102 protein-coding genes, 1 tRNA gene and 6 pseudogenes (2 of these 109 running past the window's edge) are annotated in these 112,624 nt (G+C 71.6%); 43 read left to right on the top strand and 66 right to left on the bottom strand.

Annotated elements, in window-relative coordinates; translation table 11 throughout:
• Positions 1-692, bottom strand: the 5' portion of a protein-coding gene (locus OG899_RS07495) for a tetratricopeptide repeat protein (RefSeq protein WP_168132288.1). Its footprint begins 277 nt before the window's first position; only the first 692 of its 969 coding nucleotides appear in the window; its start codon is at positions 690-692; its stop codon lies off the left edge, out of view.
• A gap of 323 nt (positions 693-1,015) precedes the next feature.
• Between OG899_RS07495 and OG899_RS07500 the strand changes: the two genes are divergently transcribed.
• The gene (locus tag OG899_RS07500; protein ID WP_125497086.1) at positions 1,016-1,702 is read left to right on the top strand and encodes a TetR/AcrR family transcriptional regulator; all 687 of its coding nucleotides are present in this window, start codon (positions 1,016-1,018) and stop codon (positions 1,700-1,702) included.
• 75 nt (positions 1,703-1,777) lie between these two features.
• Here OG899_RS07500 and OG899_RS07505 read toward each other — a convergent pair whose 3' ends face one another.
• The 5 genes from OG899_RS07505 to OG899_RS07525 all read right to left on the bottom strand — a co-directional run bounded on the left by OG899_RS07505 (position 1,778) and on the right by OG899_RS07525 (position 5,246).
• Positions 1,778-3,478 carry a methylmalonyl-CoA mutase gene (locus OG899_RS07505; RefSeq protein WP_189428477.1) on the bottom strand — a complete coding sequence of 567 codons (1,701 nt, stop codon included), beginning with the start codon at positions 3,476-3,478 and terminating at the stop codon, positions 1,778-1,780.
• Between the two features lie 76 nt (positions 3,479-3,554).
• The gene (locus OG899_RS07510) at positions 3,555-3,893 is read right to left on the bottom strand and encodes a DUF3817 domain-containing protein (protein WP_125497084.1); all 339 of its coding nucleotides are present in this window, start codon (positions 3,891-3,893) and stop codon (positions 3,555-3,557) included.
• Between the two features lie 86 nt (positions 3,894-3,979).
• Positions 3,980-4,489 carry a MarR family winged helix-turn-helix transcriptional regulator gene (locus OG899_RS07515; RefSeq protein WP_125497083.1) on the bottom strand — a complete coding sequence of 170 codons (510 nt, stop codon included), beginning with the start codon at positions 4,487-4,489 and terminating at the stop codon, positions 3,980-3,982.
• A gap of 119 nt (positions 4,490-4,608) precedes the next feature.
• Positions 4,609-4,905, bottom strand: a complete 297-nt coding sequence (locus OG899_RS07520) for an MTH1187 family thiamine-binding protein (RefSeq protein ID WP_125497082.1) — start codon at positions 4,903-4,905, stop codon at positions 4,609-4,611.
• A complete protein-coding gene (locus OG899_RS07525; RefSeq protein WP_125497081.1) occupies positions 4,902-5,246 on the bottom strand; it encodes a DUF3817 domain-containing protein in 345 nt (114 codons plus the stop codon). Before OG899_RS07525 ends, OG899_RS07520 begins: the two co-directional genes overlap by 4 nt.
• A 201-nt stretch (positions 5,247-5,447) precedes the next feature.
• Here OG899_RS07525 and OG899_RS07530 point away from each other — a divergent pair, with 201 nt between their 5' ends.
• The 4 genes from OG899_RS07530 to OG899_RS07545 all read left to right on the top strand — a co-directional run bounded on the left by OG899_RS07530 (position 5,448) and on the right by OG899_RS07545 (position 8,087).
• Positions 5,448-6,086, top strand: coding sequence for an AIM24 family protein (locus OG899_RS07530; protein ID WP_125497080.1), 639 nt, complete (start codon positions 5,448-5,450; stop codon positions 6,084-6,086).
• A gap of 1 nt (position 6,087) precedes the next feature.
• A complete protein-coding gene (locus OG899_RS07535; RefSeq protein ID WP_406310948.1) occupies positions 6,088-6,738 on the top strand; it encodes an AIM24 family protein in 651 nt (216 codons plus the stop codon).
• Positions 6,735-7,517, top strand: a complete 783-nt coding sequence (locus OG899_RS07540; protein WP_168132287.1) for an AIM24 family protein — start codon at positions 6,735-6,737, stop codon at positions 7,515-7,517. Before OG899_RS07535 ends, OG899_RS07540 begins: the two co-directional genes overlap by 4 nt.
• A gap of 93 nt (positions 7,518-7,610) precedes the next feature.
• Positions 7,611-8,087 (top strand): MarR family winged helix-turn-helix transcriptional regulator, encoded by a 477-nt coding sequence (locus tag OG899_RS07545; protein ID WP_125497077.1) that lies wholly within the window; start codon positions 7,611-7,613, stop codon positions 8,085-8,087.
• A gap of 160 nt (positions 8,088-8,247) precedes the next feature.
• Here OG899_RS07545 and meaB read toward each other — a convergent pair whose 3' ends face one another.
• Entirely contained in the window at positions 8,248-9,204 is a 957-nt protein-coding gene (meaB, locus tag OG899_RS07550; protein WP_125497106.1) for a methylmalonyl Co-A mutase-associated GTPase MeaB, read from the bottom strand.
• A 100-nt stretch (positions 9,205-9,304) separates the two neighbouring features.
• Entirely contained in the window at positions 9,305-10,513 is a 1,209-nt protein-coding gene (locus OG899_RS07555) for an acetyl-CoA C-acetyltransferase (RefSeq protein WP_125497076.1), read from the bottom strand.
• Positions 10,514-10,661: 148 nt separating this feature from the next.
• Here OG899_RS07555 and mce point away from each other — a divergent pair, with 148 nt between their 5' ends.
• The 7 genes from mce (at position 10,662) to OG899_RS07590 (ending at position 20,545) form a co-directional block, all read left to right on the top strand.
• A complete protein-coding gene (mce, locus tag OG899_RS07560) occupies positions 10,662-11,102 on the top strand; it encodes a methylmalonyl-CoA epimerase (RefSeq protein WP_125497075.1) in 441 nt (146 codons plus the stop codon).
• A 209-nt stretch (positions 11,103-11,311) separates the two neighbouring features.
• Positions 11,312-15,358 carry a polarized growth protein Scy gene (scy, locus tag OG899_RS07565; RefSeq protein ID WP_406310949.1) on the top strand — a complete coding sequence of 1,349 codons (4,047 nt, stop codon included), beginning with the start codon at positions 11,312-11,314 and terminating at the stop codon, positions 15,356-15,358.
• Positions 15,359-15,618: 260 nt separating this feature from the next.
• Entirely contained in the window at positions 15,619-16,554 is a 936-nt protein-coding gene (locus OG899_RS07570; RefSeq protein ID WP_125497073.1) for a cellulose-binding protein, read from the top strand.
• A 107-nt stretch (positions 16,555-16,661) separates the two neighbouring features.
• The gene (locus OG899_RS07575; protein WP_406310950.1) at positions 16,662-17,657 is read left to right on the top strand and encodes an ABC transporter ATP-binding protein; all 996 of its coding nucleotides are present in this window, start codon (positions 16,662-16,664) and stop codon (positions 17,655-17,657) included.
• 3 nt (positions 17,658-17,660) lie between these two features.
• Entirely contained in the window at positions 17,661-18,431 is a 771-nt protein-coding gene (locus OG899_RS07580; protein ID WP_125497071.1) for an ABC transporter permease, read from the top strand.
• 138 nt (positions 18,432-18,569) lie between these two features.
• On the top strand, positions 18,570-19,682 hold the full coding sequence (locus tag OG899_RS07585) for an ABC transporter ATP-binding protein (RefSeq protein WP_125497070.1): 1,113 nt from the start codon (positions 18,570-18,572) through the stop codon (positions 19,680-19,682).
• Positions 19,679-20,545: an ABC transporter permease subunit gene (locus OG899_RS07590; protein WP_125497069.1), complete on the top strand. Its 867-nt coding sequence runs from the start codon at positions 19,679-19,681 to the stop codon at positions 20,543-20,545. Before OG899_RS07585 ends, OG899_RS07590 begins: the two co-directional genes overlap by 4 nt.
• A gap of 49 nt (positions 20,546-20,594) precedes the next feature.
• Here the strand turns inward: OG899_RS07590 and OG899_RS07595 are convergent, their stop codons facing one another.
• Entirely contained in the window at positions 20,595-20,927 is a 333-nt protein-coding gene (locus tag OG899_RS07595; RefSeq protein ID WP_125497068.1) for an ATP/GTP-binding protein, read from the bottom strand.
• Positions 20,928-21,170: 243 nt separating this feature from the next.
• Here OG899_RS07595 and OG899_RS07600 point away from each other — a divergent pair, with 243 nt between their 5' ends.
• Positions 21,171-22,292, top strand: a complete 1,122-nt coding sequence (locus OG899_RS07600; RefSeq protein WP_125497067.1) for an LLM class flavin-dependent oxidoreductase — start codon at positions 21,171-21,173, stop codon at positions 22,290-22,292.
• A gap of 126 nt (positions 22,293-22,418) precedes the next feature.
• On the opposite strand, the gene OG899_RS07605 is transcribed toward OG899_RS07600, so the two are convergent.
• On the bottom strand, positions 22,419-22,811 hold the full coding sequence (locus OG899_RS07605) for an SCO5389 family protein (RefSeq protein WP_125497066.1): 393 nt from the start codon (positions 22,809-22,811) through the stop codon (positions 22,419-22,421).
• 321 nt (positions 22,812-23,132) lie between these two features.
• Here OG899_RS07605 and nucS point away from each other — a divergent pair, with 321 nt between their 5' ends.
• On the top strand, positions 23,133-23,813 hold the full coding sequence (nucS, locus tag OG899_RS07610; protein ID WP_189343513.1) for an endonuclease NucS: 681 nt from the start codon (positions 23,133-23,135) through the stop codon (positions 23,811-23,813).
• Between the two features lie 119 nt (positions 23,814-23,932).
• Here nucS and OG899_RS07615 read toward each other — a convergent pair whose 3' ends face one another.
• The 4 genes and pseudogenes from OG899_RS07615 to OG899_RS07630 all read right to left on the bottom strand — a co-directional run.
• A complete protein-coding gene (locus OG899_RS07615; protein ID WP_406310951.1) occupies positions 23,933-26,641 on the bottom strand; it encodes an ATP-binding protein in 2,709 nt (902 codons plus the stop codon).
• A gap of 398 nt (positions 26,642-27,039) precedes the next feature.
• A complete protein-coding gene (locus tag OG899_RS07620; protein WP_125497063.1) occupies positions 27,040-27,363 on the bottom strand; it encodes an STAS domain-containing protein in 324 nt (107 codons plus the stop codon).
• 147 nt (positions 27,364-27,510) lie between these two features.
• Positions 27,511-28,359 carry a 3-hydroxyacyl-CoA dehydrogenase family protein gene (locus OG899_RS07625; protein ID WP_125497105.1) on the bottom strand — a complete coding sequence of 283 codons (849 nt, stop codon included), beginning with the start codon at positions 28,357-28,359 and terminating at the stop codon, positions 27,511-27,513.
• A 211-nt stretch (positions 28,360-28,570) separates the two neighbouring features.
• A pseudogene (locus OG899_RS07630) lies at positions 28,571-28,791 on the bottom strand (TetR/AcrR family transcriptional regulator); the annotation flags it as partial.
• Between the two features lie 19 nt (positions 28,792-28,810).
• Here OG899_RS07630 and OG899_RS07635 point away from each other — a divergent pair.
• The 3 genes and pseudogenes from OG899_RS07635 to OG899_RS07645 form a co-directional block, all read left to right on the top strand.
• Positions 28,811-29,388 (top strand): annotated as a pseudogene (locus OG899_RS07635) (ATP-binding cassette domain-containing protein); the annotation flags it as partial.
• A gap of 9 nt (positions 29,389-29,397) precedes the next feature.
• Positions 29,398-29,879, top strand: a pseudogene (locus OG899_RS07640) (ABC transporter permease); the annotation flags it as partial.
• Positions 29,880-29,892: 13 nt separating this feature from the next.
• Positions 29,893-30,465, top strand: a complete 573-nt coding sequence (locus tag OG899_RS07645; RefSeq protein WP_125497061.1) for a cob(I)yrinic acid a,c-diamide adenosyltransferase — start codon at positions 29,893-29,895, stop codon at positions 30,463-30,465.
• A 15-nt stretch (positions 30,466-30,480) separates the two neighbouring features.
• Here OG899_RS07645 and OG899_RS07650 read toward each other — a convergent pair whose 3' ends face one another.
• Entirely contained in the window at positions 30,481-31,026 is a 546-nt protein-coding gene (locus OG899_RS07650; RefSeq protein ID WP_125497060.1) for a hypothetical protein, read from the bottom strand.
• 154 nt (positions 31,027-31,180) lie between these two features.
• Between OG899_RS07650 and OG899_RS07655 the strand changes: the two genes are divergently transcribed.
• The 3 genes and pseudogenes from OG899_RS07655 to OG899_RS07665 form a co-directional block, all read left to right on the top strand.
• Complete coding sequence (locus tag OG899_RS07655) at positions 31,181-32,353, top strand: sensor histidine kinase (RefSeq protein WP_125497059.1); 1,173 nt, start codon at positions 31,181-31,183, stop codon at positions 32,351-32,353.
• On the top strand, positions 32,350-32,991 hold the full coding sequence (locus tag OG899_RS07660; protein ID WP_406310952.1) for a response regulator: 642 nt from the start codon (positions 32,350-32,352) through the stop codon (positions 32,989-32,991). Before OG899_RS07655 ends, OG899_RS07660 begins: the two co-directional genes overlap by 4 nt.
• Positions 32,992-33,191: 200 nt before the next feature.
• Positions 33,192-34,352: pseudogene (locus tag OG899_RS07665) on the top strand (glycoside hydrolase family 18 protein); the annotation flags it as partial.
• Positions 34,353-34,698: 346 nt separating this feature from the next.
• On the opposite strand, the gene OG899_RS07670 reads toward OG899_RS07665, so the two are convergent.
• The 25 genes from OG899_RS07670 to OG899_RS07790 form a co-directional block, all read right to left on the bottom strand.
• Positions 34,699-35,145, bottom strand: coding sequence for a DUF2550 domain-containing protein (locus OG899_RS07670; RefSeq protein WP_125497056.1), 447 nt, complete (start codon positions 35,143-35,145; stop codon positions 34,699-34,701).
• A 130-nt stretch (positions 35,146-35,275) separates the two neighbouring features.
• The gene (locus OG899_RS07675; protein WP_125497055.1) at positions 35,276-35,653 is read right to left on the bottom strand and encodes a F0F1 ATP synthase subunit epsilon; all 378 of its coding nucleotides are present in this window, start codon (positions 35,651-35,653) and stop codon (positions 35,276-35,278) included.
• A gap of 116 nt (positions 35,654-35,769) precedes the next feature.
• On the bottom strand, positions 35,770-37,206 hold the full coding sequence (gene atpD / locus OG899_RS07680) for a F0F1 ATP synthase subunit beta (protein ID WP_125497054.1): 1,437 nt from the start codon (positions 37,204-37,206) through the stop codon (positions 35,770-35,772).
• Positions 37,207-38,124: a F0F1 ATP synthase subunit gamma gene (locus tag OG899_RS07685; RefSeq protein ID WP_125497053.1), complete on the bottom strand. Its 918-nt coding sequence runs from the start codon at positions 38,122-38,124 to the stop codon at positions 37,207-37,209.
• A 21-nt stretch (positions 38,125-38,145) separates the two neighbouring features.
• Positions 38,146-39,735, bottom strand: coding sequence for a F0F1 ATP synthase subunit alpha (atpA, locus tag OG899_RS07690; protein WP_125497052.1), 1,590 nt, complete (start codon positions 39,733-39,735; stop codon positions 38,146-38,148).
• Positions 39,736-39,872: 137 nt separating this feature from the next.
• Complete coding sequence (locus OG899_RS07695) at positions 39,873-40,688, bottom strand: F0F1 ATP synthase subunit delta (protein ID WP_125497051.1); 816 nt, start codon at positions 40,686-40,688, stop codon at positions 39,873-39,875.
• Positions 40,685-41,236 (bottom strand): F0F1 ATP synthase subunit B, encoded by a 552-nt coding sequence (locus OG899_RS07700; protein WP_125497050.1) that lies wholly within the window; start codon positions 41,234-41,236, stop codon positions 40,685-40,687. Before OG899_RS07700 ends, OG899_RS07695 begins: the two co-directional genes overlap by 4 nt.
• Before the next feature lie 39 nt (positions 41,237-41,275).
• On the bottom strand, positions 41,276-41,515 hold the full coding sequence (gene atpE / locus OG899_RS07705; protein WP_125497049.1) for an ATP synthase F0 subunit C: 240 nt from the start codon (positions 41,513-41,515) through the stop codon (positions 41,276-41,278).
• 77 nt (positions 41,516-41,592) lie between these two features.
• Entirely contained in the window at positions 41,593-42,363 is a 771-nt protein-coding gene (gene atpB, locus OG899_RS07710) for a F0F1 ATP synthase subunit A (RefSeq protein ID WP_125497104.1), read from the bottom strand.
• Positions 42,364-42,636: 273 nt separating this feature from the next.
• Positions 42,637-43,074 carry a hypothetical protein gene (locus OG899_RS07715; RefSeq protein ID WP_125497048.1) on the bottom strand — a complete coding sequence of 146 codons (438 nt, stop codon included), beginning with the start codon at positions 43,072-43,074 and terminating at the stop codon, positions 42,637-42,639.
• Between the two features lie 301 nt (positions 43,075-43,375).
• The gene (locus OG899_RS07720) at positions 43,376-44,743 is read right to left on the bottom strand and encodes an MraY family glycosyltransferase (protein WP_125497047.1); all 1,368 of its coding nucleotides are present in this window, start codon (positions 44,741-44,743) and stop codon (positions 43,376-43,378) included.
• Positions 44,744-44,899: 156 nt separating this feature from the next.
• A complete protein-coding gene (glyA, locus tag OG899_RS07725) occupies positions 44,900-46,138 on the bottom strand; it encodes a serine hydroxymethyltransferase (RefSeq protein ID WP_168132330.1) in 1,239 nt (412 codons plus the stop codon).
• Positions 46,139-46,278: 140 nt separating this feature from the next.
• Positions 46,279-46,938: a protein-tyrosine-phosphatase gene (locus OG899_RS07730; protein ID WP_125497045.1), complete on the bottom strand. Its 660-nt coding sequence runs from the start codon at positions 46,936-46,938 to the stop codon at positions 46,279-46,281.
• Positions 46,935-47,582, bottom strand: coding sequence for an L-threonylcarbamoyladenylate synthase (locus OG899_RS07735; RefSeq protein WP_125497044.1), 648 nt, complete (start codon positions 47,580-47,582; stop codon positions 46,935-46,937). Before OG899_RS07735 ends, OG899_RS07730 begins: the two co-directional genes overlap by 4 nt.
• 58 nt (positions 47,583-47,640) lie before the next feature.
• Positions 47,641-48,480 (bottom strand): peptide chain release factor N(5)-glutamine methyltransferase, encoded by an 840-nt coding sequence (prmC, locus tag OG899_RS07740; RefSeq protein ID WP_125497043.1) that lies wholly within the window; start codon positions 48,478-48,480, stop codon positions 47,641-47,643.
• 111 nt (positions 48,481-48,591) lie between these two features.
• Positions 48,592-49,659, bottom strand: a complete 1,068-nt coding sequence (gene prfA / locus OG899_RS07745; RefSeq protein WP_125497042.1) for a peptide chain release factor 1 — start codon at positions 49,657-49,659, stop codon at positions 48,592-48,594.
• Between the two features lie 108 nt (positions 49,660-49,767).
• A complete protein-coding gene (gene rpmE / locus OG899_RS07750) occupies positions 49,768-49,992 on the bottom strand; it encodes a 50S ribosomal protein L31 (protein ID WP_014675000.1) in 225 nt (74 codons plus the stop codon).
• A 161-nt stretch (positions 49,993-50,153) separates the two neighbouring features.
• A complete protein-coding gene (locus OG899_RS07755; protein ID WP_251503898.1) occupies positions 50,154-51,302 on the bottom strand; it encodes an LCP family protein in 1,149 nt (382 codons plus the stop codon).
• 197 nt (positions 51,303-51,499) lie between these two features.
• Entirely contained in the window at positions 51,500-53,530 is a 2,031-nt protein-coding gene (rho, locus tag OG899_RS07760) for a transcription termination factor Rho (RefSeq protein WP_125497040.1), read from the bottom strand.
• Positions 53,531-53,948: 418 nt separating this feature from the next.
• Positions 53,949-54,866 carry a homoserine kinase gene (gene thrB / locus OG899_RS07765; RefSeq protein WP_125497039.1) on the bottom strand — a complete coding sequence of 306 codons (918 nt, stop codon included), beginning with the start codon at positions 54,864-54,866 and terminating at the stop codon, positions 53,949-53,951.
• 686 nt (positions 54,867-55,552) lie between these two features.
• Positions 55,553-56,614, bottom strand: a complete 1,062-nt coding sequence (gene thrC / locus OG899_RS07770; protein ID WP_125497038.1) for a threonine synthase — start codon at positions 56,612-56,614, stop codon at positions 55,553-55,555.
• 6 nt (positions 56,615-56,620) lie between these two features.
• Entirely contained in the window at positions 56,621-57,949 is a 1,329-nt protein-coding gene (locus OG899_RS07775) for a homoserine dehydrogenase (RefSeq protein WP_185867810.1), read from the bottom strand.
• 153 nt (positions 57,950-58,102) lie between these two features.
• Positions 58,103-59,494, bottom strand: coding sequence for a diaminopimelate decarboxylase (gene lysA, locus OG899_RS07780; protein ID WP_125497037.1), 1,392 nt, complete (start codon positions 59,492-59,494; stop codon positions 58,103-58,105).
• 23 nt (positions 59,495-59,517) lie between these two features.
• Positions 59,518-60,648 (bottom strand): ArgS-related anticodon-binding protein NrtL, encoded by a 1,131-nt coding sequence (nrtL, locus tag OG899_RS07785; protein WP_125497036.1) that lies wholly within the window; start codon positions 60,646-60,648, stop codon positions 59,518-59,520.
• Positions 60,649-60,759: 111 nt separating this feature from the next.
• Positions 60,760-61,281, bottom strand: a complete 522-nt coding sequence (locus OG899_RS07790) for a response regulator (RefSeq protein ID WP_125497035.1) — start codon at positions 61,279-61,281, stop codon at positions 60,760-60,762.
• A 139-nt stretch (positions 61,282-61,420) separates the two neighbouring features.
• Between OG899_RS07790 and OG899_RS07795 the strand changes: the two genes are divergently transcribed.
• A tRNA-Arg gene (locus OG899_RS07795) sits at positions 61,421-61,492 on the top strand.
• 212 nt (positions 61,493-61,704) lie between these two features.
• Here the strand turns inward: OG899_RS07795 and OG899_RS07800 are convergent.
• The 11 genes from OG899_RS07800 to OG899_RS07850 form a co-directional block, all read right to left on the bottom strand.
• Positions 61,705-63,078 (bottom strand): tyrosine-type recombinase/integrase, encoded by a 1,374-nt coding sequence (locus OG899_RS07800; protein WP_406310953.1) that lies wholly within the window; start codon positions 63,076-63,078, stop codon positions 61,705-61,707.
• The gene (locus OG899_RS07805) at positions 63,075-63,248 is read right to left on the bottom strand and encodes an AlpA family transcriptional regulator (RefSeq protein ID WP_301478383.1); all 174 of its coding nucleotides are present in this window, start codon (positions 63,246-63,248) and stop codon (positions 63,075-63,077) included. The genes OG899_RS07800 and OG899_RS07805 overlap by 4 nt, the downstream gene beginning before the upstream one ends.
• 11 nt (positions 63,249-63,259) lie before the next feature.
• Entirely contained in the window at positions 63,260-64,651 is a 1,392-nt protein-coding gene (gene repSA, locus OG899_RS07810; RefSeq protein ID WP_406310954.1) for a replication initiator protein RepSA, read from the bottom strand.
• Entirely contained in the window at positions 64,644-64,829 is a 186-nt protein-coding gene (locus OG899_RS07815; protein ID WP_301478373.1) for a hypothetical protein, read from the bottom strand. Before OG899_RS07815 ends, repSA begins: the two co-directional genes overlap by 8 nt.
• A gap of 85 nt (positions 64,830-64,914) precedes the next feature.
• Positions 64,915-65,466, bottom strand: coding sequence for a GGDEF domain-containing protein (locus tag OG899_RS07820; protein ID WP_067397213.1), 552 nt, complete (start codon positions 65,464-65,466; stop codon positions 64,915-64,917).
• Positions 65,467-65,552: 86 nt separating this feature from the next.
• Entirely contained in the window at positions 65,553-65,870 is a 318-nt protein-coding gene (locus OG899_RS07825; RefSeq protein ID WP_406310955.1) for a SpdD-like protein, read from the bottom strand.
• Between the two features lie 12 nt (positions 65,871-65,882).
• Positions 65,883-66,038 carry a hypothetical protein gene (locus OG899_RS07830; RefSeq protein WP_107470448.1) on the bottom strand — a complete coding sequence of 52 codons (156 nt, stop codon included), beginning with the start codon at positions 66,036-66,038 and terminating at the stop codon, positions 65,883-65,885.
• Between the two features lie 9 nt (positions 66,039-66,047).
• Positions 66,048-66,239, bottom strand: coding sequence for a mobile element transfer protein (locus tag OG899_RS07835; protein WP_067397215.1), 192 nt, complete (start codon positions 66,237-66,239; stop codon positions 66,048-66,050).
• Between the two features lie 21 nt (positions 66,240-66,260).
• Positions 66,261-66,956, bottom strand: a complete 696-nt coding sequence (locus OG899_RS07840) for a DUF2637 domain-containing protein (protein ID WP_406310956.1) — start codon at positions 66,954-66,956, stop codon at positions 66,261-66,263.
• A gap of 20 nt (positions 66,957-66,976) precedes the next feature.
• Positions 66,977-68,332: an FtsK/SpoIIIE domain-containing protein gene (locus OG899_RS07845; protein ID WP_406310957.1), complete on the bottom strand. Its 1,356-nt coding sequence runs from the start codon at positions 68,330-68,332 to the stop codon at positions 66,977-66,979.
• Positions 68,333-68,335: 3 nt separating this feature from the next.
• Positions 68,336-68,692, bottom strand: a complete 357-nt coding sequence (locus OG899_RS07850) for a hypothetical protein (protein ID WP_406310958.1) — start codon at positions 68,690-68,692, stop codon at positions 68,336-68,338.
• A 153-nt stretch (positions 68,693-68,845) separates the two neighbouring features.
• Between OG899_RS07850 and OG899_RS07855 the strand changes: the two genes are divergently transcribed.
• The 3 genes from OG899_RS07855 to OG899_RS07865 all read left to right on the top strand — a co-directional run bounded on the left by OG899_RS07855 (position 68,846) and on the right by OG899_RS07865 (position 71,174).
• Positions 68,846-69,217 carry a winged helix-turn-helix domain-containing protein gene (locus OG899_RS07855; protein WP_067397219.1) on the top strand — a complete coding sequence of 124 codons (372 nt, stop codon included), beginning with the start codon at positions 68,846-68,848 and terminating at the stop codon, positions 69,215-69,217.
• Between the two features lie 234 nt (positions 69,218-69,451).
• Positions 69,452-70,666: a helix-turn-helix domain-containing protein gene (locus OG899_RS07860; RefSeq protein ID WP_067400637.1), complete on the top strand. Its 1,215-nt coding sequence runs from the start codon at positions 69,452-69,454 to the stop codon at positions 70,664-70,666.
• A gap of 19 nt (positions 70,667-70,685) precedes the next feature.
• Positions 70,686-71,174, top strand: coding sequence for an NUDIX domain-containing protein (locus tag OG899_RS07865; protein WP_406310959.1), 489 nt, complete (start codon positions 70,686-70,688; stop codon positions 71,172-71,174).
• 2,131 nt (positions 71,175-73,305) lie between these two features.
• Here OG899_RS07865 and OG899_RS07870 read toward each other — a convergent pair.
• Positions 73,306-73,539 (bottom strand): annotated as a pseudogene (locus OG899_RS07870) (hypothetical protein); the annotation flags it as partial.
• Positions 73,511-74,089, bottom strand: a complete 579-nt coding sequence (locus OG899_RS07875) for a bifunctional DNA primase/polymerase (RefSeq protein WP_229814109.1) — start codon at positions 74,087-74,089, stop codon at positions 73,511-73,513. The pseudogene OG899_RS07870 and the gene OG899_RS07875, both read right to left, overlap by 29 nt.
• Before the next feature lie 386 nt (positions 74,090-74,475).
• Between OG899_RS07875 and OG899_RS07880 the strand changes: the two are divergent.
• Positions 74,476-75,716 (top strand): annotated as a pseudogene (locus OG899_RS07880) (hypothetical protein).
• Positions 75,717-75,754: 38 nt separating this feature from the next.
• Here OG899_RS07880 and OG899_RS07885 read toward each other — a convergent pair.
• Positions 75,755-76,684, bottom strand: coding sequence for a phosphotransferase family protein (locus OG899_RS07885; protein WP_406310960.1), 930 nt, complete (start codon positions 76,682-76,684; stop codon positions 75,755-75,757).
• Between OG899_RS07885 and OG899_RS07890 the strand changes: the two genes are divergently transcribed.
• A complete protein-coding gene (locus OG899_RS07890) occupies positions 76,683-77,030 on the top strand; it encodes a hypothetical protein (protein ID WP_125497032.1) in 348 nt (115 codons plus the stop codon). The genes OG899_RS07885 and OG899_RS07890 overlap by 2 nt on opposite strands.
• 570 nt (positions 77,031-77,600) lie before the next feature.
• On the opposite strand, the gene OG899_RS07895 is transcribed toward OG899_RS07890, so the two are convergent.
• The gene (locus tag OG899_RS07895; RefSeq protein WP_125497031.1) at positions 77,601-78,332 is read right to left on the bottom strand and encodes a hypothetical protein; all 732 of its coding nucleotides are present in this window, start codon (positions 78,330-78,332) and stop codon (positions 77,601-77,603) included.
• Positions 78,333-78,499: 167 nt separating this feature from the next.
• A complete protein-coding gene (locus OG899_RS07900) occupies positions 78,500-79,654 on the bottom strand; it encodes a Ku protein (RefSeq protein WP_125497030.1) in 1,155 nt (384 codons plus the stop codon).
• 86 nt (positions 79,655-79,740) lie between these two features.
• Between OG899_RS07900 and ligD the strand changes: the two genes are divergently transcribed.
• A complete protein-coding gene (ligD, locus tag OG899_RS07905) occupies positions 79,741-80,622 on the top strand; it encodes a non-homologous end-joining DNA ligase (protein WP_125497029.1) in 882 nt (293 codons plus the stop codon).
• Positions 80,623-80,752: 130 nt separating this feature from the next.
• On the opposite strand, the gene OG899_RS07910 is transcribed toward ligD, so the two are convergent.
• Entirely contained in the window at positions 80,753-81,592 is an 840-nt protein-coding gene (locus OG899_RS07910; protein ID WP_125497028.1) for an NERD domain-containing protein, read from the bottom strand.
• 329 nt (positions 81,593-81,921) lie between these two features.
• On the opposite strand from OG899_RS07910, the gene OG899_RS07915 reads away from it, so the two are divergent.
• From OG899_RS07915 to OG899_RS07925, 3 genes are all read left to right on the top strand, one after another.
• Positions 81,922-82,581, top strand: a complete 660-nt coding sequence (locus OG899_RS07915; RefSeq protein ID WP_125497027.1) for an SH3 domain-containing protein — start codon at positions 81,922-81,924, stop codon at positions 82,579-82,581.
• Positions 82,578-83,939 (top strand): FtsW/RodA/SpoVE family cell cycle protein, encoded by a 1,362-nt coding sequence (locus tag OG899_RS07920; RefSeq protein WP_168132339.1) that lies wholly within the window; start codon positions 82,578-82,580, stop codon positions 83,937-83,939. Before OG899_RS07915 ends, OG899_RS07920 begins: the two co-directional genes overlap by 4 nt.
• 121 nt (positions 83,940-84,060) lie before the next feature.
• The gene (locus OG899_RS07925) at positions 84,061-85,530 is read left to right on the top strand and encodes a penicillin-binding transpeptidase domain-containing protein (protein WP_406310961.1); all 1,470 of its coding nucleotides are present in this window, start codon (positions 84,061-84,063) and stop codon (positions 85,528-85,530) included.
• A 104-nt stretch (positions 85,531-85,634) separates the two neighbouring features.
• On the opposite strand, the gene OG899_RS07930 is transcribed toward OG899_RS07925, so the two are convergent.
• Complete coding sequence (locus tag OG899_RS07930; protein WP_229814116.1) at positions 85,635-86,582, bottom strand: hypothetical protein; 948 nt, start codon at positions 86,580-86,582, stop codon at positions 85,635-85,637.
• 291 nt (positions 86,583-86,873) lie between these two features.
• A complete protein-coding gene (locus OG899_RS07935) occupies positions 86,874-87,986 on the bottom strand; it encodes a ferritin-like domain-containing protein (protein WP_168132337.1) in 1,113 nt (370 codons plus the stop codon).
• A 159-nt stretch (positions 87,987-88,145) separates the two neighbouring features.
• Here OG899_RS07935 and OG899_RS07940 point away from each other — a divergent pair, with 159 nt between their 5' ends.
• The 4 genes from OG899_RS07940 (at position 88,146) to OG899_RS07955 (ending at position 91,743) form a co-directional block, all read left to right on the top strand.
• Positions 88,146-89,084 carry a diiron oxygenase gene (locus OG899_RS07940; protein ID WP_125499514.1) on the top strand — a complete coding sequence of 313 codons (939 nt, stop codon included), beginning with the start codon at positions 88,146-88,148 and terminating at the stop codon, positions 89,082-89,084.
• 113 nt (positions 89,085-89,197) lie between these two features.
• Positions 89,198-89,842 (top strand): TetR/AcrR family transcriptional regulator, encoded by a 645-nt coding sequence (locus OG899_RS07945; RefSeq protein WP_125499513.1) that lies wholly within the window; start codon positions 89,198-89,200, stop codon positions 89,840-89,842.
• Between the two features lie 178 nt (positions 89,843-90,020).
• Positions 90,021-90,347 (top strand): hypothetical protein, encoded by a 327-nt coding sequence (locus OG899_RS07950; protein ID WP_125499512.1) that lies wholly within the window; start codon positions 90,021-90,023, stop codon positions 90,345-90,347.
• 115 nt (positions 90,348-90,462) lie between these two features.
• On the top strand, positions 90,463-91,743 hold the full coding sequence (locus OG899_RS07955; protein WP_125499511.1) for a C40 family peptidase: 1,281 nt from the start codon (positions 90,463-90,465) through the stop codon (positions 91,741-91,743).
• Between the two features lie 58 nt (positions 91,744-91,801).
• On the opposite strand, the gene OG899_RS07960 is transcribed toward OG899_RS07955, so the two are convergent.
• From OG899_RS07960 to OG899_RS07980, 5 genes are read right to left on the bottom strand one after another with little or no spacing between them, the layout of a single operon-like run.
• Positions 91,802-93,064, bottom strand: a complete 1,263-nt coding sequence (locus tag OG899_RS07960; RefSeq protein WP_125499510.1) for a styrene monooxygenase/indole monooxygenase family protein — start codon at positions 93,062-93,064, stop codon at positions 91,802-91,804.
• 40 nt (positions 93,065-93,104) lie between these two features.
• Positions 93,105-93,743 (bottom strand): ATP/GTP-binding protein, encoded by a 639-nt coding sequence (locus tag OG899_RS07965; RefSeq protein WP_125499509.1) that lies wholly within the window; start codon positions 93,741-93,743, stop codon positions 93,105-93,107.
• On the bottom strand, positions 93,724-94,173 hold the full coding sequence (locus tag OG899_RS07970; RefSeq protein WP_125499508.1) for a DUF742 domain-containing protein: 450 nt from the start codon (positions 94,171-94,173) through the stop codon (positions 93,724-93,726). Before OG899_RS07970 ends, OG899_RS07965 begins: the two co-directional genes overlap by 20 nt.
• Positions 94,170-94,673 carry a roadblock/LC7 domain-containing protein gene (locus OG899_RS07975; protein ID WP_125499507.1) on the bottom strand — a complete coding sequence of 168 codons (504 nt, stop codon included), beginning with the start codon at positions 94,671-94,673 and terminating at the stop codon, positions 94,170-94,172. Before OG899_RS07975 ends, OG899_RS07970 begins: the two co-directional genes overlap by 4 nt.
• Complete coding sequence (locus OG899_RS07980; protein ID WP_125499506.1) at positions 94,670-97,675, bottom strand: nitrate- and nitrite sensing domain-containing protein; 3,006 nt, start codon at positions 97,673-97,675, stop codon at positions 94,670-94,672. Before OG899_RS07980 ends, OG899_RS07975 begins: the two co-directional genes overlap by 4 nt.
• Before the next feature lie 409 nt (positions 97,676-98,084).
• Here OG899_RS07980 and OG899_RS07985 point away from each other — a divergent pair, with 409 nt between their 5' ends.
• On the top strand, positions 98,085-98,873 hold the full coding sequence (locus OG899_RS07985) for a protein phosphatase 2C domain-containing protein (RefSeq protein ID WP_125499505.1): 789 nt from the start codon (positions 98,085-98,087) through the stop codon (positions 98,871-98,873).
• A gap of 132 nt (positions 98,874-99,005) precedes the next feature.
• Here OG899_RS07985 and OG899_RS07990 read toward each other — a convergent pair whose 3' ends face one another.
• Complete coding sequence (locus OG899_RS07990) at positions 99,006-99,467, bottom strand: MarR family winged helix-turn-helix transcriptional regulator (protein ID WP_229814107.1); 462 nt, start codon at positions 99,465-99,467, stop codon at positions 99,006-99,008.
• 303 nt (positions 99,468-99,770) lie between these two features.
• Here OG899_RS07990 and OG899_RS07995 point away from each other — a divergent pair, with 303 nt between their 5' ends.
• On the top strand, positions 99,771-100,601 hold the full coding sequence (locus tag OG899_RS07995; RefSeq protein ID WP_125499503.1) for a lysozyme: 831 nt from the start codon (positions 99,771-99,773) through the stop codon (positions 100,599-100,601).
• Positions 100,602-100,975: 374 nt separating this feature from the next.
• Here the strand turns inward: OG899_RS07995 and lon are convergent, their stop codons facing one another.
• Positions 100,976-103,399: an endopeptidase La gene (gene lon / locus OG899_RS08000; protein ID WP_168131567.1), complete on the bottom strand. Its 2,424-nt coding sequence runs from the start codon at positions 103,397-103,399 to the stop codon at positions 100,976-100,978.
• 230 nt (positions 103,400-103,629) lie between these two features.
• On the opposite strand from lon, the gene OG899_RS08005 reads away from it, so the two are divergent.
• The 7 genes from OG899_RS08005 to OG899_RS08035 all read left to right on the top strand — a co-directional run.
• On the top strand, positions 103,630-104,316 hold the full coding sequence (locus OG899_RS08005; RefSeq protein ID WP_125499501.1) for a spermidine synthase: 687 nt from the start codon (positions 103,630-103,632) through the stop codon (positions 104,314-104,316).
• Between the two features lie 117 nt (positions 104,317-104,433).
• Positions 104,434-105,171, top strand: a complete 738-nt coding sequence (locus OG899_RS08010; RefSeq protein WP_125499500.1) for a response regulator transcription factor — start codon at positions 104,434-104,436, stop codon at positions 105,169-105,171.
• Positions 105,168-106,274 (top strand): HAMP domain-containing sensor histidine kinase, encoded by a 1,107-nt coding sequence (locus OG899_RS08015; RefSeq protein WP_125499499.1) that lies wholly within the window; start codon positions 105,168-105,170, stop codon positions 106,272-106,274. Before OG899_RS08010 ends, OG899_RS08015 begins: the two co-directional genes overlap by 4 nt.
• Before the next feature lie 281 nt (positions 106,275-106,555).
• Positions 106,556-110,353 (top strand): multifunctional oxoglutarate decarboxylase/oxoglutarate dehydrogenase thiamine pyrophosphate-binding subunit/dihydrolipoyllysine-residue succinyltransferase subunit, encoded by a 3,798-nt coding sequence (locus OG899_RS08020; RefSeq protein ID WP_125499498.1) that lies wholly within the window; start codon positions 106,556-106,558, stop codon positions 110,351-110,353.
• A 161-nt stretch (positions 110,354-110,514) separates the two neighbouring features.
• The gene (locus OG899_RS08025; RefSeq protein WP_308427057.1) at positions 110,515-110,703 is read left to right on the top strand and encodes a DUF6104 family protein; all 189 of its coding nucleotides are present in this window, start codon (positions 110,515-110,517) and stop codon (positions 110,701-110,703) included.
• Positions 110,704-111,064: 361 nt separating this feature from the next.
• A complete protein-coding gene (locus OG899_RS08030; protein ID WP_168131570.1) occupies positions 111,065-111,991 on the top strand; it encodes a DUF4097 family beta strand repeat-containing protein in 927 nt (308 codons plus the stop codon).
• A 1-nt stretch (position 111,992) separates the two neighbouring features.
• On the top strand, positions 111,993-112,624 hold the 5' portion of the coding sequence (locus OG899_RS08035) for a PadR family transcriptional regulator (RefSeq protein WP_189428040.1). It continues 394 nt past the right edge of the window; 632 of the gene's 1,026 nt are visible here — the first part of the coding sequence; its start codon is at positions 111,993-111,995; the stop codon falls past the right edge of the window.

A 112,624-nucleotide genomic window follows, 5' to 3' on the forward strand; every position in this document is an offset into this window, starting at 1 on the left:
AGTTCGGCCTGGGCCAGGCCCAGCTTGGCCTCGGCGTTGGCCGGGTCGTCGGCCAGCACGTTCTTGTAGGCCTGGACGGCACCGCCCAGGTCACCGGCGTCCAGGGCCTGCGCCGCCGCGTCCAGCGCCGCGGCGTGCGGGCCGGCCGGCTTCTGCTGCGCCCGCGCGCCCGGCTCGGCCTCCGGGTCGACGGTCAGACCGGTCAGCCCGAAGCGCTGCTCGGCGACCTGCACCAGCTGATCCAGCGTCTGGCGGATCTGCGCCTCGGGCGCCGCGCCCTGGAACAGCGGCAGCGCCTGGCCGGCGACCACCGCGAAGACCGCGGGGATCCCCTGGATGCCGAACTGCTGCATCAGCAGCTGGTTGGCGTCGACGTCGACCTTGGCGAGCAGGAAGCGGCCGTTGTACTCGACGGCCAGCCGCTCCAGGACCGGGCCGAGCTGCTTGCAGGGCTGGCACCACTCGGCCCAGAAGTCGATGACGACCGGCACCTCGGCGGAGCGCTGCAGGACGTCGCGTTCGAAGGTGGCCTCGCTGACGTCGATGACGAGGTCGGCCGGGGAGACGGCGCCCGCCCCGCCCTCCCGGGCGGCCTGGGCGCGGGCCTGCTCCGCCTTGGCCTTGGCCTCCTGGGCCGCCTTCACCGCGGCGAGGTCGACGACGCCGCTCATGGACATGTTCCGTGGCTGCATGCGTCTATCCTCCCCCGTTCCGCCTCTGTGAGTGAAAACAGCCGTCGAGTCCGGCCCCGTCGACCGTACGGCGTGCCCGGTCCCCACCGGGCCGCCGGCCGGTGCACGGTGCCGTCGTGCCGGTACGTGGCCGTCGTCCCGTGCCGGTCAGGACGGTGATGCGTGCGTGTGCTGTGTGGTTGTCGCTCGGCGCGGACCCCAACCCGCGCTTTCGCTACGGGTCGTAGCGTAATGGCACCGAGTGCCGCCGCGAAACCGTCCCCCGGTGATCTCCCTCACCACCACACGGAACCGCCCGGTTTCGCGCCGGTTATGGTCATGGGATGCAGAGCCGCACCCCGCACGCCCGCGCCGGCCGCCCGCGCAGCGCCGCCGCGGACGCGGCCATCCTGGCCGCCACGCGCGCGGCGCTGGTGGAGCTGGGCTGGTCGAAACTCACCCTGCAGGACGTGGCCACCCGCGCGGGGGTCGCCAAGACGACGCTGTACCGGCGCTGGGCCGGCAAGAACGAACTCGTGGTGGACGCGGTCGCCGAACTCTTCGACGAGCTGCGCCTGCCGGACCGCGGCAGCCTGGCCGCCGACATCGAGGGCGTGGTGCTGCAGTTCGCGGCGATCCTGGCCCGCCCGGAGGCCCGCAGCGGGCTGATGGCGGTCGTTGCGGAGTCGACCCGTGACGCGGCGTTGCGGGAACGTATCCGCACATCGATCGTGGACCGGCAGAAGCGGCTGGTCCTGCAGGGCCGGGAGCGTGCCCAGGCACGCGGCGAGCTGCCCGGCGAGGACGACGCCGCGGCGGCCGCCCGCACCGCCGACCTCATCTTCGACGTGGTGGCGGGGGCGGTGGTGCACCGCACCCTGGTCAGCGCGGAGCCCGCGGACGAGGAGTGGGTGCGCAGGTTCACCCAGCTGCTGTTGCTGGGGCTCGGGGATGCGGCCCGCGCCGGGTTCGCCGGCACCGCCGGACAGGGCGGGCCGGACGGGACGGATGCCCGGGGCCGGGACGGCTGAGCCGGGCACGACGACGGCGGCGGGCGGCCCGGGAAACCGGGTTCCGCCCGCCGCTTCGCGGCCCTGCGGGGGTGCTCAGAACCCGGCGGGCTCGCTGTACACGCCCCACTCGTCGCGCAGGGCCTGGCAGATCTCGCCCAGCGTGGCCTCGGCGCGCACGGCGTCCAGCATCGGCTCGATCATGTTGGAGCCGTCCCGGGCTGCGGCCAGCATGGCGTCCAGCGCTGAGCGCACCGCGGCGTCGTCCCGGGCCGCCCGCCGCTTCGCCAGCAGCCGCACCTGCTCGCGCTCCACCTCGTGGCTCACCCGCAGGATCTCCAGGTCCCCGGTGACCGACCCGGTGTGCACATTGACGCCGACGACCTTCTTGTCGCCCTTCTCCAGGGCCTGCTGGTAGCGGAACGCCGCCTCGGCGATCTCGCCGGTGAACCAGCCGTCCTCGATGCCCTTGAGGATGCCGGAGGTCATCGGCCCGATGGGGTGCTGCCCGTCGGGGTGGGCGCGCCGGCCGCGCTCCTTGATCTGGTCGAAGATCTTCTCGGCGTCCGCCTCGATCCGGTCCGTGAGCTGCTCGACGTACCAGGAACCGCCCAGCGGGTCGGCGACGTTGGCGACGCCGGTCTCCTCCATCAGCACCTGCTGGGTGCGCAGCGCGATCTCGGCGGCCTGCTCGCTGGGCAGCGCCAGGGTCTCGTCCAGGGCGTTGGTGTGCAGCGAGTTCGTGCCGCCGAGCACCGCCGCGAGGGCCTCCACGGCGGTGCGGACGACGTTGTTGTAGGGCTGCTGCGCGGTGAGCGACACCCCGGCGGTCTGGGTGTGGAAGCGCAGCCACTGGGCCCGGTCGGTCGTGGCGCCGTAGACGTCGCGCATCCAGCGGGCCCAGATGCGGCGCGCCGCGCGGAACTTGGCGATCTCCTCGAAGAAGTCGACGTGCGCGTCGAAGAAGAAGGACAGGCCGGGCGCGAACACGTCCACGTCCAGGCCGCGGCTCAGGCCCAGTTCGACGTAGCCGAAGCCGTCGGCGAGCGTGTACGCCAGCTCCTGCGCGGCCGTCGCGCCGGCTTCGCGGATGTGGTAGCCGGAGACGGACAGCGGCTTGTACGCGGGGATGCGCGCGCTGGTGTACTCCATCAGGTCGCCGATGAGGCGCAGATGGGGCTCGGGCGGGAAGAGCCACTCCTTCTGCGCGATGTACTCCTTGAAGATGTCCGTCTGCAGCGTGCCGTTGAGGACGGAGGTGTCCACGCCCTGGCGTTCGGCGGCGACCAGGTACATGCAGAAGACGGGGACGGCCGGGCCGCTGATCGTCATCGAGGTGGTGACGTCGCCCAGCGGGATGTCCTGGAAGAGCACCTCCATGTCGGCCGCGGAGTCGATCGCCACGCCGCAGTGGCCGACCTCGCCGAGCGAGCGCGGGTCGTCGGAGTCACGGCCCATGAGGGTGGGCATGTCGAACGCGACCGAGAGCCCGCCGCCGCCCGCGGCGAGGATCATCTTGTAGCGCTCGTTGGTCTGCTCGGCGTTGCCGAACCCGGCGAACTGCCGGATGGTCCACGTACGCCCTCGGTAGCCGGTCGGGTACAGGCCGCGGGTGAACGGGAACTCACCGGGCCAGCCGATCCGCTCGAAGCCCTGGTAGACGTCCCCGGGGCGGGGACCGTAGACGGGCTCCACGGGATCGCCGGAGAGCGTGGTGAAGTCCGCGTCGCGCTTGCGCGCCGCGTCGTACCGGGCCTGCCAGCGACGGCGGCCTTCTTCTATGGCGTCAGCGTCCATGCTTCGAATTTACTAGGACGTCCTAGTAAATGTCGACGGCTGACCGCCGCACGGGTGCGGTGTGCGGCGGTGGACACTACGCCTCGACGGCCGTGGGGGCCGGGTCGGCGACCTTGGCCTGCAGCTCGCGGCTGATCTTCCGCTCGACGAAGAAGGCGGCCGTGGGGATGGTGCCCGCGAGCAGCACCCACAGCTGGCGGCCGACCGGCATCTTCGCCTTGGACCCCAGGTCGAAGGCGAAGATCAGATAGATCACGTACAGCCAGCCGTGCGCGATGGCGACGACCCGGGTGAAGTCCGCGGCCCCTGCGATGTCCAGCCCGTACTTGGCGATCATGCTCAGACACAGGAGCACCAGCAGGACGCCGGTGACGTAGGCCATGACGCGGTAGCGGGTCAGCACGCTTCGTTTCATGGGTCGAGCGTAACCGCGCGTTCCGGTAGATCTTGGGCGGGGTCGCCCTGCCGCGGGACCGGGCGCGGCCCGGTGATCCGGGCGGCTCAGCTCTCCTCGAAGTCGCGGGCGGCCACGCGCAGCGGGCGCAGCATCGCGAAGATCTCCGCGCACTCCTCGGCGTCGTAGACGCTCAGGCCGAAGTCCATCGCCATCAGGTCGCGGGTGGCCGCCTCGACCACCTCGCGGCCCTTGTCGGTGATGACGGCGAGCGTGCCGCGGCCGTCGTTGGGGTTGGGACGCTTGGCCACCAGACCGGACCTGACCAGGCGGTCGACGGTGTTGGTCACGGAGGTGGGGTGCACCATCAGCCGCTCACCGATCTTGGACATCGGCAGTTCGCCGGCCTTGGAGAAGGTGAGCAGCACCAGCGCCTCGTAGCGCGCGAACGTCAGTCCGTACGGCTTGACCACCGCGTCGACCTCGGCCAGCAGGATCTGGTGGGCGCGCATGATCGACGTGATCGCCGCCATGGACGGGACGTTCCCCCAGCGCTGCTTCCAGAGTTCGTCGGCGCGGGCGATGGGGTCGAAGGGAAGACTGAGGGGCTTGGGCACGTCACAGAACCCTACCCCTGGCGGTCATATGGTGGTCGGCCCGTCTCGCGGACCGGTACGCGGCGGCGACGGCCGGCGGCACGGGGTGCACCCGCGGGCGCGGCCGCCGGCCGGGCGTCTCACTGCTCGGCCAGGTGCCGTTCGACGGTCTCCACCTTGCGTGTCAGGCCGTCGGTCACACCGGGACGGATGTCCGCCTTGAGGACCACCGACACACGCGGGGCGCGGGCCTCCACCGCGGCCACGGCGCGCTTGACCACGTCCATGACCTCGTCCCACTCCCCCTCGATGGAGGTGAACATCGCGTCGGTGCGGTTGGGCAGCCCCGAGGCGCGGACCACGCGGACGGCCTCGGCCACGTAGGCGCCGACGTCCTCGCCGACGCCGAGCGGGGTGACGGAGAAGGCGACGATCATGCGTTCACGATCCCTTCGCGACGGGCACGGGCGGCGATCACCGCGTCCTCGGCGGCCCGCTTGAGCCGGCGCTCGGCGAAGAAGCCGCCGGTGGGCAGCACCGAGAGGACGAAGTAGAGCGCCGCGGTCTTCAGCGGCCACTTGGCGCGGTTCCAGGCATCCGCCCAGAAGAGCACGTACAGCACGAACAGGATGCCGTGGATCGAGCCCATCACGGGCACCGCGTTGAAGTCCGTGGTCCGCTTCAAGACCGAGCAGACCAGCAGCAGAAGGAAGGACACGGCCTCGGGTCCGGAGACCAGGCGCAGGCGTCGCAGGGCGGAGGCGGTTTTGATGTCCACGGGTCACCTTCGGTGGAGAGGAGTTTGTGAACGCGGGCACAAGGGGCCGGTCCATTGTGGCAAACCGGTCGCGACGCCCCTCCCTCAGGGTCGTCCGCACGGCGCGCACGGCCCCGGCAGGCCGCGTCTCAGGGTCGGGTCCGGGTTCGCCTCCTTCCACGGACCCTGTCGGCGGCGGGCGGGCGCGGCTACCGTCGCTGCGTGGCGACGTTCCGACTGCACAGCGGCAAGGTGCTCGCCGTCGACCTGAGCGGGGACGCCGTGACGGCGAAGAACGGCTCGATGGTCGCGTACGACGGGCACATGACCTTCAAGAGGCTGACCGGGGGCGGCGAGGGGCTGCGGGGCGTGGTGACGCGGCGGCTCACCGGGGAGCACAGGACCGTGATGGAGGTGCGCGGGGAGGGAACCTGCTGGTTCGCCGACCGGGCGAGCGAGATCACTCTGGTGCGCCTGACCGGGGACACGCTGTACGTGGAGGCGGACAGCCTGCTGGCGGCCGACGCGGGGCTGCGGACCGGGACCACGTTCACCGGGCTGCGCGGGGCCGCGCAGGGCAACGGGCTGTTCACCACGACCGTGCGGGGCCACGGGCAGGCGGCGCTGTTGTCCGACGGCCCGGCCGTGGTGCTCCGGGTGGCTCCGCATGCGCCGCTGGTCGTGGATCCGGGGGCGTACGTGGCGCACCAGGGCGACGTCCGGCAGTCCTTCCAGTCAGGGGCCACCTTCCGCACCCTGATCGGCGAGGGCGGCGGGGAGGCCGTGCAGATCCGGTTCGAGGGGGACGGCCTGGTGTATGTGCAGCCGAGCGAGCGGACCACGGTGGCGGGAGACGTGTGACATGGCCTTCCGGGAGATCAACGACAAGATGATCGAGGCCACGGTGGCGCCGGGGCGGCGGCTGTTCAGCCGGCGCGGGGCGATGCTCGCCTACCGGGGCGAGGTGTCGTTCACCCCGAACCTCACCTCGGGCCGGGGCGGGGCGATGTCCGCGCTCGGGCGGCGGATCGCCGGGGAGGCGGCACCGCCGATGACCGTCGAGGGCAGCGGCACCGTGTACTTCGGGCACGGCGGGCACCACGTGCACGTCGTCCGGCTGACGGGCGACACGCTGTACGTGGAGGCGGACCGGCTGCTCGCCTTCGAGGACACGCTGGAACAGGGCACGGTGTTCCTGGGCGCGCAGGGCGGGGTGATGGGCCTGGTGCGAGGGCAGGCCACCGGTCAGGGGCTGTTCACGACCACGCTGACGGGGCACGGCTGCGCGGCCGTGATGGCGCACGGAGGCGTCGTCGAGCTGCCGGTCCGCCCGCAGCGCCCCGTCCACGTGGATCCGCAGGCCTACGTCGCCCATCACGGCGCCGTACGCAACCGGCTGTCGACGGCCGTGGGCTGGCGGGAGCTGGTGGGCCGCGGTTCCGGTGAGGCCTTCCAGCTCGAACTGAGCGGCCAGGGTGTGGTCTTCGTCCAGGCGTCGGAGGAGAAGCTGTGAACGGACCCGTGGTGTACGACCCGGTGACGCTGCCGGCCGACGACAACGTCGACCCGTACACCTTCTGCGTGGAGCTGGCGGGGACACGCTGGTTCCTGCAGAAGGGCAAGATGATCGCCTACTACGGGTCGATCGAGTTCAACGGGGTGGGGCACGGGCCGCTGGACCGGCTGGTGCGGACCTCGTTCCACTCGCCCCTGCACGCGGCCGACTGGGTGGTCGCGGAGGGCTCGGGCAAGATGCTGCTCGCCGACCGGGCCTTCGACGTCGACTCCTACGACCTCGACGACGGCAATCTGACCATACGCTCCGGGCATCTGCTCGCCTTCCAGCCGAGTCTGTCCCTGAAGCAGTCGATCGTGCCGGGGTTCGTGACCCTGATCGGCACCGGGAAGTTCGTCGCCGCGTCGAACGGGCCGGTGGTGTTCATGGAACCCCCCCTCCGGGTGGATCCGCAGGCGCTCGTCGGCTGGGCCGACTGCCCCTCCCCGTGTCACCACTACGACCACGGGTATCTCACCGGGGTGCTGGGCGGCGTGCGCGCGCTGACGGGCATCGGCGGGGCCTCCGGGGAGGAGCACCAGTTCGAGTTCACGGGCGCCGGAACGGTGCTGCTGCAGTCCAGCGAGGCGCTGATGCCCGAGCAGCCGACGGGCACGGCGCCGGACGAGCCGGGGGTACCCGGTCCCGCGGCGGCGTCCGGGGACCGTGGCCCGCTGGGTGGCGCACCGCGCCTTCCCGGGCAGCTCGGAGATCTCCAGCACCGCTTCGGGCTGTGAGCGGTAGTCTGCACACCGTGACGGCTCGAACGCCTGCGCGCCGCCACACGATCCTTGCTCGTCCGGAATTCAACTATTAGGTAGACTTCATCCATGGAGACCGAGACGGCCACGCGCTGGCTGACCGATGCGGAACAGTGCGCCTGGCGTACCCACCTGGACGTCAACAGGCTGTTGACGTACCAGCTGGAGAGGGACCTGCAACCGTTCGGCCTGACGTTGAACGACTACGAGATCCTCGTGCATCTGTCGGAGTCGGAGGACGTGCGGATGCGGATGAGCGACCTCGCGGCCGCCACGCTGCAGTCCAAGAGCCGCCTCTCGCACCAGATCACGCGCATGGAGAACGCGGACCTGGTGCGCCGTGAGCACTGCGAGTCCGACCGTCGGGGCCTGTACGCGGTCCTCACCGAGCACGGCATGGAGACCATGCGGAAGGTCGCACCGCACCACGTCGCCTCGGTGCGCCGGCACTTCATCGACCTGCTGGAGCCCGAGCAGCTGGCCCAGCTGGAGAAGGCGCTCAAGCCGATCGCGGAGCACCTGCGCGCCCAGCGCGGACGCCTCTGAGCCGCCGGCCCCGGTGGCCGGCCGGACGGCCACGGCGGGCCGGGCCGCCTCGCCTCCGCGGCCACGTGAACGAAGCACACGAGGGCCTTCCGCGTCCGGAGGAGGGGCGGCTTCCTCCGGACGCGGAAGGCCCTGCGTCGTGTCGCGGACGCCGTCGCCGTCAGCGCTCGGTCAGGCCCGCCACCAGTTCGTCGGCCGCGCGGTAGGGGTCCAGCTCGCCCGCCACGATGCGCTCCGCCAGGGCGCTGAGGCGGCGGTCGCCGTGCAGATCGCCGATGCGCTCGCGCAGCGCGGTCACCGCGATCGTCTCCACCTCGTGGGCCGCACGGGCCAGCCGGCGCTCGGCGAGCACCCCGTGCTCCTCCATCCACGCCCGGTGCTTCTCCAGGGCCTGCACGACCTCGTCCACGCCCTCCCCGCGGGCCGCGACCGTCTTGACGATGGGCGGCCGCCAGTCGCCGGGGGCGCGGGCCTCGCCCAGGCCGAGCATGTGGTTCAGCTCGCGGGCGGTGGCGTCGGCGCCGTCCCGGTCGGCCTTGTTGACCACGTACACGTCGCCGATCTCCAGGATGCCCGCCTTGGCCGCCTGGATGCCGTCGCCCATGCCCGGAGCCAGCAGGACCACGCTGGTGTCCGCCTGGGAGGCGATCTCCACCTCCGACTGGCCCACGCCCACCGTCTCGACCAGGATCACGTCGCAGCCGGCCGCGTCCAGGACCCGGATGGCCTGCGGCGCCGCCCAGGCCAGGCCGCCGAGGTGGCCCCGGGTGGCCATGGAGCGGATGTACACCCCGGGGTCCGAGGCGTGCTCCGACATCCGCACCCGGTCGCCGAGCAGCGCACCGCCGGAGAAGGGCGAGGACGGGTCGACGGCGAGCACACCGACCCGCTTGCCCTGCTTGCGGTAGGCCGTGACCAGCGCGGAGGTCGACGTGGACTTGCCGACGCCGGGCGCGCCGGTCAGGCCGACGACGTAGGCGTTGCCGGTCAGCGGCGCGAGCGCCGCCATGACCTCCCTGAGCTGCGGTGACGCCCCCTCCACCAGGGAGATCAGCCGGGCCACGGCCCGCGGGCGGCCTTCCCTGGCCTGGGCCACCAGCGAGGAGACGTCCTGCATCACAGCTCCGTTCACGTCCGCGTCGTCTTGGTCCGCCGCAGGGGCCGCCGGGCCCCCACGGCGCTTCCGCCGGCCCGGTCGGGCCGGCGGACCGGCTTCCTCACGCCCGGGGCACCCGCAGGATCAGTGCGTCGCCCTGGCCGCCGCCGCCGCACAGCGCCGCCGCGCCGACGCCGCCGCCGCGCCGCTTCAGCTCCAGCGCCAGGTGCAGCGCCAGACGGGCACCGGACATCCCGATCGGGTGACCCAGCGCAATCGCGCCACCGTTCACATTCACCTTTTCGGTGGACACCCCGAGGTCCTTCATGGACTGTACGGCGACGGCCGCGAACGCCTCGTTGATCTCGATGAGGTCCAGGTCGGAGACCTCCAGGCCCTCCTTCTTCAGGGCGTGCCGGATCGCGTTGGACGGCTGGGACTGCAACGAGTTGTCCGGGCCGGCCACATTGCCGTGGGCGCCGATCTCGGCGATCCAGTCCAGGCCCAGCTCCTCGGCCTTGGCCTTGCTCATCACCACCACGGCCGCGGCACCGTCGGAGATCTGCGAGGAGGAGCCGGCGGTGATCGTGCCGTCCTTGGCGAAGGCCGGGCGCAGCTTGGCCAGCGTCTCGACGGTGGTGTCGGCGCGGACGCCCTCGTCCTTGCTGAACAGCACCGGGTCGCCCTTGCGCTGCGGGATCTCCACCGGGGTGATCTCGGCGTCGAACAGGCCGTTCTTCTGCGCCGCGGCGGCCCGCTGGTGGGACAGCGCCGCGAACTCGTCCTGCTCGGCGCGCGTGATGCCCAGGCGGCCGTTGTACTTCTCGGTGGACTCGCCCATGGCGATGCCCTCGAAGGAGTCGGTCAGCCCGTCATGGGCCATCGCGTCGAGCATCTGCACCGCGCCGTACTTGAAGCCCTCACGGGACTTCGGCAGCAGGTGCGGGGCATTGGTCATGGACTCCTGGCCGCCGGCGACGACGATGTCGAATTCACCCGCGCGGATCAGCTGGTCGGCGAGGGCGATCGCGTCCAGGCCGGACAGGCACACCTTGTTGATCGTGAGCGCCGGGACGCTCATCGGGATGCCGGCCTTGACCGCGGCCTGCCGGGCGGGGATCTGGCCGGCGCCCGCCTGCAGCACCTGCCCCATGATCACGTACTGCACCTGGTCGGCGCCGATGCCGGCGCGGTCGAGGGCCGCCTTGATGGCGATGCCGCCGAGGTCGGCGCCGGAGAAGGACTTGAGCGAGCCCAGCAGTCGCCCCATGGGCGTGCGGGCACCCGCGACGATGACCGAGCTGTTCGTTCCAGAGGTTCCAGAAGGCATGAGCTGCGTCCCCTTACCGGCCTGCTCGGCCCGAGGAGTGAACGAGGGTTTACCTCGAATGTACTGAGCGGTACTGCACCCGTCATCGGCCTTTCAGTGTGATCGCGCGCACGTTGCGTAACCATCCGCAGGGCGCTCCACTGAAACCATGCTGACGCGAATCGACCACATCGGGATCGCCTGCCACGACCTCGACGCCACCGTCGAGTTCTACCGGAGCACCTACGGGTTCGAGGTGTTCCACACCGAGGTCAACGAGGAGCAGGGCGTCCGCGAGGCCATGCTCAAGATCAACGATACGTCGGACGGCGGCTCCTCCTACCTCCAGCTGCTGGAACCCACCCGGGAGGACTCGGCGGTCGGCAAATGGCTCGCCAAGCACGGGGAGGGCGTCCACCACATCGCCTTCGGCACCCCGGACGTCGACGGCGACGCCGCGCAGATCCGCGACAAGGGCGTACGCGTGCTCTACGACGAGCCGCGGCGCGGCACCATGGGGTCGCGGATCACCTTCCTGCACCCCAAGGACTGCCATGGCGTCCTGACAGAACTGGTCACCTCCGCGGGAGTTGAGCCGGACGAGCACTGACCGACATACAAGGAGGCCGGTAGGGTTGGGGGCGGTCGTTCTCGCACCGAGGGCGGCCGCTTGCCGGGGTCCGGGTTTCGGGGGACGGGCGGCGGGGCAACAGCCCATGCTCCTCCGCGGATCTGACACCATTCCCCGGGGGCCCCGTTCGGCGTATGGACGGAGCTCGTTTCACAAGCTTGCGACCAGGGGACGGATGGGACCGCGCAGTGCGGGGCTACGAACGCCAGGAGCGAGAGCCGGCGGCTGACGTCGACCACCTGACTCGGTTCGAGGCCGAGATGGAACGGCTGAAGACCGAGCGGGAGAAGGCGATCCAGCACGCCGAGGACCTCGGCTACCAGGTCGAGGTGCTGCGCGCCAAGCTGCACGAGGCGCGGCGTGCTCTCATGCTCCGGCCCGCCTACGACAGCGCCGACATCGGCTACCAGGCCGAGCAGCTGCTGCGCAACGCGCAGATGCAGGCCGAACAGATCCGCGCCGACGCCGAACGCGAACTGAGCGAGGCGCGGGCACAGACCCAGCGGATCCTGCAGGAGCACGCCGAGCAGGCCGCACGGCTGCAGGCGGAGCTGCACCAGGAGGCGGTCACCCGCCGCCAGCAGCTGGACCAGGAGCTGGCCGAGCGCCGCCGCACCGTGGAGTCCCACGTCAACGAGAACGTGGCGTGGGCCGAGCAGCTGCGCGCCCGCACCGAGCAGCAGGCCCGCCGGCTGCTGGAGGAGTCCCGGGCGGAGGCCGAGCAGGCGATGGCCGCCGCCCGTGCGGAGGCCGAGCGGCTGACCGCCGAGGCCCGGCAGCGGATGCAGAGCGAGGCCGAGGCGGCCCGCGCCGAGGCCGAGCAGCTGCTGCGCCGGGCCCGTGCCGACGCCCAGCGGATGCTGGACACCGCCTCCGCCCAGGCCCAGGAGGCCACCGACCACGCCGAGCAGCTGCGCAGCGCCGCGCTCGGCGAGTCCGAGGCCGCGCGCCGGCAGGCCGCCGAGCTGAGCCGGGCCGCGGAGCAGCGGATGGCCGAGGCCGAGGAGGCGCTGCGCAAGGCGCAGGCCGAGGCGGAGAAGACGGTCGCCGAGGCCAAGGAGGCCGCGGCGAAGGCGCTGGCGAGCGCCGAGTCGGCCAACGAGCAGCGCACCCGGGTCGCCAAGGAGCAGGTCGCCCGGCTGGTGGAGGAGGCCACCAAGGAGGCCGAGAGCACCCGCGCCGAGGCCGAGCAGCTGGTCGCGGACGCCCGCGCGGAGGCGGAGAAGATCGTCGCCGAGGCCGCGGAGAAGGCCCGTACGGTCAGCGCGGAGGAGGCCGCCACCCAGCTGTCGAAGGCGGCGAAGCAGGCCGAGGACGTGTTGAACAAGGCCTCCGAGGAGGCGCGGCGCACCACCAAGGAGGCCGCCGAGGAGGCCGAGCGGATCCGCAGCGAGGCGGAGGCCGAGGCGGACCGGCTGCGTGCCGAGGCGCACGAGATCGCCGAGCAGCTCAAGGGCGCGGCCAAGGACGACACCGAGGAGTACCGCGCCAAGACCGTCGAGCTGCAGGAGGAGGCCCGCCGGCTGCGCGGCGAGGCGGAGCAGCTGCGCGCCGAGGCGGTCACCGAGGGCGAGAAGATCCGCGCCGAGGCCCGGCGCGAGGCCGTCACGCAGATCGAGGAGGCGGCCAAGACCGCCGAGGAGCTGCTGGCCAAGGCCAAGGCGGATGCCGACGAGCTGCGCCGGACCGCCACCGCGGACAGCGAGAAGGTCCGCACCGAGGCCATCGAGCGCGCCACCACGCTGCGCCGGCAGGCCGAGGAGACCCTGGAGCGCACCCGCAAGGAGGCCGAGCAGCAGCGCACCGAGGCCGAGGAGCAGGCCGAGGCCGTCAAGGCGGACGCCGAGCGGGCCGCCCGCGAGCTGCGCGAGGAGACCGAGCAGGCGCTGGCGGCCCGGCAGGCGGAGGCCACCGAGGAGCTGACCCGGCTGCACACCGAGGCCGAGGAGCGCCTCGCCGCGGCCGAGCAGGCGCTGACCGACGCCCGTGCGGAGGCCGACCGGATCCGCCGCGAGGCCGCCGAGGAGGCCGAGCGGCAGCGCACCGAGTCCGCCGAACGGATCCGCACCCTGCAGCAGCAGGCCGAGGAGGAGGCCGACCGGCTGCGCACCCAGGCCGCCGCGGACGCCTCCGCCTCCCGCGCGGAGGGCGAGGCCGTGGCCGTGCGGCTGCGGTCGGAGGCGGCCGCCGAGGCCGAGCGGCTGAGGACCGAGGCCCAGGAGACCGCCGACAAGGTGCGCGCGGAGGCGCAGGCCGCCGCCGAGCGGCTGGGCGCGGAGGCGTCGGAGACGCTGGCCGCCGCCCAGGAGGAGGCGGCCCGGCGCCGCCGCGCCGCCGAGGAACTGCTCGCCGCCGCCCGCAAGGAGGCCGACCAGGAGCGCGAGCAGGCCCGGGAGCAGAGCGAGGAGCTGCTCGCCGCCGCCCGCACCCGGGTGGAGGAGGCGCAGACCGAGGCCACCCGCCTGGTGGAGGAGGCCGACCGGCGGGCCGGCGAGACGGTCGCCGCGGCGGAGCAGCACGCCCAGCAGGTACGGGACTCCGTGGCCGGGCTGCAGGAGCAGGCCCAGGAGGAGATCGCCGGACTGCGCTCGGCGGCCGAGCACGCGGCGGAGCGCACCCGGCGGGAGGCCCAGGAGGAGGCCGACCGGGTCCGCGCCGACGCCTACGCCGAGCGGGAGCGGGCCGGCGAGGACGCCGCCCGGATGCGCCGCGAGGCGCAGGAGGAGGCCGAGCAGGCCCGCGAGCTGGCCGAGCGCACGCTGACGGAGGCGGCCGAGGAGGCCGAGCGGATCCGCAAGGACGCCGCCGAGCACGCCCAGCGGGTGCGCACCGAGGCCAGCGACACCATCGCCCAGGCCGAGCAGGACGCCGCGCGCACCCGGGCGGACGCCCGCGGGGACGCCAACCGCATCCGCTCGGACGCGGCCACGCAGGCGGACACCCTCATCTCCGAGGCGCGCGCGGAGGCCGAGCGGCTGCAGACGCGGACGGCCGAGGAGGCCGAACGCGTGCGCACGGAGGCCGCCGAGGAGGCCGAACGTCTGCGCACCGAGGCCGCCGACGAGGCCGAACGTCTGCGCACCGAGGCCGCCGAGGAGGCCGAACGCGTCCGCACCGAGGCGAGCACCGAGGCCGAGCAGGTCCGCACCCAGGCGGCCGAGGAGGCCGAGCGGGCCCGCACCGAGGCGAGCACCGAGGCCGAACGGGTCCGCACCGAGGCGGCCGCCGAGGCGGACCGGCTCGTCGCGGACGCCACCGAGGAGGCCGAGCGGCTGCGTGCCGAGGCGGCGGAGCTGCTCCGCTCGGTGCAGGAGCGGGCCGAGCGGATCCGCACCGACTCCGACCGGCTCAAGGCGGAGGCGGAGGCCGAGGCGGAGCGCACGCTGGCCGAGGCCCGCAAGGAGGCCGAGCGCACCCTGGACGAGGCCCGCAAGGACGCCAACAAGCGGCGGTCGGAGGCGGCCGAGCAGGTCGACAAGCTGATCACGGAGACCACCGCCGAGGCCGACAAGCTGCTCGCCGAGGCGCAGGCGGCCGCGGTGAAGACCACGGCGGACGCCGAGGCGCAGGCCGACACCATGGTGGGCGCGGCCCGCAAGGAGGCCGAGCGGATCGTCAAGGAGGCGACCGTCGAGGGCAACACCCTGGTGGAGAAGGCCCGTACCGACGCCGACGAGCTGCTGGTCGGCGCCCGCCGGGACGCCACCCGGATCCGCGAGCGGGCCGAGGAGCTGCGCGACCGCATCACCACGGAGATCGAGGAGCTGCACGAGCGGGCCCGCCGCGAGGCCGCCGAGACGATGAAGTCGACCGGCGACCGCTGCGACGCGCTGATCAAGGCGGCCGAGGAGCAGCTGGCCAAGGCGGAGGCCAAGGCGAAGGAGATCGTCTCGGAGGCCAACTCCGAGGCGGGCAGGGTCCGTATCGCCGCGGTGAAGAAGGCCGAGGGCCTGCTGAAGGAGGCCGAGCAGAAGAAGGCCAAGCTGATCGCGGAGGCCGAGGAGCTGAAGGCGGAGGCGGTCCGCGAGGCCCGGCGCACCGTGGAGGAGGGCCGGCGCGAGCTGGAGATCCTGATGCGCCGCCGCGAGGACATCAACGCCGAGATCTCCCGGGTGCAGGACGTCCTGGAGGCGCTGGAGTCCTTCGAGACGCCCTCGGCCGGCAAGGACGGCGGTGTGAAGGCGGGCGCGACGGTGGGAGCACCCAGGGTGGGTGGCAAGGCGTCAGAGAGGTAGCGTATAAGGGGAGTTCCGGGCTCCGGCGGGGGCGCGTCCGGAGGTTCGCCTGTTCCCAGGCCGTGGTCGTGACATCGCGTCGTCCGCCCGTCGGGCGGCAGACAAGACCTCACGGACACGGCTCGGGCAAGGCCTCCGGCGGTCAGCCACTCAAAAGAGGTGTCATCCTCCAGATCAAACATGTATCCGCTCGATGACACACCGCTTCGGCCCCTAGGATTCGACCTATCACCTCACCGGTCTCATTCGACAGGAACCCCATGAGCGACACTTCCCCCTACGGCTTCGAGCTTGTGCGGCGTGGGTACGACCGCGCGCAGGTGGACGAACGCATCGCCAAGCTCGTCTCCGACCGCGACAGCGCTCTCGCCCGCATCACCGCTCTGGAGAAGCGCATCGAGGAACTCCACCTCGAGACGCAGAACGCCCAGGCCCAGGTCGCCGAGTCCGAACCGTCCTACGCGGGTCTCGGCGCCCGGGTCGAGAAGATCCTGCGCCTGGCCGAGGAAGAGGCCAAGGAGCTGCGTGAGGAGGCCCGGCGCGCCGCCGAGCAGCAGCGCGAGCTCGCCGAGGCGGCGGCCCAGCAGGTCCGCAACGACGCCGAGACCTACGCCGCCGAGCGCAAGGCGAAGGCCGAGGAAGAGGGCGTGCGGATCGTCGAGAAGGCGAAGTCGGACGCCGCCCAGCTGCGGGCCGAGGCCCAGAAGGACGCGCAGTCCAAGCGTGAGGAGGCGGACGCCCTCTTCGAGGAGACCCGCGCCAAGGCCGCGCAGGCCGCCGCCGACTTCGAGACCAACCTCGCCAAGCGCCGCGAGCAGTCCGAGCGCGACCTGGCCGCCCGCCAGGCCAAGGCGGAGAAGCGGCTGGCCGAGATCGAGCACCGGGCGGAGCAGCTGCGCCTGGAGGCGGAGAAGCTGCGCACCGACGCCGAGCGCCGGGCCCGCCAGACCGTCGAGACCGCCCAGCGGCAGGCCGAGGACATCGTGGCCGACGCCAACGCCAAGGCGGACCGCATCCGTTCGGAGTCCGAGCGCGAGCTGGCCGCCCTGACCAACCGCCGCGACTCCATCAACGCCCAGCTGACCAACGTCCGCGAGATGCTGGCCACGCTCACCGGTGCGGCGGTGGCCGCCTCCAGCTCGCCGACGGAGGAGGAGTCCACCTCCCGCGGGGTTCCGGCCCAGCAGTCCAGGTGACGTGACGGGGTGAGGGAGTAGCACCCGCTCACGCAGAGACCGTACCGCGCGAAGCCCCTCGCCGCCTTCCGGTGGCGAGGGGCTTCGTCCGCATCTAGCGTGGCCGCATGATCGAGCTGTCGGGGCTGACCAAGCGGTACGGCGAGAAGGTCGCGGTGGACGACCTGACGTTCACCGTGCGGCCCGGCGTGGTCACGGGGTTCCTCGGACCGAACGGCGCCGGCAAGTCCACGACCATGCGGATGATCCTCGGCCTGGACCACCCCACCGCGGGGGACGTGCGCATCGACGGACGGCACTACCACGAGCTGCCCGATCCGCTCACGTACATCGGGGCCCTGCTGGACGCGAAGGCCGTGCACGGCGGGCGCACGGCCCGCAGCCATCTGCTGTGGCTGGCGCAGAGCAACGGCATCCCCGCCCACCGGGTGGACACGGTGCTGGAAACGGTGGGGCTGACGGCGGTCGCCCGGAAGAAGGCCAAGGGGTTCTCGCTCGGGATGAGCCAGCGGCTCGGCATCGCTGCGGCGCTGCTCGGCGATCCCCGGATCCTGATGTTCGACGAGCCGGTCAACGGCCTGGACCCCGAGGGCATCCACTGGATCCGCGGTCTGATGAAGTCGCTGGCCGCCGAGGGACGCACCGTGTTCGTCTCCAGTCATCTGATGAGCGAGATGGCGCTGACCGCTGACCATCTGATCGTCATCGGGCAGGGCAGGCTGCTCGCGGACACCTCGATGGCGGACTTCGTGGCGGACAACGCCCACGCCCGGGTCCGTGTCCGCACCCCCGACCGGGAGCGGCTGCTGGACGCGCTGCAGCGGGCCGGGCTCACGGCGCAGGACGCCGGGGACGGGGTGCTGGAGATCGAGGGCGACGCGGCGGAGCGCATCGGGGAGCTGGCCGCCGAGCACCGGATCGTGCTGCACGAGCTGAGCGTGCGCCGGTCCTCTCTGGAGGAGGCGTTCATGCGGCTGACGGCCGGGGCGGTGGAGTACCACGCGCACCAGGCGCCGCCGGCGGCTCCGTGGGGTGCCGACAGCCGTGCGGCGGCCTCCGGGACCGGGGGGCAGGCCGTGGCGCGCACGAGTGCGGAGGGCTGAGCGATGGCGGTGATGCAGGTCGTCCGGTCCGAGTGGACCAAGATCCGGTCGGTGGCCTCCACGGCGTGGACGCTGTCCCTGGCGGTGGTCGTCACCCTCGCCCTGGGCGTGCTGATCTCCGCGCTGTCGCGGCGCGAGTCCGGCTCCATGGACCCGCGCGCCCGGCTGTCCTTCGACCCGACCCTGGTCAGCTTCGCGGGCATGACGCTGGGGCAGCTGGCGATGATCGTGTTCGGAGTGCTGGTGGTGTCCACCGAGTACAGCACCGGCATGATCCGCACCTCGCTGGCCGCGGTCCCGCGCCGAGGGGTGTTCCTGGCGAGCAAGGTCGCCGTCGCCACCGCCCTCGCCCTGGTGGTGGGCATGGCCACGAGCTTCGCCGCCTTCTTCCTCGGGCAGGCGATGCTCGGCCCGCTGGGGACCTCGCTGGGCGAGCCGGGGGTGCTGCGGGCGGTCGTCGGCGGCGGCCTCTACATGACGCTGATCGCCGTGTTCTCCATGGGCATCGCCACGATGCTGCGCTCGCCGCTGCTGTCGCTGGGCATCCTGATGCCCTTCTTCTTCCTGATCTCCAACATCCTCGGCAACGTCTCGGCCACGAAGAAGGTCGGCCGGTTCCTGCCCGACCAGGCCGGCAGCCGGATCATGGAGGTGGTCCCGCGGGCCGCGGACGACACGCCGTACGGGCCGTGGGGCGGCCTCGGGATCATGGTGCTGTGGGTGGTGGCGGCCCTCGCGGGCGGCTACGCCGTGCTGCGCCGCCGCGACGCCTGACGGTCCCCGCCCGGCGGCGGGACCGGTCGTCTTGGCCAGAACCGCACACGCCCCGCTATTGTCCTAGGACTTGTGTGGGCGGTGCAGCGCCCCGCTGTCCTGAACGTCGGGACGAGCACCTTCCGATGGGACCGGAGCATGATCGAGGCAGTCGGGCTGACCAAGCGCTACGGCGACAGGACCGCGGTGGACGATCTCACGTTCACGGTGCGGCCCGGGGCCGTGACCGGCTTCCTCGGTCCCAACGGCTCCGGCAAGTCCACGACGATGCGGATGATCCTCGGCCTGGACAACCCCACCGCCGGCACCGTGACCATCGGGGGGCTGCCCTACCGGAAGCTGCCGAATCCAGCCCGCCAGGTGGGCGCCCTGCTCGACGCCCGGGCCGTGCACGGCGGCCGCACCGCACGCGACCATCTGCTGTCCCTGGCCCAGCTGTCGGGCATTCCGGCCCGCCGGGTGGACGAGGTGCTGGACGTGGTCGGGCTGCGGGACGTGGCCGGCAGGCGCACCAAGGGCTTCTCCCTGGGCATGGGGCAGCGGCTCGGCATCGCCGCGGCCCTGCTGGGCGATCCGCAGGTGCTGCTGTTCGACGAGCCGGTCAACGGCCTGGACCCCGAGGGCATCTACTGGGTGCGCAACCTGATGAAGGAACTGGCCTCCGAGGGTCGCACCGTGTTCGTCTCCAGTCACCTCATGAGCGAGATGGCGCAGACCGCCGATCACCTCATCGTCATCGGACGCGGGCGGCTGCTCGCCGACATGAGCGTGCGGGACTTCATCGCCGCGAACTCCGCCGGTTTCGCCCGGGTGCGCACCCCCGGCTCCGAGCCGGAGCAGCGCGAACGGCTGACCACGGTGCTGACCGAGGCCGGCGGGCAGGTGCTGCCCGAGCCGGACGGGGCGCTGCGGGTGACCGGGCTGCCGCTGCCGCGCATCAGCGATCTCGCCCACGACGCCGGCGTGCGGCTGTGGGAGCTGTCGCCGCACCAGGCCTCGCTGGAGGAGGCGTACATCCGGCTGACGCAGCACGCGGTCGACCACCGTTCGACCGCCGACCCGAAGGCCGGGCTGACCGAGCCGCTGCCGCCGGGCGCCGAGCCGCCGCTGCCCGTCCCCGGCCAGGGACAGCCCGGCTGGTTCGTCCCGCCGCCCCCGCAGGATCCCGCGACGGCCGCCGGCGCCGTGCCCGGCCCGCAGGACGGCACCGCCCCCTCCCCTGCCCCGACCACGTCCGAGGACCCCCGATGAGCACGCCCGACCAGCCGGGCCCGCCGCCCGCCGACGGGGCGGTCACGCCCGGTCCGTACGCCGCCTACACCTCGCCGATCCCCGTGGTGCGCACCCACCTGGGGCATGCGATCGCCGCGGAGTGGACCAAGCTCAGATCGGTGCGCTCCACGCTGTGGACGCTCGGGGTGTACGTGCTGCTGGTGGTGGGGACCGGACTGCTGATCGGCCTGGGGGTCTCCGCGTCCTCGACGGATCTGCGCGGGGAGGAGAACACGCTGGCGCTGGGCATCGTCGGGGTGCTCGTCGGCAGCGTCTGCCTCGTCACGCTCGGTGCGCTGACGACGACCTCCGAGTACACCACGGGCCTGATCCGCACCACGATGACCACGTGCCCGAGCCGGGTCCGGGTGCTGCTGGCGAAGGCGGTGGTGTTCTTCCTGCTGGCCTTCACCGTGACCCTGGTGTGCAGCACGCTCGTGGGCTTCCTGCAGACGTCCCTGCTGTCCGGCAGCGGCGCCCCGCGGCCCACCGGTGACCAGTGGCTCAAGGCCACGGTCGGCGTCAGCCTCTTCCTGGCCCTGCTCGGGCTGGTCTCGCTGCTGGTCGGCTCGATGCTGCGGCACGCGGCGGCCGCCATCACCGTCATGATCGGCGTCGTGCTCGCCCCGCTGGTGCTCGCGCTGTTCGTGACCACGCAGTCGTTGCAGTGGCTGCGCACCGGCCTGCTGCGGTACTCCGTCCCGTTCCAGCTGAGCGTCTTCTACACCGGTCGCCTGGGGGACGGGGGTCCCACGGGCTGGGACCCGGTGTGGATCATGCTGGGCGTGGCCGTCGTCGCCTTCGCGGGCGCCTGGGCGCTGCTGAACCGGCGGGACGTCTAGGGGCGCCGCCCCACCCCGGCGCCGTCCCCGCGGCCGTGCGCGAACGGGCTCAGTAGCGCGGCGCGTTGCGGGAGCGCTGCACCCGTGCGCTGCGCCGGTCCCGGGCGTTCCAGCAGGACTTGTGCCAGTGCCGGCGGTCGTCCACCCCGGCGTACTCGGGCCAGGCCACCACGTGCGGAACGCCCGAGCCGATCACCTGGTCGCAGCCCGGGCAGCGATAGGTCTTGCCGGCGGCGCTGGCCCCGGCGACATGGCGCACGCTCCACGCCTCGCCCTGCCAGCTCTCCGTGAACTGCCAGCCGCCGTAGCGCTGTGCGGCGTCGTCCTCGGCGCTCCGGCCGGCGAAGCCGGAACCCTTGGGGCGGTTGCGACGCGGAGACACGGAACACCTCACCGAGTTGGGCAGCGGACACGTCCGCTCCAGCGTACGCGTCACGGTCGCGGGGCCGGGCGTGCGGCACCGCGAGCACGGCCGTGCCGCCGGCGTCGCCGCAGCGGCCCGGGCACCCGCACCGCGACGCGGGCGTACGATCCGCCCATCCGTCCGGCCGTGTCCTCGGCACGTGTCATCCGGTTATGCGTGAGTGGGGGAGCTCCGTGTCGGAGCCGAGGAAGCAGGAAAGCAATGCACGTCGGAAGCTTCGTGGTGGCCGCCCAGTTCCCCGGACAGGGCCAAGGGGAGGCGCTGCACCGGGCGGTGCGCACCGCCGAGGTCGCCGAGCAGGCCGGGCTGGACGCGGTCTGGCTGGCCGAGCACCACTTCGTGCCGTACGGGACGTGCCCGTCGGCCATCACCCTGGCCGCGCTGCTGCTGGGCCGCACCCGCACCCTGCGGGTGGGCACGGCGGTCAGTGTGCTGACCACCGCGCATCCGGTCGCGCTGGGCGAGCAGGCCGCCCTGCTGCATGTGACGAGCGGCGGACGGTTCTCGCTGGGCGTGGGGCGCGGCGGGCCGTGGGTGGACCTGGAGGTGTTCGGGGCGGGCCTCGAGGCATACGAGTCGGGGTTCCCCGAATCACTCGATCTGCTGATGCGCTGGCTGCGCGAGCCGTCGGTGTCGGCCGACGGGGAGCGGTTCCGTTTCCGTGCGGTGCCGGTCGTGCCGCGCCCGTCGCAGGCACTGACCGACGTGCCGGGCCCGGAGGTCGTCGTCGCGTGCACCTCGCCGGCGAGCGTCCGCCTGGCCGCCGCACGCGGTCTGCCGATGCTGCTCGGCATGCACGTCGGGGACGAGGAGAAGGCCGAGATGGTCGCCCTGTGGCGGCGTGCGGCCCGCGAGGCCGGGCGCGGCGAGGAGGAGATCCGCGGCGCCGCGCATGTCTCGGCGGGCGTCTGCCAGATCGCCGACCGGCGCACGGACGCGGTGGAGACGCTGCTGAAGGCGATGCCGGGCTGGCTCGAACAGGGCCTGGGGGCGCATGTGACGGTGGACGGCCGCACCCGCCGGATGCGCGATCCGCTCGCCTACACCGAACTGCTGTGCACGCTGCACCCGGTGGGCACCCCGCAGGTGTGCGCCGACCGGCTCGCGGCCACCGCCGAGCGGACCGGGATCTCGCGTTTCGCGCTGCTCGTCGAGGGCTCCGGCGACCTGGCCACCACCGAGGAGAACGTCCGGCGGCTCGGCGCCGAGGTGCTGCCCCGGCTGGGCGCACCGTCACCTGCCCCGGCCGGTCAGGCCGTGGGGTGCGGCGGTGCCGCCGCCGGTGGGCCGCACGCTCCGGGATCCGCCACGGCCGCACCGTAGCGGCCCCGTCGTCCGCGACCGGGTCCGCCGGGCCGGCCCCGGTGGGCCGGCCGACGGGAGCGGCCTGCCGCCCCGGCACTGTGTCGCGCCTCCCGCGTTCGGGGCGGCAAGCCCGCGGCCATCGGGTCAGCAGTCCCTGAGTTCGGGCGACTGGTTGAGCAGCTGGCTGCGCACCGACGTGAACCGGGCCAGCGACTCGTCGGCCGAGGCGTCCATCGGGAACACCGCCACGCGGTGGCAGTTCTGGAAGGCCAGCCGCACCCCGAAGTGCCGCTGCAGCGCGCCGCGTATCGCGTCACTCGCGAGCGCACGCAGCAGCTGACCGCGCGCGTGCTCGTCCGGCGGGGGCGTCTGGTTGTCGGCGAAGTCACCGCCGTCCACCTTCAGCTGGGCCACCAAGGAGCTGATCATCTCCCATGCGTAGGGCAGGGAGGTCCGGACGCAGTCGACGAATTCCGCTTCGTCGACCTCGCCTCGCTCGGCCTTCTCGAGCAGGGCCGGTGAGACGTCGAGCGACATGGGTTCTCCTCTCGCACCCCCGCTGAGCAGGGGTTGCCGGACAGATGAAGGGAGTTCGCGATACCGAACACGGTGAGTACACACATCGCGACCACCCGTTCCTACGGTAGGCAACGAAGCGAAGGCTCACTAGGCAAATGCCCATACAGGTCGGTCGGGTTGTGCACACAATCGGCCACGAGTGAACACGGAGGTTCCAGTGAAAATCGGGGCGCGGCCCGGGCGGCGCACCGCGGCTCCCCGAGGCCGTGCGAGGCGGGGAAGCCGGGCATCGGCGGCCGAATCGCGCGCGGCGCGGTGTGTCGAGTAGCGTTGCCGACCATGCGTCTCGTCATTGCCCGATGTTCCGTCGACTACGCCGGGCGGCTCACCGCCCACCTGCCGTCAGCGCCGCGCCTGATCCTGGTCAAGGCGGACGGCAGCGTCTCGATCCACGCGGACGATCGCGCCTACAAGCCCCTGAACTGGATGTCGCCGCCGTGCACCCTCAAGGAGCAGGCCGGCGACGGGGACGGCGCCCCGAGCGTGTGGACGGTCGTCAACAAGGCGGGCGAGAAGCTCATCATCACGATGGAGGAGATCCTCCACGACTCCACCCATGAGCTGGGCGTGGACCCCGGGCTGATCAAGGACGGCGTGGAGGCGCACCTGCAGGAGCTCCTCGCCGACCGCATCGAGACCCTCGGCGAGGGCTACACCCTCATCCGGCGCGAGTACATGACGGCCATCGGGCCGGTGGACATCCTGTGCCGGGACGGCTCGGGACAGACCGTCGCGGTGGAAATCAAGCGGCGCGGCGAGATCGACGGGGTGGAGCAGCTCACCCGCTATCTGGAGCTGCTCAACCGCGATCCCCATCTGGCGCCGGTGCGCGGCATCTTCGCCGCCCAGGAGATCAAGCCGCAGGCGCGGGTGCTGGCGACCGACCGCGGCATCGACTGTCACGTGCTGGACTACGACGCCCTGCGGGGCATCGAGGACGACAAGCTGCGCCTGTTCTGACGGCGCCGCCGTCCTTCGGGCAGAGCAGGGGCCGGGTTCCGCGGGGTGCGGGGCCCGGCCCCTGGTGTGCTGTCGCGGCCGGGACGCCGGGGCGGCGCGGCTGCGGGAAGGCCTGTCGGTCAGACGGCCGTCGGGGTCCCGGAGGGAGCGGCGGGGCTGTGCGCCGAGGTGCTCGTGGACGGGGTGCCCGCCGAGACACCGGAGGTCGGCGAGGAGCCGCCGCCCGTGGTGTCCCCGGTGCCGCCGCCGTCGCCGGAACCGCCGGTCGGGCTCGTGCTGCCGCCGGTGTCGCCGCCCGTGGTCGGGTCCGGGCTGCCGGTGTCGCCGCCCGTGGTCGGGTCCGGACTGCCGGTGTCGCCGCCCGTGGTCGGGTCGCCGCTGTCCCCGCCCGTCGGGCTGCCGGGGCCGCTGGACCCGCCGGTCGGCGAGCCGGTGCCGCCCGGGGAGCCCCCGGTGTGGCTGCCGCCCGCGGAACCCGAGGAGCCGGTCGGGTCGGGCGAGGAGCCACCGCCGGTCGGGTCGATGGTGTCCGAGGGGCCGCCACCGCCCTTGGTCGGCGCGGGGTCGTCCGCCGTTCCCGCGGTGCCGTCCGGGCCCGGGTCGGTGGGCCGTCCGGTCGCGGTGCCGACGCTGCCGTCCGCCGGGACGGCACCGCCGCCCGGGCCGCCGTCCTGCGGCGGGGTGTCGGCGCCCAGACTGCCGTCGTCCGCGCCCTGGCTGGCCGACGGGTTGACGCCGACCTTGTCGGACGGGGACTCGGGGTCGTTGTGGGAGGTCGCGCCGAGCGTGACCACCGTGCCCAGCACGGCCGCGAGCACCGCGCCGGCGCCCGCCGCCACCAGATTGCGGCGGGCGAACGCCTTGATGCCGGTCCGCTTGGCGGCCGGGGCGGCGGACCGGGCCGCGGCCGACCGTGCCGCGGTCGGCGGCTGGTAGGAGACCAGCGTGGCGGTGTCGCCGACGGGCGGCTTCAGCTGGGGGAACGGCGTGGTGACGGCGTCCGGCGGCGTGGCCGACTCCTCGGTGCGGGCGTCCGGCACCTCCTCCGCGGCCGGCGCGTCCCCGAGGCCCGGCACCGGTGTCACCACCGGTTTGGACAGGGTGCCGGAGCGGTCCTCGACCAGGGCGAGCGCGCGGCGGCCCGCCACGGTGCCGCGCTTGTCGGCGACGGCCCCGCGCAGGCCGATGGAGGCCTCCAGCTCGGCCCGCGCCCGGTCCAGCAGGCCGCCGCACAGCGCGAGGATGCCCAGCTCGTGGTGGAAGTAGGCCTGGTCGGCGACCTCGCCGGCGAGACGGGAGGCCTCCGTGCCGAAGCGCAGGGCCCGCTCCCAGGCGCCCCAGTCGCCGCCCGCCGCGAAGGCGGGTGCGGCGGCCCGTGCGAGCCGCACCGCGGGGCTCTCCTCCCCGTCCTCGCCCGGCCCGGCCGACGGCACCAGCACGGCCAGTGCGGCCAGCACCGCGTCCGCCTCGGCGCACACCCGCTCGGCGCCGACCGAGGGGTGGCCGGCCCACCAGGTGTAGTGCCGGGCGGCGGTGCGGGCGGTCTCCTCGGCGTCGTCGCCGTAGCCGGCGGCCTGGAGCTGGGTGAGCACACCGGCGGCGAGCCGGTAGCGGGAGCCGGCCGGGGTCACCAGCCCGCAGGCGACGAGTTCGCCGAGGACCGCGTCGGCGTGGGTGTCCCCCACCAGCGCGGGCAGATGCGCCGGGTGCGGCACCTCTCCGCCGAGCGCGACGGCGAAGCGCAGCGCGTCCCGGGCGCTGGCGCCGAGCCGGGAGGCGAGCAGCGGCGCCGGGCCGGCGGCCTCGCCGAGGGAGGGCAGCGGCAGCCGTGCGCCGTCGCTTGCCTCTCCGGCGGCGTCCACCGGGCCGTCGGCGGCGGAGGCGTCGGCGAACACACCGAACTCCTCGACGGCGTCGGCGCCGGCCCGCAGCCGGTCGCGCTGGCGCAGCAGGGCGCCGGCCTGGACGAAGCGCAGCGGCAGGCCCTCGGACTCGAACCACACGTCGCCGGCCCAGTTGGCCTCCTCCTCGGTGAGGGGACGGCCGACACCCTGCTCGATGAGCGCGATGCCGTCGGCGCGGCCGAGTCCGCTGAGGACGATCTCCTCGACCTCGAACTCGGGGGAGGCGGCGGGCACATCGGGGGTGGCCGCCATCAGGAAGGCGCACTCGGGGGTCGCGTCGAGCAGGTCGTCCAGGGCGCTGCCGCCGAACTCGAGGTCGTCCACGACGACGATCGCGCCGATCTCCCGGACGTGGGCGAGCAGTTCCTCCCGGCCGGGCCGGTACCGGGGGGCGTCGTACACGGCGTGGAACAGCTCGTGCAGCAGGTCCTCGGCGGTGCGCCGGTAGCCGCTCAGGCGTACCACGCCGTCGGGCGCGAAGTCCGCGCAGTCCTCGGCGACGACGTCGAGGAGGCTGGTGCGGCCGGAGCCGGGGACGCCGGTCAGGCGCACGCAGCGGCCGCGGGCGAGCAGCCTCACCAGCCGCTCGCGTTCCTCCTGGCGTCCCAGGAGGGGCAGCGCGGGGCGGGCGGGCCCGGGCGGGGCGGGCGGCCTCGCGGCACGGTCGGCCTCGGCCCGTGCGTCCGCGGTGTACCGGGACGGCCGGCCGGGTCGTTCCCCGGGCGGGCAGAGCTCAATCTCGCTGCCGTCGACGGGGTTGACGGTGAGCAGGAAGTCGCCCGCGACGAGCTGCACCGTGCGGACCGGTGCCGGCGCGAGGGGCGGGAAGTCGGCCGCGAGGGAATCCCTGGGCGCGCGGCGGCCCGGCACGCGGCCGTCGCCGTCCTGGCCCTGGTCCTCGGGCTCCCGGGTGTTCGGGTCCATGGGTTCCATAGGTTCCAAGCCCCCCAAAAGCGTCTCGTGTGCTCGAGCCCGGCGGCCGGGCCCGCCCTCCCGGCCTTGCCGCACACCACGCTGTCGCTTCTGGTCCGGGCCCGCTCGAGGGTCGCGAGGCAGCGGGCGACCGAACACTAAACCTTCGCCCAGTATCCCCGACAGCCCGGGGTACCGGGCCGCCCGAGACGTCACGGTCTCATGAGGATCGCGTCCGTGGTGCGCCGCGCAGCGGTCCGGCGCGGTCCCGGGCGTCGCCGAGGTCGCTCCGGTCGCCCGGGCCGCGTGGCGTCCGCGACGACGAGGTGTGCCGGGGCCGGGGCGGGCGGCGGCCGCCGGCCGGTACGGGCCGCCGCGGTGTGCGCCCGGCGATCCGTACCGCGGCTCGTTCAGGCGGGGGGTGCCGTCTGGGCGCCGAGGCCGCCCTCGATGGCCAGGATGCGGTGCAGGCGGGTGGCCACCAGCAGGCGCTGCATCTGCGGCGGTACGCCGCGCAGCACCAGACGCCGGCCGCGGCGGCCGGCGCGCCGGTGCACCCCCATGATCACACCGAGCCCGGTGGCGTCCCAGGCTTCCAGCTCGGACAGGTCCAGGATCAGGTCTCCCACGCCGCCGTCCACGGCCGAGTGCAGGGCCGTACGGGCGTCCGCCGCGCTGCGGACGTCCAGGCGGCCCCCGACGACCACCTGGGCGTGGTCGCCCCTGATGTACATATGCGCTCCCCGTGAGTGCGGTGACCTGCTCCGTGCGACGGTCGGCTGTGCACCGTCTGACTGTCCGAGCCCCGGTGCGGTTGCTGGTTGTTGGCGAACCGATACCAAAATCACCCCGAAGGGTGATACGGGTGGTACGCCTGCGGCTCAGTACGTGTAGAAGCCCTGCCCGCTCTTGCGGCCGATGTCACCGGCGTCCACCATCCGGCGCATCAGCTCCGGCGGGGCGAACTTCTCGTCCTGGGTCTCGGTGTAGATGTTGTCGGTGGCGTGCAGCAGGATGTCGACGCCGGTGAGGTCGGCGGTGGCGAGCGGGCCCATGGCGTGACCGAAGCCCAGCTTGCAGGCGAGGTCGATGTCCTCGGCGCTGGCCACGCCCGACTCGTACAGCTTGGTCGCCTCCACCACGAGGGCGGAGATGAGCCGGGTGGTGACGAAGCCGGCCACGTCCCGGTTGACGACGATGCAGGTCTTGCCCACGGACTCGGCGAACTCCCGCGCCTTGGCGAGGGCTTCGTCGCTGGTCTTGTAGCCGCGGACCAGCTCGACCAGCTGCATCATCGGCACCGGAGAGAAGAAGTGGACGCCGACGACCCGCTCCGGGTGCTCCGTCACGGACGCGATCTTGGTGATGGGGATGGCGGAGGTGTTGGAGGCGAGCACGGTGTCCTCGCGCACCAGCTTGTCGAGCGCGCGGAAGATCTCGTGCTTGACGTCCAGCTTCTCGAAGACGGCCTCCACGACGACGTCGGCGTCGGCGGCGGCGTCCAGGTCGGTGGTCGGGGTGATGCGCGCGAGGGCGGCCTCGGCGTCCTCGGCGGCCAGCTTGCCCTTGCTCACGAACTTGTCGTACGAGGCCTTGATGCTGTCGGTGCCACGCGCGAGGGCCTCGTCGGTGACGTCCCGCAGGACGACGTCCCAGCCCGCCTGCGCGGAGACCTGGGCGATGCCGGACCCCATGAGGCCGGCCCCGATGACGGCGAGTTTCCGTGCCACTGACGACTCCCCTTCGAACGACTGCGCGGGCATGATCCGCTGTGAACGGCTGCGGCGGACCGGCTCCGTCCTGTGCGCGAGGCGGTCCGCGGGAGCGCTCACCCGCTGGTGACGTAAGGCTCCTGGGCGGACCCTAGCGCCCGTTCGGGGCTGTGTGACCGGTAAGTAACGCGCGTCACGTCTCAATTGACGGACATCACACCCTCAGGTGTCACCCGTCGCCTCGGACGGCGTAGTTGAGCACCTTCTCGCTCAACACGTCCTCGGTGTCGTCGAGGACACCGAGGACGTCCCGGGAGGCCTCGTGCGGGTGGCGCCCCTGGAGCATCGCGTGAGGATGGCGACGAAGACCGTCTGCTCGATCCAGCAGATCTGTCCGGCCATCAGTGCGGGCAGTGCGTCGCCCGGCGCGGCGCCCGTCTCCTCGCGCAGGACGCCTCCAGACCGACCCGACCGGGCCGGGGTGCGCCGCGCATGCGGCTACGTCGCCCAGTCGGGCGGGGTGGACGCGCAGATCACCGTCCGGGAGGAAGTGGTCACCCAGGGCCGGCTGTACCGGCTCGGCAAGGCGGAGGCCGTCGAGCGCGCCCGCGAACTCGCGGAGGGGCTCGGCCTGGCCGGTCTGCTCGGCCTGGCCGGTCTGCTCGGCCGCAGGACCGGAGCGCTCTCCGGCGGACAGCGCCGCCGGCTGGACATCGCGATGGCGCTCACCCACCGCGCGCGTGCTGTTCCTGGACGCGCCGACGACCGGCCTGGATCCGGGCAGCCGGGCCGGCCTGTGGGACCTGGTGCGCCGCCTGCGCGACGAGCACGGCAACCACCGTCCTCCTGACCACCCATCACCTGGACGAGGCCGACGCCCTCTCCGACCGGCTGGTCGTGGTCGACCAGGGCGTGGTGGTGGCCGAGGGCACGCCGAGCGCCCTCAAGCGGGAGCACGCCGGATCGGCCGACGCCTCGCTGCAGGACGCCTTCCTCGCCCTCACCGGCCGCCGGCCCTCCCCGGCCGACGCCACGCCCCTCACCGTGCGAGACACCCGTCGCCGTCCGGTGAGCCGGCCGGCGCTGCTGCTCGGCCGGGTGCCGCGGGACACACCGTCATCGTCTTCCAGGCGGTGCTGCTGGTGCCGGCGGCCCCGGTGATGGGGCTGCGCGCACCGGTCGGCGGTGTGGTCGTCGGTTCCGGGTTCGTCGCCCTGCTCGCCGTCGCGCCGGCCTCGCTGTCGTATGCGCTGGGGCTGACGGTCGTCACCGCGCAGCCGTTCGCACCCCTGGTCAACGGGGTGGCGATGCCCGCGATGCTGCTGTCCGGGCTGATGCTCCCGATGAGCCTGGCACCTGCCTGGCTGGACGCGCTCTCCCACGTCGTGCCGCTGCGCTGTCCGGTGGACGCGGTGCGCGACGCCTACGCCGGGGTGTACACCAGCGCCACCATGCTCCGCGGTGTCCTGGTCGTCGTGGTCTTCGCGGTGCTCGCCGTGACGGTGGGCACACGTGTCTTCCGCCGGGCCGGGGCGTGACTACGCTGAGTGCATGGTCAATCTGACACGCATCTACACCAGGACCGGCGACCAGGGCACCACCAACCTGGGCGACATGAGCCGGGTCGCCAAGACCGACCTGCGCATCGCGGCCTACGCCGACGCCAACGAGGCGAACGCGGTGATCGGCACGGCGATCGCACTGGGCGGCCTCGACGAGGAGATCGTCACGGTGCTCTCCCGCGTGCAGAACGACCTGTTCGACGTGGGCGCGGACCTGTCCACGCCGGTGGTGGAGAACCCGAAGTACCCGCCGCTGCGCATCGAGCAGTCCTACATCGACCGGCTGGAGGCGGACTGCGACCGCTTCAACGCCGAGCTGGACAAGCTGCGCTCGTTCATCCTCCCCGGCGGCACCCCCGGCGCGGCCCTGCTGCATCAGGCCTGCACGGTGGTCCGCCGGGCCGAGCGCTCCACCTGGGCGGCCCTGGAGGTGCACGGCGAGACGATGAACCCGCTCACCGCGACCTACCTCAACCGCCTGTCCGACCTGCTGTTCATCCTGGCGCGCACGGCGAACAAGGAGACCGGCGACGTGCTGTGGGTGCCGGGCGGGGAGCGCTAGGAGACGACCCGGCCCTCACCCGGATCGGGTGGGCGCCTTCTTAGGGAACAGCGTGTAGCTCGCCGCGATCACCAGGTTGATGCCGATCACCCACAGCATCCGCGTCTGCCACACCCGCAGCGATCCGGTGTCGCCGCCGTCGCCCACGTACCAGACGGCCGCCTGGAGCAGGGCGATGGCGACCCCGGAGGCGAGGATCCAGCGGCCCGCCACCTTCCACTCGTGCCGTGTGCGGGCCGCACCGTACTTCGGGGGGCGCACCGGCGGCGGGCCGCCCGCGCAACGGTGGGCGACCCACGCGTCGGCCCACGTGATCGTCGCGCGTCCGAAGCCCACCGTGAAGCCGATGTACACCGCCGCGAGCCCGTGCCGCCAGTCCGGCTCGGCACCGTTCTTCAGATCGACGGCGGTGACGGCGAACAACACGGCCTCCAGCAGCGGCTCGCACAGCAGCAGCGCGAGACCGGTGCGCGGCATCCGCAGCAGGTAGCGGGTGGCGAGCCCGGCGGCCAGCAGCACCCAGAAGGCCACCTCGCAGGCGATGATCAAACCGACGATCAACGTCTCGCTCCTTCCGATCGCCTCTCCCAGGCTCCCCTCGGCCGGCGCCGGTCGCGTCGTCGCCGGTGACGATTCCGCGGTACATCGAACGATGCAGTCGTGCCCTCCCCGGGACGCACGCGCACACGGTGCCGGCCGTGCTGGGATGGGAGGCATGGCCGTACGACGTCCCCGCCCCGACCGGTTCGAGATCCTGGTGGCGCTGTGCGGGCTGCTGGGCGGTCTGGTGCTGTGGGGGGTCGGCCTGGGCTATCGGTCGGCCGCCGAGCCGACCGTGCTCCTCCACGGCCGCTGGCCGGTCCTGCCGCCGCTGGTGGTCATGGCCGGCTGCGAACTGCTGCGGCGGTCCGCGCCCCGCCTGTCCCTGCCGATCGGCACGGCCGCGCTGGCCGCCGACGCGCTGAGCCAGGGAAACCTGGCGACCGTTCTGATGTACACGGACCTGGTGTACGCCGCCGTGCTCTACGGCACGGCCGGTGCGGCTCAGCGCATCCTGTGGCTCACCGGCCTGGCCACCGCCGCCGCCACGCTGGTGCCGCTCGCCGTGTGGCAGGTGCCGGAGGCGGTGCTGCTCGGCGTGCTCACCGGCGTCGTGACTTTCGGTCCCGCCTCCACCGGCTGGATCGTCCGCAACCACCGGGACGCCGCCGAGGCCGCCCGGCTGCGGGCCGAACAGACCGCGCTGCTGGCCGAGACGGACCGGACCCAGGCCGTCACCGCCGAGCGGGCCCGGGTGGCGAGGGAGCTGCACGATCTGGTGGCGGGCCACCTGTCCGCGATCGCCGTCCACTCCACCGCCGCCCTGTCCCTCGACGACCCGGCGACCACCCGGCAGGCGCTCTCCGTCATCCGGGAGAACAGCCTCGAGGGGCTCGCCGAGATGCAGCGGCTGATCGGCATCCTGCGGGACGGCGGCGGCACGGAGGAACCGGCCGTCGCACCCACCGTCGACGGGCTCGGCCACCTGGTCGACACCGCCCGCGCGGGCGGCCTCGACGTCCGGCTGGACGCACGGCACGGCTCGCTTCCCGCGCCCGTCGGCCTGGCCACCTACCGGATCGTGCAGGAGTCGCTCACCAACGCCCTCAAGCATGCCTCCCCCGGCCCGGTCACCGTGGACGTGATCCGCCGGGACGGCCGCCTGGACATCACCGTGCGCAGCCCGTACGACGGTCGGGCCGAAGCCCGCGCACCCGGATCGGGCACCGGCATCGCCGGGATGCGGGAGCGTGCTTCCCTGCTGGGCGGCACCTTCCGGGCCTGCGCCGAGGGCCGCTCCTGGGTGGTACGGGCGACACTCCCCCTGACGGAAGGAGACCACCGGTGATCCGTGTCCTCGTCGCCGAGGACCAGTCCGCGGTCCGTGCCGGGCTGGTGCTCATCCTGCGCAGCGCGCCCGGGATCGAGGTGGCCGGGGAGGCCGAGGACGGGCAGCGGGCGGTGGACCTCGCCCGCGACCTGCGGCCCGATGTGGTGCTGATGGACGTTCGGATGCCGCGGCTGGACGGCGTGTCGGCGACCCGGCAGATCGTGGCGGAGCGGCTCGCCGACGTCCTCGTCCTCACCACCTTCGACTTCGACGCCTATGTCTTCGGCGCCTTGCGTGCCGGCGCGGCCGGCTTCCTGCTGAAGAGCGCCGAGGCGGACGATCTGATCGACGCGGTGCGCACGGTGGCCCGGGGTGAGGGCATCGTCGCCCCGGCGGTGACGCGGCGGCTGATCGCCGAGTTCGCCGCGGCGTCCGCCCGGGAGGCGACAGTGGATCCTGCCGTTCTGGACACGCTCACCCGGCGGGAGCGCGAGGTGCTGTCCTGCCTCGGCGAGGGACTGTCCAACGCGGGCATCGCCGAACCGCTGGACATGGCGGAGGGGACGGTCAAGACACACGTCAGTCGGCTGCTCGGCAAGCTGGGACTGCGCAGCCGGGTGCAAGCAGCGGTGCTGGCCCGGGAGCTGATGCGCTGACCGGTATTGGTCCAGACCCATTGACCCAGTGGTCCAGACCTTTCTATATTCGCGCCACGGGCGTGCTGACCGTCATGCCCCTGACATCCCCCCGCACACAGAGGAGGCGCTTCATGCGCTTCGCACACAGAGCCGCGGCAGGATTCGCGACCCTGCTGCTCCCCCTCGGCGGCCTTCTCGGGTTCTCGGCCGCCGCCCAGGCCGCCACCGACCACTCCCCCACCGTCGAGACCCGCGCCGCCGCCGACAACGGCACGGTCAAGCTCGGCTACTTCACCGAGTGGGGCACCTACGACCGCAACTTCAACGTCAAGAACCTGGACACCTCCGGCACCGCGGCCAAGATCACCCACATCAACTACGCCTTCGGCAACGTCACCGGCGGCAAGTGCGCCATCGGCGACTCCTACGCCGACTACGACAAGGCCTTCACCGCCGACCAGTCCGTCAGCGGACAGGCCGACACCTGGGACCAGCCGCTGCGCGGCAACTTCAACCAGCTGCGCCAGCTCAAGGCCAAGTACCCGCACATCAAGGTGCTGTGGTCCTTCGGCGGCTGGACCTGGTCCGGCGGCTTCGCCGACGCCGCCAAGGACCCGCAGGGCTTCGCCCAGTCCTGCTACAACCTGGTGCACGACCCGCGCTGGGACGGTGTCTTCGACGGCATCGACATCGACTGGGAGTACCCCAACGCCTGCGGTCTGACCTGTGACAGCAGCGGCCCCGACGCCTTCAGGAACCTGATGGCCGCGCTGCGCTCCACGTTCGGCGACGAGCTGGTCACCGCCGCCGTCACGGCGGACGGCACGCCCGGCGGCAAGATCGAGGCCACCGACTACGCCGGCGCCGCCCAGTACGTCGACTGGTACAACGTGATGACGTACGACTTCTTCGGCGCCTGGGACGCCCAGGGTCCCACCGCCCCGCACTCGCCGCTGACCTCCTACGACGGCATCCCGAAGCAGGGCTTCACCAGCGCCGACGCGATCGCCGCGTTCAAGGCCCAGGGCGTGCCCGCGGACAAGCTCCTCCTCGGCATCGGCTTCTACGGCCGCGGCTGGACCGGCGTCACCCAGGACGCCCCGGGCGGCACCGCGACCGGCCCCGCCGCCGGCACCTGGGAGCAGGGCATCGAGGACTACAAGGTCCTCAAGAACACCTGCCCCGTCACCGGCACCGTCGCCGGCACCGCCTACGCCCACTGCGGCAGCAACTGGTGGTCCTACGACACCCCGGACACCATCGCCTCGAAGATGGCCTGGGCGAACGACCAGGGCCTGCGCGGCGCTTTCGCCTGGGACTTCAGCGGCGACACCGCCGACGGTGAGCTGATCGCCGCCCTGAGCAACGGCCTGGCGTGAGCAGCACACACCTCGCACGATGAGGAAGCTCCTCCGGACCTGGTCCGGAGGAGCTTCTTCGTGCGTCTATCGGCTTGCGGGCCGGGGCCGGGCCCCACCCAGCGGGACCCGGAACGTCGCTCTACGCGACGTTCACCCTCCCCCACCAGCTCCGCTGCCGGGGGCACCCCCACCCAGCGGGACCCGGAACGTCGCTCTACGCGACGTTCACCCTCCCCCACCAGCTCCGCTGCCGGGGGCACCCCCACCCAGCGGGACCCGGAACGTCGCTCTACGCGACGTTCACCCTCCCCCACCAGCTCCGCTGCCGGGGGCACCCCCACCCAGCGGGACCCGGAACGTCGCTCTACGCGACGTTCACCCGCTGGCCCGGCGGGGCCGCCTCCAGCCAGGCGAGGAAGCCGGTGAGGGCGTCCTCGCTCATGGCCAGTTCCACCCGGACGTCCTGGTGCAGGCAGGTGAGGATCACCGCGTCGGACAGCAGCGCCAGTTCCTCCTCGCCCTCGGGCAGCCGACGGCCCGCCACCTCGATGCAGGCGCGTTCCAGCAGGCGCCGCGGACGCGGGGCGTAGGAGAAGACCCGGAACCACTCCACCCGATCGCCGTTGTAACGGGCGACCCCGTAGCTCCAGCCCTTGCCGCTGGTGTCGGGCTCCTCGGCCACCCCCCAGCGCAGGCTGCAGTCGAAGGTGCCGCCCGAGCGCTGGATCAGCCGGCGGCGCAGCCCGAAGACGAACAGTCCCACCACCACGAGCGCGACCACGATCGCGCACACACTCAGAGCGAGGACCATCGGCACCGACCTCCTCGTCTCCTAGGTAATGGAACAGAAAAAACACCTACATCCACCTCAGCCGCGGCCGGTACCGGAGAACTCCGGTACCGACCGCGGCTGAGTGGTGTCATCAGATCGCGAGCTTCGTTCAGCGCGCCGCCGAAGCCGCACGCAGTCGTACGTCCGCTCGCCGCTCGGCGTGGGCGTCGCCCTCCGCCTTCGCGCGTTCCAGCTCCCGCTCCGTGCGCTGGACGTCGATCTCGTCCGCGAGCTCCGCGACCTCCGCGAGCAGCGAGAGTTTGTCGTCCGCGAACGAGATGAAACCGCCGTGCACCGCGGCGACGACCGTCTCACCGTCACTCGTACGGATGGTCACCGGGCCCGACTCCAGCACACCGAGCAGCGGCTGGTGACCGGGCATGACGCCGATGTCGCCGGACGTGGTGCGCGCGACGACCAGGGTGGCCTCACCGGACCAGACCTGGCGGTCGGCGGCGACCAGCTCGACGTGCAGCTCAGCAGCCAAGGGTGGCTCCTCGGATCACCACCCGGCAGGGTGCCGGGTGTTGGGGTCAATACTAAGGGGCGTGAGCGAGGGGGCGGGACGCTCCCGCCCCCTCGACCGGACTCGGATCACCGAGTTCAGGAGACGCCCAGCTCCTTCGCGTTCTTCTTCAGGTCCTCGAGACCACCGCACATGAAGAACGCCTGCTCCGGGAAGTGGTCGAACTCACCGTCGCAGATCGCGTTGAACGCGGCGATGGACTCGTCCAGCGGCACGTCCGAGCCGTCCACACCGGTGAACTGCTTGGCGACGTGCGTGTTCTGGGACAGGAAGCGCTCCACACGGCGGGCGCGGTGGACGACGAGCTTGTCCTCCTCGCCCAGCTCGTCGATACCGAGGATCGCGATGATGTCCTGGAGGTCCTTGTACTTCTGCAGGATGTTCTTGACGCGCATGGCGCAGTCGTAGTGGTCCTGCGAGATGTACCGCGGGTCCAGGATCCGGGACGTGGAGTCCAGCGGGTCCACGGCCGGGTAGATGCCCTTGTCGGAGATGGAGCGGGACAGAACCGTCGTCGCGTCCAGGTGGGCGAAGGTGGTGGCCGGGGCCGGGTCGGTCAGGTCGTCCGCGGGGACGTAGATCGCCTGCATCGAGGTGATCGAGTGACCGCGGGTGGAGGTGATGCGCTCCTGCAGCTGACCCATCTCGTCGGCCAGGTTCGGCTGGTAACCCACCGCGGAGGGCATGCGGCCCAGCAGGGTGGAGACCTCGGAACCGGCCTGGGTGAAGCGGAAGATGTTGTCGATGAAGAACAGCACGTCCTGCTTCTGGACGTCGCGGAAGTACTCCGCCATCGTCAGGCCAGCCAGGGCCACGCGCAGACGGGTGCCCGGCGGCTCGTCCATCTGGCCGAAGACCAGCGCGGTCTTGTCGAACACGCCGGACTCGGTCATCTCCTGGATGAGGTCGTTGCCCTCACGGGTGCGCTCACCGACACCGGCGAACACGGAGACACCGTCGTGGTTGTTGGCGACGCGGTAGATCATCTCCTGGATGAGCACCGTCTTGCCGACGCCGGCGCCGCCGAACAGACCGATCTTGCCGCCCTTGACGTACGGGGTCAGCAGGTCGATGACCTTGACGCCGGTCTCGAACATCTCGGTCTTCGACTCGAGCTGGTCGAAGTTCGGCGCCTTGCGGTGGATGGACCAGCGCTCGCCGTCGTACTCGGCGTCGGTGTTCAGCACCTCGCCGAGGGTGTTGAAGACCTTGCCCTTGGTGAAGTCACCGACCGGGACGCTGATGGGCGCGCCGGTGTCGGTCACCGGGGACTGGCGGACCAGACCGTCGGTGGGCTGCATGGAGATCGCGCGGACGAGGCCCTCGCCCAGGTGCTGGGCGACCTCCAGGGTCAGGGTCTTCTTCTGGCCCGCGTTCGCCGGGTCGCTGACCTCGACGTGCAGGGCGTTGTAGATGTCCGGCATCGCGTCGACGGGGAACTCCACGTCGACGACCGGGCCGATGACCCGCGCGACGCGGCCCGTCGCCGTGGCCGTCTCAACAGTGGTGGTCATTTAGTAGTCACTCCCCGCGGTCGCGTCGGCCAGGGCGCTCGCGCCACCGACGATCTCGCTGATTTCCTGGGTGATTTCGGCCTGGCGGGCCTGGTTGGCAAGCCGGGTGAGCGTCTCGATCAGCTCACCGGCGTTGTCCGTCGCCGACTTCATCGCGCGCCGCGTGGCGGCGTGCTTGGAGGCGGCCGACTGAAGCAGCGCGTTGTAGATCCGGCTCTCCACGTAGCGCGGCAGCAGCGCGTCCAGGACCTCCTCCGCCGACGGCTCGAAGTCGTACAGCGGAAGGATCTCGCCCTTCGTCTGCGTCTGCTCCGCCGCCTCGTCGAGGCGCACCGGCAGCAGCCGGGAGGCCACGGCCGTCTGCGTCATCATCGAGACGAACTCGGTGTAGACGATGTGGAGTTCGTCCACACCGCCGTTCGCGGTGTCCTTCTCGATGGCCTCGACGAGCGGGGCCGCGACCTTCTTGGCGTCCGCGTACGACGGTTCGTCGGTGAAGCCCGTCCACGACTCGGCGATCTTGCGCTCGCGGAAGTTGTAGTGGGCCACACCCCGCCGGCCGACGATGTAGGTGTCGACCTGCCGGCCCTCGCGCTCCAGGCGCTCGGTCAGCTGTTCCGCCGCCTTGATGGCGTTGGAGTTGAACGCACCGGCCAGACCGCGGTCGCTGGTGAGCAGCAGGACGGCGGCGCGGGTCGGGTTCTCGGCCTCCGTCGTCAGCGGGTGCTTGGTGTTCGACCCGGTGCCGACCGCCGTGACCGCGCGGGTCAGTTCCTGCGCGTACGGCGTGGAGGCCGCCACCTTGCGCTGCGCCTTGACGACGCGCGAGGCGGCGATCATCTCCATCGCCTTGGTGATCTTCTTGGTCGCGGTGACGGATCGGATGCGACGCTTGTAGACCCGGAGCTGGGCTCCCATGAGTCAGGTCCTTTCCTTACGTCACTTGGCGGCGGCCGGGGTGTCCTCGCCGAGCAGCTTGCCGTCCGAGGTCTCGAACTGCTTCTTGAACTCCGCGATGGCGTCCGCGATGGCCTGCAGGGTGTCGTCGGACATCTTGCCGCCCTCCCGGATGGAGGTCATCAGGCCCTGCTCCTTGCGGTGCAGGTACTCGAGCATCTCCTTCTCGAAGCGGCGGATGTCGGCGACCGGGACGTCGTCCATCTTGCCGGTGGTGCCGGCCCACACGGAGACGACCTGGTCCTCGGTGGCCATCGGCTGGTACTGCTCCTGCTTGAGCAGCTCGACCATGCGCTGACCGCGCTCCAGCTGGGCCTTGGAGGCGGCGTCCAGGTCGGAACCGAAGGCGGCGAACGCCTCCAGCTCACGGAACTGGGCGAGGTCCACACGCAGACGGCCGGAGACCTGCTTCATGGCCTTGTGCTGGGCGGCACCACCGACACGGGAGACGGAGATACCGACGTTCAGCGCGGGCCGCTGACCGGCGTTGAACAGGTCCGACTCCAGGAAGCACTGGCCGTCGGTGATGGAGATGACGTTGGTCGGGATGAACGCCGAGACGTCGTTGGCCTTGGTCTCGACGATCGGCAGGCCCGTCATCGAACCGGCACCCATGTCGTCGGAGAGCTTGGCGCAGCGCTCCAGCAGACGGGAGTGCAGGTAGAAGACGTCACCCGGGTAGGCCTCGCGCCCCGGCGGACGGCGCAGCAGCAGGGAGACGGCACGGTAGGCGTCGGCCTGCTTCGACAGGTCGTCGAAGACGATCAGGACGTGCTTGCCCTGGTACATCCAGTGCTGGCCGATGGCGGACCCGCTGTAGGGCGCCAGGTACTTGAAGCCGGCCGGGTCGGAGGCCGGGGCGGCGACGATGGTCGTGTACTCCAGCGCGCCGTTCTCCTCCAGCGCGCGGCGCACCGACGCGATGGTGGAGCCCTTCTGGCCGACGGCGACGTAGATGCAGCGGACCTGCTTGTTCGGGTCGCCGGAGCGCCAGTTGTCCCGCTGGTTGATGATCGTGTCGATGGCCAGAGCCGTCTTGCCGGTCTGGCGGTCACCGATGATCAGCTGGCGCTGGCCGCGGCCGATCGGCGTCATGGCGTCGACGGCCTTGTAGCCCGTCTCCATCGGCTCGTGCACCGACTTGCGCTGCATGACCGTGGGGGCCTGCAGCTCGAGGGCGCGGCGGGCCTCGGTCTCGATCTCCCCGAGGCCGTCGATCGGGTTGCCGAGCGGGTCGACCACACGGCCGAGGTAGCCCTCGCCGACCGGGATGGACAGGATCTCGCCGGTGCGGGTGACCGGCTGGCCCTCCTCGATGCCGCTGAACTCGCCGAGGACGATCGCACCGATCTCCCGCTCCTCGAGGTTGAGGGCGAGGCCGAGGGTGCCGTCCTCGAACTTCAGCAGCTCGTTGGCCATGGTCGAGGGCAGGCCCTCGACCCTCGCAATGCCGTCGCCGGCAAAGGTGACAGTGCCGACCTCCTCGCGCGAGGCCGCGTCCGGCTTGTACGACTGGACGAAGTCTTCCAGCGCGTCCCGGATCTCATCCGGCCGGATCGTGAGCTCCGCCATCTGGGTTCCCTGCTCTCCTTGTTGGGCCCGAAGTTTCACTCGGGGGGGGTATGCCACGGGGACTCCCCCGGTAAGAGGTGAATCCTCTGCACGGCCCAACCAGGGCCGTCGTGTACGTCGTGCTGTTGAGTTGCTGCTTAGCTCGCCAGGCGGCGGGAGGCGTCCTCGAGCCGGTCCGCGAGCGAGCCGTTGATGATCTCGTCGCCGACCTGCACCCGGATCCCGCCGATGAGCTCGGGGTCCACGTCGAGGTTCAGGTGCATCTCGCGGCCGTAGAGCTTGGCGAGGGCGGCGCCCAGGCGCCGCTTCTGCGCGTCGCTCAGCGGGACCGCCGAGGTGACGACGGCGACCATGCGATTGCGGCGCTCGGCGGCAAGCTTGGACAGGGACTCCAGCCCCGCTTCCAGGCTACGTCCGCGCGGTGCCGTCACCAGGCGCGTGACCAGACGCTCCGTGACCTGGTCGACCCGTCCGCCGAGCAGCCGGCGCAGCAGCTCGGTCTTGGCCGACGCGCTCGCGGCCTGGTCGGTCAGCGCCGCGCGCAGCTCGGTGCTGGAGGCGACGATCCGCCCGAAGCGGAACAGCTCGTCCTCCACGCTGTCGAGCGAGCCGAAACGCTCGGCCGAGGTGAGGTCGGCGAGGTTCGCCAGCTCCTCCAGCGCGTCCACCAGGTCTCGCGGCCGCGACCACCGGGCGCGCACCATGCCCGACACCAGGTCCACGGTCTGCCCGCCGATCTGGTCGCCCAGCAGGCGCTGCACCAGCGTGGCCTTGGCCTCACCGGGCTGCGCCGGGTCGGTGAGGACCCGACGCAGGCCGACCTCGCGGTGGAGCAGCGCCGTGACGGCCGCCAGTTCGTCGGCGAGCCGCGCGGCGGAGACGGACGTGGAGTCCGTCAGCGCGTCGAGACGCTCTCGTGCGGCGATCAGAGCCTCACGGCTCGCTCCGTTCATCGCGCGGCCTCGGCCTTCTCCTCGAGCTCGTCGAGGAACCGGTCGATCACGCGGCTCTGCCGGGCGTGGTCCTCGAGGGACTCGCCGACGAGCTTGCCGGCCAGCTCGGTGGCGAGCCTGCCGACGTCCTGGCGGAGCGCGGCCGCAGCGGCCTTGCGGTCGGCCTCGATCTGGGCGTGACCGGCGGCGATGATCTCCTCGCGCTGACGCTGGCCCTCGGCCCGCATCTCGGCGATGAGCGCGGCGCCCTGCTCCTGCGCCTCCTGGCGCAGGCGCGCGGCCTCGTGCCGGGCCTCGGCGAGCTGGGCCTTGTACTGCTCCAGGACGCTCTGGGCCTCGACCTTCATGGCCTCGGCCTCTTCGATGCCGCCTTCGATCGCCGCGCGACGCTCCTCCAGAACCTTGTTGATGTTCGGAAGAAGCTTCTTCCAGAAGAAGAAGAACACGATGGCGAAGGCGATGGTGCCGACGAGCAGCTCGGGGCCGGCCGGCAGGAGCGGGTTCTGCTCCGTCTCCTCGGCCGCCAGCTGTGCCAGGTTGGCGATCACATCAGTGCCTTTCGTCGAAACGTGTCGGGTAAGCGCTGATTACTTACCGAACACGAACGGCATAACGATGCCGATCAGGGCGAGCGCCTCACAGAAGGCGAAGCCGAGGATCTGGTTGGCGCGGATCAGGCCGGCGGCCTCGGGCTGACGGGCCAGGGCCTGGGTGCCGTTACCGAAGATGATGCCGACGCCGATGCCGGGGCCGATGGCCGCGAGGCCGTAGCCGATGGAACCGAGGGAACCGGAGACGCCGGCGGCGAGCTCGATGGCAGCGGACATGCCGTTTCTTCCTTCTCTATTGCGGACCGGTGGGGGTTGGCCACCGGACGACTGGGTGGTGGGCGTGGTGGTTCGGCTCAGTGGTGCTCGGCGAGAGCGCCCTGAATGTAGGAGCAGGCCAGCAGGACGAAGACGTACGCCTGGACGGCCTGGACGAAAAGCTCGAAGACGATCATGAACATCGTCATCACGAACGAGACGCCGGCGGCCGGGATCAGCCAGCTGTTCAGCAGGTACCAGGAGGCGACGGTGAACATCACCAGCATCAGGTGACCGGCGAACATGTTGGCGAAGAGTCGCACCGCGTGCGTGAACGGCCGGACGATCAGGTTCGAGAAGAACTCGATGACCATGACCAGCGGCAGGACCCAGCCCAGCGACTTGTCGTAGCCCGTGATGTTCTTGAAGAAGCCCACGAAGCCGTGGCGCTTGAAGGTCAGACCGACCCAGACCAGCCACACGATCGCGGCCAGGACGGCCGGGAAGGCGATGACCGAGGAGACCGGGAACTGGGCCAGCGGGATCACGGACCAGATGTTCATGATCCAGATGAAGAAGAAGAGGGAGACCATGAGCGGCACCCACTTCTCGCCCTCGCGCTTGCCGAGGGTCTCGTACACGATGCTGCGCCGGACGAAGTCGTAGCCGGCCTCACCGATCATCTGGAGCTTGCCGGGGACCACCTTGGCCTTGCCGAAGGCGGCCCAGAAGAAGGCGACGACGAGCAGGGTGGTGATGAGCGCGAGCAGCATCACCTTGTTGAACTCGAAGCCGCCGATCGTGGCGAGCGGCTCGAACAGGAAGGAGTGCAGGCCCGGAGCCGGGAAGCCGCACCCGTTGTCGGACAGGATCCGACAGCTCCAGTCGAAGGCGAGCTGGGTCTGGTCAGCACTCACCGCGGGCTCCTTCGGCATGACGCATGGATACGGCAACCTCGTTGTGTCGGCGCGGCGCGCGGCCGCGGATCGGCACCGGACTGGTGTAACGGACGGGGGAGCGGCTGGGGGGCATCGAGCCTCGCGATCGTGCAGGCGTCAGCTCAGATGCCCGCGCCCGCGATGCCGCAGTTGGCACCGGACGATAGCAGGAGATCGCATACGTCTTTATCCCGGCCCTACCCCTCACGACGGGGACCCTGTGTTCTGGGGCTGCCCGCCCTTGGCGGAGTCCGGATCCACATAGAAGATCTTGGCCTTCATGTGCGCGCGCGCCTGTGCGGCCATCCACACGACGGTCGCGACGATGAGCGAGAACGCGAACGCCTTGCCGTCGAACAACGTGGTGTTCTTGAAAACGGCGAGGAAGATCATGAGAAGCAGGAGCTGGGCGACGTAGAGCATCAAGCCCATGGCCTGGAACAGCTGCGGCAGCGTTTTCGCCGTCCACTGCAGCACGTACAGGCCGATCCCCATGAAGACGATCGCCAGGGCTGCGCCGACCGCGGCCCCGATCGCACCCTTGCCACCGGCGACGGCACCGCTGACCGCCACCGCGACCACACCGACGGCGGCGGTGGGTACTGCGGTGTGCAGTAGGTTCCGGGCGTCACTGGACGGCATGGCGGCAACTCCGCTTTCGCTGGGGGCAGGGGTGTCGTCATGGACGAGCGTAGTCCCCGGTCGGGACAACCATCCTCCACACCGAGGCCCTGCGCTCTCGGGCCCTTCGGGTGCATCCGGGGGTTCTCGTGAACCGTATCACAAACTATTTGATGAGGTCTTTACCTGGGACGTGTGCTTGCTGTCACACGTGAGGCACATACTGCGCGCTTGTGCAAAAAGCTGACCGTTTTGCCCGGCGTCGATCGGATTTGCACTCCCATGAATCGGCAACGCTTTAGTCAGATTCTTACCTTGAGCGTCAGCGCGACGTTTCCGTCTTCCGCCCGTCGAGGAGACGCGGACGGGCGCCGAGGGCGCTCGCACCGTTGACTGCTGCCGCCGTCGTCGCCAGAGGCGCGGAACTCTCGCCGGTCCCGGCCGCCTCGCCGGCCTGCGCGGCCTCAGCCTCACCGGCCGCCGGAGCGGCGAGCGCCGTGTCCTGCCCCGCCGCTCGCGGACGACGGCGGCGGTAGCGCGGCGGCACGAACCGCTCGGCCCAGCGCGGCGCCCGCGGCTGGAACCGCGGCAGCAGGAGCAGCACCAGGCCGATGAAGCTGAGGACCACGATGCCCAGCACGATCCACATCGAGGCGTTGTTCACCGAGTAGGCCAGCGCACCGAAGCCGATCAGGGCCGCCCAGAAGTACATGATCAGCACGGCGCGGCTGTGCGAGTGCCCGATCTGCAGCAGCCGGTGGTGCAGGTGGCCGCGGTCGGCGGCGAACGGCGACTGGCCCCGCCAGGTGCGCCGCACCACCGCGAAGACGAAGTCGGCGGTGGGGATCGCGATGATGGTCAGCGGCATCAGCAGCGGGATGTACACCGGCACCATCTGGTGCACGGAATTGCGTTCGGAACCGGTGAACAGATTCATCAGGTCCGGGTCGACCTGCCCGGTCACCGAGATGGCCCCGGCGGCCAGCACCAGGCCGATCAGCATGGATCCCGAGTCGCCCATGAAGATCCGGGCCGGGTGCATGTTGTGCGGCAGGAAACCCAGGCACATGCCCATCAGCACGGCCGCGAACAGGGTGGCCGGAGCGGCGGCCTCGATGCCGTACGAGTACCAGATCCGGTAGGCGTACATGAAGAACGCGGCGGCCGCGATGCACACCATGCCGGCGGCCAGGCCGTCCAGGCCGTCGACGAAGTTCACCGCGTTGATCGTGATGACGACCAGCGCCACCGTCAGCAGGGTGCCCTGCCACTGGGTGAGCGCGACGGTGCCGACACCCGGGACCGGCAGCCACAGGATCGTCAGACCCTGCATCACCATCACACCGGCGGCGATCATCTGGCCGCCCAGTTTGATCAGGGCGTCGATCTCGAACTTGTCGTCCAGGACACCGATCAGCCAGATCAGCGCGGCACCGGAGAGCAGCGCGCGCGGCTCGTTGGACTTGACGAAGACGTCGCTGAGGTTGGCCAGGTGGTCGGCGGCCAGCAGGCCCGCGCACAGGCCGAAGAACATCGCGATCCCGCCCAGCCGCGGAGTGGGCTGCTTGTGCACGTCGCGCGCCCGGATCTCCGGCATGGCCCTCGCCACGATCGCGAACTTGCGCACCGGCTCCGTCAGCAGGTACGTCACCGCGGCCGTGATGCAGAGCGTCAGCAGGTATTCACGCACGGGCTTCCCCACAGGTTTCGCTGGCCATCTGTGTCCCACACCCTAGCGACGCAGGTATGTCCATGAGGACTTCCGGGTGGCGTCGAAGGTTGCACGTGCACCTGTGTACAGGTTTGTACGCCCGCCCTGCCCGATGCCTCACACCTGCCGCCCCTGTCACCGTGCGTAGGGCGGGAACGCGGCCACCAGTTCCCGCACCTCCGTGCGCGCCCGCGCGGGGTCCAGATCGCCGCGCAGCAGCTTGCCGAGCAGCACGGCGATCCACTGCATCTCCTCCTGCGTCATACCCTGCGTGGTCACGGCGGCCGTGCCCAGGCGCAGCCCGCGGGCCCGGGTGTGCGGCAGCGCGCAGCAGTCCAGGACGATGCCTGCCGCGGCGAGCCGGGCGCGGGCGGCGCGGCCGTCCACACCCAGCGGTGCGGGGTCGGCGGTGATCAGGTGGGTGTCGGTGCCGCCGGTGGTCACCCGCAGGCCCTCCACGGCCAGCTGGGCGGCCAGCACGCGGGCGTTGGCGACCACCTGGCGGGCGTAGGCGGCGAAGGCGGGTGTGGCCGCCTCGGCGAACGCCACCGCCTTCGCGGCGATGGTGTGCATCTGCGCACCGCCCTGGGTGAAGGGGAACACCGCCCGGTCCACCCGGCCGGCCAGCTCGGCGCCGCAGAGGATCATCCCGCCGCGCGGACCGCGCAGCACCTTGTGCGTGGTGGCGCACACCACGTCGGCGTACGGCACCGGGCTGGGCGCCGCCTTCCCGGCCACCAGTCCGATGGGGTGTGCGGCGTCGGCGATGAGGTAGGCGCCCACGTCGTCGGCGACCGACCGGAAGAAGGCGTAGTCGAGGTGGCGCGGGTAGGCGATCGAGCCGCACACGATCGCCTTGGGGCGGTGCACCCGTGCCAGGGTGCGCACCTGGTCGTGGTCGATGAGCCCGGTCTCGGCGTCCACGCCGTAGCCGACGAAGTCGAACCAGCGCCCGGAGAAGTTGGCGGGCGAGCCGTGCGTGAGGTGGCCGCCGTAGGGCAGCCCGAGAGCGAGGACGGTGTCGCCGGGGCGCAGCAGCGCCGCGTACGCGGCCAGCACCGCGGCGGACCCCGAGTGGGGCTGCACATTGGCGTGCTCGGCGCCGAACAGGGACCGGGCCCGCTCGACGGCGAGCCGTTCGGCGGCGTCGGCGTACTCGCAGCCGCCGTGGTAGCGGGCGCCCGGGTAGCCCTCGGCGTACTTGTTCGCCAGCGGGTGGCCGAGCGCGGCCAGCACCGCCGGCGAGGTGAAGTTCTCCGCCGCGATCAGCTGCAGCGACGTCGACTGCCGGGCCAGCTCCCCCGACAGGATGTCGGCCACGTCGGGGTCCTGCCGCCGCAGGACGTCGGCCTCGAGAGCGGGGGTGACCGGCATGGCGGGCTCCGGGCGGTCGACGGTGAGCTACGTCCACTGTAGGTCCGCGCCGGGCCGCCTGCGCGGCTGTTACGCCTCGCGGGTGCCCCGGGTCGCGGCGGTGCCGCCCCCGCCGCGCACGGCGGTGCGCGGCACGGCACTCAGTGCCGTGCGCCCACCCCGGTCAGCGCGGTGACCACCGGGTCCAGGGCCTGGTGTATCTCGTCGCCGATCGACCGGAAGAACGGCAGCGGGGCGCCGTAGGGGTCGTGCACCTCGTCGGCCTCCGCGTTCGGGGCCGCGAGCCAGCCGCGCAGCGCGGCGGCGGCTCTCACCAGGGCACGGGCGCGTTCGGGCACGCCCTGCTCCAGCGGGGGCAGCGTGGCCGGGTCGATCGCCTTGACCAGGCGGGTGAACTCCTTGAGCGTGAAGGTGCGCAGGCCCGCCGAGTGGCCCATGGAGATGACCTGGGCGCGGTGGTCGCGGGTGGCGGTGAGCACCAGGTCGGCGGTGATCACGTGCTCGTCGAGCAGTTCGCGGCCCACGAAGCCGGAGGCGTCCGCACCGAAGTCCGCGAGCACGGTCTCGGCGTTGGTCTCCATGGGCGCGCCCTCGTGGCCCCAGGTGCCCGCGCTCTCCACGATCAGCCCGCCGCCGGCCGGGTCGCCGAGCCGGTCCGCGAGGAAGTGCCGGGTCAGCCGCTCGGTGATGGGAGAGCGGCACACGTTGCCGGTGCTGACGTGGAGGATGCGGAAGGTGTCGCGGGGCGTGTCCGCCCGGTCCTGCTCGCCTATGCCACGCCCCGTGTCGGGCGGCGTCAATTGGCCACCTCGAGGTCGGGTACGACCTTGCGCAGCTCCTCGGGCGACAGGGCGCCCTCGCGCAGCAGCACGGGGGTGGGCCGGGTGACGTCCACGATGGAGGAGGGGACGTTGCCCGGGGTGGGGCCGCCGTCGAGGTAGACGGAGACGGAGTCGCCGAGCATGTCCTGGGCGGCGTCGCAGGTCTCGGGCGCCGGGTGCCCGGTGAGGTTGGCGGAGGTGACGGCCATCGGCCCGACCTCGGTGAGCAGTTCGATGGCGACCGGGTGCAGCGGCATGCGCACGGCGACCGTGCCGCGGGTGTCCCCCAGGTCCCACTGGAGCGACGGCTGGTGCCGGGCGACCAGGGTCAGCGCGCCCGGCCAGAAGGCGTCCACCAGCTCCCAGGCCTTCTCGGAGAAGTCGGTGACCAGGCCGTGCAGGGTGTTCGGGGAGCCGATGAGGACCGGGGAGGGCATGCTGCGGCCACGGCCCTTGGCGGCGAGCAGGTCGCCGACGGCCTCGGGGGAGAAGGCGTCCGCACCGATGCCGTAGACGGTGTCGGTCGGCAGCACCACGAGTTCGCCCCGGCGGACGGCGGACGCGGCCTCGCGCAGACCGGTCACACGGTCGGTCGCGTCGTTGGTGTCGTATCGCCGAGCCATGGTCAGCGACCCTCCTCGTTCACGTTGTGCGGGACTGCGGGAAAAACTGCCTGCGCGGTCACGGCAGCGCCTTGCGGGCGGTCGCGAACCGGGGGCGGTTGTTGAGGTCGGGATGGTCGGCCGCGTCCGCCCAGCCCCGCTCCTCGGTGAAGATCCACGGCACCTGGCCGCCCTGGGTGTCGGCGTGCTCGACCACCACCACCCCGCCCGGGCGCAGCAGCCGGTGGGCGGTGCGTTCGATGCCGCGGATCAGGTCCAGGCCGTCCTCCCCCGAGAACAGCGCCATCTCCGGGTCGTAGTCCCGGGCCTCCGGGGCGACGTGCTCCCATTCGGTCAGCGGGATGTACGGCGGGTTGGAGATGACGAGGTCGACCTGGCCGTCGAGGTCCGGGAAGGCGGTCAGGGCGTCGCCCTGGCGCAGGTCCACCCGGGACCCCTCCATGTTCTTGCGGGTCCACACCAGCGCCTCCTCGCTCAGCTCCACGGCGTGCACGCGCGAGCGCGGCACCTCCTGGGCCAGGGCGAGGGCGATGGCACCGGAGCCGGTGCACAGGTCGACCACGCACGGCTCGGCCACGTCCATCGCGCGGACGGCGTCTATCGCCCAGCCGACCACCGACTCGGTCTCCGGCCGGGGCACGAACACCCCGGGCCCGACCTGCAGCTCCAGATACCGGAAGTACGCCCGTCCGGTGATGTGCTGCAACGGTTCGCGCTGCTCGCGGCGGGCGACGACCTCCCAGTAGCGGGCGTCGAAGTCGGCGTCCTTCACGCAGTGCAGCTGGCTGCGCTTGACGCCGTGCACGAACGCGGCCAGCTCCTCGGCGTCGGTGCGCGGCGAGGGCACGCCGGCGTCGGCCAGCCGCTGGGTGGCCTGTGCCACCTCCGCGAGCAGCACACTGCGGGGGCCTGGGGGTCGCCCCCCGAATCCTTGCTGCACGCTGGTCCTCCGTGCTCGGTGCTCGTTGGTGCTGTGCCGTCGTGCCGTGCCGTCCGGCGACGTCGCGTCCTAGGCCGCGGCGAGCTTGGCGGCCGAGTCCGCGTCCACGCAGGCCTGGATCACCGCGTCCAGGTCGCCGTCGAGGACCTGGTCGAGGTTGTACGCCTTGAAGCCGACGCGGTGGTCGGAGATGCGGTTCTCCGGGAAGTTGTAGGTGCGGATCTTCTCGGAGCGGTCCACGGTGCGCACCTGGCTGCGGCGGGCGTCCGCGGCCTCCTTCTCCGCCTCCTCCTGCGCCATGGCGAGCAGCCGGGAGCGCAGGATCCGCATGGCCTGCTCCTTGTTCTGCAGCTGGCTCTTCTCGTTCTGGCAGGAGGCGACGACGCCGGTGGGCAGGTGGGTGATGCGCACCGCGGAGTCGGTGGTGTTCACGGACTGGCCGCCGGGGCCGGAGGAGCGGTAGACGTCGATGCGCAGGTCGTTGGGATTGATCTCCACGTCGACCTCCTCGGCCTCCGGGGTGACCAGCACACCGGCGGCGGAGGTGTGGATACGGCCCTGGGACTCGGTGGCGGGCACCCGCTGCACGCGGTGCACGCCGCCCTCGTACTTCAGCCGCGCCCACACGCCCTGGCCGGGCTCGACCGGGCCGCGGGACTTCACCGCGACCTGCACGTCCTTGTAGCCGCCCAGCTCGGACTCGGTGGCGTCGATGATCTCGGTCTTCCAGCCGACGCGCTCGGCGTAGCGCAGATACATGCGCAGCAGGTCGCCGGCGAACAGGGCCGACTCGTCGCCGCCCGCACCCGCCTTGATCTCGAGGATGACGTCCTTGTCGTCGCTGGGGTCGCGCGGGATCAGCAGCAGGCGCAGGCGCTCGGTCAGCTCCTCGCGCTGCTTCTCCAGCTCCTTGACCTCACCGGCGAAGTCCGGGTCGTCGGCGGCCAGCTCGCGCGCGGCCTCGATGTCGTCCCCGGTCTGCTTCCAGGAGCGGTACGTGGCGACGATCGGCGACAGCTCGGCGTACCGCTTGTTCAGCTTGCGCGCCGTCGCCTGGTCGGCGTGGACCGACGGGTCGGCGAGCTTCTTCTCCAGGTCGGCGTGCTCGGCGACGAGTTCCTCGACGGCCTCGAACATGGTGCGGCTCCTGATACTGCGGAAGAGGGGGAAGGCGGACGACCAAAAACGCCGGTCCCGGCGCACCCCGGGTGCAGGGTACGGCCGTGGACCGGCGCTCGGCGCTCGCTACTTCTTGGAGCCGGCGGCAGCCTTGCCGAAGCGGGCCTCGAAGCGGGCCACACGGCCACCGGTGTCGAGGATCTTCTGCTTGCCCGTGTAGAACGGGTGGCACTCGGAGCAGACCTCAGCCCGGATGGTGCCGGACTCGATCGTGCTGCGGGTGGTGAAGGACGCGCCGCACGTGCAGCTGACCTGCGTCTCTACGTACGCGGGGTGGATGTCGCGCTTCAAGGTGTCTCCTAGGTTTCGGGAGGGCGCCGGGTCGCCGCCGCGGGATGCGGGGGCGTGAACCGGAGCCGACGTACCAGTCTGCCAGGACCGGCGCCTTCTGCCCAAACCGGGGGTGCCGGGGTTTTGTTCCCCCGGCCCACGGCCGGGGGAACAGGCCCGGCTCACCTCGCCCGGGCGCCGTTCACCAGGCCCGTGGCCTCGCCCGTCGCGGTGCCCTGCGTGGCCGTGTCCGGCACCGGCAGGTCCTCGCGCAGGGCCCGCCACACCTGCCGGGCCTTGGCCTCGTCGACGACGACGCGGTTGGCGTTCCCGGCGGCGTACTGCACCGGCATGGTGATCATGGTGGTGCGGGAGGAGCTGATGCCCTTCAGGCCGCCGGCGAAGGAGATCAGGGAGTCGACCGAGCCGAGCCCGGAGTCGGTGGTGACGGAGCGGGTGGCGGTGTCGGCCAGGCGGTACAGCTTGGTGGGGTTGTCGAGCACCCCGAGCTGCCCGATCCGGTCGATGAGTGCCCTGAGGAACGCCTGCTGCAGCTGGATGCGGCCCAGGTCGGAGCCGTCGCCGACACCGTGCCGGGTGCGCACCAGGCCGAGCGCCTGCCGTCCGTCGAGGGTGTGGGTGCCCGCGTCGAGGTCCAGGTGGCTGTCGGGGTCGCGGATGGCCTCGGTGGTGCGGATCCGGACGCCGCCGAGGTCGTCGACGATCCTGCGGAAGCCGCTGAAGTCGACCTCCAGGTAGTGGTCCATGCGGACGCCGGTGAGCGCCTCGACGGTCCTGACGGCGCAGGCGGCGCCGCCGGTGGCGTAGGACTCGTTGAACATCACGCGGTGCTCGGCCGGGTGCACGGTGCCCTGGGTGTCGGTGCACGCGGGCCGGTCCACCAGGGTGTCGCGCGGGATGGAGACCACGGCGGCCTTTCTGTGGCCCTTGTAGAGGTGGACGATCATCGCCGTGTCGGAGCGGGCGCTGCCGCCGCCGGGGCCGCCGCCGAGCTTCCTGTTCTCCCCCGCGCGGGAGTCGGAGCCGAGGAGAAGGATGTTCTGCGAGCCGTTGTCCGTCTTCTGCGGACGGTGTCCGCCGAGCAGCCGGTCGAGGTCGACGGTGGTCAGGTTGCCGTTGAGTCTGGCGTAGAGGTATCCGGCGCCGGTGCCGCCGAGCAGCACGATCCCGGCCGCGGTCCAGGCCATCGCCCGCAGTGCCCGGCGGCGCACCGTGCGGTCGGGCCGGCGCCCGGTCCGGGTGCGGCGACGGCGGTCGGGGGATCCGGTGTCCCGGGGTGTGCCCGGGCCCGGCGTGCTCTCGGGCGGCATGTGCTCCTCGGTCCTCGTCTCCGGCCGGTCATCCCGTGCCTCGAGGACGGGCACCGGCCTTGTCACCGCGTACCGCGCCTGCGGCACTCCTACCGTGGCGAGAGGAGATGTTCCGGGGGCGGTGCGGCCGCGCCCGTGCGGAGACGACGCAGGGCCGCCCCCTGTGCGGGGGCGGCCCTGTCCGGCTGACGTGCGCCTCAGTCGCCGTTGCCCGGCGCCGGGGTCGTCTTCTGGATCTGCATGAGGAACTCGACGTTCGACTTGGTCTGCTTCATCTTGTCGAGCAGCAGCTCGATCGCCTGCTGCTGGTCGAGCGCGTGCAGCACCCGGCGCAGCTTCCAGACGATGGACAGCTCCTCGGCACCGAGCAGGATCTCCTCCTTGCGCGTACCGGAGGCGTCGACGTCGACGGCCGGGAAGATGCGCTTGTCGGCGAGCTTCCGGTCGAGCTTGAGCTCCATGTTGCCGGTGCCCTTGAACTCCTCGAAGATCACCTCGTCCATGCGGGACCCGGTGTCCACCAGGGCGGTGGCGAGGATGGTCAGCGAGCCGCCGTCCTCGATGTTGCGGGCCGCACCGAAGAAGCGCTTCGGCGGGTACAGGGCCGTGGAGTCCACACCGCCGGAGAGGATGCGGCCGGAGGCCGGGGCGGCGAGGTTGTAGGCGCGGCCCAGACGTGTGATCGAGTCGAGCAGCACGACCACGTCGTGTCCCAGCTCCACCAGTCGCTTGGCGCGCTCGATGGCCAGCTCGGCGACCGTGGTGTGGTCCTCGGCCGGGCGGTCGAAGGTCGAGGAGATGACCTCACCCTTGACCGACCGCTGCATGTCGGTGACCTCTTCCGGACGCTCGTCGACGAGGACGACCATCAGGTGGCACTCGGGGTTGTTGTGGGTGATCGCGTTGGCGATCGCCTGCATGATCATGGTCTTGCCGGTCTTCGGCGGGGCCACGATCAGACCGCGCTGGCCCTTGCCGATGGGCGAGACCAGGTCGATGATCCGGGTGGTCAGCACACCCGGGTCGGTCTCCAGGCGCAGCCGGTCCTGCGGGTACAGCGGGGTCAGCTTGTTGAACTCCGGGCGGCCGCGGCCGTGTTCGGGCGCCATGCCGTTGACGGAGTCCAGGCGGACGAGCGCGTTGAACTTCTCGCGGCGCTCGCCTTCCTTCGGCTGGCGCACGGCGCCGGTGATGTGGTCGCCCTTGCGCAGGCCGTTCTTGCGGACCTGGGCGAGGGAGACGTACACGTCGTTCGGGCCGGGCAGGTAGCCGGAGGTGCGGATGAAGGCGTAGTTGTCGAGGATGTCGAGGATGCCGGCGACCGGGATGAGGACGTCGTCCTCGGCGATCTGCGGCTCGGAGACGTCGTCGCGGCCGCGGCGGCCGCGGCGGTCGCGGTAGCGGCCGCGCCGGCCCCGGCGCCCGCCCTCGTACTCGTCGTCGTCCTGCCGGCCGCCGCCCTGCTGCTGGTTCTGCTGCTGGCGCTGGCCCTGCTGGTCGTCGCCCTTGCCGCGGCGGTCACGGTTGCGCTCGCGGCGGTCGCGGCGGCGTCCCTCGCCACCCTCGCCGGCGTCGCTCTTGGCCTCGTTCTGCTGCTGGTTCTGCGACTGCTGCGGCTGCTGCTGGCCCTGCTGCTGCGGCTGGGCCGGCGTCTCGGCCTTGGGCTCGCTCTTCGCCTCGGCGGCGACGGTCTCGGCGCTGCCGGCGGGGCTGCCCGCCTCCGCGGTGGCGCGGCGCCGGCGGCGCTCGCCCGAAGCGTCCTGGGCCGTGCGCTCGGTCTCCGCGTCCTGGCGGGCCGCGGCCCCGTCGCGGGCGGTGCCCGCAGCAGGATGACCAGGGATCTCGATCTGCTGCTGGGACACGGCCTTGTCGGCTGCGGGAGCCTCGGCCGCCTTCTTCGCGGCAGCGTCGCCCGTGCGGGCACGGGAGGTGGCGCGACGCTTCGGCTTGGTCTCGGTGGCGGCCGCGTCGGCCTTCGCCGGGGCGGCGCCCCCTGCTGCCTGCGCCTCCTTGATGACCTCGATCAGCTGGCTCTTGCGCATGCGCGCCGTGCCCCTGATGCCGAGGCCGGATGCGACCTGCTGCAGCTCGGCCAGCACCATGCCCTCGAGGCCGGTGCCACGGCGCCGCCGGGAGCCGGCACCGGTGGCAGGCGCGGAGGCGTCCGTGGCGGGCGCGGCAGCGGTCTCCTCGACACGTGCGCCCATCAGATCGGTGGTGTCGCTCACGAAGGGTCCTTCCCTGGAGCGGACGTCGGCCTGTCTGGCTCGGCGACCGGTTGTGCTGTCCGGCATCGGTCCTTGCTGTGTGGACCGTGCCGGGGCGGTGGTCCGCCAAAGCGGCGGAAGACATATCTGGTGATGGCGCTTCCTGGAGGCGTGGCACCCGGTGACACGCGTGGTCGCACCGATTCCGGAACTCCCCCTATGGGGGTAGCCCACCCTGTGGAGCGCTCAGCGTCCGCGTACGACGTACTGCCCGGATACGGCGTAGAGAACACGGAGTGTCTTGGGGAGCTCCCGGAAGAATGTCGGTCCCGGACGGGGACACGAAGCACCTCGCCATGATGAGGTCGGGTGCAGACTTGAGGTTAACACTACCGGACCCAACAAACATTCCCCCTCTCCATCATCGGGCCATCGCGTGTCAGCCCGCCAGCGGGAGCACGCTCGCGCCCTGGCTGTCCAGGCTGAGCCGGTTCGCGGCCCAGTCGCTGCCGGCCAGCTGTTCCACCTTGTCGGCGGTGTCCGCGTCGGCCAGGGCCATCACCGTCGGGCCGGCGCCGGAGATGACCGCAGGGATGCCGTCCGCGCGCAGCCGCTCCACCAGCGCGGCGCTCTCCGGCATGGCCGGGGCGCGGTACTCCTGGTGGAGGCGGTCCTCGGTGGCGGGCAGCAGCAGGTCGGGACGACGGGTGAGGGCCTCGACGAGCAGCGCGGCCCGGCCCGCGTTGACGGCCGCGTCGACGTGCGGCACCGTGCGCGGCAGCAGGCCGCGCGCCGTCTCGGTCAGTACCGGTTTCCCGGGGACGAAAACCACCGGAACGATGGAATCGCAGGGCTCCATCCTGATGGCGCGGGCGGCGCCGGCGTCCATCCAGGACAGGGTGAAGCCACCGAGCAGGCAGGCGGCCACGTTGTCCGGGTGGCCCTCGATCTCGGTGGCGAGTTCGAGCATCGCGGTGTCGTCGAGCCGCGATTCGCCGCCTATGGTCACGGCACGGGCGGCGACGATGCCGGCGCAGATGGCGGCGGAGGAGGAGCCGAGGCCGCGGCCGTGGGGGATGCGGTTGGCGCAGACGATCTCCAGTCCGCGCGGCTGTCCGCCCAGGGCGTCGAAGGCGGTGCGCAGGGTTCTCACGAGCAGGTGGCTCTCGTCCCGCGGCAGGGTCCGGCTTCCCTCGCCCGCGATGTCGATGTGCAGCCCTGAGTCGGCCACCCGGACGACCACGTCGTCGTAGAGCCCCAGCGCGAGACCGAGGGCGTCGAAGCCCGGGCCGAGATTGGCGCTGGTGGCGGGGACGCGCACCCGGACGGCGGCGGCGCGGAACGCGGGACCGGCCATCGCTCGTTGACTCTCCTTGAGCTGCGTGACGGTCGAGTGCCGTGCGAGCTGGTCGCGGCGGCCGTTCGACCGGTGTTCGACTGACGTTCGACAGGACGTGACGACCCTCGGGCCGCGGCCGCGGGAACGACGCGGCGCCGCACGCAATGCGAATGCATATGCGCCGTATGGGTTCGATACAGCCTATCGAAGGAAGGTTCTGCGGCGACATAGGGCGCACAGGAGGCGCACGATGCGTGTCGTAAGCCCCTTGTGCCCCCGTCGTGAGCATCCCCCGTGGATGTTGTTCTTGAACATCAAGATGGAGCACTGTCCGCGGCACGGCGACGCACACCGCGAAGAGGCGGCGTGACGGGCCCGCCGGATGCGCTCGCGCGAGGACGAACGCGAACCGGGGCGCGGGGGCGCGGGCGTGCGCGGGCGTGCCTCAGGGGCGCGACGACCGGGTGCGGGCGCCGTCACGGATCCCGTGAGGCACGCCTCGACGTCGGGTTCTGCGACGCGCACCCCCGCGACGCACATCCCGTGACGTGGCGGATCGCCGGCACCGGCGCGCTCCGGCCGAGCCGGACCGTACTGCCCGCGGCACCGGCCCGGCCCCGGAAACGGTCCGGCACGGCACCGCCCGGGGCGCGCCGCAGGCCCGGTGGCGCGCACCCCGGGCCCGGCGGCGCGCGCCCTGTGCGTCAGTCCAGCAGGCCCAGCCGTTCGGCGGCCGCGTCCGCGTCGACCGGGACGGTGACCGGCTGCGGGGCGCCCGCCACGGCCCACTCGGGGTCCTTGAGCCCGTTGCCGGTGACGGTGCACACAATCCGCTGTCCGCGGTCGACCTTGCCCTGCTCGGCGGCCTTCAGCAGACCGGCCACGGACGCCGCGGACGCCGGCTCGACGAACACGCCCTCCTGGGACGCCAGCAGCCGGTAGGCGCGCAGGATCTCACGGTCCGTCACCTCCTCGATCATGCCGCCGGACTCGTCCCGCGCGGCCAGCGCGTACGTCCAGGAGGCGGGGTTGCCGATGCGGATCGCGGTGGCGATGGTCGAGGGGTCCTTGACGACCTCGCCGCGCACGATCGGCGCGGCGCCGGAGGCCTGGAAGCCCCACATCCGCGGGGTGCGGGAGGCGACGCCGTCGGCGGCGTACTCCTTGTACCCCTTCCAGTAGGCCGTGATGTTGCCCGCGTTGCCGACCGGCAGGACGTGGATGTCCGGGGCGTCGCCCAGCATGTCCACGATCTCGAACGAGGCGGTCTTCTGGCCCTCGATGCGCACCGGGTTGACCGAATTGACCAGCGCCACCGGGTAGTTGTCGCTGAGGGCGCGGGCGAGGGTGAGGCAGTCGTCGAAGTTGCCGTCGACCTGCAGGATGCGGGCGCCGTGGACGAGCGCCTGGCCCATCTTGCCGAGCGCGATCTTGCCCTGCGGCACGAGCACCGCGCAGACCATCCCGGCCCGCACCGCGTAGGCGGCCGCGGAGGCGGAGGTGTTGCCGGTGGACGCGCAGATGACGGCCTTGGCGCCCTCCTCCTTCGCCTTGGAGATGGCCATGGTCATGCCGCGGTCCTTGAAGGATCCGGTGGGGTTGGCGCCCTCGACCTTGAGGTGGACCTCGCAGCCGGTGCGCTCGGAGAGCACCTGCGCGGGCACGAGCGGCGTGCCGCCCTCGCGGAGCGTCACGACGGGCGTGCTGTCGGACACCGGCAGCCGGTCCCGGTACTCCTCGATGATTCCGCGCCACTGGTGGGTCATTGCTGGTTACTCTCCTTCAACCCGCATGATGCTGGCGACACCGCGGACGGTGTCGAGCTTGCGCAGCGCCTCCACGGTGCCGCCGAGGGCCGCGTCGGTGGCCCGGTGGGTGACGACGACCAGCGAGGCCTCTCCCTCGGTCCCGGCTTCGCCGGAGCGGGAGGAACTCTGGTCCTTGCCCTGCTGGCGGACGGTGTCGATGGACACGCCGTGCTCGGCGAACACCGTGGCCACCTGGGCGAGTACACCGGGTTTGTCCGCCACGTCCAGGCTGATGTGGTAGCGCGTGACGACGTCGCCCATCGGCGAGACCGGCAGCGCGGCGTACGCCGACTCGCCGGGCCCGGTGGCGCCGTCGAGCCGGTTGCGGCAGACGGCGACGAGGTCGCCGAGGACGGCGGAGGCGGTGGGCGAGCCGCCGGCACCGGGGCCGTAGAACATCAGCCGGCCCGCCGCCTCCGACTCCACGAACACGGCGTTGTACGCGCCGCGCACGGAGGCCAGCGGATGGCTGAGCGGGATCATGGCGGGGTGCACGCGCGCGGTGACGGAGGCGCCGTCGGCGGCCCGTTCGCAGATCGCGAGCAGCTTGATGGTGCAGCCCATCTGTTTGGCCGAGGCGAAGTCGGAGGCGGTGACCTCGGTCATGCCCTCGCGGTGGACGTCGTCCAGCCGGACCCGGGTGTGGAAGGCGATCCCGGCGAGGATGGCGGCCTTGGCGGCGGCGTCGAAGCCCTCCACGTCGGCGGTCGGGTCGGCCTCGGCGTACCCGAGGGCGGTGGCCTCGTCGAGCGCCTCCTGGTACCCGGCGCCCGTGGAGTCCATCTTGTCCAGGATGAAGTTGGTGGTGCCGTTGACGATGCCGAGCACCCGGTTGACCTTGTCGCCGGCCAGGGACTCGCGCAGCGGCCGGATCAGCGGGATCGCGCCGGCCACGGCCGCCTCGTAGTACAGGTCCCGGCCGCTGCGCTCCGCCGCGGCGTGCAGGGCGGCGCCGTCCTGGGCGAGGAGGGCCTTGTTGGCGGAGACCACGGAGGCACCGTGCTCGAAGGCGGTGGTGATCAGGGTGCGGGCGGGCTCGATCCCCCCGATCACCTCGACCACCACGTCGATGTCGCCGCGTTTGACCAGCGCGGTGGCGTCGGTGGTGATGAGCGCCGGGTCGATGCCCTCGCGCACCTTGTCGGGGCGCCGCACGGCGACCCCCGCCAGCTCCACGGGGGCGCCGATGCGCGCCGCGAGGTCGTCGGCGTGCGTCGTCATGATGCGCGCCACCTCTGAGCCGACAACCCCACAGCCCAGCAGCGCCACTTTCAGCGGACGCGTACGCATCATCCGACCTCGTCTCCTCATACCGTCAGCGGTTGCACCAGTCTCACGCACCGGACCGGACTTTCCCCCGTTCGTCCGGATTGTGAGACGTTTTTCTCATGTCCGTCCCGCCGGACGACGAAGATCTTCCGGCGGGGCGCCTGCGTCACCCGGCGGTCACCCGACGTCCAGACGCAGCAGGTCCTCCTCCGTCTCGCGCCGGACGATCACCCGGGCCTCGCCGTCGGACACGGCGACGACCGGCGGGCGCAGCGCGTGGTTGTAGTTGCTGGCCATGGACCGGCAGTACGCGCCGGTCGCCGGCACCGCGATCAGGTCCCCGGGCGCCAGGTCCGAGGGCAGGAAGGCGTCCTTGACCACGATGTCGCCGCTCTCGCAGTGCTTGCCGACGACGCGCACGAGCATGGGCTCGGCGTCGGAGGTGCGGGAGACCAGCGCGACGGAGTACTCGGCGTCGTACAGGGCGGTGCGGATGTTGTCCGACATCCCGCCGTCGACGGACACATAGGTGCGCAGCCCCTCGAGCGGCTTGATCGTCCCCACCTCGTACAGCGTGAACGCGGTGGGACCGACGACGGCACGGCCCGGCTCCACCGAGATCCGCGGGGTGCGCAGCCGGGCGGCCTCGCACTCGCGCGCCACGATCTCGGTGAGCGCCTTGGCGATCTCGTGCGGCTCGCGCGGGTCGTCGTCGCTGGTGTACGCGATGCCGAGGCCGCCGCCGAGGTCGATCTCGGGCAGCTCGACACCGTGCTCGTCGCGGATGTCCTCGAGCAGTCCCACGACCCGGTGCGCGGCGACCTCGAAACCGGACATGTCGAAGATCTGCGAGCCGATGTGGGAGTGGATGCCGGTCAGTTCCAGCCCGTCCAGCCCCAGCGCCCGGCGCACCGCCTCGGCGGCCTGGCCCCCGGCGAGCGGGATGCCGAACTTCTGGTCCTCGTGGGCGGTGGCGATGAACTCGTGGGTGTGCGCCTCGACGCCGACGGTGACCCGGATCTGCACCTTCTGCCGCGTGCCCAGCTGCTGCGCGATGTGCGCGACGCGCACGATCTCCTGGAAGGAGTCGAGCACGATCCGCCCCACCCCGGCCTCCACGGCGCGGCGGATCTCCGCCGAGGTCTTGTTGTTGCCGTGGAAGGCGATGCGCTCGGCGGGCATGCCCGCGGACAGCGCGGTGGCCAGCTCGGTGCCCGAGCACACGTCGAGGTTGAGCCCCTCCTCGTTCAGCCACCGCACCACCGCACGGCACAGGAACGCCTTGCCCGCGTAGAACACGTCCGCGTCGTGCCCGAAGGCGCTGCGCCAGGCACGTGCCCGCGCCCGGAAGTCGCTCTCGTCCAGGATGTACGCCGGGGTCTGGAACTCCTCGGCGAGCCGGGTGACGGGGATGCCGCCGACGGTGACGACCCCGTCCTGGTCGCGCTTGACGGTCCGGGCCCAGATCTTCGGGTCCAGGGCGTTGAGGTCGGCCGGCGGGGCGGGGAAGTGCCCCTCGGGGAGGACGTCGGCGTGACGGGGCCCGGCGGGATGTGCGGAACGGCTCATGTCGGTGTGGGTCTCTCTGGCTCTCAGAGGTGGTCGGGTGCGTCGATGCCGAGCAGGGTCAGGCCGCCGGCCAGCACCGTCCCGGCGGCTTCGGCGAGGGCGAGCCGGGCCCGGTGGGCGGCCGAGGGTTTCTCCTCGCCGATCGGGAGCACGGCGGGCAGCAGCGGCAGCACGGCATCGGCGACGGTGACGAGGTGCCGGGCGAGCCGGTCGGGCGCATGGTGGTCCGCGGCCTGGGCGAGGACGCGCGGATGGTCGGCGAGCGCGGTGAGCAGCGGCCGGGCGAGCGGGGTGCGGGCGGGGCCGGGCTCGGGTCCGAAGCCGAGATCGGCGGCGTTGCGCTGCAGGGCCCGGGTGCGGGCGTGGGCGTACCGGACACGGAAGAGCGGGTTGCTCTCCCGCTGGACGAGGTGCTCGGGCCCGATCCGTGGCCGGTCGTGCCCGGCGGGGTGCAGCAGCGCCCACCGCCCGGCGTCCCGCCCGAGCGCCAGCACACCGGCGGCGGGAACGGGCACCGGAACCGGCCGGACGACGACGCTCTCCACGTCGCCCGCATCGCCGGCACCGCCGACACCCGTCTTCGGATCACCGATCCGGACCTGCAGCACCTCGGACCACTCCCGCGGCACCGGGCCGCCGCAGGACACATGGGCGTCCACGCCCTGGCTGCCCAGCAGCCGGGCCACGACGTCGGCGACGACAAGACCGCGCGGCTCGACGGAACACCGCACCACCACGCGGCGCACCTGCCGTCCCCGCTCCGGACCGTCGCCCTCGCCACCCCGCTCTGTGGTGGACCTCACATGCCCGTACCGCACCCCGTCGCGCAGCACGTCCGCGACGAGGCGGGCGGAGCCGTTCTCGGCTTCCGCATCGTCCAGGCTGATGTTGAGGAACCCGGGCCCGGTGACGACGACGTCCCGGATCCCGTCGAAGGCCATCAAGTGCTCGCGCAGCACCCGGGCGACGTGCTGCGGAGGCTGCCCCGCGGGCCGGGCGAGCCGCAGGGCGATGGTGGTGGCGTAGTCACCGCACCCGCCGGGTCCGGGCGGAGTGACGACCGCACGCTCCGGGACGTGCACGCTCAGCTCTCCCCCGTCGACAGCGCGACGTACCGCGCGCAGCACGGTACGGGAGAGCTCGACGGGGGTCACGGTGACAAGCGTAGACAACGAGACAGGCGGGCAGGGGCCTCGATCCGCCCCGGTATCGCCATGTGGACGCCGCAGCACTCTGCGCGTACGCCCCCCGGCCCGGCGGCACGCTCAACCGCTGTTGCGCCCGGCCCGCTCCGCGTCCCCCGGCCCACCGGATGCCGTGGGCCCCGCCGGCCCCATCGGCCCCTTCCTCCTGCCGCCGCCCCTGCGCGCCGCGACCAGCCCCCGCACGATCCGCACCAACTCGGCCGGCTCGAAGGGCTTGGCGACAAAGGCGTCGACCCCGGCCCCGAGCCCCGCCTCGACCTCCCGCTGTGTGCAGGCGCTCACGATCGCCAGCGGCAGATCCCGCGTGCGCGGGTCGGCACGCAGCCGCGCAGCCGTGGACAGCCCGTCCAGCCGGGGCATCACCACGTCCAGCGTGATGGCGTCCGGCCGCACCCGGTGCACGACGTCAAGACACTCGACCCCGTCGGCCGCGGTCACCACCTCGAGCCCCTCCAGCTCGAGATTGACCCTGATCAGCTGCCGGATGACCTTGTTGTCGTCCACAACAAGCACCCGACCCGAAGCGCCTGGCACACCTCGAGAGTAGGTCCGCACCGGCCACCGCGTCCGGGTTTTCCCCACTTCCGCACCGTCCGGGCGACGGCCCGCAGGCGGGGCGGCGCCCGCTCGACAGACGCCCTCCCCGGAAAACGTTCATGAGCACCCTCTCGGAGCTGGTAGTGTTCTACTCGTCGCCGCGCAGAGAGCACGACGAACACCAGCCCCCGTAGCTCAGGGGATAGAGCAACGGCCTCCGGAGCCGTGTGCGCAGGTTCGAATCCTGCCGGGGGCACTCCGTGTGACGTGCCTGAAGACCCCGTGACCAGCGAGAACGCTGAGTGCGGGGTCTTGTTGCGTGTGCAGCCGTAGGCAGCCTTGAGCAGCCCTGAGGCGCGGTCTGTGGACTATTCGTGGACAGGATCTTGAGGCGTCCGCGCTGGTCAGCCCCAGCAAACAGCGAGGCCCCCGGACAAGTCCAGGGGCCCGAAGCAGCATCGGCCGCGCTCACTCGTACTCGCGCAACAGCTCTTCGATCTTCCGATTGGCGATCTCCTGCCGCCCGTCGATGCACTTGGCGTAGCGGCTCAGCAAGACCTCGACGCTGTTGCCCGCCCGCTCGGCGACCTCCGTGGGGTCGACTCCCGCGTTGAGCCATGTCGACAGCGCCGAGTGCCGGAGGTCGTACGGCCGGGCAGCGAGCGGGGAGGCAACCACGGCCGGCGGGAGCGCCAGCGTCCGCGCTTCCTGCCAGACGCGGTAGTACGTCGAGGAGCCGACCACTCCCCCGCGCTCGTTGGTGAACAGGCGTCCGTCGTCGGCGGTGCCGAAGGTGTCGAGGTGCTGCCGGAGGATGCCGACGAGCTGGGGCGGGATCGGCACGAGCCGGACCTCTTCGGCCGGCCGGTTCTTCAAACCGCGATCGTCGTGGGTCTCGCCGGAGTCCGTCCACTGCTTGCCGACGCTGGGGCGTGTCCGGTTCAGCAGGACCGTTCCCCAACCGGTCTCCGGCAGCTTCAGATCCGCTCGGGTGAGGCCGACGGCCTCAGCAGGGCGCAGAGCGCCGTAGTACATGCAGGCGAACAGACCGACGAGCCGACGGCCACGCGCCCGCCTGTAGCCGCCGACGTACGAGACCGCAGTCAGCAGAGACCGAGCCTGCTCCGGATTAGCGACCACCCGAGGATCGACCTCCTGGGCCACCTTCGGTTTCTGCCAGCGAATCCCAGTGATCGGGTGCTCTTTGAACTCCCCGAGGTCCACCGCATAGTGCAAGGCGTTGACGAGCGTCCGGCGCTTACGCCGGACGGTTTCCGCGGCTGCCGCCGTTCCGTCGAGCTTCAGCTTGAGCGAGTCCAGCACTGCCCTGCCTATCGCGGCGTCGCCGAGGTCCGAGAGGGGGCGAGAGGCCTTGGAAACCCAGTGCAGGGCGGTCGCGATCTCCGTCGGTAATTCGCGATCACCTGGCCCGGGAAGGACGAATGCCCAATTTCGCAGCGCCGTCCTGATGAGGTCATCGGAGGGCCGCCCCGGACGGTCATCGAGCAGAGCCATGGTCACCGCAGTGAGCGACTCGTTGATCCCGGCTCGCGTGTTCGGAGCGGCGTGCGGCCACTTCATGGCGAGGTACTTCAGGGCGAAGTCGTACCAGGTGGTCGAGGGTTTCTTCTCTGCCATCGAGTCCGGCAGGCCGGTGACCGTGTCGAACTCCTCACCGTCACGGGCGGCGCGCAGCAGCTTGGCCCGGAAGTGATCTGCAAGTCCCTTGGTCCGGAATTGCTCTGAGAAAACGCGACCCGAAACCGTCCATCTGACGTCATATGACGGCTTCTGTGTGTTCCTCTTCCGAACGCCCCAGACCTTGACGTCGAGTGACTTCATGCGGCAGTTCGCTCCTGGGCATTGAGCCATGCGATGAAGTCACTCCGCCAGACCCGCAGTTCTCCGTTCGGCAACTTGAATGCCTGAGGCGCTTGGCCCAACTCGCGCCAGCGGTAGAAGGTCCGACGCGAGATGCCCTTCAGTTCGGCACAGACCTCTCGAACGGTCATCAGCTCGTCTTTCACGTCAACGCTCCTTCCTGACTGAGTTGGTCGTGCAGGGCTTCGCGGGCGGTTTCGCGGTTGAGCTGGAGGTCACGGGCGATGGTGGCGGCGAGGACGGATTCACCGGGGGTGTGGCCGTGGCCGGCGTACTGCCAGTCGGCCAGGACCAGGACGGTGTCCGGCTCGATGTCGTCAAGGCCGAGGGCGGCGTGTTCCTGGGCGGCGCGGTAGTCGGCGCGGGCCTGGCGCAGTGCGCCGAGGGTGGTGGAGTAGCGGCGGGACTTGGTGGAGAAGTGGCCGCGGAAGCCGAGCATGTGCGCCCAGGCCCACAGGCGCCGGTCCGGATACAGAGGGTCGAGCGTCTTGCAGGCTTCGATCAGGCGGCGGGTGTGGTCGGGGACGCCGTGGCGTTCGAGCTCGGCGAGTTCGCCGATGCGTCGGTCGAGGGTGCCGGTGCTCTCGGCGGCTTTGGTGGCGTACTTGGCGACGTAGGAGGCGACGGCCTGTTCGGTGATCTCGGAGCCGTCGCCGAACGCCTTCACGGGCCGGATGTCGAGCTGGGTGCCCCAGCGGAAGGTGCGGGCCGGTTGGTCGGCGGCGGCCGGGACGGAGACCGAGGTGTATCTGTGCGCGGCGGCGGCGCGAATCGCGTCGGCGAGCAGGCCGGTGGTGGCCCAGGACGGAGGCGGGGTGTCCGGGCCGTCGGGTCCGTCGAGGCGGATCACGGCGTGGAAGTGCACGGCGCCGCGCTTTTGGAACTCGGCGACCTTGCCGTAGGAGACGCGGCAGACCTCTTTGAGTTCGCGTTGGGTGATGCCGGCGCGGGCGGCGATCTCACGGCGGAGGCGATTGGTGAAGCGCATCCACAGCTGTCCGGCGTGGTTGTTGAACAGTACGGCGCCCGCGTAGTCGTACGTGGTCGGGTCCAGGGCGGTGCCCAGGGCGGGATCGTCCGGGGTGTGGCGGGTGCCGCAGCGGCAGGCGCCGTGGTCGGGCCGGTTGTGGACCGGGCCGAAGGAAGGGGCGGTGAGGGTGGCGAAGACGCGGGGGTGGTCACGGACGGTGGCGGGGATGTCGTGGCGGTCGTCGCCTGCGAGGCCGGCGCGGATGAGGTGGTAGGTGTCGCCCGCGTAGGTCCAGGCGCAGGCCGGGCAGCGGGAGGCGCGGCGGTTGCCGCAGGCGATGCGGAGCCGTCCGCCCGGCTCGTTCTCGGTGGTGTAGTGGTGCAGTACCTGACCGGTGGTCTTGTCCTTGTGCAGCACCCAGCCACGCAGGTGGATCGGGTCGGCGCAGCCGCCGGTGCGGCGGATCTGCTCGTGCCAGCGGTGGTAGTCGTCGGCCGAGGCCACCCTCAGCAGGTCGCCGAGGGTGACCGGATCCAGGCCCGCGAAGGTCGCGGTGTCAGGCACGGGCACCCTCCCGGTCCCGGCGGGCGGGAGCGGTGCCGGTGCCGTGGCAGGCCGGGCAGTCGACGGTGATGGTGTGCAGGTGGCCGTGCGAGTCGCGGCCGCCGAGGGTGATGGCGACCGTGGCAAAGCCGTCGCAGGCCGGGCAGATTCTCGGCGCGGGCGGGGTGGGTTGGGTCATGATGGTGGTTCCTTTCGACTGCGGTTGGAGGGAACGGCCCCGGGTGGCGGCGTGCTTGGCGGCTTGTGCGCCACCCGGCGGCCGGTCAGCGAGGAAGGCGCGTGCCCCGGCGGCCACGTCCTTTGGCCGCGTACATGGCCGCATCGGCGGCGGCGAGCGCATCGGTCAGCGTGCGTACCGGCAGCTCGGCGACGCGGCAGGCACCGACCGAGGCAGCCAGCGGCAGCGGCACGCCCTGGTGGTTCAGCGGCTGGTGAAGGGCGGCGATCAGCGCATCCAGGTCGGCGGCGTCCAGGTTCCGGACGACGGCGACGAATTCGTCCCCGCCCAGGCGTCCGGCGGTGCCGTGACGGCCGCACCAGGTGCGCAGCCGGTGAGCGGTGGCGACGAGGGCGGCGTCCCCGGCAGCGTGGCCGTGGGTGTCGTTGAGGGTCTTGAAGTGGTCGAGGTCGACCAGGAGCACGGCGGCCTGCGGGTGCCGGCGGATGATGTGTTCGGCGCGAGCGGCCCATCCGGCGCGGGTGTGCAGGCCGGTGAGCGGGTCGCGGCGGGCCGAGGCAAGACGGCGGGTGAGGATGCTCCCGTGCACGGCCCAGCCGACTAACGGCACCAGGGCGGCAGCTATGTGCGGATCCATGAGTGTTCCTTTCGATGCTGGCGGTTGGCGGAGCGTGGTCCTGGGTGGCGGCGTGCTTGGCGGCTTGTGCGCCACCCGGTGACCGGTCAGCGGCGGTGCTGGGCAGAGGCGAGCGAGCGGATGACCAGGGCGCAGACGGCGACCGAGGCGGCGGTGACGGCGACGGCCAGGAGCAGGGAGACCAGGACAGTGCCGACGACCAGGACCAGGGCGGTGCCGCCGCCGACCAGGGCCAGCGCGGTGCCGGGGGTCAGCTGCACGACCGGCCGGGACGGCACCGGGGCCGGGGCCGCGGCCGGGGTGACAGCGGTCGGGGGCTGCTCGACGGCGGTCGACTCGACGACAGCGGGCAGGGTGGCCGTGCTGGTGGGCTGAGGCATGGCCGGGAGCTTCGGGCGGAGCATGAGCGGGTCTCCTTACTTGACGAAGGGGTCGACGACCGAGGCCAGGAGGCTGTCGGCGATGAGGTAGCCGCCGAGCAGCAGCACCAGGACCAGCCACAGCGGCGGGCGGACGAGCTTGACGCCGAGGACTCCGACGACCAGCAGGGCGAACCAGAGCGGGACCTCCACGGTGGCCTCCTAGCGGGCCTTGCAGCGGTGGGTGCGGGCGGCGAGCTGGGCGGCGGACTGGGAGGAGTAGTCGGCGGACCAGCCGCAGCCGTCGGCGCTGCACACGGCGGTGTGCTTGGTGGTGCCGTTGCGGTCGCGGTGGGTGCCGATCTGCACCGGGCCGATCCGCATCAAGGAGTGGAAGAAGTCACGGGCGGGCATGAGGAGTTGTCTCCTTTCGGGTCAGGCGAGCTGGGCGGCGATGGCGTCGGCCAGGTGCGGCGGGACGCCGAGGCGGGCGCGCAGGGTGTCGGTGTCGATCGGTGATCCGGTGCGGGCGCGGTGGTCGTCGGCGACCTTGCGGGCGTGGTCGACCAGCGCGGCCGGGACCGGCACCGCCGGGGGCGTGGGGGGAGCCGGGTCGGCAACCGGGAGGGCCGGAGTTTCCTCGGGCTCCGGGACCGCGACGGGTTCGGGCGCCGGGTCCGGCTCGGCGACTGCGGCCGGTTCGGGCTCGGCCTCAGGCACGGGGTCTGGGTCCGGGGCGGCGGATGCCAGCGAGGTCGGGGAGCGGTGCGCGGGTGAGTGGGCGAGCAGGGTGCCGCCCATGAAGGCCAAGGCGGGCCAAGCGGCGACGAGGATGCGCAGCCAGGCCGGGACGTCGTCCAGGTTGAGCAGTCCGGCGGTGGCGACGTTGGCGCCGAGCGAGGCGATCAGGGCGATGAGGAACCAGCACCAGGCCAGCCGGGACGGCCCGTCGGTGCGCAGCCGTCGCCAGGCGGCGACCAGGAGCAGATCCACGCTGACCGGGTAGGCCCAGGCTTTCCACCCGTCCTGTCCGGCAGCGGCGGCCAGGTCGTGCAGGTGGGCGAAGGAGAGGGCACCGGCGATCACGGCCTGGACCAGAACGGCGTCCAGTCGCAGGGTCGAGCGGAGCATGGGGTGTCCTCCTTCCGGGCTCAGGCGGTGGCCGGGGCGGACTTGGCCGCCGGGGCGGAAGCCGGTGCGAGGGCGTCGAGCTCGGGCCGGAACGGGGCCAGGTCGGGCAGGTCCGGGGTCAGGTCGGCGTGCCGGTTGCAGGCGTTCACGGCCTTGCGCAGCGAGGTGTGCGGGGTGCGGATGCGAGCCCATCCGCCGGTGGAGTCACCGGCCACGGCGACGCCGGGGGTGTCGGGTGATATCTGGACCGCAGCCAGCACGGCGTCCGGGGCGATGTCGCCGAAGGCCATGTTCGCCGAGGACTCGTCGTTGACCCGGTGCGCGGTGCGGCCGGTGAGCTGGGCGCGGAGCATGGTGATGCCCTTGCCGAGTTCGGAGCCGAAGCGCTGCCCGCAGATCTCCAGATAGATGCCGGCGGCGCGGCCGAGCTGGGCGAGCCGGGCCAGGGCGGTGATGATCCGGTCCCGGCGCTTCTCCTCCTCCTTGGTGTTGAACAGGGCCAGCTCGGCGACCTCGTCGACGAGCACCACGATCGGCACCGGGCGCAGGTCCTCGGGCAGGTCCCAGATGTCGGCGGCGATCTCCGCATCCGGTATGTCGGCGGCGATGCGCTGCTCGGCGCGGATGAGCTGATAGACGTCCTCCATGTGCGCCACCAGCGCATCCAGGAGTTCGGCGGCGGTGTCGGGGTTGTCGGCGAGCGCGGAGAAGCGGCGGGCCAGCGGGTACAGCTCCACACCCTGCTTGCAGTCGATGCCGACCAGGGCCACCGGCTGAGCGGCCAGCTCGGTGACCAGGTTGCGCTGGTAGACGGACTTGCCGGACTTCGTCGCGCCCAGGGTCAGCGCGTGCGGGACGGTGCGGTAGTCGCGGTAGTGCACCTCGCCGTCCTCCCGCAGGGCGACGGGAATGCGCGTCGGCGTGCGCTCCAGCTTGGCCGGCATCTGCACCCGCTTGAGCACGTCGTAGCCGGTCATTCGCAACTCGACCACTCCGGAGCGCAGTTCACGGGAGGTGATGCCGTACATCCCGAACGAGTGACGCAACCGGTCACACGAGGCGGCCACATCGAAGGCGTCCTGGCCGGGCCGCAGCTTGATCCGTAAGACGAGGCCGGTCCGGGTCGGACGTACCCGCAGGATGCGCGGGGCCCGCGGCTCGGGAACGGGCCGGTTGATCAACCGGGCGAGGGCGAGACGCCACCGAGGGGGCGGAACGGTCAGCCCGCAGGCGTCCATGACCGAGCCGTAGCGGATCAGGACCCGCAGCGCGGCGAGGGTGACTCCGAAGGTCAGCCAGTACCAGGCGGGGCGCCGCCACCGCAGGAGACCCGCAGCAGCGACGACCAGTACCAGGGCAACGATCAGCCACGTCATGGCTCAGACCGCCTTCGGCTTCGCGGCGGTGTCGGCCAGCGAGGTGACCGCGACCGCGCGGAAGGCGATGCCGTGCCGCTTCTGGCCGTTGAACTCGGTCTCCCACGGCCGGGCGATCAGACCGGTCAGCGCAACCGGGGTGCCCATGGCCAGGTCACCGGAGATGCCGGTTTCCGGGACGGTAAGAGACAGGATCTCCACCTCGTCGTTGGCCGCGAACATCACGTCGACCGTCATCAGCTTGGCGCCGGTCTCGGCGTCAATGGCGATCTCACCGGTACTGCGGTCGCGGACCTTGGGCTGCGGGGCCTTGGCGACCATCACGGTCGCGCCGGAGGTGTCGACGGGGATCTGACGCATGAGTTGCGCTCCTAGAGTCGATGAACCTGACGCACTTAGTACGTCATCTGAACTTGAGACTGCACCTGTACTACTTGGTGTGTCAAGTGGGTTGTTCTCGACTGCTGTCCGAGAGGTGTGCTGCACTAGGTACGACAACCACGGAGAGGGGCTATGGCCGACTTCACTGCCGGGCGTGCCGCGTACTTGCAGATTGCCGACGAGTTCAAGCGCAGGATCCGGGACGGGGAACTCGCGCCGGGGGACAAGCTGCCCTCAGAGGCACAGCTGATGGCGGAGCACGGCGTGTCCCGCACCGTGGCCCGGCAGGCGATCTCCCGACTCCGCGAGGACGGCTACGCGATCTCCCACCAGGGCAAGGGCAGCTTTGCCACGCTGCCCGGCGAGGGCACCCCGGCGAAGCGGAGCCCGGAGTTCGAGCAGATCACCGAGTACCTGTCGGAGGTTCGCCGGGACGTGCGCCGTCTCGCCGAACGGATGGACCGGCTTGAGGAACTGGTGCGACAGCAGGCCGGAGGACAGTGATCAACACGTCCATGCGGCGCGCCAGTTCGCCCACCTCATCACCCAGTTCTCTCACCTGGTCGATCAGTTCCAGCCGTTCTAACGGGGTCAGCGCCACGACAGCCCCTTCGTCGCACTCTCGGCCTGACAGCTCTTCGGGTTGTCAGCAACGCTAGGACCGGCCCGGCTCACTACCCCGGAAAATCTCTCCGGGGTTCAGCGAACGGACAGGGGGACGCTCTTCCCATGCGAGGAATGACGACGAACCTGACGATCGGTGAGCGGGTCGCTTGGTACCGCCGCCGGCGCGGCATGTCCCAGGAAGTCCTGGCCGGTCTGGTGGGCCGTACGGTCGACTGGCTGAGCAAGGCCGAGAACAACCGGCTGGAGCTGGACCGGCTGTCGGTCATCAAGTCCCTGGCCGACGCGTTAGACGTGACCCTTGGCGATCTGCTCGCCGAGCCGACCCTGATGGAGTGGACGGCCGACAGCGGGACCCGTACGGTGCCGGCGCTTCGGTCGGCGCTGATGAACTACCGGCAGCTCACCCCGCTTCTGGGTGTGACCACCGAAGGCGAACCGACACCTCTCGACGAGCTGAAGAACAGCGTGGCCGAAGTCTGGGACGCCTACCAGGATTCCCGGTACGGGTTCGCGACCCGGCGTCTTCCCCTCGTACTGGCCGATGCGCTCATCACAGCCCAGGCGCAGACGGGCCGGGACCGCGAGCGCGCCCACGAGCTGATGGCGATGACCTACCAGAGCGCCGCCATGGTGCTGACCAAGGTTGGCGAAACCGACCTCGCATGGATCGCGGCGGACCGCGGGCTGGCCGCAGCTCAGCAGTCCGACAACATGGCCGTCACCGGGTCGCTCTTCCGCTCCGTGGCTCACTGCCTCCTGTCCAACGGCCGCTTCGATGCCGCCGTTCAGTTGGTCAGCGACGCAGCCGACTACCTTCGTCCAGCGCTCAGGAACGCCAGCGCGGAGTTCCTGTCGATCTACGGGACTCTCTTCCTGGCGGGGTCGATGGCCGCCGCGCGCGCCGATGACCGCGCCACCACTCGCGCATTCCTCGCCGAGGCGGAGCAGGCAGCCCAGCGCCTGGGACGCGACGCCAACCACATGTGGACCGCGTTCGGTCCCACGAACGTCGCGATTCACCGAGTCGCCACGGCGGCGGAACTGGGAGACATGCAGGTGGCCATGGATCTTGGCCCACAGATCGACACCAGCGGTCTGCCCATTGAGCGGCGGGCGCGTCACAACCTCGAAGTGGCTCGAGCCCTCAGTGCGCACAACCGGACGGACGACGCCCTGTCGATGATCCTTGAAGCCGAGCGGTGGGCACCGGAGCAGGTCCGCAGCCACTACCTCGCCCGGGAGCTTGTCCTCAGCTGGGTGCGGAACCAGCGCGGCCGGCCGAGTCGGCCCCTGGCAGAACTTGCCGACCGGCTGCATGTCGTCTGAGGTGGGTACGCTCGGCCGCATGGCAGCGAGCGAGCACGAAGCGAAGATGGCGCATCCGCGCATGGCAGCGGGTGCGCTTTTCTTTGACGCCGACGGGCGGGTCCTCATGGTGCAGCCCACCTACAAGGACTACTGGGACATCCCCGGCGGCTACGTCGAAGTGGGGGAATCGCCGCTCCAGGCCGCCGTTCGTGAGGTGCGAGAAGAGCTGGGCATCACTCCGCCCCTGGTGCGCTTGCTGGCCATCGACTGGGCACCGAACGACGCCGAGGGCGACAAGGTGCTGTACCTCTTCGACGGCGGGCAGCTCACACCGGAGGCCCAGGCCGAGGTGAGCTTGCAGGCGGACGAACTGAGAAGCTTCGCATTCGTGGCCCCGGACGAGGTGGCCCAGCGGACGATTCCCCGCCTGGCGCGGCGGATCCTTGCCGCGATCGAGGCCCGAGCATCAGGGACCGCACCGGTCTATCTCGAACATGGACGGCGGCCAGACGGCATTGCCGCATAGCGGCATGGAGGAAGCCGACATGGCCTGAGCCTAGCGCGGTGGAAGTTTCTCTACGTTCATCAAGGGCTCGCTTCGCTCGCTCGTCCGGCGGCCAACGGCGCTCTTCGACCACCGTCACCCGGCCGCCGGACACTCTGCCCAAGCACATCAACGGCTGCTCTGGCCCGCACGCCACCGCCACCACGATCCGGCCTTGAGAGAGGAAAAACACCGCAGCAGCCAGACCCCAACGCCTCGCTTCCGGAGCCACCACGCACCCTTTCCACCCGGTTGCCTACACCCATAGGTCGGTCGGATCGAACCGAGGGCCGCACCAAGCGCGGCGGCGCCGGCCGGTCGCCGCCGCGCCGCCTCCCTGTCTTCGCCACCGGCCGCACGCCGCCGCCCGCCCGGCACCGCACACAGCGGCCACACTCCAACACGGGCACGGGAGCGAACAGTGCCCCCAGCAGTGCAGGTCAAAGACGCTTTGTGTTCCCGCAAAAGGCCGGATCGTGGTGACAGTGGCATGCAGGCCGACGCTGCCAGATGCGCGGGCGTTCGTACGCCCCCGCCGATCCCACGCCAGGTCGCCGACCGGACGGCGAGTGCAGCCATGAGAAGGGAGAACCCCGCCGTGGCCGGGCCGGTCGGCTCCGAGACTTTAGGCAGCCACTTTGGGGCGAGCCTCTCAGATCATGGCCCAAGATCGGGCATTAGCGGGCAGGTCCACAAGCCTGCCCGATTCGCGGGCCAGCGTAATGGGCCATGATCACTCGCCCCAAAGCAGCTCCCGCCCAAAGTCTCAGAGCCGACCTCTCGCCGCGGTCAACTTCCCGTTGACGCGGGACGGCATGGAAGGAGAATGCGGGATAACCGATTACGGCTAATCCGCATAAAGCTGCGGATCAGAAGGTAACCGCGCCCCACACGTGCCCGATCGAGCGGAAAACCACAGGAGAATACCAGGCAGCCACAGTAGCCCGACACAAAAACGGCCCCGACCGAACAACCAGGTCAGGGGCCGCTCTCATAGCTCACAGAGCGGAGACAGCGGGGTTTGAACCCACGGCGGTGCCACCACCACGGCGGTTTTCCTGCCTGCCGAAATCTCCATCTCGGCTTTTCCATGCCCTTCGGGCTTCAACTCCAGAGGAACCCTTCCCGTTTGGAGGGGGCTGTGGCCTGCGTCGATGATGCCCGATGCGCGACGGCGAGCGCCAGCCACTCCGTTTCCGTGTGTCGCGCGTCACACTCTCGTTGATCATGGGTTTGACCTGCACAGACAGCTTGCGCGGCAAACGGCGTTCTGGGCACTCCAGGACTGAGTCCGGTTACGGGAAGTGTGGCCCGCCGACTCGTGATCCCCCCGATCGTCCTCAGGGCACACAGGCCGCATCCATGACGCCGGACCCTCAACCGACCGTACCGTCTCGTCCAAGTACCCGGTCAGCTCACCGTCTCGATCTGATGAGCAGTTTTACGGGCGCAAGGTCGTGGTTGCAGTACAGCAGCGGAGTACAGCAACCACCGCAGCCGCAACCACCCGCCAACAACCATCAACGGCCGACTGAGCAGTCCAACAGACCTCGATGACCACCCTACCGATAGTTCGCATCTAGAGGACCCGAGCAACGGCGCCCGTGGACTATCTGTGGACAAGTGATCGCCAACCGATCCGCTAGCGGCCGATAACCTGCGCACGCGTCCGAGACCGAAAGGCCCTCCGGAGCCGTGTGCGCAGGTTCGAATCCTGCCGGGGGCACACTGCGCAAGTGTGTCAAAGACCCCGTCACCAGCGAGTTCGCTGGGTGCGGGGTCTTCTTGCGCGTGCAGGCGGATGCCGCCGGGAGCAGCAGCGCGTTCCGCACGAGCACGAGTGCGGGGACGTTCCTCCCGCCGACCACCGCGAGCACAGTACGAGCGCAGCGCCCGCCGGAGAACGGCCGGGGCGGGGCGTCCGCGGACCGGCTTGACCAGCGCAGGCGGGACCGTGGCGAGGGCGTCGGTCATGCTGTCCCCCCTGTTTCGCCGACGCCTCCGCCCACCGGGCGTCGATGTACTTCAGCGCGAGCTCCAGCAGGGACAGGACCACCTTGCCCCCGCGCAGGGAGTCGGGGAGGCCGGTCACCGTGTCGAACGGCTCGCCCTGGCGGAGAAGCTCCGCGAGGCGTTCGGCCGTGTCGGGGGCCACCCGGCCCAGTTCGACGAAGCCGTGTCCAAAGGCGTTCAAATCCGCGCGCAGGTACGGAAAGTCTTTTTCCGAGCCTGCGCATACAAGGGCGTCCCGCAGTGCGGTGGTCGCGTTTCGGGCCGCGTACCGTCCGTCGCTGTCGAGAGGCGACCACGTGGTGGCATCACGCCCACTGGTCAGCTCGTCCCGCATCGGTGGTCGTCTCCTCAGAGAGCGCAACGACCGCCGCGTACGGCGTCGGGTACTGCTCGTCGAAGCGGTCGATCCTCGCCAGAAGCTCCGCGGAGGCCACCAGCGCGGTCGCGAGGGCGACCGGCCTCAGCGGGTTGGTCGCCGGCCGTCGCATCGGCGCGCGGAGCCACTGGTAGCGGTCGCCGGACAGCGGAATGGGGCCAGGCACTACGACGGCGGAGCCTTCACCGAGGTAGCGGTACGGCGGCGGGGAGGATGTTTCGCGCTCAAGGCAGTGCGTGAAGGTCTCGCGGCTCTGCGAGCCGAGGAAGAATCCGACGCGCTGCGCCTTGCGGTCGATGAGCGAAGGCCCGAACGGCAAGCCACTGCGCAGGATCCGGTCGAACATCTCCAGGCCGAGGCGCTGTTCCACGCTCACTACGTCGAAGAGGCGGCCCGTCGCCAGCAGGCAGGGCATCCGCGGGTCGTCCGCCCAAACCTGTAGGCACTGCGCCGGATCGTCCGCCGCCTGAGACAGCCATTCCATGCCCCGCCTGGTCATCCTCTGCACGTCGTCTCACCTTCAGTCGGACTGCGGCGGCCCCGATGCCGCCGTACGTCCAGACTCACGGTCCGGCCCGTGGCCGGGGCAGATGACGAGGGGTGACGGGGGATGACGCGTCCACGCACGGCACGGCATCCCCCGTCCTCCCCATTTCTTGCTGGCGATCTCCGGTTATTTCCTACACGGAGCGCTGACCAGCGCGTACAGTCAGTGACAGAATCCCTCGAGCTGTCGCACCGGCATGGTGCAGGGAGTGAAGAGCCGTCTTGAAGCCGACCAGTGTCCGCTTGCGTGAGGCTCGCACGAGCCGGGGTTGGAGTCAGCCACGACTGGTGAGGGAGCTTCGCCAGGTCGCCGCCCAGCGCGGCCATCAGCTCCCGTCGGATGCCAGCGTGAAGCGACGTATTGCCAGCTGGGAGAACGGGCACAGTACCCCGGACGTTTTCTACGGCCCGCTTCTGTGTGACGCTTTCGGCACCAGCGCGGTCGAGCTTGGATTGAGGCGCGGGGAGTCTAAGGACGTCGCTCTGCTCGATGCTGCCTATCCCGCCAGCCCGGATGATGCCATCCGGACGGTTGGCCAACTGTGGCGTGCTGATCTGAACCGGTACGACCCGTTGCTCACGGCGGAGCCGTCCGAGCCCGCGTGGAACGAGGCATCCCTTCGGTGGTTGGTTGCGCCCGAGCCGGGCATCCCGCGGCCGCGTACCGAGGGCGTCCGGGTCGGTCTCGGCGACGTGGCAGCCGTGAAGACCACGACGGACGTGTTCGCTCAGCTTGACGATCAGTTCGGCGGGGATCATGCGCGTCACTCGGTGATCCAGTACCTCAACAACGATGTGGCTCCGCTCCTGCGGGGCCGGTACACCGAGCAAGTGGGGCGAGTCCTGTTTTCTGCCGTGGCAGAAGCGACCCTCCTTGCCGGCTGGATGTCCTACGACGCCTGTCACCACGGGCTCGCCCAGCGGTACTTCCTCCAGGCCCTCCGGCTCGCCCAGGACGCCAACGACCGCCGACTCGCGGGCAGCATTCTGTCAGCGATGAGCCATCAGGCGACTTTTCTGGGGCGGTACACCCAGGCAGTTACTCTCGCCCGTGCCGCTCTCATGGGCATCTCTCCGGTAGCCACGCCGACATTGCGTGCACAGTTCCACGCGATGGAGGCCCGTGCCCTTGCGTGTACCGGCGACGTCGTTGCCTGCGAGGCTGCTCTGAGCGCGGCGACCAAGGCTCTCGAAGGCCGGAACAACGAGGACGAGCCGGAGTGGATCAGCTATTTCGACGAAGTCGAACTCGCCGCCGAGGCCGCCCACTGCTTCCGTGACGTCAACAGCGCCCGTCGGGCCGTCGCCTACGCCGAGAACGCCATGAGCGGCAGCCACGTGCGAAGCGACTTCTTCGCAACCATGGTCCTGGCCGACGCCCACTTACGGGCCGGCGATGTCGAGGAAGCATGCCGCGTAGCACTCGACACGCTGGATCTCGGAGAACAACTCAAGTCGGCGCGATGCATCAGCTACCTCGCGGAGTTCCGCCGAAACCTCAGCACGGTCGGCAAAAGCAGGCAGCGCGTGGGTTTGCAGAGCAGGCCCGCGAACACAGGTTGTGGATCGCCGCAGAGCAGTGGGGCTGACCAGGAAGTACCGGCCTCAGCAGAGGACGACCGCTCTCTCAGAAGGGGCTCCACTCCTCACGTCCCTCGCCCGTCCGCAGGGAGCGCACCCGCCGGGCGAACTCGGCGTCAGAACGCTCGCTCACGCCGATCTGGTGGCCGAGCCACGCCACCATCATCAGCTCTCGCAGGTCGGCCAGTGTCTCGTATCCGGGCCAGTTCATGAGGTCGAACCCGTACCGGTGGACGAACTCGGCGTACTGCGCTTGGGTGTGCCAGCCGTACCGGTCGTAGAAGAGCGCTGTCTGGATCAGGTCCCACTCACGCGGAGCGAGAGCGAATCCGTCGAGGTCGATGAGGACGGCATGACCATCCCGGTGGCGGAGGATGTTTCCGATACTGGCATCTCCGTGGATCATCCCGAAGGGAAGGACGAAGTCCAGTTGGTCGTACTCCTTGGCGAGCTTGGTCGCCCGTTCCTCCAGGAAGGACCGGTCCTCCTCGGAGACGGCATTCAGACCGTCCAGTGAGGCCGAGAGCTTGGCCATGGGATTGAAGTACGGAAGGCTCAGTGACGTGGGTTCCTCCAGCCAGTGCAGCCGGCGGAGCAAGTCGGCCAGCTCACCGACTGTCGCGTACTCCTCGCGCTCCTGAACGCTCTCCCAGAAGGTCACCACCAGGCCGCGCACGACGACGGGCTGAGCAATCCCGGCCGGCACCCGAGTGGCCGGAAAGTCGACCTTCTGCAGCCAACGGGCCACGCCTACGGCGCGCTCCATCTCCGGCAGCACACTGGGGTCACGAGCGATGCGGACAATGACCGGTAAGGACGCCAGCCGGTACACAGCATGGGAGCCGAGCCGCAGCAGCTCCGCCCCGTCGACATCCAGTCCAGCCGTCTCACAGGCCTCGCGCAGGACAGCTGCCACGCCCTCCGCCGTGAACACCGTACCGCCGCCGACCGGTTTCCCGCCGCTGCCCGAGATCATGCCTCCGACGATACGGCGCAGCCACACCCCTGGACAGGGCATCCCTGTCGAGACCGCCTGGATTCTCGTACGGCTGAGAAAGAACCCCGCGGAAGCGGACTACGCACTGGCGAGAGGCCGTGCGGTCCGGAGCGGCACCCCCGGGATCCATTTCGACGACTGGTCCTCGCTCCCTCCCCGCGAGAAGGAACGCCGCAGCTCCTGGCTCAGGCGGCACGGGCGCTCTCCGTTCCAACAACTGCAGATCAGCGAGCAGTTCCTCGTCCTCGCGGGCATCAGCGTGACCGACTGGGGTCCGCCGCCGACCGACGGACCGTCGACAACGGCCACCCAGCCACGCGCTTGAATCGGCCTCCCGCAGACACGCACCCCCACACCGACCGCTCGCGAGTACGTCGTGGCCTGGGGCGGATTCCGCGAGACGGGACCACGGGCGGCTTTGTCGCTCAGGTGCCTGATGGCGCTCTGCCGGGTCCTGAAGTCCGTCGGCACGCACGGAGTCCGGTCGCCGGCCGCTGCCGCGCACATGGCGGGGCCCGGGAGGCGTATCCAGCTCCCGGGCCCCTGGGGTGCCACCATGTGCGCTCGTCGGCGGTGTCGTTGAGCACGGATCAGGTGTCAGGCCGTCGCGTTCTACCGTTGAACTACCGCACCGTGCAGAGGTGCAGACGAGAGTCGAACTCGCATCCGACGGCGGTCGTCCGTGCCCGCCCCGTCCGGTGAGCGGCGGCGAATGCTGAAGCTGGGGCGAGAGTCTGAGCTTGGCCGCGGTCAGGATGTGTCCTGTGCCCGCGTCGGTCAGGCTGAACCTCAGTTTCAGCTTGCGCCCAGGGCGCGTTGCCGGTCCTCACCCGGCCCGCGCCTGTTGCGCACCCCCGCGCTCGCACGCGGGGGCGATCATGGGGTTCGCGGCGGTTCAGGCGAGCAGGTAGCCGAACACCGCGTCGCCGACGCGCTGGTCGACGACCTCCGTGCCGTTGGCCTCCTCCCGCGCGAACTTCACGGCCTGCTGGAGCTTCTCCACCCGCTCCAGCAGCTCGTTCACCCGTCGCGCGGGAAGCGCACCGGAGAAGCGCACGGTCGTCCAGTAGCCGATCGGCACGTCCTCGTAGTACACCTCGACCTGCGCCGGGTGCTTGTCCGTCGCCTCGGCCTTGACGTGGTTGCGGGGGACCTTCTTGGTGCGGATGGTGCGCACCGGCTCGGTCTTCCACCAGTCCGTGGAGGGGTCCAGGGACCAGGACTCGGCCGCGTCCAGCACGGGGAGCTTCTTGACGAAGGCGTGCAGTTCGGCGAGCTGCTTCTCCAGGAAGAGCAGGTGGCTGACCGGGACGTCGGTGAGGATGGTCCGGCCGTCCACCGTGACGTCGGCACGGGCCGCGCAGTTCGCCCAGTCCTTGGTGGCGACGACGTCGAACAGCCGGGTCAGCGACGTGGCCATGTCCCGCAGGACGTCCTCCGCCTTGACCTGCACCCGGGTGGACTCCGGCGGCAGCTGCTCGCCTTCCTCGTCCTTGGGCTGGTAGGTGCGCGAGATGCCGGCGAGCAGCGCGGGCTTCTGCACCTTGTGGTGGGCCGCGGTGATGTCCTGAAGAGCCTTGCTCTTCACGCCCTTCTCCACGGCGATGATCTGGTTGAGCTTGGTCACCGTCTCCCCCTTCGAACGCCTGAACAGTAGGTCGGCGGGGGACGGTGTGTCGCCTGATTTTTTTCGGCGCCTCGGCGCCTCTTCGTGGCGGGTTCGGAATCTGTGCGGGATGCCTTCGTCGTGCCGGGTGCGTGTGACGGGGTCGTTCGGCCGGTGACTGTCCGCGGTCATGCGGTGCGTTTGCGGGCCGCTGTCTTCTTCGGGCTGGTCGTGGTCTTCTTCGCTGCCGTCTTGCCGGTGCCGGTGCGGGCCGTCTTCTTCTCCTTCGACGGCTGCTTCTGCTGTGCCGTCCTGGACGCCGTCTTTCGGCTCGCGCCGGCGCCCGTGGTCTTCTTGGCCGTGGCCTTGTCCGTCTGTGCCGCCTTTCCGGTGCCCGCCTTGCCCGAGGCGGTGCGGGAGGCGGCCGTGCGGGAGGCGGCGCTCTTGCGGCGGGGCAGGTGCCTGACCTCGGCCTCCTCGGCCTCCTCGGCCTCCTCGTCCTCCCCGGCTTCCTCGCCGCCCTCGGCGGTCGCTTCGGTGCCCTCGTCCGTCTCGCCGACGGCCTCTCCCCGGGACTGTTTCGCGGCGCGCACGCTGTTCTCCAGGGCGGCCATCAGGTCGAGCACCTTGCCGCCGGTGGCCGGCTGCGGAGCCTCGGGGGGCGTCTCGCCGGAGGTCTTGGCGGCGATGACCTCCTCGAGCGCCTCGCGGTACTCGTCGTGCAGGTCGGCCAGGTCGACCTCGCCGAGGGTGTCCATCAGGGCGTCGGCGAGATCCAGTTCCTTGTCCCGGACCGAGACCTCGACGTCCGGGGCCGCGTCCTGGGGGGCGCGGATCTCGTCCGGCCACAGCAGGCCGTGCATGACGATGACGTCGTCGACGACGCGGAGCATGCCCAGGCGTTCCCGGCCGCGCAGGGCGAACTTGGCGATCGCCACCCGGTTGCTGCGTCTGAGCGCCTCGCGCAGCAGGGTGTAGGGCTTGGCGGCGGAGGCGCCGTTGGCGGCCAGGTAGTAGGCGTGCTCCAGCTGGAGCGGGTCGATCCGGTCGGCCGGGACGAAGGCCACGATGTCGATGGTCTTCGCGGTGGGCAGCGGCAGGTGGGCCAGGTCCTCGTCGGTGATCGGGACGATGGTGCCGTCCGCCTCCTCGTAGCCCTTGCCGATCTCGGCCTGGCTGACCTCGCGGTCCTCCAGTTCGCACACCTTGCGGTAGCGGATGCGTCCGCCGTCCTGCGTGTGGATCTGGCGGAAGGAGACGGAGTGGCTCTCGGTGGCGTTCACCAGCTTGATCGGGATGCTGACCAGGCCGAACGAGATGGCGCCGTTCCATATGGATCGCACGTGCAGCACCTTCCGCGGTCGTCGTGGTTTGCGTTGATTGTCGGTATGAAAGGCGATACGCGCCGAGTGCGTGGTTTTCTTATCGTATGGCGCCGATCACAGAGGTGGAGGGGCGACGGCTCGCGCTCAGCAACCTGGACAAGGTGCTGTATCCGGCCACCGGGTTCACCAAGGGCGAGGTGCTGCACTACTACGCGACGGTCGCCGACGTCCTGCTCCCCCATCTGCGTGACCGGCCGCTGTCCTTCCTGCGCTATCCGGACGGGCCGGACGGGCAGGTCTTCTTCGTCAAGAACGTGCCGCCCGGTACGCCCGCGTGGGTGAGGACCGCCGAGGTGCCCCGGTCGGAGGGGCCGGCCCGGATGGTGGTGGTGCAGGACCTGCCCAGCCTGATGTGGGCGGCCAACCAGGTCACCGAGTTCCACACCCCGCAGTGGCTGATCGACGCTCCGGGCGAGGCGGACCGGCTGGTGTTCGACCTGGATCCGGGGCCGCCGGCGACCGTGGTCGACTGCTGCCGGGTGGCACTGTGGCTGCGGGAGCGCCTGGCCGAGGACGGGGTCGAGGCGTACGCGAAGACGTCGGGTTCCAAGGGGCTGCATCTGCTGGCCGCGGTGCGCGGGGCGTCCAGCGAGGACACCTCCCGGTACGCCAAACAGCTGGCCATGGAGGCGGAGCAGGCCATGCCGCGGCTGGTGCTGCACCGGATGACCCGCAGTCTGCGGCCGGGGAAGGTGTTCGTGGACTGGAGCCAGAACGCGGCCCGGAAGACCACCGCGGCGCCCTACACCCTGCGGGCGCGGCCCGAGCCGACCGTGTCGGCGCCGGTGACCTGGGAGGAGATCGAGGAGTGCCGGGCTCCGGAGCGGCTGGTGTTCCGGGCACCCGACATCGCTCCGCGGGTGCAGGACCACGGTGATCTGCTCGCACCGCTGCTCGATCCACGGCACGCCGCCGAGCTGCCGTGAGCGATCCGCGGCACGCCGCCGAGCCGCCCTGGAACGTCCGCGACACGCCGCCGAGCCGCCCTGGAACGTCCGCGGCAGACGGCCGAGCCGCCCTGGGAGGGCGCCCTGCCCCGGCCGCCGCGGGGCGCGGTCACACCTTCTTCCAGGTGTGCCGGTCCCGTGCCAGGGCGTACAGGGCCTCCACATCGGCCGGTTTCAGTACGCCGCCCAGGCGGGCCAGGCCCGGCAGGTCCCGGTCCCGCAGCACCCGGACGCCCCGGGCCGGCGCCGCCGACGCCACCTCGGCCGGGCCGACCAGCACCAATACGGGGTGGACCTCGGCGGTCAGCGCATAGGAGGCACGGTCGGCCACGGACCGGACCCGGCGCAGCAGCGGCTCGGGGGCACGGCGGCCGAGGATCACCGTCGGGCCGACGACCCGGACGCGCTGCCTGCGCGCGTAGACGGCGTGCAGGGCGAACAGGCCGCCCGGGCCGATCGTCAGGTGGTGGACGCGGTCGCCGCCGGGCAGCGGTATCGAGTGGACGGTGCGCCAGCCTGCGCCCTCCAGGCGGTCCAGCTCACCCCCGGCCGTCTGCTCGGCGGTGAGCGCGCGGCGGCGCGGGTCGGGACGGAGGCGGCGGGCGGGGCCGGGCCGCCGTTCGAGAGCGATCAGCAGGGCCTCGCCGGGGCGGTTGGGGGCCAGGTCGTCGTCCGGGTGGAGACCGAGCCGGGCCAGGTCGGCGGGCGTCGGCACGGGCGGCGGCCCGACGGCGACCGTGCCGGCGAGGAAGGGATCGAGCGCCTGCAGCACCCGGTCGTGCTCGTCCTCGCGGAGCAGGTGGACGCGGCCGGCCTCGCGGTCGTACCAGGCGACCGTGGAGCCGTCGGGTCTGCAGACGCAGAGACGTTCCTGTCCGTGGTACCGGCGGGGCAGAACGCGCAGCCCGCCGGGGCCGGGCGGCTCGTTCCTGCGACGCGGTCCGGTCATGCGGATCACCCCCTGTGCCATGGGAACAGGCGGAGCGCTCCCGCGGCAAGAACGGGGACGGAGTCGTCCGCCATGCGACGGCACCGGCGAGCCGCGACGACCGGAGCCCCGGACGGGCGTGCGGCGTGGGCACGCGGTGCACCGGGGGCGTATTCCCCTTCCCGGCCGGCCCTACCCCCGCGCACACGACACCGGGGCTGACGCCGGTTCAGGTGACAGCCTCGCCGACGGCGCGGTGTCGCGGGCATCCGACGACTGGCGCTCCTAATGTGGCGTTGGTCAGATTTGTCCGCTATAGCGGGCGTCATCGCCACAGGTGGAGGTTCTCCATGTCCCTGCGTTCCCCGCTCGCCCGGCTGGCCCTGGCGGCCGCCTCCGGTGCGCTGTTGACCACGGCACTCGTAGCGCCCGCGGTCGCCGGCGACGACCAGGACGGCACCGCGGCCGCCGCCCCGGGTGCCACCCCGGCCGGCACGCGGCAGCCCGCGTCGGGCGAGCCGGACGCGAGCAAGCCGTCCGCCGGCACGGTCACCGCGGCCCCGGGTACGCCGAGCGCGGCTCCCGGTACGCCCGGTGCGACCCCTGGCACCCCCACAGCGACCCCGTCCGCACAGTCGACCCCGTCCGCACAGTCGACTCCGTCGGCGCAGCCGAGCCCGTCCGCCACGGAGGCCGGGCAGCCCGCCGCCCAGGGCAAGGAACAGACCACCGTCGCCGAGGCCCCGCTGCCCGGCACCGGTGCGCAGGATCCGACGTTCTACCGCGGCCGGGTCACCGCGCGCGGCGGGCTCGCCCTGCGCAACGGCCCCGACCGCAAGAGCACGGTGGTCCGGGTCGTCCCGCAGGGGCACGAGGTGTGGATCCACTGCAAGACCAACGGTGAGGAGGTCGACGGCAACCGCCTGTGGTACCTCCTCGTCGACGGCACCTGGGCCTGGGGTTCGGCCCGCTACATCGAGAACGTCGGGCCGGCGCCCCGCTGGTGCTGACGCCGGGCACACGCGTCGCCGCGGCGGATCGGGCCGCGCCGGCCACCGCCCGTCTCCCTCGACGCCGGGGCGTCGAACTCGCCCTGCTCGTCGTGGCCGTCCTGCTGTCCGTCTACGGCTACTGCGCGGTCGGCCTGGCCAAGTACGGCACCGTCCCGCCCGGCGCCGCCGGTTACGGCGCCGGGCTGGGCGGACTGGCCCTGCTCGCGCACTGCGCGGTCCGGCTGCGGGCGCCCTACGCCGATCCGCTGCCGCTGCCCATCGGGGTGCTGCTCAACGGGCTGGGCCTGGTGCTGATCTACCGGCTGGACCTGGAGACGCCCGGCGAGAGCGCGGCGCCGGCCCAGCTGGTGTGGTCCACGCTGGGCGTGGCCCTGTTCACCCTGGTCGTGCTGGTGCTGCGCGACCACCGGTGGCTGCAGCGCTACTGCTACCTGTGGGGCGCCACCGCGCTCGCCCTGCTCACGCTGCCGATCCTGTTCCCCGCGATCAACGGCGCCCGGATCTGGATCCGGCTGGGCGGGCTGTCCATCCAGCCGGGCGAGTTCGCGAAGGTGCTGCTGGCGGTGTTCTTCGCCGCGTATCTCGCCGACCACCGCAACGCGCTGGCGTACACCGGCCGCCAGGTGTGGCGGCTGCAGCTGCCCACCGGGCGGGTGCTGGGGCCGGTGGTGGCGATCTGGCTGCTGAGCGTGGGTGTGCTGGTGCTGGAGCGGGATCTGGGCACCTCGCTGCTGTTCTTCGGGTTGTTCGTGGTGATGCTGTACGTCGCCACGGGCCGCACCGGCTGGATCGCGGTCGGGCTGCTGCTGGCCGCGGCCGGGGCGGTCGCCGTGGGCTGGCTGGAACCGCACGTGCACAGCCGGGTGCAGGAGTGGCTGCACCCGTTCGCGTCCATCGAGGCGGGCCGGGGGCCGGGGCAGGTGGCGCAGTCGCTGTTCTCGTTCGCCGCCGGCGGGGTGCTCGGCACCGGGCTGGGCCTCGGCCACTCGATCCTGGTCGGGTTCGCCGCCAAGTCCGACTTCATCCTGGCCACGGCCGGGGAGGAGCTGGGGCTGGCCGGGCTGTCGGCGGTGTTCCTGCTGTACGCGCTGCTGGTGGAGCGCGGTCTCCGGGCGGGGCTGGTGCTGCGGGACCCCTTCGGGCGGCTGCTCGCGGTGGGACTGGCGGCGATCGTGGCGCTGCAGGTGTTCGTCATCGCGGGCGGGGTGACCGGACTGATCCCGCTGACCGGCATGGCGATGCCGTTCCTCGCCCAGGGCGGCTCGTCGGTCGTGACCAACTGGACGATCGTGGCCCTGCTGATCCGGGTGAGCCATGTGGCCCGCCGGCAGTACGACGGGAGACCGGCGCCGTGATGGGGCAGGGGCCCGTCCGGGCCGTCCCCGGCGCCGGGCGGATCCAAGCCGTCGGCGGCGCCGGGCGGATCCGGGCCGGCGCACCGGTGGCGACGGCGGGGGCGCACCGGGAGGGCGGACGGTGACCCGGTACATCCGGCGGGCGGCCGCGTTCTGTGCGCTGCTGCTGGTGGCCCTGCTGGTGAACACCGCCCGGCTGCAGGTGCTCCAGGCGCCCGCCTACGGCGGCAACCCGGCCAACCGCCGCCCCGCGATCGCCCGGTACGAGCGGCCGCGCGGCGAGATCCTGGTCGGGGGACTGCCGGTCACCGGCTCCCGGGACACCGGCGAGCAGTTGCGCTACGAACGCACCTACACCGAGGGACCGTTGTACGCGCCGGTCACCGGGTTCGCCTCGCAGCGGTACGGCACGACGTTCCTGGAGCACGCCGAGGACGCGGTGCTGTCGGGGACGGATCCGATGCTGGCCTCGTTCCCGCTGTTCGCCGGCGCCGGCCGCTCCCGGCGGACCGGCGGTGACGTGGTGACGACCATCGACCCGGCGGCGCAGCGGGCCGCGTTCGCCGCGCTGGGCCCGCGCAAGGGCGCGGTCGCGGCGGTCGAGCCGGCGACGGGCCGGATCCTGGCGCTGGTGTCCACACCGTCCTACGACCCGGCCGAGCTGTCCGGGAACGGGCCCGCGGTGGCGGCGGCCTGGGCCCGGCTGACCTCCGACCCCGATCAGCCGCTGCTCAACCGGGCGGTGCGGCGGACGTACCCGCCGGGTTCGACCTTCAAGGTGGTCACCGCGGCGGCGGCACTGGAGTCGGGCGTGGTGACCGACCCGGACGCGCGGACCGACTCTCCGGACCCCTACCGGCTGCCCGGCAGCACCACACGGCTGGTCAACGAGGGCGAGGGATGCCGTGACGCCTCTCTGCGCCAGGCCTTCACCTTCTCGTGCAACACGGTCTTCGCGAAGCTGGGCGTGGACGTGGGCGCCACGGTGATGCGGGAGACGGCGGAACGGTTCGGCTTCAACGAGTCCGGGCTGCGCATCCCGTTCTGGGTGGCGCGGAGCACGTTCGACGCCACCGAGGACCGGGCGCAGCTGGCGCTGTCGTCGATCGGGCAGTTCAACACGCGGGCCACGCCGCTGCAGATGGCGATGGTGGCGGCGGCGGTGGCGGGCGGCGGGCAGGTGCCCGCGCCGTATCTGGTGGAGCGGATCACCCGGCCCGGCGGCGCGGTGGTGGCGACGGCCGGGTCCCGTCCGCTGCGGCAGGTGATGAGCCCGGCGACCGCGGCGCGGCTGCGGGAGCTGATGTACGACGTGGTCGCCGAGGGCACCGGGCGCAACGCGGCGATCCCGGGGGCGGTCGTGGGCGGCAAGACGGGCACCGCGCAGCACGGTGTGGGCAACTCGGGGACGCCCTACGCCTGGTTCATCTCCTGGGCGCAGGGCGCGCGGGACGTGGTGCCGCGGGTGGCGGTCGCCGTGGTGGTGGAGGACGCCTCCGCGCGGCGCGGGGACATCAGCGGCGGCGGCACGGCGGCTCCGGTGGCCCGCGCGGTGATGGAGGCGGTGCTGCGCACACCGCCGGCGCGGTGACGTGGTGCGGGTGACGTCACCGCGCCGGACCCACGGGCCGCGGAGGGCGGGAGGGCGCGGCCGCACGGACCGGAGCACACCGGGCCGGGCGTCCGCGCCGTACGTCAGCCGATCGGCTTGACGGTCTCGCTGCGGACCTGCCGGGTGACCTCGGCGTAGTGCTCCAGGTCTATCTCGGAGGCGTCCTGGCCGAGCGTGTCGGAGTCCATCACGACGATGATGGCCCCGGTGTTGCCGTCGGCCCAGCTGCACGTCGGGTAGGTGAGCGTGGTGCCGAGCTCCTCCTGGGTGAGCACCTCGCAGCTGATCGTGGGCTCACCGCTGCGCGGGAAGTCCTTCGGCCCCGCCTCCAGGGTGACGCCGTCGGCCTCGGCGGCGCCCTCGAGCATGTTGCGGCGGGCCTTGTCGGTGTTCTTGAACCGGCCGTAGAAGCCGGACAGGACCAGCGCGCCCCGGGTCCGGTCGCCGCCCTGGCTGTACTGGCCGACCACGGCTTTGGTGTCCTTGGCGTCCCAGGCCCCGTTCGCCTCCTCCTCGATCTCCTGTCCCTTGGTGTCGGACAGGTCCTGCTCGAGTTGGAAGCTGCCGTCGACGAGGGTCTTGGGCAGGGTCAGCCGGAACTTCGCCTCCGGGAATCCGCCGCCGGCCGCGGTGCCGATCAGGGCGAGCACGATGCCGACGATCACGAGGACGCCGACGACTCCGCCGGTGATGCCGACGATCAGCCCGACGCGCCGCTTCTTCGGCGGCGGGCTCATCGTGGGCGCGCCCCAGTTGTGCGGCTGCGGCGGGTAGGGGGCCTGAGGGTAGGGGGTGGCGTAGGGGTTGTTCTGCGGGCCGGGCGGCGTGGGCGGCTGCTGGCCGTACGGGTTCGGCTGCGCCGGGGGCGTCGACGGTGCGGGGGGCTGGTGATCGTAGGGGCCGGGGGCCGGGGAAGGCGGCTGCTGGCCGTAGGGGCCGGGCGGCGGGGTGCCGTACGAGCCCTGCGGGGTCTGAGGGTTCGGGCCCTGCGGGGTCTGGGGGTTCTGTGGCTGCTGCGGTGACGGAGGCATGGACACGCCAGCACCGTACTGCACACGGGTGACAGACGGACACAAACCCGCATCCGGGACCGGGGCGCGCGCTGTGCGCGGACACGCGGGAGCAAGCGGGTGCGGGAGTGCGGCGTGCGGCGGCCCGTCGGCCGGGGCACAGTCCTCGGGCCGTCAGCCCACGCGGAACGGCGCGGCGTTCCGGTCCCGCTGTGCACGGCCGGCCCGCCTCGGTCCGCCTCGGCCACCTCCCCGTGCGCGGCCCCGCACCCGCTCACCGGCGAGCCGGCACGTCCGCGAAGTGCCCGGGGATCAGTCCCCGGCGTCGCGGCCGGCCTCGATGGTCTGCTGTACCTCCATCACGCGCGCCTGCTCCTCCGCGGCGAAGCGTTCCGCGTCCAGCTGCTCGGCCAGCTCCTCGTCCTGGGCCATGAGCTGGTCCAGATTGGAGTCGCCCATCTCGAACACGCCCATGTCGACATAGGCCTGCTGCAGGCGCTTGCCCCACAGGCCGATGTCCTTCACGCAGGGCACGATCCGGCTGAAGAGCAGTTTGCGGAACAGATGCATGAACTCCGAGCGGCCGGTGAGGTCCTCGGCCTCGGCGCGGGGGACGCCGAAGTTCTCCAGCACCTCGATGCCGCGCAGGCGGTCCCGCATCAGGTAGCAGCCCTCGATGACGAACTCCTCGCGTTCGCGCAGTTCGGCGTCGGTGAGCTGCTTGTAGTAGTCGCGCAGTGCCATGCGGCCGAAGGCGACGTGCCGGGCCTCGTCCTGCATGACGTAGGCGAGGATCTGCTGGGGCAGCGGTTTGTTCGTGGTGTCGCGGATCAGGCCGAAGGCGGCCAGGGCCAGGCCCTCGATGAGGACCTGCATGCCCAGGTACGGCATGTCCCAGCGGCTGTCGCGCAGGGTGTCCCCGAGCAGCGACTGGAGGTTGTCGTTGATCGGGTAGACCAGCCCGATCTTCTCGTGCAGGAAGCGGCCGTAGATCTCGGCGTGCCGGGCCTCGTCCATGGTCTGGGTCGCCGAGTAGAACTTCGCGTCCAGGTCGGGCACGGACTCCACGATCCGCGCGGCGCAGATCATCGCGCCCTGTTCGCCGTGCAGGAACTGGCTGAACTGCCAGGACGCGAGGTGCCGTCGCAGTTCGCCCTTGTCGCGGTCGGTCATCTTCGCCCAGTAGGGCGTGTTGTAGAGGACCATCGCCTCCTCGGGGGTGCCGAGCGGGTCGTACGGATCGACGTCGAGGTCCCAGTCGATGCGCTTCTGGCCGTCCCACTGCTTGTCCTTGCCCTTCTGGTACAGGGCGAGCAGCCGGTCGCGGCCGTCGTCGTACTCCCAGCTGAAGCGGGCGTCGCCGCTTGCCGGGACCTGCCAGTGCGGTGCGCCGGGGTCGTCGGCGTACAGGTCGAAGGTCGGCATACTTCGCAGATTCACACGTAGACGCCGAGTCAACAAGTCCTGCGCAGGGGATTGACGCCCTTGCTGACAGGCAGTCTCATAAGAGTGCTGCCTGACTGCCGGGTAACCAGCCGTTTACGGCCACGACGACCAGTTCCTTGTACGACGAGGTGGACAGCCATGACGACCGTGACGGAAGCCGACGCGCTTGTCGGACTGCGCGACGCCCTGGGCGCGCTCAAGGACCGCGAGCAGGTCGCCAAGCGGCTGCTCGACTCCTCCGCCAAGCACTCCTTCGACCCCGACAAGGAGCTGGACTGGGACGCGCCCTTCGAGGAGGGCAAGTGGTTCTGGCCGCCGGAGCTGGTGTCCCTGTACGACACGCCGCTGTGGAAGCGGATGAGCGAGGAGCAGCGGATCCTGCTGTCCCAGCACGAGGCCGCCGCACTCGCCTCGCTGGGCATCTGGTTCGAGCTGATCCTGATGCAGCTGCTGGTGCGCCACATCTACGACAAGCCCGCCACCAGCGCCCATGTGCGCTACGCCCTCACCGAGATCGAGGACGAGTGCCGGCACTCGAAGATGTTCGCCCGGGTGATCACCCGTAACGGCGCCCCCTGGTACCCGGTGTCCCGGCTGCACCAGAACCTCGGCCGGCTGTTCAAGACGATCTCCACCACGCCCGGTTCCTTCACCGCCACCCTGCTGGGCGAGGAGGTCCTGGACTGGATGCAGCGGCTGACCTTCCCCGACGAGCGGGTGCAGCCGCTGATCCGCGGCGTGACCCGCATCCACGTGGTGGAGGAGGCCCGGCACGTGCGCTACGCCCGCGAGGAGCTGCGCCGGCAGATGCTGACGGCTCCGCGCTGGTCGCGGGAGTTCACCCGGCTGACCTCCGGCGAGTTCGCACGGGTGTTCTCCGTGGCCTTCATCAACCCCGAGGTCTACACCAACGTCGGCCTGGACAAGCGTGAGGCCATGGCCCAGGTGAAGGCGAGCGCGCACCGGCGGGAGGTCATGCAGAAGGGTGCCAAGCGGCTGACCGACTTCCTGGACGACATCGGCGTGCTGCGGGGCGTGGGACGCCAGCTGTGGCGGTCCTCGGGCCTGCTCGCCTGACCGCCCGGCACCGCTCGGCACCGGCCGGACGGGCAGGTCACCGGGGTGAGCGATCCGGCCGCCCCACCCGGTGGCCCGGCCGTCCGGGCCGGGCGGCGATTACGCTGCCCGGCATGAGCCCTGCCGCCCCGACCCCCGCCTACCGCCGTCTGAGCGTCGAGGAACGCCGTGCCCAGTTGCTCCAGGCGGCCCTGTCCCTCTTCGCCCACCGGGCTCCGGAGGAGGTCTCGCTGGACGACGTGGCGGAGGCCGCCGGGGTGTCCCGTCCGCTGGTCTACCGGTACTTCCCCGGCGGCAAGCAGCAGCTGTACGAGGCCGCGCTGCGCTCGGCCGCCGACGAGCTGCAGGACTGCTTCGACGAACCGCACGAGGGCCCGCTGCCGGCCCGGCTGTCCCGCGCCCTGGACCGCTATCTGGCGTTCGTCGACTCCCACGACACCGGGTTCAGCGCGCTGCTGCAGGGCGGCAGCGTGGTGGAGACCTCCCGGACCGGTGCCATCGTGGACGGCGTGCGCCGGGCCGCCGCCGAGCACATCCTCAGCCACCTGGGCGTCACCGACCCCGGGCCGCGGCTGCGGATGACCGTGCGGATGTGGATCACGGCGGTGGAGGCCGCCTCGCTGATCTGGCTGGACGAGGGCAAGCAGCCGCCCGCCGACGAACTGCGGGACTGGCTGGTGGAGCAGTTCTCCGCCGTGCTGACGGTGACCGCGGCCCGCGACGAGCAGACCGCCGAGCTGTTGCACGCCCTCGGCTAGGTCGCGTTCGGCCACGACGTCCTCGTCCGGGTCACACCCTCCGCCTCGCCCGTCCGAAGGCCGGGCCGAGGACGGCGCCTGCTGCCTCCCGCCGCAGGTGGGCGGCGGGAAGGGGACCGGGCGGCCGCGCGACGGCGCGTGACGCGGCGGCCACCGGCACATCACCGACACTGGTGGGGTGAAGAGCGAAGACACCCCGTTCGAGGGCGGCCCCATGGACGGACGGGTGCTGCCCGTGCTGGTGGGCATGACCGGGAACCCGCCGAAGACCTACCGCATCCCGGTCCCGGACGCGGCGGGCGGACCGCCCACCGTGCTGGTCTACCGACGGGTGCCGCGCGGGCACAGCAAGCGGCTCGGCCTGCCGCGCGGCTGGAAGTACGTCTTCGATCCCGAGTCACGCGGCGGCGGCCGGCTCAGGTGGCCGTGGTCGAAGCCGGAGCCCCGCGGCGGCCGTGCACCGGAGAACGGGCCCGAGAGCAGGTCCGCGGACACGGACGAGTGAGCCTGCTGCGCCAGGCGGCCCACACCAGTGGCACGGAGCCACACATTGTCCGTTCATACGTCGAATCCTCACCGGTGCGGGAGCGGAGAGTCCGCCCCGTGACGGAGGTGATGACGTGTCAGGACGCGCGTTGCGTCTGGCGTGCGCGGCGGCGGTGCTGGCGCAGACCGCTCTCACGCCGGTGACCGCCGTGGCCGTACCGCAGCCGCAGCCGACCCCGTCGGCACAGCCCGCACCGCCGGCACGCCCCGCACCGCCCGCACCGTCCACGGAGCCGTCCGGGCCCGGTCGGGTGTCCGTCGCGCGGCTGCTGGCGGACCTGCAACAGCTGTACCGGCTGGCCGCACAGGCCACCGACGCCTACAACGCCGCGACCGTGCAACTGGCCCGGCAGCAGGCCGAGGCGGTACGGCTGTCCGCCGACCTCGCCCGCACCCGGGCCGCCCTGGAGGAGAGCCGGAAGGAAGCGGGCCGGCTCGCCCGGGAGCAGTACCAGGGCGGCAGCGGCTTCTCCCCGTACCTCACCCTGCTGCTGGCCCGCGATCCGCAGGCCGCGCTGGACGACGGGCATCTGATCGCCCAGGTCGCCCGGCACCGGGCGGACACGGTGCGTCGGCTGGCCGCCGCCGAGAAGAGAGCGGCCTGGCTGGTCCGGCGGGCCCGCGCCTCCGCCGACGCCCGCAACGCTCTCGTCAGAAGCCGGCAGCAGGCCCGTGACGACGTGCGGCGCCGGCTGGGCCAGGTGGAACGGATGCTCGCCCGGCTCAGCCCGCAGCAGCTGGCGGAACTGGCCGCCTGGGAGCAGGAGGGGGCCGCGCGGGAGCAGGACCGGCTGACGGCCTCCGGGGCGCTCGGCCCGGACGCCTCCCCCACCGAGGCGGGCGAGCGGGCGGTGGCCTACGCGCTGCGGCAGCTGGGCAAGCCGTACCGGTGGGGCGCGACCGGCCCGGCGGCGTACGACTGCTCGGGGCTGACCTCGCAGGCCTGGGCGCACGCCGGGACGCCGATCCCCCGCACCAGCCAGGAGCAGTGGGCCCGGCTGCCGCGGGTGCCGCTGAACCGGCTGCGCCCCGGCGACCTGATCGTCTACTTCCCCGAGGCCAGCCATGTGGCCCTCTACCTGGGGGGCGGCAAGGTGGTGCAGGCGCCGCGGCCCGGGACCCGGATCAAGGTGTCGCCGTTGGCGTCCAATCCGGTGCTGGGCGCGGTCCGGCCCGACGCGGGCACGTCGGCGCGGCGGACGGCGGGCACGGTATCGCTGCGGCAGTTCGTGCCGCCCAGGCTCGCGGAGGCCGCCGGCCTGGCGAAGGACCGGGCGGGGGGCCGGACCGGCCGGAAGGACGCGGTCCGGCTGCATCCGCGCCTCGCGCGGATGGCGTTCACCCGCCGCGGCTGACCGGGGCCGTGCCCGGCCGGCCGGGCGCACCGGATCGTGCGGCGCCGGGCCTGCTCCGTCAGGCGGCTGCCGCGCCCGCCACCTCGGCCAGGTAGGCCTCGGTCTTCTCCGGCTCGTAGAAGAAGTTCTCGAAGTCGGCGGGGTTGTTGAAGGCGTTGGCGAAGCGGTCGGCGACCGCCTGGTACTGCTCGCCGGAACCGATCAGCTTCAGCACGTGCTCCGGCGGCGGCGCCAGCATGGTGTTCGTCCACTTGGTGACGTGCTGGGCGGTGTTCCAGTAGCGGTCGAACGTCTGCTGCATCCACGCCTCGTCGAACGGCTTGTCGCCGTGCTCGAGGATGGCGGCGAGGTAGGTGGCGGCGCACTTGGACGCCGAGTTGGAGCCCTGGCCGGTGATCGGGTCGTTGGCGACGACGACGTCCGCCACGCCGAGGACCGCGCCGCCGCCGGGCAGCCGGCCGATCGGCTTGCGCACGGTCGGGGCGTAGCGGCCGGCGAGCGTGCCGCCGGCGTCCGTCAGCTCGACCTTGGTGGCCCGGGCGTACTCCCAGGGGGTGTAGCGGGCCATCAGCTCCAGGGTGAGGGACAGGTGCTCGGCCGGGTCCTTCACCCCCTTGAAGACGTCGAGGGGGCCGCCGGGGATGCCCTCCCAGAACAGGATGTCGGCACGGCCGGAGAGCGTGTAGGTCGGCATGACGAACAGCTCGCCGACGCCCGGCACCAGGTTGCAGCGGACCGCGTCGAAGTGGGGGTGCTCCGGGCGCGGTTCCATGCCGTGCACATAGGCGACCGCCAGCGCCCGCTGCGGCTCGCTGTAGGGCGAGCGGGAGGCGTCGCGCTCGAACATCGACACCAGCTCGCCCTTGCCGGCGGCGACCAGGACGAGGTCGTAGGCGCGGGAGAAGTAGTCGAGGTCGCCGACCGCGGCGCCGTGGATGACCAGCTGGCCGCCGCGCTGGGCGAAGGTCTCCATCCAGCCGGCCATCTTCACCCGCTGGTCCACCGACTGCGCGTACCCGTCGAGGCGGCCCACCCAGTCGATCGCGCGGGCCGCGGGGCCCTCGCTCCAGGAGCCGGGCGCGGCGACCGAGACGCCGAGACCCTCGATGTTCGGGGCCTGGGACTCCCAGAAGTTCAGCTGCAGGTCCCGCTCGTGCTGGAGCGCGGTGTGGAACATGCACTGCGTCGACATGACCCGACCGGAGCGGATCTCGTCCGCGGTCCGGTTGGACATCAGGGTGACCTCGTACCCGTGCGACTGGAGGCCGAGGGCGATCTGGAGGCCGGACTGCCCGGCCCCCACGACGAGTATCTTGCGCATGCGGGTGGTGCCTCCTACGACTTCTGGACTGCTCGAAGGGTCATTCGGGGGTTTCTTCGAGTGCGTGGGCCACGAGGGCCAGCAGGGTCTCGATCACCGAGATCCGGCGCCGCGCGTCCATGATCATGACAGGTATGTGCGGGGGGATCGTCAGCGCCTCCCGCACGTCCTCCGGGTCGTACAGCTCGCTGCCGTCGAAGTGGTTGACGGCGACGACGTAGGGCAGCCCGCAGCTCTCGAAGTAGTCCAGCGCCGGGAAGCAGTCCCGCAGCCGGCGGGTGTCGGCCATGACGACGGCACCGATGGCACCGCGCACCAGGTCGTCCCACATGAACCAGAACCGCTGCTGCCCCGGCGTGCCGAACAGGTACAGCACCAGGTCGTCGTCGAGCGTGATCCGGCCGAAGTCCATGGCCACGGTGGTGGTGACCTTGCCCGGCGTGGCCGTCAGGTCGTCGGTCTCCGCGCTGGCCTCGGTCATCAGCGCCTCCGTCTGCAGAGGCGTGATCTCCGAGACGGAGGAGACCAGCGTGGTCTTGCCGACGCCGAAGCCCCCGGCCACCACGATCTTCGTGGCGATCGGGGCACGGGTGCGGTCCGTCTGCCAGGGCTGCAAGGTCTCGTCGGTCTCGACGAGCGGGGCGACACCTCGGGCGGCGTCAGAGACGGCGGAGTCCACTCAGCACCCTTTCCAGCAGAGCGCGGTCCGGACGACCGGTGCCGTGACCGGTCCCGGTGCCGTACACACGGATCTTTCCCTGGTCCGCGAGGTCGCTCAGGAGCACGCGGACCACGCCGAGCGGCATCTTCAGCAGCGCGGCGATCTCGGCCACCGTGCGCATGCGGCGGCACAGTTCGACGATGGCCTGCATCTCCGGCATGACCCGGGCGGACAACGGCGCCTGGGTCAGCTCCTTGCGCTCCTCGGGGGCGTCCAGCGCGGCCACGAAGGTCTCCACGAGGAGGACGTGACCGAACCGGGTGCGTCCGCCGGTGAGCGAATACGGCCTGACCCGGGCGGGTTTGCGGTCCCCGCCGCGGACCGGCAGCTGCTTCTTGCCGGTGCCGTCCGCGGGCGGGGGCACGGGGCTGCTCGTCGCACTGGTCATCGGGTGCTCCCGGCCGTCTCGGTCTCCAGCGATTTGCGCAGCTCGTCGCGGAGTTCGGGGGTGAGCACATGACCGGCGCGGCCGACGAACAGGGCCATGTGGTAGGCCACCACGCTCATGTCGCAGTCCGCCGAGCCGTGCACGCCGAGCAGCGAACCGTCGCTGATGGACATCACGAGCAGGCAGCCCTCGTCCATGGCGACCATGGTGTGCTTGACCGCACCGTTGTCCATCAGCTTGGCCGCGCCGATGGTCAGGCTGCCGATGCCGGAGACGATGGTGGCGAGGTCGGCCGCGGATCCGCGCGGCCCGTTCTGGTTCTTCTCGCGGGCCTCTCGGGCCTGTTCGACCTGGGCCTTGTCGGAGGAGAGGAGCAGCAGGCCGTCGGAGGAGACCACGGCGACGGACTGGATGCCGGGGACCTCCTCGACGAGGTTGTTCAGCAGCCACTGCAGGTTGCGGGCCTCACTGCTCAGGTCGAAGGTAGTGGGCGCTGTCAACTGCTTGCCTCCTCGACTGTGCCCCCCGTGGCTTCATCGGCTGATGGTCGGTCGGCCCGCGTGGTGGGTGCCGACCCGTGGGTCCGGGCGGTGCGCTCGGCGATCTCCGCCTCCACGTCGCGGTAGCCGGCCTGCGCTCCCTTGCGGAAGCCGCCCAGGCGACGGCGGAGGGCCTCGGCGTCCACCGACCCGTTGCGCCGGCGCGGTGCCTGCGCGGGCGCGGTGATCTTCGGGGTGCGCTTGGGCAGTCCCTTGGCGGTGACCTGCTCCTCCTGCTCCCGCGGCACCCGTGCGTGCTCGGTGCCGGCCTCGGCCTGGTCGGCTCCGTCGGTCGCGGTGGCGTGCTCGCCGGCGGCACCGGCGTCGCCGGAGCCCGACCCGGTGTGCTCCGGCCCGGTGTGCTCCGGCCCGGTGTGCTCCGGCCCGGTCGGTCCGGTGCCGTCACCGCGGCGCCGCCGGTCCTGCGAGGGCAGGAGCAGCTCCAGCGTCGTCTCGGCGGGGGACTCGGCCGGTGCCGTCTCCTCGCCGTTCCCGGCCGTCTCCCCGGCGGCCGGCCGCTGCCCGGACTCCGGCGGTGCGCCGGACTCCGGCTGTTCGTCGGACGCCGGCTGTCCGTCGGAGGCTGCCGCCTTTCCGGACTCCGGCTGTTCCCGAGACGCTTCCGCGGGGGCGGGCTCGTCCCTCCCGGCGGACGCGGCACCGGCGTCCTCCCCGTCGGCGGCCTGGGACGCGCGCACCGCCTTCTCGGCCAGCGCCACCAGCGGATCGCCGTCGCGGGCGGACAGGACGTTGGAGTTGACCTCGGCGTCGGCGCCGGGCAGCGAGAGGGTCTGGGTGCCGGTGGTGCCGGGGCCGGCCGGGGACGGCACCGCGGAGGCGGGAGCCGAGGCCAGCACCTGCTGGGGCACCACCACGACCGCCGTGGTACCGCCCTTCTTCTGCTCGCGCAGCTGCACCCGCACCCCGTGCCGGTGGGCGAGGCGGGCGACCACGTACAGGCCGAGACCGAGGCCGTCCTCGCCGTCCTGGTCGTAGGGGACGTCCGGGTCGAAGTCGGCGAGCCGGGCGTTGAGGCGCTCCCTGCGCTCCTCGGCCATGCCGATGCCCTCGTCCTGGACGGAGAGCATGATCTCGCCGCTCTCCATCAGCCAGCCGGAGACCTCGACCGGCTGGTCCGGCGGGGAGAACGAGGTGGCGTTCTCCATGAGTTCGGCCAGCAGGTGGGACAGGTCGTCGGCGACGAACCCGGCGACATGCGCGTGCGGCGGCAGGGCGGCGATACGGACCCGCTCGTACCGCTCGATCTCGCTGACCGCGGCGCGCACCACGTCGACCAGCGGCACCGGTCCGGCGTGCTGCTGGACGTGCTCGGTGCCGGCGAGGACGAGCAGGTTCTCGTTGTGCCGGCGCATGACCGTGGCGAAGTGGTCCAGCTTGAACAGGGTGGCCAGGCGCTCGGGGTCCTGCTCCCGGTCCTCCAGGTTCTCGATGACGCCGAGCTGCCGCTCGACCAGTCCGAGGGTGCGCAGCGCGAGGTTGACGAACGTGGAGCCGATGCTGGAGCGCAGCCGTTCCAGCTGGGCGGCGCTGTCGTCGAGCTGGGCGCGCAGCTCCTCGCGGGCGTCGGCCATCTTCTGCCGCTGGCCGACCAGGTGCTTGCGGTCGGTCTCCAGGGTGGCGACCCGCTCGGCCAGCGCGACGGCCCGCGCGTGCAGCTCGTTGACGGACCGGACGACCTGGGCGAACTCGTCGTTGCGGCCGGTGAACCGGATCGGCTCCTCGGCGGCCGGGTCCTCGGCGCCGGCCAGGCGGGCCGAGCCGAGGCGGAGCACGGCGAGCGGGCGGGTGAGGCTGCGGGCCAGTGCGGTGGTGATGCCGAGGGCGACCAGCAGCAGGGCACCCAGCGCGGCGATGTGCACCTCCAGCGCGGTGACATCGTCGTCACGCAGCTGGGCCAGGTCCTTGGTGCGGCGGTCGTACAGGGAGGACTCGGCACCGCGCATCAGGTCGATACGGGCGGTCAGCGCGGCCTGGACCTTCTTGCTGCCGACGTTCAGGTCGGAGTCGGACAGCTCCGGCCGGCCGGTCAGCCGGTCGAGGTACTTCTCGGCGGACTCCGCCTCCGGACCGGTCACCGTGGAGTCGTAGGAGGCGCGGGCCTGCTCGGACGCGGTCTCGCGGAACTGGTCGAGGGCGGCGTCGGAGCGGACCCGGGCCTGCTGCGCGGCGGCGCTGAGGGCGTCGCGCTGCTCGCTGTCGGACTCCGACGAGCCGGCCTGCTGCACGGGCAGGCCGGTGACCGGGTCGATCACGGTCTGCGTGGAGTGCGGCACGTTCAGGGCCGCGAGCAGCAGTCCGCGCGCCTCGGCGGCCTGCTGGACGGCGGTGTCGAGGTCGGCCAGGGCGTGTGCCCCGGAGCCCGCCCGCTCCGGCATCTGCTCGGCCAGCTGTTCGGCCATGCGGTGCAGGTCGGCGATGACGGCCGAGTACGCCTCGTGGGCCTGCAGGGCGGTCTCCCGCCCGGTGAGCGCCGTGCGCCGCACGGTGGCGATGCCGTCGAGCTTCTTGCGCAGCCAGGCGGGCGTGCCGCCGTTCGAGCGCAGCTCCTCGACCTGGCGGTCCACGCGGGTGCTGTGCTGCTCGGACGGTGCCTGGGACTTGGGGCGGCCGGCGGCGAGGTAGGAGGTGACCTCGTCGCGTTCGTCGGCCAGGGCGTGGGCGAGGGCGAGGGCGTCCTCGGTCTGCCCGGCGAGGGTCACCAGGTCCTGGGCTTCCCTCACCTGGCCGGAGGCGCTGACGACGGACGGGGCTCCGGCCCCGGCCACGGCTGCGGCGACGACCGCGACGGCGATGACGAGACGGTTGCGCACATGGGTGGGACGGCCCTTGCCGACGGCGGGGGCGGCGGAAGGGGTGCCCGGCGTCATCCGCTGTGAACCCCCCGCGGTGGCCGTCTGCTTGCCTGTGCGCCGAGGCCGCTTCTTCTGCACCGGTGCTCGCATTCCTGTACTCGAGTAGTACTACTGGGCCCGGGTGGCACACCGTCGGCTGGTGCGACGGGCGCGTTCACCCTCCCCCGGCTCTTTCGCTGCGGTGTGAGCAGGGGGACCTGCATCGGCTTCCGACCCTCCCAGTGCCGGTGGGCGGTGGGCCCGCATCATCCGACCGGCCACCCGAAGGAGTGAACATCGGAGGGGAGTTGGGGGGCAAGTTCCGAGGGCGCATGCCCGCCGGTCGTCCGGCGCGCCGGTTGGACGTGGGGGCACAGGCTTTGGCACTATTCGCCGCCACACCTTCCCGCGACACGCAAATCCCTCGCAAATCCGACATTCGCGCTGCGGATCGTCGTCATTTCGTAGGCTGTCGACCATCCCTGACGACAGATGTGAAGGAATGGTGCAGACTGGCCGGATGCGCACCGACGTTGTTTCCGAGCCGGGACATTCCGAACGCCCGAACGAGGACTTCGCCGCCGTCGCGGTCCCTGCGTCCGGTCAGGGCGGCTGCCTGGTGGTGCTGGACGGTGTGACGCCGCCGGCGACCGGCACGGGGTGTCTGCATTCGGTTCCCTGGTTCGTGGCCCGGCTCGGCGGCTCGCTGACCGAACTGACCGCTTCCGCCCCAGATCTGACGCTGCGGGAGATCCTCGGACAGGCGATCGCCCGAACCGCACGACGTCACGTTCAAACCTGTGAGCTTTCTCACGTGCGAACTCCGCAGGCGACCGTCATACTGGCCCGCTGGTCGCGCGAGACGGTCGAGTACCTCGTGCTGTCCGACTCGGTGCTGCTGGTGGAACGGGTCGACGGTGCCGTGGTCCCGGTCCTGGACGACCGGCTGGCCCGGCTGCCCCGGACGGCCCTCGCCGACGAGGCGCTCGTCGACGCCACGCTGCGCAACAAGGAGGGCGGCTTCTTCACGGCGGCGGCCGATCCCTCGGTGGCCGACCGGGCGGTGACGGGCACCCTGCCGCGCGGCGAGGTGCGGTCCCTGGCCGCGCTCACCGACGGCGCGGCACGCTGGGTGGAGAAGTTCGGCGAGGGCGACTGGGCGCAGTGCCTGGCGATGGTGCGCAAGGAGGGCGCCCGCGCGCTGGTGGAGCGCGTACGGGAGCTGGAGACGGCGGACCGTGAACGGCGTCTTCACCTCGGCCGCAGCAAGACGCACGACGACGCGACGGTGGTGTACGCCGAGCTGTGACGGCACCGGCGCCCCGGCCGCACGGGCCCCGCACCGCCGCCGGCCGAGCGGGCGGTCGTTCCGCCGCGGACCCGGCACCGGCCGCGCATCGCCCGCAGGCGGGCCGCCCGCCGTCGCACGGTGCCGCGACGGTCACTTCTCCATGACCGCGTTCAGCTCGTGCAGCAGCCGGGCCAGTTCGGCGACCTCGCGGCGGTCCCAGTGGGCCAACTGGCTGACGTAGCGGCGTCGGCGCGCCTCGCGCACCTGGCCGACCCGGCGGCGCCCTTCGTCGGTGAGCGCCACCAGCCAGGCACGCCCGTCCGCGGGGTCGGGTTCGCGGCCCACCAGGCCCAGCTCCTCCAGGGCGCGCAGCTGACGGGACATGGTGGCCTTGCCGACGCCGATGTACGCGGCGAGGTCCGTGGTGCGCTGACGGCCGCTCTCCTCCAGCCGGATGAGCAGTCCGTAGGCGGCGGGCTCCAGGCCCGGGTGGACCTCGCGGGCCATCTCCCCCTGGTTGGCGCGGGCGCGCCGCAGCAGCACCGTCAGTTCCCGCTCCAGCGCCAGGAACGGCTGGCCCGCCCCGCCCCCTCCGGCGTCCCCGTCCCGCACGCCGCCTCTTGCCTCTTCCTGCACGTCAGCCCCTGTCCGGAGTTTCCCGTTCCTGAAAATTTCCTGCGCTCGTCCCCATCGCCGCAGCTCCGTCAGTATTTAGCAGGCGTAGACCATCGGCAGATCCTGTGCCCTCTTCCCCCCGCCGGTCTACGTGCGTAGCGTCATGTCCGTGACAATGGCATGCCCACGTCATCACGGATCCCCGGCGGGTCTTCCCGTGATCCGCTCATCCTCCGTGCGACCGTGGATCATGCCCGCGTTTCCCCCCACGGAGCATCACCCGACCAACGGAGGCACGTCATGCCCGTGCACAGACCCGGAAAGGCCCGCGTACGTCGGCTGACCCTCGCGGGAGCCCTGCTCGCAGCGTTCTCCTTCGCGTTCACCGTTCCCTCGGCGGCCGACACCACGGCCGACCCCACCCCCGCCCGCGGCTCCGCCTACATGGGCATGGGTGTCCTGGCGCACGACGGCCGCAGCGGTACGCCCACCGGCACCGACGCCACCCAGACGGAGGGCGTCGACGTCTCCAGCCACCAGGGCAACGTCGCCTGGTCCACGCTCTGGAACAGCGGTGTGAAGTGGGCCTACGTGAAGGCGACCGAGGGCACGTACTACACGAACCCCTACTTCGCCCAGCAGTACAACGGCTCGTACAACGTCGGCATGATCCGCGGCGCGTACCACTTCGCGACCCCGGACACCTCCAGCGGCGCCGCCCAGGCCAACTACTTCGTGGACCACGGCGGCGGCTGGTCGCGTGACGGCAAGACCCTGCCCGGGGCGCTCGACATCGAGTGGAACCCCTACGGCGACACCTGCTACGGCAAGTCGGCCAGCGCGATGGTCAGCTGGATCACCGACTTCCTCAACACGTACAAGGCCCGCACGGGCCGCGACGCCGTGATCTACACGGCCACCAGCTGGTGGACCCAGTGCACCGGCAACTACGGCGGCTTCGCCTCGAAGAACCCGCTGTGGATCGCCCGCTACGCCTCCTCGCCCGGGACCCTGCCGGCGGGCTGGAGCTTCTACACGATGTGGCAGTACACCTCGTCCGGCCCGACCGTCGGCGACCACGACAAGTTCAACGGGGCGCTGGACCGGGTGCAGGCGCTGGCCAACGGCTGAGCAGCCCCTCGGCCGGGGGTCCGGGGGTCGCCCCCCGGACCAGCACAGCAACGGGGCGCAGGACCGGGCGCAGGCACTGGCCAACGGCTGAGCAGCCCCTCGGCCGGGGGTCCGGGGGTCGCCCCCCGGACCAGCACAGCAACGGGGCGCAGGACCGGGCGCAGGCGCTGGCCAACGGCTGAGCAGCTCATCGGCCGGGGCCCGGGGGCAGCCCCCGGGCCCCGGCACGGCACCGCTCCGGACCGGGTGCAGGCACCCCGGCGGCCGAGCCCTCCCCGCGCCCTCCCGGCCCCGCACGGTGAAGGCCCGGGCCTGCCGACGGCATCGTGACACCGACGGCAGGACCCGGGCCTCCCTTCATCCGGCCGCGTCCGTCACGCCGCGACCGGAACCTCGGGCTCCGCGCCGCTCGTGGCCGGTGCGAGAGCCAGCTCGAGCACCTGGCGGACGTCGGTGACGGTGTGGACCTTCAGCTTGTCCAGCACCTCCGCGGGGACGTCGTCCAGGTCGGGCTCGTTGCGCTTGGGAATGATCACCGTGGTGATGCCCGCGCGGTGCGCGGCGAGCAGCTTCTGCTTCACCCCGCCGATGGGCAGCACCCGTCCGGTCAGCGAGACCTCGCCGGTCATGGCGACGTCGTTGCGGACCAGCCGGCCGGAGAGCAGCGAGGCCAGCGCGGTGGTCATGGTGATGCCGGCGCTCGGGCCGTCCTTGGGCACCGCGCCCGCCGGGAAGTGGATGTGCACGCCCCGGTCCTTCAGATCGCCCACCGGCAGCTCCAGTTCGGCGCCGTGGCTGCGCAGGAAGCTCAGCGCGATCTGCGCGGACTCCTTCATCACGTCGCCGAGCTGTCCGGTCAGCGTCAGCCCGGCCGCGCCGGTCTCCGGGTCGGCCAGGGACGCCTCCACGTAGAGCACGTCGCCGCCGGCGCCGGTGACCGCGAGACCGGTGGCCACGCCGGGCACGGAGGTGCGGCGCTCGGCCGGGTCCTGGGCGGACTCGGGCACGTGGTGCGGACGCCCGATCAGGTCGCGCAGGTGCGCGTCGGTGACGGTGAACGGCAGCTCCCGCTCGCCCAGTTCGTGCTGGGCGGCCACCTTGCGCAGCAGCCGGGCGATGGACCGCTCCAGGTTGCGCACGCCGGCCTCGCGGGTGTACTCGCCGGCCAGCTTGCGCAGGGCGCCGGCGTCGATGGTGACCTCGTCCTTGTCGAGGCCGGCCCGCTCCAGCTGGCGCGGGATCAGGTGGTCCCGGGCGATGACGATCTTCTCGTCCTCGGTGTAGCCGTCCAGGCGCACGATCTCCATGCGGTCGGCCAGTGCCTGAGGGATGGCCTCCAGCACGTTGGCGGTGGCGAGGAAGACGACGTCCGACAGATCCAGCTCGACCTCCAGGTAGTGGTCCCGGAAGGTGTGGTTCTGGGCCGGGTCGAGCACCTCCAGCAGGGCCGCGGCCGGGTCGCCGCGGAAGTCGGAGCCGACCTTGTCGATCTCGTCCAGCAGGACCACCGGATTCATCGACCCGGCCTCCTTGATGGCGCGGACGATCCGGCCGGGCAGCGCGCCGACGTAGGTGCGGCGGTGGCCGCGGATCTCGGCCTCGTCCCGGACGCCGCCGAGGGCGACGCGGACGAACGTGCGGCCCATGGCGTGGGCGACGGACTCGCCGAGCGAGGTCTTGCCGACGCCGGGCGGGCCGACGAGGGCGAGCACGGCACCGCCGCGCCGGCCGCCGACCACGCCGAGGCCGCGCTCGCTGCGCCGCTTGCGCACCGCGAGGTACTCGGTGATACGTTCCTTGACGTCCTCCAGGCCGGCGTGCTCGGCGTCGAGGATCTCCTTGGCGGCCCGGATGTCGTAGGAGTCCTCGGTCCGCTCGTTCCAGGGCATCTCCAGGACGGTGTCCAGCCAGGTGCGGATCCAGGAGCCCTCGGGGGACTGGTCCGAGGCCCGCTCCAGCTTGTCGACCTCCTTCAGCGCGGCCTCGCGGACCTTCTCCGGCAGGTCGGCGGCCTCGACACGGGCCCGGTAGTCGTCGGACTCCTCGCCCTCCTTGTCGCCGTTGAGCTCGCGCAGCTCCTTGCGGACCGCCTCCAGCTGGCGGCGCAGCAGGAACTCGCGCTGCTGCTTGTCCACGCCTTCCTGGACGTCCTTGGCGATGGTCTCGGCGACCTCCTGCTCGGCGAGGTGGTCGCGCAGCTGCTGGGTGGCGAGCTTGAGGCGGGCCACCGGGTCGGTGGTCTCCAGCAGCTCGACCTTCTGCTCGGTGGACAGGAACGGCGAGTAGCCGGCGTTGTCGGCGAGGGCGGCCACGTCGTCGATGGCCTGCACCCGGTCCACGACCTGCCAGGCGCCGCGCTTGCGCAGCCAGGCGGTGGCCAGCGCCTTGTACTCCTTGACCAGCTCCGTGACCTGCCCGGGCAGCGGGTCGGGCACGGTCTCCTCGATCTCGGTGCCCTCCACCCACAGCGCCGCGCCGGGACCGGTGGTGCCGGCGCCGATCCGCACCCGGCTGCGGCCGCGGATCAGGGCCCCGGGGTCGCCGTCGGCCAGCCTGCCCACCTGCTCGACGGTGCCGAGCACGCCGGTCTTGGCGTAGGTGCCCTCGATGCGTGGCACCAGGAGCACCTTGGGCTTTCCGGGTTCCGACCGGGCGGCGGCCTGGGCGGCCTCCACGGCGGCGCGCACCTCGGTGTCGCTCAGGTCCAGCGGGACCACCATGCCGGGCAGCACGACCTCGTCGTCGAGCGGCAGGACGGGCAGAGTCACCGACATGATCGGCGCGGACTCAGCAGCCATGATCTCCCCTTCGGCAGTCAAATTGAGCTACGCCGACTCAATGCTCGAACGTTCGCCATTGTTCCCCGCCCTGTGTTCGCCGTGAGCGATCAGGGGGACACACTGTGCATGCCTCGTGGATCACCGCAGCGAGGCGACATGGGACCGACCCGCACCGGCGCGACGGGGACCGACCCGCACCGGCGCGACGGGGACTGCCCCGCACCGGCGCGATGAGGCAGGATGCGCCCATGACCGCCTCGCACGAGACTCCTGAGACCCCTGTGGTGCTGGACCGGCGCGAGGGCCCCCACGGCGAGGTGGTCCTGCGCCGGCACGGCCCCCTGCTGCAGATCATCGCCAACGGCTGCTTCCTCATGGACACCTCCGACGGCCGCTCCGAGCGGCTGCTGGTGGACGCCGCGCTGCGGGCGATGGACGACCGTCCCCGGCCGCATGTGCTGATCGGCGGTCTCGGCGTCGGCTTCTCCCTCGCCCACGCCGCCGGCCAGGAGCGCTGGGGACGGATCACGGTGGTCGAACGGGAGCCCGCGATCATCGACTGGCACCGCACGGGGCCGCTCGCCCACCTCACCTCGGCCGCGTTCGCCGACCCGCGCACCGAGATCGTCGAAGCCGATCTCGTCGCCTACGTCAATGAGACATCCGCCACGTTCGACGCGCTGTGCCTGGACATCGACAACGGCCCCGACTGGACCGTCACCGAGGGCAATCGCGGGCTGTACGAACCGAGCGGACTGGCAAGCTGCGCAAGGGTGTTGAGGCCCGGAGGGGTGCTCGCGGTGTGGTCCGCCAAGCCCTCCCCGGAATTTGAAGGAACCTTGCAGAATGTCGGGTTCCAGCAGGTGCGCACCGAAGAGATCCCGGTTGCCCGGGGCGTTCCCGACGTCGTCCACCTCGCCGTCCGACCTGGATAGCAAAGGCGCGGTGACTGTGCGTACGCTGCTGCCCTGACGCCGATCAAGCGTCGATCGCAACCACGCGCAGTCAAGGAATCACCCCACGGATTCCGAAGCACACCTCAGGGGCGGGCGATGGAGCAGACACACACCTCGCACAACGGCACGACGGCGGGTCCCGGTGCGCAGCGCCGGGTCCTGGTGGTCGAGGACGACCACACCATCATCGACGCCATCGCCACCCGCCTGCGCGCCGAGGGATTCCTCGTGCAAACGGCGGGCGACGGTCCGGCCGCCGTCGACGTCGCGGAGGCCTGGCAGCCCGATCTGCTGATCCTCGACGTGATGCTGCCCGGCTTCGACGGGCTGGAGGTCTGCCGCCGGGTGCAGGCCCAGCGGCCGGTGCCGGTGCTGATGCTCACGGCGCGGGACGACGAGACCGACATGCTGGTCGGGCTCGGGGTCGGCGCCGACGACTACATGACCAAGCCGTTCTCCATGCGCGAGCTGGTCGCGCGCGTGCATGTGCTGCTGCGCCGCGTGGAGCGGGCCGCGCTGGCCGCGGCGACCCCGCGCAGCGGCGTGCTGCGGCTGGGCGAACTGGAGATCGACCACGCGCAGCGCCGGGTGCGGGTGCGCAGCCAGGACGTGCATCTGACGCCGACGGAGTTCGACCTGCTGGTGTGCCTGGCGAACACCCCGCGCGCGGTGCTCTCCCGTGAGCAGCTGCTGGCCGAGGTGTGGGACTGGGCGGACGCCTCCGGCACCCGGACCGTCGACAGCCACATCAAGGCGCTGCGGCGGAAGATCGGCGCGGAGCGGATCCGCACGGTGCACGGCGTGGGCTACGCCCTGGAGACGCCGACCCCATGAGCGACGCACCGGCCGCGCGCAAGGACCGGAGCCAGTCCTGGGGCGGCATGCGCCCGTTCTCCATCAAGACCAAGCTGGGCGCGATGGTCGTCATCTCGGTGCTGATCACCACCGGTCTGTCGATGATCGCGGTGCACACCAAGACCGAGCTGCGCTTCATCATGGTCTTCTCCATGATCGCGACGCTGCTGATCACGCAGTTCGTGGCGCACTCGCTCACCGCGCCGCTGGACGAGATGAACACGGTGGCCCGCTCGATCTCGCACGGCGACTACACGCGCCGGGTGCGCGAGAACCGCAGGGACGAGCTGGGCCACCTGGCGCAGACGATCAACCGCATGGCCGACGAGCTGGCGGCCCAGGACCAGCAGCGCAAAGAGCTGGTGGCGAACGTCTCGCACGAGCTGCGCACGCCGATCGCGGGCCTGCGCGCGGTGCTGGAGAACATCGTGGACGGGGTCACCGAGGCCGACCCCGAGACGATGCGCACGGCGCTGAAGCAGACCGAGCGGCTGGGCCGGCTGGTGGAGACGCTGCTGGACCTGTCCCGCCTGGACAACGGCGTGGTGCCGCTGAAGATGCGGCGGTTCGAGGTCTGGCCGTATCTGTCCGGCGTGCTGAAGGAGGCCAACATGGTCGCCTCCGCGCGGGCGGACATGACCGGCGGCTCCGGCAGCCACACCCGCACGGACGTGCATCTGCACCTGGACGTCTCGCCGCCGGAGCTGGTGGCGTACGCGGACCCGGAGCGCATCCACCAGGTGGTGGCGAATCTCATCGACAACGCCGTCAAGCACAGCCCGCCGCACGGGCGGGTGACGGTCAAGGCGCGGCCCGGCGAGCAGCCGGAGTCGCTGGAGCTGGAGGTCCTCGACGAGGGTCCCGGCATCCCCCGTTCGGAGTGGCACCGCGTCTTCGAGCGGTTCAACCGGGGTGCGGTCAGCCGGCCGCACGGCCCGGGCAGCGACGGCGGCACCGGGCTGGGCCTGGCGATCGCCCGCTGGGTGGTCGAGCTGCACGGTGGCCGGATCGGTGTGGCCGAATCCGAGCGGGGCTGTCGGATCCGCGTCACCCTTCCGGGAACGTCCTCAACGCAAAGTTGACGTAAAGTCTCCCCCGGACGATCAAGATCCACTGCTGCCCGGCGGGCCGGGCGCGTGTGATCAGGCAAGGGCCTGCACCCGCACCGGGTCAGGCCCGGGTGCCCCCTTCCCTGACGAGGGCGAACCACGGTTGTTTCCCGCCATTTCCAGCCCCGAAACACCGCGTTGGATGTGACTTACACGACGAAGGACCGGCTCGACCTGACCTTCACCGTCCCGGAGGCGTAGCCTTTATTCCCGCTGTCCATCACCTTGTGAAGCGGAAGAGGGCGGTTGCCGCCGTGTCGCCACAGTCCCCCAGTAACTCGAGCATCTCCACCGAGACCGACCAAGCCGGGAAGAACCCCGCGGCCGCATTCGGTGCCAACGAGTGGCTCGTCGACGAGATCTATCAGCAGTACCTCCAGGACCCGAACTCCGTAGACCGCGCCTGGTGGGACTTCTTCGCCGACTACAAGCCGGGAGCAGCCGCCGCTGACTCCTCGGCGCCGTCGGCCCCCACGGCCGCTGGGGCCGCGGGCACCACCACGGCTCCCCCGACGCCTGCGGCCCCGGCCCAGGCCGCGCCGGCCTCCCAGGCCCCGGCGCCCGCTCAGCCCGCCGCGCCCGCGAAGGCGCCCGCGCCGGCCCCGGCGAAGCCCGCCGCGAAGGCTCCGGCGGCCGCCAAGCCCGCCGCCAAGGCCGCGCCCGCGACCGAGGCTGCGGAGGGCCCCGAATTCGTGACGCTGCGCGGCCCGTCCGCCGCGGTCGCCAAGAACATGGACGCCTCACTGGAGATGCCCACGGCCACGTCCGTGCGTGCCGTCCCGGTGAAGCTGCTGTTCGACAACCGCATCGTCATCAACAACCACCTCAAGCGCGCCCGCGGCGGGAAGATCTCCTTCACGCACCTCATCGGGTACGCGATGGTGCAGGCCATCAAGGCCATGCCGTCCATGAACTGGTCGTACGCGGTCAAGGACGGCAAGCCCACCCTGGTCAAGCCGGAGCACGTCAACCTCGGTCTCGCCATCGACCTGGTCAAGCCGAACGGCGACCGCCAGCTGGTCGTCGCGGCGATCAAGAAGGCCGAGACGCTGAACTTCTTCGAGTTCTGGCAGGCCTACGAGGACATCGTCCGCCGCGCCCGCGAGGGCAAGCTGACGATGGACGACTTCACCGGCGTGACGGTCTCCCTGACCAACCCCGGCGGCCTGGGCACCGTCCACTCGGTGCCGCGCCTGATGCCCGGCCAGTCCCTGATCATGGGCGTCGGGTCCATGGACTACCCGGCTGAGTTCCAGGGCACCAGCCAGGACACCCTGAACAAGCTCGGTATCTCGAAGGTCATGACGCTCACGTCGACCTACGACCACCGGGTGATCCAGGGCGCCGCCTCCGGCGAGTTCCTCCGCCAGGTCGCCAACCTGCTGCTGGGCGAGAACAACTTCTACGACGAGATCTTCGAGGCGCTGCGCATCCCCTACGAGCCGGTGCGCTGGCTGAAGGACATCGACGCCTCCCACGACGACGACGTCACCAAGGCCGCCCGCGTCTTCGAGCTGATCCACTCCTACCGGGTCCGCGGTCACGTCATGGCCGACACCGACCCGCTGGAGTACAAGCAGCGCAAGCACCCCGACCTGGACATCGTCGAGCACGGCCTCACCCTGTGGGACCTGGAGCGCGAGTTCGCCGTCGGCGGCTTCGCCGGCAAGTCGATGATGAAGCTGCGCGACATCCTCGGCGTGCTGCGCGACTCGTACTGCCGCACCGTCGGCGTCGAGTACATGCACATCCAGGACCCGAAGCAGCGCAAGTGGATCCAGGACCGCGTGGAGCGCCCGCACGCCAAGATGGAGCGGGACGAGCAGCTGCGCATCCTGCGCCGTCTGAACGCCGCCGAGGCCTTCGAGACGTTTCTGCAGACCAAGTACGTCGGCCAGCGGCGCTTCTCCCTCGAGGGCGGCGAGTCCGTCATCCCGCTGCTCGACGCGATCATCGACTCGGCGGCCGAGTCCCGCCTGGACGAGGTCGTCATCGGCATGGCCCACCGCGGCCGCCTGAACGTCCTGGCCAACATCGTCGGCAAGTCCTACGCGCAGATCTTCCGCGAGTTCGAGGGCAACCTCGACCCGAAGTCGATGCACGGCTCCGGCGACGTGAAGTACCACCTGGGCGCCGAGGGCACCTTCACCGGCCTGGACGGCGAGCAGATCAAGGTCTCGCTGGTCGCCAACCCCTCGCACCTGGAGGCGGTGGACCCGGTCCTGGAGGGCGTCGCCCGCGCCAAGCAGGACATCATCAACAAGGGCGGCACGGACTTCACCGTCCTGCCGGTCGCCCTGCACGGCGACGCCGCGTTCGCCGGCCAGGGCGTGGTCGCCGAGACGCTGAACATGTCGCAGCTGCGCGGCTACCGCACCGGCGGCACCGTCCACATCGTCATCAACAACCAGGTCGGCTTCACCGCGCCGCCCGCCTCGTCGCGGTCCTCGATGTACGCCACCGACGTGGCCCGCATGATCGAGGCGCCGATCTTCCACGTCAACGGCGACGACCCGGAGGCCTGCGTCCGCGTGGCGCGGCTCGCCTTCGAGTTCCGCCAGGCGTTCAACAAGGACGTCGTCATCGACCTCATCTGCTACCGCCGCCGCGGTCACAACGAGGCCGACAACCCGTCCTTCACCCAGCCGCTGATGTACGACCTGATCGACAAGAAGCGCTCGGTGCGCAAGCTGTACACCGAGTCCCTGATCGGTCGCGGCGACATCACGCTGGAGGAGGCCGAGCAGGCGCTGCAGGACTACCAGGGCCAGCTGGAGAAGGTCTTCACCGAGGTCCGCGACGCCACCACGCAGCCCGCCGAGAAGGTGGAGGCCCCGGTGGAGCCTCAGGGCGAGTTCCCGGTGCCGGTCGACACCGCGGTCAGCGCCGAGGTCGTCAAGCGGATCGCCGAGTCCCAGATCAACATCCCCGAGTCGTTCAACGTCCACCCGCGTCTGCTGCCGCAGCTGCAGCGCCGCGCGGCCATGGTCGAGGACGGCACGATCGACTGGGCGATGGGCGAGACCCTGGCCTTCGGTTCGCTGCTGCTGGAGGGCGTCCCGGTCCGCCTGGCCGGCCAGGACTCCCGCCGCGGCACCTTCGGCCAGCGGCACGCGGTGCTCATCGACCGGGTCACCGGCGAGGACTACACGCCGCTGCTGCACCTGTCGGAGGACCAGGCCCGCTTCAACGTCTACGACTCGCTGCTCAGCGAGTACGCGGCGATGGGCTTCGAATACGGTTACTCGCTGGCCCGCCCGGACGCCCTGGTGATGTGGGAGGCGCAGTTCGGCGACTTCGCCAACGGCGCTCAGACGGTCGTGGACGAGTTCATCTCCTCCGCGGAGCAGAAGTGGGGCCAGACCTCCGGCGTCGTCCTGCTCCTGCCGCACGGCTACGAGGGCCAGGGCCCGGACCACTCCTCGGCCCGCATCGAGCGGTTCCTGCAGCTGTGCGCGCAGAACAGCATGACCGTGGCCGTGCCGACGACCCCGGCGAACTACTTCCACCTGCTGCGCTGGCAGGTGCGCAACCCGCACCACCGTCCGCTGGTCGTCTTCACCCCGAAGTCGATGCTGCGTCTGAAGGCCGCCACCTCGAAGGCCGAGGACTTCACCACCGGCTCCTTCCAGCCGGTCATCGGTGACACGACGGTGGCGCCGGAGGCGGTCCGCAAGGTCGTCTTCTGCACCGGCAAGCTCTACTACGACCTGGAGGCGGAGCGGCAGAAGCGGGGCGTCACCGACACCGCGCTGATCCGCATCGAGCGGCTGTACCCGCTGCCGGGCAAGGAGCTGCAGGAGGCGCTGGCGCCGTACACCAACGCCGAGAAGTACGTGTGGGCGCAGGAGGAGCCGGCGAACCAGGGTGCCTGGCCGTTCATCGCGCTGAACCTGATCGACCACCTCGACCTGGTCCTCGGCGCGGCGCCGGACAACGCCGACCGTCTGCGCCGGGTGTCCCGTCCGGCCTCCGCCTCCCCGGCGGTGGGCTCGGCCAAGCGGCACCAGCAGGAGCAGGCGCAGCTGGTGAAGGAAGTCTTCGAGATCTGATCCGGCGCGCCGGCCCACCGGCCTGACGCACACGGCGCCGCCGTACCGGACCTTCGGGTCCGTACGGCGGCGCCGCTGCGTGTACGGGGGTGCTTCCGGCGGGTCACGGGGAGCGGACCGGCCGCTTCCGGCAGCCGGTACGGCGATCGAGGCCCGCCCTTATCCTTGACCGCATGTACTTCACTGACCGCGGCATCGAAGAACTCGAGAAGCGGCGCGGCGAGGAGGAGATCACCTTCGAGTGGCTCGCCGAGCAACTGCGCACCTTCGTCGATCTGAACCCGGACTTCGAGGTTCCGGTGGAACGGCTGGCGACCTGGCTCGCGCGACTGGACGACGAGGACGAGTAGGACCGGTCACCACCGGCCGGTGCCGGCCGGGCCCTTCTCGGGCCGGACCGGCCAGGACGGCCGGTCCGGACACTGCCGCGGCGCCCCTTCGGGGGCGCTTCGTCGTTTCGGGGGCGCTTGTCGTGCCAGGGGGCGCGTGTCGTTCTCACGGTGCCTCGCTTGCACGGAGCCTCGTTCTCACGATGCGTCACGGTGTGTCTTGACTTCCACGGACCGCGATATATCGTGTCTGGTGAGGATGCGATATGGCGCGATGCCCGGCTCGACGTCCGCTCGTGTCCTCGTGACTGCCCGTGTCTCCGGTCCTGTCTTCCGGTGCCGCTCTCCTGTGTGGCCCGGCCCGTCAGAGGAGGTCTGTCCCATGTCCGAGTGGTCCGTGGGAGAACCGGCGAAGCTCACCTTCGACGAACCCGTCACCCGGCTCAACGTCCGCATCGTCCAGGGCGCGGTGAACGTGGTCGGCACCGACGAGACCACCGCCCGCCTGGAGGTCTCCGAGATCGAGGGGCCACCGCTGGTGGTGACCCAACGGGACGGCACGCTCACCGTGGCCTACGAGGACCTGCCCTGGAAGGGCTTCCTGAAGTGGTTCGACCCCAAGGGCTGGCGGCGCAGCGCCGTGGTCACGCTGGCCGTTCCGGCCGCCACCCGGGTCGAGGTGGGTGTCGTCGGCGCCACCGCCATGGTGTCGGGCATCAGCGGGGCCACGGCGGTGCGGGGCGTCACCGGGGACACCACACTGGTGGGCCTGACCGGCCCGGTCAGCGCGGACACCGTCTCCGGCGCCGTGGAGGCCCAGGCCCTCTCCGGGGACCTGCGGTTCCACTCGGTCTCCGGGGATCTGACGGTGGTGGAGGGCACCGGCACGTCGGTCCGGGCGGACTCGGTGAGCGGCTCCGTGATCGTCGACCTGGACCCGGCGGACCGGCCCACCGACGTCACCCTGACCAGCGTCTCCGGGGAGATCGCCATACGGCTGCCCCATCCGGCGGACACCCGGGTGGAGGCGAACACCGCGAGCGGTACGGTGTCCAACGCGTTCGAGGACCTGCGGGTCGACGGCCAGTGGGGTGCCAAGCGGATCACCGGCCGGCTGGGCACCGGCCGCGGCAGGGTGAAGGCGAGCACGGCCTCCGGTTCGATCGCCCTGCTGCGGCGTCCGCCGACGGAGGAGGAGGGCTGGGAGGCCGCCTCGGACACCGACCCCGGCGGCACCCCGGCCGCCCCCGGGACCGGCCCCGCGACGGACGGTCCGACCGACGGCACGACCGACAAGAAGGTGCTCTGACATGCCTCCCGTCTTCGCTCACGGCCGCCTCCGCCTGTACCTGCTCAAGCTGCTGGACGAGGCGCCTCGCCACGGCTACGAGGTGATCCGCCTGCTGGAGGAGCGCTTCCAGGGCCTGTACGCGCCGTCGGCCGGCACCGTCTACCCGCGGCTGGCCAAGCTGGAGGCCGAGGGCCTGGTCACCCACACCACCGAGGGCGGCCGCAAGGTGTACGCCATCACCGACGCCGGCCGTGCCGAACTCGCCGAGCGCAGCGGCGAACTGGCCGACCTGGAGCTGGAGATCCGCGAGTCGGTTGCGGAGCTGGCAGCCGAGATCCGCGCCGATGTGCGTGGCGCGGCGGGCAAACTGCGGCGCGAGATGCGCGCCCAGGCCTCCCAGGCCCGGCAGGGCGCCCCCGGCGGCGAGGCCGGGGAACACGGTTTCGTGGACGAGCGGGAGGCGTGGCAGGCCGCGAAGGAGGAGATGCGGCGCGTCAAGCAGGAGTGGAAGGAACAGGCCCGCCGCGCCAAGGACGAGAGCCGCCGGGCGCGCGAGGAGGCGCAGCGGGCGCGGCGCCAGGCGAAGGAGGCCCAGGAGCGGGCCCGTGCGCAGGCGCAGGAGGAACTCCAGCGCATCGCCCGCCGGATCCA

Origin of the sequence: Streptomyces thermoviolaceus (genome assembly GCF_045209695.1) — a bacterium.
Lineage (GTDB): Bacteria > Actinomycetota > Actinomycetes > Streptomycetales > Streptomycetaceae > Streptomyces > Streptomyces thermoviolaceus.

What these genes read in the sequence shown, in the direction of transcription:
- OG899_RS07505 (WP_189428477.1), bottom strand. Translation starts at nt 3,478, where the DNA reads ATGGACGCTGACGCCATAGAAGAAGGCCGCCGTCGCTGGCAGGCCCGG.
- ligD (WP_125497029.1), top strand. Translation starts at nt 79,741, where the DNA reads ATGGCGCCGATCACAGAGGTGGAGGGGCGACGGCTCGCGCTCAGCAAC.
- nucS (WP_189343513.1), top strand. Translation starts at nt 23,133, where the DNA reads ATGCGTCTCGTCATTGCCCGATGTTCCGTCGACTACGCCGGGCGGCTC.
- OG899_RS07535 (WP_406310948.1), top strand. Translation starts at nt 6,088, where the DNA reads ATGGCCTTCCGGGAGATCAACGACAAGATGATCGAGGCCACGGTGGCG.
- OG899_RS07685 (WP_125497053.1), bottom strand. Translation starts at nt 38,124, where the DNA reads ATGGGAGCCCAGCTCCGGGTCTACAAGCGTCGCATCCGATCCGTCACC.
- lon (WP_168131567.1), bottom strand. Translation starts at nt 103,399, where the DNA reads ATGGCTGCTGAGTCCGCGCCGATCATGTCGGTGACTCTGCCCGTCCTG.
- OG899_RS07960 (WP_125499510.1), bottom strand. Translation starts at nt 93,064, where the DNA reads ATGCGCAAGATACTCGTCGTGGGGGCCGGGCAGTCCGGCCTCCAGATC.
- OG899_RS08005 (WP_125499501.1), top strand. Translation starts at nt 103,630, where the DNA reads ATGACCGCCTCGCACGAGACTCCTGAGACCCCTGTGGTGCTGGACCGG.
- OG899_RS07910 (WP_125497028.1), bottom strand. Translation starts at nt 81,592, where the DNA reads ATGACCGGACCGCGTCGCAGGAACGAGCCGCCCGGCCCCGGCGGGCTG.
- OG899_RS07600 (WP_125497067.1), top strand. Translation starts at nt 21,171, where the DNA reads ATGCACGTCGGAAGCTTCGTGGTGGCCGCCCAGTTCCCCGGACAGGGC.
- OG899_RS08010 (WP_125499500.1), top strand. Translation starts at nt 104,434, where the DNA reads ATGGAGCAGACACACACCTCGCACAACGGCACGACGGCGGGTCCCGGT.
- OG899_RS07940 (WP_125499514.1), top strand. Translation starts at nt 88,146, where the DNA reads ATGACGACCGTGACGGAAGCCGACGCGCTTGTCGGACTGCGCGACGCC.
- OG899_RS07930 (WP_229814116.1), bottom strand. Translation starts at nt 86,582, where the DNA reads ATGCCTCCGTCACCGCAGCAGCCACAGAACCCCCAGACCCCGCAGGGC.
- OG899_RS07805 (WP_301478383.1), bottom strand. Translation starts at nt 63,248, where the DNA reads ATGACCGTTCGAGAGGTCTGTGCCGAACTGAAGGGCATCTCGCGTCGG.
- OG899_RS07825 (WP_406310955.1), bottom strand. Translation starts at nt 65,870, where the DNA reads ATGCTCCGCCCGAAGCTCCCGGCCATGCCTCAGCCCACCAGCACGGCC.
- OG899_RS07815 (WP_301478373.1), bottom strand. Translation starts at nt 64,829, where the DNA reads ATGACCCAACCCACCCCGCCCGCGCCGAGAATCTGCCCGGCCTGCGAC.
- OG899_RS07590 (WP_125497069.1), top strand. Translation starts at nt 19,679, where the DNA reads ATGAGCACGCCCGACCAGCCGGGCCCGCCGCCCGCCGACGGGGCGGTC.
- OG899_RS07775 (WP_185867810.1), bottom strand. Translation starts at nt 57,949, where the DNA reads ATGATGCGTACGCGTCCGCTGAAAGTGGCGCTGCTGGGCTGTGGGGTT.
- atpA (WP_125497052.1), bottom strand. Translation starts at nt 39,735, where the DNA reads ATGGCGGAGCTCACGATCCGGCCGGATGAGATCCGGGACGCGCTGGAA.
- prfA (WP_125497042.1), bottom strand. Translation starts at nt 49,659, where the DNA reads ATGTTCGAGGCCGTCGAGGAACTCGTCGCCGAGCACGCCGACCTGGAG.
- OG899_RS07585 (WP_125497070.1), top strand. Translation starts at nt 18,570, where the DNA reads ATGATCGAGGCAGTCGGGCTGACCAAGCGCTACGGCGACAGGACCGCG.
- thrC (WP_125497038.1), bottom strand. Translation starts at nt 56,614, where the DNA reads ATGACCCACCAGTGGCGCGGAATCATCGAGGAGTACCGGGACCGGCTG.
- atpD (WP_125497054.1), bottom strand. Translation starts at nt 37,206, where the DNA reads ATGACCACCACTGTTGAGACGGCCACGGCGACGGGCCGCGTCGCGCGG.
- OG899_RS07860 (WP_067400637.1), top strand. Translation starts at nt 69,452, where the DNA reads ATGACGACGAACCTGACGATCGGTGAGCGGGTCGCTTGGTACCGCCGC.
- OG899_RS07715 (WP_125497048.1), bottom strand. Translation starts at nt 43,074, where the DNA reads ATGCCGTCCAGTGACGCCCGGAACCTACTGCACACCGCAGTACCCACC.
- OG899_RS07865 (WP_406310959.1), top strand. Translation starts at nt 70,686, where the DNA reads ATGGCAGCGAGCGAGCACGAAGCGAAGATGGCGCATCCGCGCATGGCA.
- OG899_RS07695 (WP_125497051.1), bottom strand. Translation starts at nt 40,688, where the DNA reads ATGAACGGAGCGAGCCGTGAGGCTCTGATCGCCGCACGAGAGCGTCTC.
- lysA (WP_125497037.1), bottom strand. Translation starts at nt 59,494, where the DNA reads ATGAGCCGTTCCGCACATCCCGCCGGGCCCCGTCACGCCGACGTCCTC.
- OG899_RS07655 (WP_125497059.1), top strand. Translation starts at nt 31,181, where the DNA reads ATGGCCGTACGACGTCCCCGCCCCGACCGGTTCGAGATCCTGGTGGCG.
- OG899_RS07845 (WP_406310957.1), bottom strand. Translation starts at nt 68,332, where the DNA reads ATGACGTGGCTGATCGTTGCCCTGGTACTGGTCGTCGCTGCTGCGGGT.
- meaB (WP_125497106.1), bottom strand. Translation starts at nt 9,204, where the DNA reads ATGCAGGACGTCTCCTCGCTGGTGGCCCAGGCCAGGGAAGGCCGCCCG.
- OG899_RS07800 (WP_406310953.1), bottom strand. Translation starts at nt 63,078, where the DNA reads ATGAAGTCACTCGACGTCAAGGTCTGGGGCGTTCGGAAGAGGAACACA.
- OG899_RS07575 (WP_406310950.1), top strand. Translation starts at nt 16,662, where the DNA reads ATGATCGAGCTGTCGGGGCTGACCAAGCGGTACGGCGAGAAGGTCGCG.
- OG899_RS07605 (WP_125497066.1), bottom strand. Translation starts at nt 22,811, where the DNA reads ATGTCGCTCGACGTCTCACCGGCCCTGCTCGAGAAGGCCGAGCGAGGC.
- OG899_RS07985 (WP_125499505.1), top strand. Translation starts at nt 98,085, where the DNA reads ATGCGCACCGACGTTGTTTCCGAGCCGGGACATTCCGAACGCCCGAAC.
- OG899_RS07570 (WP_125497073.1), top strand. Translation starts at nt 15,619, where the DNA reads ATGAGCGACACTTCCCCCTACGGCTTCGAGCTTGTGCGGCGTGGGTAC.
- OG899_RS07580 (WP_125497071.1), top strand. Translation starts at nt 17,661, where the DNA reads ATGGCGGTGATGCAGGTCGTCCGGTCCGAGTGGACCAAGATCCGGTCG.
- OG899_RS07995 (WP_125499503.1), top strand. Translation starts at nt 99,771, where the DNA reads ATGCCCGTGCACAGACCCGGAAAGGCCCGCGTACGTCGGCTGACCCTC.
- OG899_RS07500 (WP_125497086.1), top strand. Translation starts at nt 1,016, where the DNA reads ATGCAGAGCCGCACCCCGCACGCCCGCGCCGGCCGCCCGCGCAGCGCC.
- OG899_RS07755 (WP_251503898.1), bottom strand. Translation starts at nt 51,302, where the DNA reads ATGCCGCCCGAGAGCACGCCGGGCCCGGGCACACCCCGGGACACCGGA.
- OG899_RS07840 (WP_406310956.1), bottom strand. Translation starts at nt 66,956, where the DNA reads ATGCTCCGCTCGACCCTGCGACTGGACGCCGTTCTGGTCCAGGCCGTG.
- OG899_RS07835 (WP_067397215.1), bottom strand. Translation starts at nt 66,239, where the DNA reads ATGCCCGCCCGTGACTTCTTCCACTCCTTGATGCGGATCGGCCCGGTG.
- OG899_RS07555 (WP_125497076.1), bottom strand. Translation starts at nt 10,513, where the DNA reads ATGCCTTCTGGAACCTCTGGAACGAACAGCTCGGTCATCGTCGCGGGT.
- OG899_RS07615 (WP_406310951.1), bottom strand. Translation starts at nt 26,641, where the DNA reads ATGGACCCGAACACCCGGGAGCCCGAGGACCAGGGCCAGGACGGCGAC.
- OG899_RS07855 (WP_067397219.1), top strand. Translation starts at nt 68,846, where the DNA reads ATGGCCGACTTCACTGCCGGGCGTGCCGCGTACTTGCAGATTGCCGAC.
- glyA (WP_168132330.1), bottom strand. Translation starts at nt 46,138, where the DNA reads ATGCCGGTCACCCCCGCTCTCGAGGCCGACGTCCTGCGGCGGCAGGAC.
- OG899_RS07510 (WP_125497084.1), bottom strand. Translation starts at nt 3,893, where the DNA reads ATGAAACGAAGCGTGCTGACCCGCTACCGCGTCATGGCCTACGTCACC.
- OG899_RS07520 (WP_125497082.1), bottom strand. Translation starts at nt 4,905, where the DNA reads ATGATCGTCGCCTTCTCCGTCACCCCGCTCGGCGTCGGCGAGGACGTC.
- OG899_RS07935 (WP_168132337.1), bottom strand. Translation starts at nt 87,986, where the DNA reads ATGCCGACCTTCGACCTGTACGCCGACGACCCCGGCGCACCGCACTGG.
- OG899_RS07890 (WP_125497032.1), top strand. Translation starts at nt 76,683, where the DNA reads ATGCCTCCGACGATACGGCGCAGCCACACCCCTGGACAGGGCATCCCT.
- OG899_RS07545 (WP_125497077.1), top strand. Translation starts at nt 7,611, where the DNA reads ATGGAGACCGAGACGGCCACGCGCTGGCTGACCGATGCGGAACAGTGC.
- OG899_RS08015 (WP_125499499.1), top strand. Translation starts at nt 105,168, where the DNA reads ATGAGCGACGCACCGGCCGCGCGCAAGGACCGGAGCCAGTCCTGGGGC.
- OG899_RS07820 (WP_067397213.1), bottom strand. Translation starts at nt 65,466, where the DNA reads ATGGATCCGCACATAGCTGCCGCCCTGGTGCCGTTAGTCGGCTGGGCC.
- OG899_RS07980 (WP_125499506.1), bottom strand. Translation starts at nt 97,675, where the DNA reads ATGCGAGCACCGGTGCAGAAGAAGCGGCCTCGGCGCACAGGCAAGCAG.
- thrB (WP_125497039.1), bottom strand. Translation starts at nt 54,866, where the DNA reads ATGGCCGGTCCCGCGTTCCGCGCCGCCGCCGTCCGGGTGCGCGTCCCC.
- OG899_RS07645 (WP_125497061.1), top strand. Translation starts at nt 29,893, where the DNA reads ATGGTCAATCTGACACGCATCTACACCAGGACCGGCGACCAGGGCACC.
- mce (WP_125497075.1), top strand. Translation starts at nt 10,662, where the DNA reads ATGCTGACGCGAATCGACCACATCGGGATCGCCTGCCACGACCTCGAC.
- OG899_RS08030 (WP_168131570.1), top strand. Translation starts at nt 111,065, where the DNA reads ATGTCCGAGTGGTCCGTGGGAGAACCGGCGAAGCTCACCTTCGACGAA.
- OG899_RS07885 (WP_406310960.1), bottom strand. Translation starts at nt 76,684, where the DNA reads ATGATCTCGGGCAGCGGCGGGAAACCGGTCGGCGGCGGTACGGTGTTC.
- OG899_RS07735 (WP_125497044.1), bottom strand. Translation starts at nt 47,582, where the DNA reads ATGGCTCGGCGATACGACACCAACGACGCGACCGACCGTGTGACCGGT.
- OG899_RS07620 (WP_125497063.1), bottom strand. Translation starts at nt 27,363, where the DNA reads ATGTACATCAGGGGCGACCACGCCCAGGTGGTCGTCGGGGGCCGCCTG.
- OG899_RS07850 (WP_406310958.1), bottom strand. Translation starts at nt 68,692, where the DNA reads ATGCGTCAGATCCCCGTCGACACCTCCGGCGCGACCGTGATGGTCGCC.
- OG899_RS07915 (WP_125497027.1), top strand. Translation starts at nt 81,922, where the DNA reads ATGTCCCTGCGTTCCCCGCTCGCCCGGCTGGCCCTGGCGGCCGCCTCC.
- atpE (WP_125497049.1), bottom strand. Translation starts at nt 41,515, where the DNA reads ATGTCCGCTGCCATCGAGCTCGCCGCCGGCGTCTCCGGTTCCCTCGGT.
- OG899_RS07670 (WP_125497056.1), bottom strand. Translation starts at nt 35,145, where the DNA reads ATGGTCCTCGCTCTGAGTGTGTGCGCGATCGTGGTCGCGCTCGTGGTG.
- OG899_RS07970 (WP_125499508.1), bottom strand. Translation starts at nt 94,173, where the DNA reads ATGACCAGTGCGACGAGCAGCCCCGTGCCCCCGCCCGCGGACGGCACC.
- OG899_RS07945 (WP_125499513.1), top strand. Translation starts at nt 89,198, where the DNA reads ATGAGCCCTGCCGCCCCGACCCCCGCCTACCGCCGTCTGAGCGTCGAG.